Below are 115343 nucleotides of genomic sequence, written 5' to 3'. Positions count from 1 at the left end.
ATCGGATAGTCCATACCATATCGGCGAGTACCGTTTGCTCATTCCATATAAACATGGTTTCATCCGCAGATTCTACAAAGCCAAAGTCCTTTGCACGCGTAAAAAATTGCCTCGTACCTTCCGTCTCTCTCGCAGATAGCGATTCTTGTACACGGAGTACACCTAACTCACTTCCTTTTTCAGCACCTATAAAATTCTGTCCCCCCTCGCCTCGTGTGAGTGACAAATATGCCGCATCAGCAAGCTGGTCCTGAGCAAAAAATGTTAATAGTTTATTATTCTCATCATCGGGATGGGCACCTACATATAAAATTCGATTGAAAACCTTCAACTTGCTTAACTCACGCATGGTGCTATCGTATTTTTTTTGCGTAGAAATTCCGTTTAAAGACTGTTGTCTGGTTTTTTCTGCGAGAAATTTTAATGCCATATCCATCTATTCTTTTAAGTGCGATGGATCAAATATAGGAATAATTTCATAAAGACTACTAATTCGATAGATATTATTATATTTTCTAAAATAAGTGCAATCAAGTGCTAATTGAGGTCTTGTATCGGCTATTATGCATGTTAAAAATCCCCTTAGCTATCAGCAAAACGGGAGCTTATTTTGTATACTTGGCAATAAAATTACGCAACCTCATAACGGCTGTCCCTGGTATTTAATTTGCCAAACTTCGTTTAATTCCTGTTCCAAAAATTTCTGACACTTTTACATCCCGATAAAGTTAGTAGGCCGATGACAAAAAATGGCTTTTTTAACTCAAAATCCGACGATAGCATTAAAAAGTATTGTCTTATTATGTTAAACTTTTTGAATTAACACTTTTTAACCGATATATACCGTAGCTTAGCACTTTATCAACAATTAGAATCAACCAACAGAATGCCCTTTTTAGATCATGTACTCCAAACCCCCAGCTACGGATGGAAAGACGACAATGGAGACCTTATTAAACCGAGCCCAAAACAAATATTCAGCGAATTTTTCAAAAGATTGAATGTTTTTAAGGACCAACGCAATTGGCTGCCCTTTTTTAGCTGGCTGAAAGTAGCTTGTCTTATTCCATTTTTCTTTGTTTTTCTCTTTGCCCACCTCAGCTGGTGGACGGTTCTGGCAGCTTTTATTTACAGTATGATCATTATGGGTACGCATGGTACCATCTGGCATCACCGGTTTTCCACACATGGTGCCTTTAAATTTAGAAACTCCTTCTGGCGTTTCTTTACGCAAAATCTCACTATAAATGTAATACCCGAAGAAATTTATGTAATTTCTCATCATGTCCACCATGCAAAATCAGATCAACCCGGAGATCCATACAATGCACAGGCAGGATTTCTCTATTGCTTCTTGGCAGATGTAAACCATCAACCCATTGCCAAAGATCTGAACGAAAACTCTTACAACCGTGTTAAACTGCTTATGAAGCACACTGGCGTTACAGCCAATAGCTATGCACAATATCAAAAATGGGGTTCTTATGTTAATCCGACCCATGCGATTCTATCTTGGGTGTTGAACTGGTCATTTTGGTATATTGTATTCTTTTTGATCGGTGGACACGCTCTGGCCTGTTGCTTATTTGGCGCGGCTGGATTCTGGGCCATTGGCGTACGTACTTTTAATTATGAAGGCCATGCCAAAGGTGAAGATAAACAACGGGAAGGAATAGATTTTAATGAAAAGGACAAATCCATCAATCAACTTTGGCCCGGTATCGTAGCCGGTGAGTGGCACAACAACCATCACCTCTATCCCAAAAGCGCACGGAGTGGTTTTAGGCCTTACCAGATCGATCTGGCCTGGTGTTATATCAAGTTGATGCACAAGTTAGGTGCCGTCAGTAGCTATCGCGACGACAAAAAACGGTTCAATGAGCAGTACCACAAGCCTTATATTGATGCCAAAAAATAACATTTAATAAAGAGTAACATTGCTATAAACTATTTCACTGGCATTTAACCCTCACGAATCGACAAGCAAAGTAGCTAAATATTAGCTACTTTGTTTGTCGATCCCAACTCTTTATTTAATAATTCATCCGCACGATATACTATAATTCATGCTATCTTGGTTCTGACAGGTAACGAGCCTTATCTATCATTCTAAGGATTTCCCAATCGCCCAATACCTTCTCTGATATATATTCCTTTCGTTTTACTTAGGCTCATTTACTGAGACCATACGCCCCTTTTTGTAAGATCAAATGTTCCGGCCCCTTTGGATCCAAGTTGGTCATAAAAGACAGTTTTTTTTCTCTGGATACAATTTATCTCCTTTCCAGTTGTCAGAACAAATCCAAACGATGACATCATACATTGTTTTTATAAAAAGCGCTTACTGATAAATGGTTATTCTTAGGTTGCCATACTTCGATTCATATCATTCAGGTATAAACGCAGCAAGTTGCGTATTACTTCGGTCAACTTTAAACATCTTCGATCGGTTCTATATAAAAAAGACATTTATATGAAACCATTCAATAACAAAAAAGTTGGACATCGGGGTATGTTCATCTTTCTTATGACAATTATTCCCAACCCGGACCCAAGGGAACCAAGTCCAGATGTAAGTAAGCTAAATAAAGACATCTTCACAGACGAAGACGATAGCACCGCAGATCCGGACGAACATAATAACAATCCAAATACAGATTTATCAGGTATTAAAGATGATCGCACACATGATCCTGAAGAGGCTCAGGATGAGCAGGAAGACAAAGAAGATGATAAACCTGATTTATCCGGCGACATTAACGTCTAAAAAATACCCATGCATTGAAATTGTAATTATCGAAACTCACTGTTATTATGCCATTTTTAAAGTTTCGATAATCAGTTCGTAAAAATACTTAGCAATAGATTAAATACCTGAATCGCATATAGGGCAAACGAAGCAACCCCTTGGCAGGTCTATTAAGTGTAAATAAATCAAATTTAATATGGAAAATAACATCAATAATCCCGAAATTATCAATGACATTATCAAGATCAATAACGATAGAATCGAAGGCTACAACAAAGCGATCGAACTTGCACACAACCACGGACTGCATGAACTGGAACCAGACTTTAGAAAATACGTCGATCAATCCCAATCATTTATTGCAGATTTGACACCTTACATGGAACTTGAAGGAAAAGAGCCTACAGACGGTACCATGCTCAGCGGTAAACTTTTTAGAGCTTGGATGGGTATAAAAGTGAATGTCACTGGCAATGATAAAAAAAGCCTGCTGGAAAGCTGTGAAAAAGGTGAGGACGCTTTTAAAGCCACTTATAAAAAGGTACTGGAGGAAAACACTGATGAGCTAACGCCCAATGTCAAAAATGTACTGACAATGCAATTAAACAAACAGCTGGAAGCGCATGACAACATAAAAATGTTGCGCGATAATGCTTCGCTATAAATAACTACTGGCTAGGTTAAATTGACATCTGGATTTCTTCACAATCCGAATACCGAAGCCTTCAAGGCTTCGGTATTATTGTTTTACATATACAGGTCACTCCTTGTTCAGGTTTCTGGATTTTAGTTCATCATCAAGCGCTTCGTCATTTTTTTTCCAACGCATAAATGCCCAAGCACCCATGACGAGGAGCAGAAATGTGAAAATAGTAATCCCCTTATTCACGATACCATAAATCAATACACCGGCACAAAATCCAACTAGCACGGCATTGATCAATTTGTTGCTTTTTTGCTGCTTTTTTCTTTCCAATAATTCCTGGTCAGTCAATTCATTTAATTCTCGGTCTTTCATAGTGTCAATGTTTTGATCAGTCTATATGAATCAAATATACACACAAAAAATTATCCGCATATGTCACTACGGGGATATATACTCTTTTTTTTATCAGAAAATGGGATACCCTAAATTCTGTTATGTACTTTAAAAACTTTCTTGGCTTAAGCAAGCCTGGGATCTCATGCATTAATAACGGGAAAATCTCTTTTTAAACCATATTAAAAACCAAACGTGCCAACAAAAAAAGTCTACATAAAATATAATATGTAGACTTTTGGATCTATTCTTTGCCTGCGATTCAGCTGTATGTATATTCCTATAAACGCTGTTCTTAACGCTTTAAAAGGTTATCTTTCTTATTTTAGGCGGACACAAAATGATATCTTAGCTTCCGGCTCCGAGATTTAAATCACCTTCCCTGCCAATATCTTCGGAATTACCAGTTACCGTCGCCTTCAGCATGTTAAAAATATTGACAATCTTATTGGAATTCGAGTCCCAATAATGCGCATCCTGAGGAGTTACACGCACTAGCCTAATATTGGGATCTTCCTTTCCCTTTTTAAACCAGCCTTCCATCATTTTGTTCCAGTAACGATCAATTCTTGCCTGATCCCTGGATAAACTAGCCGTACCATTGACGCTCAAAAAGGTATAATTTTTTGGATCTGCATAAAAGAGCGATACTCTAGGATCATTTTCGATATTTTGATGAGTTTCGCTTTCTGCGGAACAAATATACCATATGTCGCCCGCAGGGTCGACTTCCTGTCTACTCATAGGAACACCATGTGGATATACAGACTCCTTGCCAAAAGAACAAATAGTGCCTACGTCGATCTGATCGATGATTGTTTTCAGTTTATCCAATGCTTCCTGATTGTTCATATTTTTCTCTGCCATAATATGTCGTTTACTATTGAACAACCGCTCCCACCAAATAGTTCGATTAAGTTTGAAACTTGATACAGGTACTTACCCGGTAAAAGATTATATTTCCCGAACAATATTATCGACATCATACATCACCTTTTTTTGCCATCGGAAACAACATATTTAACAGCGAATCCACCGCATATAGTTCATTTCCCTAAATGGATACTTTCGAAGAGTTTATTCCAATATAACTTGTATTATCATCGCGTAGGTATAGGTATGTTCTTCCTGACATAACTACAGAATTATTTTTGCCATTACCGTATCTGAATTACTAATAAAAATAGTAATTTTACATAAATTACTAAAATATTGATCATGATTGGATTTGACGATAAGTTGAGGATCTTAGCTGATGCGGCAAAATATGATGTCAGCTGCAGCTCCAGTGGGGGAAAACGCAAAAATACCAATGGCATCGGTGATGCATCAGCGAGCGGTATCTGTCATACCTATACCGAGGATGGCCGATGTGTCTCCTTGCTGAAGATTTTAATGACCAACTATTGTATCTACGATTGTTCATTTTGTGTGAGCAGACGTAGCAATGATGTCCAACGAGCTGCATTTTCAGTTAAGGAAGTCGTCGACCTGACGATGAATTTCTATCGTCGTAATTATATCGAAGGCCTGTTTTTAAGTTCCGGTATTTTTAAATCCGCAGACTATACGATGGAAAGATTGATGCTCGTGGTAAAAAAACTTCGCACCGAAGAGAGATTTAATGGCTATATTCACTTAAAAGCTATTCCCGGAGCCAGCGAGTCCTTATTGAAGCAGGCCGGCCTATATGTTGACAGGATGAGTGTCAATCTGGAAATCCCTACGGAGGAGGGCTTAAAGCTTGTTGCTCCGGAAAAAGACCATCAATCCGTCCGTGAGCCTTTGGCGATTGTCAAAAATGAAATCCTTAACATTCAACAGCATAAAAAGATTGTTAAAAAACTTCCGTTGTTTGTCCCCGCGGGCCAAAGTACACAGATGGTCATTGGAGCTACCCCAGAGACAGACCTACAGATTATGCGGACCGCTGATGAATTTTACAAAGATTATAAACTTAAGCGCGTTTATTATTCAGGTTACATACCCATAAACGCCACGGATAGTATGCTTCCACAAATCGGCACCACACCGCCTCTTGTGCGTGAAAATAGACTTTATCAAACAGACTGGTTATTGCGGTTCTACGGATTCTCCCTTCATGAAATCCTAAATACCAAACATCAACAGCTTGAACTGGATATAGACCCCAAGCTCGCTTGGGCCTTACGTAATCCCCAGTTCTTTCCGATCGATATCAATACGGCCGATTACAGCTCAATTATTCGAATTCCCGGAATTGGCAGACAGTCCGCAAACAAAATCGTGCAGGCGCGTCAATACGGAAAATTAAAGGAATACCAGTTGCGTAAGCTAGGAATTGCGTTTAACAGAGCCAAATACTTTATGATTTGCGTAGATACCGTTATAAGTACCGGATTTCATTACCCGGAACAGATTCGAAAAACTCTTATTGGACACCAGACCAGCACCAAATCCAATAGTAGTCAAACGCAGTTAACATTATTTTGATGAACTATATTTTCGATGGAAGTTATTATGGCTATCTATGTTGTGTTTTCGAAGCTTTTGAACGAAAAGAATTTGACGCTATTCCAACCACTTCACAGCAGCTGGAAATCAATATCTTTTCACAGAAACGACAAATCCATTCAGATGAACTTAAAGCCTTACGTATCCTGACCGCAATGAATAAGATAATTGGACTGCAAAATGCCAAGATCTTTTATCACAATTTTCTAAGCGATAGTCCCTCCGAATGGATCAACGGCTTTCGGCTGATGGTAGAACTTTTCAAATCCGGAAAAATAGATATACAGAATTACGGACGGCCAGATCTGCTGCGTCTACATCAGATGGTCAAGAAAGTGAGCCGGGAGAGACACCGGATGCAGGCCTTTATACGATTTGTCAAATCCGACAATGGCTTGTATACAGCTATTGTGGAACCTGATTTTAATGTCATCCCATTGGTAATTAACTTTTTTAAGAATCGCTTTACTGACCAACAGTGGCTGATCTATGATATACGGCGAAATTACGGGTTTTATTATGATTGCCGACGTGTAGAGGAAGTATCTAGCTGTGGTGAAAATGAAGTTCATCCCCCCCACAGTTTGGAAATAGATCTAGACCCCAAGGAAAAAGAATTCCAGCATCTTTGGAAAACCTATTTTAAAAGCACTACGATCGAATCTCGAAAAAATTTAAAACTTCACCTGAGACATGTTCCCAAGCGATATTGGAAATACTTGACCGAAAAACAATAGGCAATCATCGGCGCAGGGCCATTAAATAAAACGTTCATTCGAGGTCCTGCTCCGATCCCCCTTTTTTCGATTATTTAGAGCCGCCGAATAATTTAGTAATGATCCATATAATAATTGCTACGACGACTACAACCAGCAATATACCCGACCAGACACCTGCCTTAAATATACCTTCAATGGCAGCGCAGCTGGAAACAAGGATTAATAAACTCGACATTAAAGCAAAAGGAATTATTTTTTTCATAAGATTATATATTTTACTCATTTAACTAATCATAAGACAATATATAATCTGAAATTGTTTCAAAAAACAAACTGCTCCTATATTATTTTATAAAAGCCCTGATTTCTATTATTACAATTCTAGTTAGTACCAATGAGCAAGATAGCATCAAAGGAAAAGGTCCGATTGATAACAATCTAGCCTTTAACTATACAATAATCAACTTTTATTTTTTTATCCGGCTTAAATATCTTGCAGACTACATTCCAATTCAGCCAAATATTTCTATTATCCAATAAATTGCCGATATTAAATAGCACATTATCGACATTTACTTGCAATATCTTGCAGCAATTTCTGAACTAATTATTTATTATTGTACGGAATAACTCACCTAGCTCATTATGATAAACAGGGAAAAGAATAGACTAGATTTTACATTGTTAAACATCGGATATGCTGTGCACGATGCAGACTGGAATTTTAAAAATATCAAAAGTCCTTTTGCCAGGATACACTATGTCTGCGAAGGAGAGGCACAGATTATTCTACAGAACGAAGTGATTAAAATGCTCCCTGGGCATCTATACCTGACACCGGCCCATGTCCATCATAGCTATGAATGCATTGGTAAATTCTCGTTATACTATATTCATATTTATGAAAACCCTAATATTACCTCAAGTATTTTTGACCATTATATTTTCCCTAAGGTTATCAAGGCCGATCAACTGTTGCAGGAGCTCATCATCCGTCTTCATCAGATCAATCCTGGAAGTGCTTTGTCTATTTATGACCCTCAGCGTTATGAAAACTCAACCGAATTAATGAGAAGCATTGCCTTACAGGTAGCATCCCCATTTGCTCGTGAAGCCGAAAGCCACGCAATTATACAGTTACTGATGAGCCGGTTCTTAGCCGCCGCAAGCGATAAAATACCTCAGGTCGAAAAGCGCCTCAATCGAGTATTGAACTATATCGACGAGCATATCCACCAGTCCATTTCCATTGACCAACTTGCCGATCTGATCTTTCTTTCCAAAGATCATCTTATCCGGCTTTTTAAAAAACACATGAATGACACCCCTGTAAGCTATATGAACCGAAAAAAAATAGAAAAAGCCCAGTTAATGATGCTGGTTGATGATAGCAGCATTCAGGAGCTGAGCTTTAGGTTGGGGTTTGAAAATATATCTTACTTCAATAGACTATTCAAAAAAGTGACCGGAGAGACACCGACAAGTTACAAACGCAGCGTGGCAACATTAACAAATGAGCCATCTACCCCTGATTAGATTATGCCGGAAACGGCCAATTCATCCCAAAATTCCATTGGAATCACCCGATTCACCATCGCCACATTGTCTTTCACTTTTTCCGCTCTACTCGTGTTCAATGCGACTGCTTTGACACCATCAATTCCGAAACCATAAGCAAAACAAGCTTCAGCGGGTTTAACCTCAAATTTTTCACAAATTCCCCAAAATTGCTCTCTCCATTTATATAATGTTTCACCTTCCACACTTTCCCTATTCACCAACTGATAATTGTAGTAATCACTACCGACTAAAAATCCGCCATTAAATACCGCCGAATTGATCACAGCAATATTTGCGGCCGCTAATTTGGCAATAAACTCCAATAATTCTGCCGGATGATCGTGTAATGTTAAACTATTGGCGATCATCACCCAATCCAATTCAACATCCTGAACAATGCGCTGAATAACTTTCCAACTTTTGGACCCGACTCCAACAGCGAGAACCTTGCCTTGATCTTTCAATTCATTCAGCGCACGGTAAGCTTCCAAAATATCCTGATAGCGCTGGTTCTCATCGGCTTGATCCGAGGCCTTTGCCAGATATTCATCAGGATCATGTACCGAGACTAATTGTGCTGGATAATCTCCCAACAATTGATTTCCCTGATAAAAACACGATAAGATCCCAGCGTAACTAATGCGCTGTTCAGCATCATAACGAAGCCCTTTCCATACCCCGGGCTCAAAGGTAGGTTCTTCCGTTTCCAAAGGAATACGATACCAGCCGAGTTTGTTGCTGATCAACACCGTTGACGGATCAACATTCAATTGCTTGAGTCCTGCACCTATGGTTTCCAACGATAGGCCCGCGCCATATTTACCTGCCGTATCGAAAACAGCCATGCCTTCGGCATGCTGAACACAAGCTCGGATAATTGCTAATTTGTCTGCAAAAGACATTTCTTTATACAAATTGCCCAAACTACTTGTACCATAAATAACTTTTGGAAGCCATGCAAAAGTCGTTTTCCCGATCGCTTTAGACATCATTAATTCTCTTTTTAAGAGACAATTTTACGGAGAATAGTACAATATATTTTATGCTATATCGACTTAAAGTATGCACATATCGACATCATGAAAATACAGCCTCCGATGACGTCATCGTCATTTTTGCTTTCGTCAACACTAAGACACCATTCGTCAAAGATTTTTCCGTACTGGTCCGAACATTTGTTTTTTTGCGCATATCAAAACAATAAAAATGAACAGAAAAACAATTTTATCATGCGTTATACTCTTCGCAATGATGTTAAGCAAAATGGTATTCGCACAGGAACAACCCCGCATTCAGATTGGTATCAAAGGTGGAAGTAGCCTGAACAAACTCAATACGGAACTGGCGGATCTGGACGACAAATACGCCTTGGGCCTTCATCTAGGTGGTATGGCACGTGTCAACTTCGGTAGTGCCTATATTCAAGGGGAGGCCCTCTTCAGCAAACGGAAAGCCGCTCTTAAACCACAAGGACAGACCGAAACCAAACTCAAATGGAATGCGATCGATATTCCCGTGATGGTCGGCTATAAATTCATTCAACAGCAGGATATGAACTTACGAGTATTTGCGGGTGCGGTATACAATTACACCTTGAATGATAACCTATCTCCGCTTAAAGCTATTAAAGAAGGTGTCAAACATTTCGATAAGTCCAATATCCAATTTACAGGCGGCCTTGGGGTCGATATCCAAAAGTTCAGTATCGATTTTCGTTACGAACGCGGATTTTCTGACCTTAGCAATTCATTTAAATCCAAGCCACAGGCATTTTCCATTGGGGTAGGTTATTTCTTATTCTAACGAAACCTTTAAACATTAGAACCTTTGGAGGCAATTGTATTCGCCTTCAAAGGTTTTTGTTATATATTTGACTATTTTTGTCCCATGTTTCTCAAAAAAAACTACCTCCATCGGCACCTGTTTCTCACACTCTTCTGGCTTGTCCTCTGGTTTGCCCTGTGGATACAGGTGAAGCAGGATATGGATACAGCCAGCGCACTGATCCATAGTTCATTAATCATGATCTGTTCCATCAGTATCTCACAATTCCTGAGTGACAATATTTTGCCTAAAGCTATTAAGACACAAAAAATGAAGCCTTTTGTTTTCAAAGCTATCTTTTTCGTCCTTATTTTAGCGCTACTGATCAGTGTGGTGGATGTCTATTTTATTATGCATAGCCAAGTACTACCGGAAGATGAACGGGCCTCACTATTACTTGTTCAATGCTATAAATCGATTCCATCCTCTTTGCTGATCAATGGCACAGCCTGTGGCATCCGATTCTATCAGGAACATGCCAATATTCAGCAGGACCATAGCCAGTTACAGCAGAACTTTCTGGAAAGCCAGCTCAAATTGTTGCAAGATCAGGTCAATCCCCATTTTATGTTCAACGTATTGAATCATATTCATATCCTGATGAAAAAAAATGTAGATATGGCCGATTATTTACTATTAAAATTTTCTGACATCCTACGCTACCAGCTCTATGAATGCAACCAGTCTTTCGTGCTGTTAAGCCGTGAACTGCAATATTTACAGAATTTCATCAGCATTGAACAGATGCGTTGGGGAGATGAACTGGAAGTCAAATGTAATTGGTCACAGTCAACAGAAGATCTCCATATCGTACCGCTGATGTTGATTTGTTTTGTCGAAAATGCCTTCAAACATGTGGACCGGCTTCCAAATCAAAAAGGCAAAATCAGCCTCAACTGTACTGAAAAAAATGGCCATTTCCGATTTCAAATCAGCAACAGCTATCAGGCCTACCCACAACAGGCTTCGACCAGACATTCCGGAATTGGATTGGAAAATGTCAAAAAGAGATTGGAACTGCAATACGAAAAAAACTATTCCCTGACGATCAAAAAGCATGATAACAGCTTTTGTGTCGAATTGACAATTGATCTTAATTGCTAAAAAATGGAACAAACAAAGATGAGATGTATCATCGTAGACGATGAGCCATTGTTACGGCAGCATATTGCCGAAATGACCGAGCAAGTTGATTTTTTGGAGCTTGTGGATACTTTTCCCTCGGCCCTTGCGGCGGCGTCCAGGTTACAACAGGGTGATATCGACCTCATATTTTTGGATATTAATATGCCGTACCTCAATGGGATTGATTTTTTGGAGTCTCTCGAGAATCCACCCCCATGCATTTTTATTACAGCCTATTCGGAGTATGCTTTGGAAGGTTTCCGCTTACAGGCCATAGATTATCTCCTAAAACCAATTGTTTTTCAGCGTTTTTTTCAGGCGGCAACCAAAGCCTATCAACAATTTGTGCAACGTAGCAAAACGTTACAGGATCCCAGTCCCAACGACACCATGCTCTTTGTCCGACAAGGCGACGCCTTTGTAAAAATCTCATGGACCGACATCCTTTATGCCGAAAGTATGCAAAATTATACCAAATTACATTTTAAAGAGCGGACACTTACGATCCATCAGACCATGTTGGCACTGGAAGAGGCTTTGCCCGCTAATCATTTCTTTCGTATTCATAAATCTTACCTTGTCAATGTCAACCATATTGATATCATCTCCGGTGGGCGGGTATACATTGCTGAGCAAGAGTTGCCCATTTCGCGTACAAAAAGAGAGGAGCTTCTCCAAAACGTCGTTTTTAAGAAGCTCCTCAGCCGTTAATAGGGCATATTCCATTTAAATCCAGCAGAGGCATAGAACGTTGGCGAGAAACGGGGATCAGCCTGTTTCTTGTCTTTGAAAATACTCTTTATGGATCTATCGTTTTCGACATACATCCGTGCGAGTGTGCTTCCCCCCGTCAGTTGTAACTTGAGGTGTTTGCCGAGGTTAAACTGGGGCTGAAGACCAGCTGTCAAAAGCATAAATCCTCCGAGTGTGGACTTTCCGTCCTTTTCGCGTTCGGCCGTCATCCCGTCTAGATTGACCACCGCTCTTAAATCCATAAATTTGTTAACTTGATAAGCAGCGGAAAGACCTTGGGGAAAATTCACATTGAATTTTACTTTTCCATTTGTTTTCCAGTCAAAATACAATCCAGGTAGGACCATCGGTACGCCGAAGCTATTGCTCAGTATCGGCCCAAAACCAAAAGCTAAATTGGGTTTAAACCGTTTGATAAAAAGTGCCCCTCCCTGCCCCAGCACATCTTTACCATCTACTTTGACCAGATCAGAATAAACACCAACAGAAGCAAAGGTCAGTAGAGACCAATTTTTCTTTAGCGAGGTCAAATATTGCAGTCCTATCTCAGCATTCAGCATTTCTGTCGGAAAGAGCGATTGCTCATAGTTACGATTTTCCATTTTCGCATAGGCAGCCCCCACTTTCCATGACCAACGTTTAATGTTGCCCATTGAATCCACCTTGGTCGACAAGGGGATCTCAAGATTAAACCGTATCCTTTTGAAATCACTTTTTGAACCAGTCTTTACACTATCTTCCGGTCGGATATAGTTTGATAGCGGCACGTAATCAACGACAACCTGTCCAGATACTGCATTTTGGGCATGTGCAGTCATTGACGCTAAGCCACTGAACAAGATGGCACATAAAATTTGTTTCTTCATGTTTTTTCAGCAAAGGAAGGTTTTGCTGCTCAGAAGCAGGAAATATTTTGACGTAGTGCTGCTCACCGTTGACCAAATGCAGCACTGACACGATCTCGAAAAAACAATGAGCTAGAAGCCCCACTTTATATCTCATCAAACGGTGCATGTAAAAAGGGTGACATCAAAATAAAAAATTAGTGCGAGTAAGTAGATGTAGCATAAAGACTAGCCCGTTATACGGCAGAAGCGTCTTTTTCATCAGATGAAAAAGACGCTTTGACTGTCGTTTATGTCTCCTGGTTTTTTCTAAACTCCTCTGGGCTGCGCCCCTTCTTAGCTTTAAAAAATGTGATGAAATAAGGCACATTTTCAAACCCAAGTTCAAAGGCAATTTCCTTTACCGTTTTGAAGGTATGGTACAATAGGCGCTCCGCCTCCAATACGATCCTATCCCTGATCAGTGCACCACAGCTAATAGCTCTCCTTTCACGACAAATTCGGTTCAGATAATTCACTGAAATATTCAGCCGTTCAGCATAGAAAGACGGAAATCGTTTATGCTTATAATTTTCATCAACCAAGGTCTCAAATGCAACTATTCTTTCCTCCTTTTCATCCATCTGCACAAAGCCGAAATTTTTAGTGATTTGCCGACCCAGCATCTGAAGTAAAATATTCAGATAATTGCGTAGCACTTCTCTTGAACCCAATTTTGCTATATCATATTCCACCTGCATCAATTCCATCAAATGAATACAACGTTCAATTTCATCACTTGTCAATACAAAGCCATGCATCTGGTTACATTTTAAAAAGTTAAAATAATGTATCACTTCCGTATTGTACCGCTGCATAAAAAATGCTTCTGTAAATAGAATAATACATCCTTCAACAGGTACATGATGCTGGAAACTACAGACGCAATTGCAACTTATGCTGACGATATCATGTCTGCCCATGGCATACATTCTTTTATCTGCTACCATCATCAGGTTGCCGCTCTTTATCAACAGCAAGCTGTAGAACGAGCGTGCATGCAATGTGTTCTGGTTTCCCTTGACTTGTAAATACTCGGCTATGGGCATAATAACAATCCCGTTGGAAGCCGAATCAATATCTTCTAGTCTTAAAAAATCTAGTTTTTCTTTTCGTATTACCATTGTCTTAGTCTTTTCATTAATAAAAAATTCAAGGGGAATGGTTATACGATAGGAGGTTTAAAAATCCGCATAAAAATACCTTGAGACAATTGATGATCTCTGGATTGCGGATAACATATTTTTAAAATAAAGCTAAACGGACACTCCGAGCTTACGGCATCGTCAAGTCGTGCGAATAACAGTATCTCGGCACTTTTCACCTTGACGAGCACATCGCTGACATCCTTCTGTTCGAGTGTTTTTTCGCTAATGTAGCAGAAACCTTTACAGGTCGCGACAGGACCATAGCGATTGATACATAGGTTTTGTTCGATATAATCACGATTGCATTCAAAGCCAATAAATACCCACAACAGATTTGTTGCCTGCAGGCAAATTGCCCAGGCCATCAGTACACTGAATAGTGCTTTCAATTTGTAGGATTTCATTCGCTTCAATCTATCACTTTGTCACACTATTCCGCTCACGGAGGTATTCCAAAATTGCCCGCGCTTCTTCCTGCTGCAAGCCCAGACTTATCATTGGAGACGCAAACTCCTTACTCAGTGCCTTAGCATCCGGATCTTTGTCAAGCATGGTCCCGGGATCGAGCATCATATTCATGATCCATTCCGGTGTACGGCGCTTGACCACTCCGTCAAGCGATGGACCTACCAGTGTCCGGTCAAAACCATGGCACATCGCACATTTTGAGACGAACAGTTCTACCCCCTTGTTGGCAAGCTGCGCGTCGAAGGGTTTGTGTGTAAAAGATGTAACGGCACCTACCCCTTTGGATCCCGTCGTTATATAATCCAACATTTCATTAGTTGATTTAGTCTCTGCTGGTGCTGCAGCAGGACCTGTTGAGTCCGTTTTTCTGCCGCCATTGCCTCCACAGGCGATGAGGACAATAAACACAAGACAAGTAAGGACAATATTTATTCTAGCTTTCATTTCGCTCTCTTTTTTATTTTTGTTTAAAACAGTAAATCAGTTTTCCAAGCCATATTTTTACCGTTGATCAGACGATTCGATATTCTCATCAAGCTTGCTGATCTGACCTAGACAACTGGTGTCCCAATCGGCCCCCGAAACATACGCTGGGGAGTAATAAATGGCACGGAAAACTATGCAAAAGTCATCCCTAAAGGGAAAAAGACACAGGGATTGCCTCATTGGTATAAAAAGGCAATCGATTATCAGGCAAATTCCTTAAAAAGACATTAAACGAGCGGTGGGTGAAAAATAGAAAAGATGGGGCTGTAAGCATAATCTTCGTTTACTTCCGGAAAAGTGCGTGTTGCAGCATCTTCGTCGTACACCGAAGTTTCGAAGATAAAGTTCAGGGGATTGTTGATAAAGACAACATCAATAATGCGTGTTTCAAGGTTTTTTTGTTCCTTTTCTTCGTGCTCACGCATCTTTTTCATCAGTATGCATTGCCCTCTACAGGAAAGGGCTTGTTCGTTGAAGCGGTTGACACATTCATACTTGGCTATATAATCCCTATTGATCTGAAAAACGGTCCATATCCATACTGTTGAGAAGCTTTGTAGGAGCATCAAAGGCAGTAAGATCCATATGAATTGTTTCGCTTTCATGAGTTGGCAATGTAGCAAATATAATAATTGTTGCCATTTGAGCTAGAATTATTTTAGCATTCGCCCTAAAGGATTGATTTAGGGCTGTCCATCTATTCACAAGCGACGATCAGGTATGTAATATACCTGATCGTTTTACTGCCTAAGGTTTCAAGAAATCCAGCTCAGTTATGGCCAATGAGCTGCCATTTCCGGCAATCACTGTAGATTCAATTTTTACGAACCGTGCTTTTTTAGTATTTTTTAATCTAAATGTACGGGCCGTAGGGTCATTGATCAGAATTCGACCAATATCCGGAACACACTTCCGGGATCTTTCACCCAGGCGCTAAGAGCAGCATGTGCTCCGTCAGGAGTGCAGACAGCGGTAATCAGTTGTTCCACTGGGCAGGTGCCTGATTTTAAATAATCCATCACCGCTTCAAAGTCTTTTGGCAATGCGTTCCTTGATCCCATGATATCCAGTTCCTTTTTCACAAAAAACTGTGTATCAAAAGGAATAAGCTCCTTTGCATAACCAATGAAGACCACTCTTCCAGTAAACGTCACCGCATCAATTGCCGCCAGATAGGTTTCCTGTCTACCGACCGCCTCAATGACGACATCGGCGCCCATGAAGTTGGTCAGCTCATCCAGTCGCTGCTTTAAATCCTCCGTCGCTGTATTGATGCTGAATTTTGCGCCAAGACGTTTGGCCAGAGCAAGCTTGCTTTCGCTTACGTCTGCAGCGATAACCGAAGCTCCACGTCTGACGGCCCTAATTATTGCCCCTATACCGATCATGCCACATCCCAAGACCAATACGACATCATTATCGGTTACCGATGCCCTATCTACGGCATGAAAGCCCACACTCATCGGTTCGACAAGCGCCAGCTCCTTTGCAGACAGGCCATCTCCCGGGATTACCTTTTCATAGGGTACCGCTATATAATCCGCCATAGCACCATGACGTTGTACACCCATAGTTTCATTGAATTGACAGGCATTGGGCTTATTATTTTTACATGCGGCACAACGTCCGCAATTGGAATATGGATTTACGGTGACCCGCATACCCATTTGAATTTCAGGTGATACATCCGCTCCTATTTCGACCACCGTCCCCGCAATTTCGTGGCCGGGAATAATGGGCAATCTGACAAGCGGATTCAGTCCCCGAAAGGTGTTGAGGTCAGATCCACAAAACCCTACATAATCTATTTTGAGCAACACATGTCCCACCCGCAAATCAGGTCGTGGCAATTCCACGGTTTGTACAAGACCTTCTTTTATAATTTTTATCGCTTTCATTCCCTTGATGGATATTTTTGTTTTTTAAATCAGATATTATTGATTCATGGCTTTTTAGGTTTCTCCCCACTTTGCGACGACACAGGCGTGGCAACCAAAAAGTACATAAAATACCTTCTTTTTCTATTGGTTCGTTTTATCTAACTAACAAAATTAGAAGTAATCTCTTTGAATAAAAACCACTTTATCGACCAAAACTTTCACAAAATCGACAATATCTCAATAAAACTGTATCAGCTTAAAAGTCGACTCAACTTCCTCAATAGCGACTCAGTTTTATCATGAAGAATAATTTTTTACATGATTTTAAGCATTTATTACATGGTCTGCTGGATTTATATCCCGTCTTTTGATTAAGGTGTCAAATCATTAATCAGTTCATAAGTTTGGAGTCTACATCGCCAGACGTTCCATTAAAATATCTTAGAATCCATGAGGCCAGTTTATGCTAAAGCGCTTGAAAATTATAAACACCGTATTTTTGAAATCCGAAAAGAGAATCAATTTTCCGGAGCATATCATTTTCATAATGAATGCCAATTGACCCACATTATTCAAGGGAATGGCAGCAGATACATAGGAAATCAATTCGATGATTTTGAAGCTGACGAGCTAACATTTATTGGACCGGGCCTTCCTCACGTTTGGTACCATGAAAAAAACGTAGGTATAAACAGCCCAGTCCCCGAATCCTTATCTTTATTTTTTCACCCCGATGCAATCAGCTCAATGTGTTCGTCGTTATTCGACATTACAGTTCTCAAGGCATTCTTAGCCAAATCTAAGCAAGGGATGTTATTTTATGGGGCCACAAAAAGTAAACTAACAAAGTTGCTCCGAAAAATGCTCGGTGCGTCCGACATTCAAAAAACGGCCTGTTTATTTGAGTCCTTAGCAATTCTTCTTGATACGGATGAGTATACTTTGCTAAACAGTGAGCCCTATCTTATTAGTCCTTCAAAGAATTATGGTGAGGCCATTGATAATGTTTACAATTATGTTTTTAAAAACTTCGAAAAGAACATTTCGTTAGAAGAAGCGGCCAGGTTAGCTAACTTGACAAAACCCGCATTCTGTCGGTTTTTTAAAGCGCGTACAAAAAAAACCTTTTCGCAGTTCGTAAATGAAGTCCGGATTCAGGAAGCCTGCAGACTGTTAGGCCAAGACGAAAACCAGATCACCCATATTGCTTATGCCTGTGGATTCAATTCTTTACCCAACTTCAACAAATTTTTTAAATCCATCAAAGGCACTACGCCATCCGACTATAAAAGTAGATTATTCATATAACAAAGGGATTTCGCTAGATTCAGATCGTGAGCTTCTTCTACTGACATAGCCCGGTAGCTCCATATCGACTATAATTCAAGCTTCCAGACCGAAACCCCTGTCTTCTAATCCTCCAGCATTAAACCCGTCAAATAAACTAAACAATAAAGTTGTCATTTATAGCAAGAGAAACCCTACTTATTTTAGATAGTTTTTAGTATTTTGTATTCCAAATTGGTTAAACCTATCTAATATATGAAGAACACTTTAGGCATCAAGGATATCGCCCGGATGCTCCAGATTTCGGTATCAACGGTTTCACGGGCTTTTCGGGATACACATGATGTCAACCCCGAAACCCGGGAAAAGGTGCTGGCACTTGCCAAGAAACTGAATTTCAAACCCAACAAAAATGCATCGGCCCTTGCTTCCGGTTCAACAAAAAATATTGGCGTGATCATCCCCTTTATCACGAATTATTATTTTTCCATGGTAATTTCAGGTATCCAGGAGGAAGCCTATGAACGTGACTATAATGTCATATTATATGTGACCAATGATAATGTGGCACGTGAGAAAACGCTTTTGGAAAACCTTTCAACAAGCAGTCTGGATGGGCTTCTGATTTCGATCTCTTCAGACTCATCGACCAATGCGCATTTCGAGCAGCTCATGGCCAGAGGAATGCCCATCGTATTCTTTGACCGGGTGCCCCGCGACATCCGCGCTTCAAAAGTTGTTCAGGATGATTTTGCCGGTGCCATGCAGGCCACCGAATACCTGATCCAGCAGGGCTACCGTCGCATTGCCCACATCGCCGGTCCCGAAAACCTGCAGTTTACCCAACAGCGCCTAAACGGCTACCTTCAAGCATTGGAGCAACATGACATCTCCGTAGATAAGCAGCTTATTGTGTTCTCCGGTTTCTCCCAGGGACAGGGTGTCACAGATACACAGCAACTGCTTGCTCTCCCCGATCCTCCTGACGCCATCTTCGCTGCCAATGACCGCAAAGCCGTAGGTGCTATCCTGACCATTAAACAGCATGGGCTACGGGTAGGCCGCGACGTTGGCGTCATTGGATTCACAAATGATCCCATCGCTGTTGTAGTCGAGCCCAATTTAAGCACCATCGAAGAACCTGCCATGGAGATCGGTAGAAAAAGCTGTGCGTTGCTGATCCGCCATATCAAAAATCGGGATTTTGAAGTTCAGGACATCATATTGCCCGGAAAGCTGATCCAACGGGATTCGACCAATCGGCCGCGTGGCTAGTCTTTATTTGCTATACCGCAGTTCACCTGCAATCAGGCTGTGCTGGATATTAATATGATCATCAAAAAGCACGAGATCCGCATCCATGCCTACTGCTATCGATCCGATCTGATGATCTAGTCCAAGCAAGCGCGCCGGATTGACTGTCATCATTTGTATTGCCTCTGGCAGGCTCACGCCCCCCTGATTAATCATAGTCCGGAGCAGGCGGTCTGCCGTAGCCACACTGCCCGCAAAGGAAGAGCGATCAGGCAATTTGGCGACACCTTCCTCTACAATCACTTCAGTCCCCCTACGCAGGCTTCCAAGCACACTTTTCCCTTCGGGCATGCCTGCGGCACGCATTGCATCGGTAATCAATATCATTTTGTCCGTGCCCTTCACTTTATGGATCAGCCGCAGGAAAGGTTCGGGCAAATGCACCCCATCGGCAATAATCTCCACATCGACCTGGTCGAGAAGAAAACAACTTTCAATGGCTCCGGCATAGCGGTAGGCATTGCGCCGCGTCATACCGGACATTCCCGAATAAAAGTGCGTGGCCAGGCGGTAGCCCACCTCCACTGCAGGCAGGATCTCCTCATATACCGCATCAGTATGTGCCAGAGCCAGCAGGATGCCGTAACTGCGTACCGCACGCCCAAAGTCCAGTGCCCCCGGTAATTCAGGTGCGGCACTCCAACGGCTGATGATAGGATGATAACGCTCGAGGATGGGGATATATTCCTTCGGGTCAGGATTTCGGATGTATTTCGGATCCTGTGCCCCCCGTTGGTTCATCGCAAAATACGGACCTTCCAGATGCAGGCCCAGAAAACGGCTCCCCACTGTGTTTTGTTCCCGCGCCAATTCATAAACCGAAAAAAGTTCCAGTAGTTCTTCGGGTTCACTGGTCAGGGTCGTGGGCAGCATGGCGGTGGTACCATGGCACAGATGCGTTTCGGCAACCGTCAGAAATGCAGCCACGGTATTGTCCATAAAATCCGCTCCACCACCACCATGCACATGAATATCAATAAATCCCGGTGCCAGATAAAGCCCTTGCCCATCCATCCATTCGGCTGCCGACCAGGCTGCATCGACGGCCTCCCTGGCTACATACCCTTCCTTGATGGCTACAATTTTACCATCGGCAATCCATAGTGTTCCGTTTGCAATCATGCGGTCAGGCATGATGATATTGGCATTCGTAATAATCCGCATATTAAGTTGTTGTCTTCGTTTTTCCGATCCATCGCTGAATCCGGTGCCCTTTAAAGGCATAAAATACCAGGTATAAAAAACAGGGCGTCAGTATCCAATAAGCTGTTTTAGGATCCATGGCATCTGCCAGTATCCCATAGAGCAAAGGTAGGAGTGCATTACCACAGAGCCCCATGATCAACAGGGCCGACCCCTGCTTGGCCAGCGGACCAAGCCCTTCCAGCGCCAATGGCCAGATACCTGCCCAGATCAGCGCATTCGGAAACCCGATCAGCACGATAAACCAAATGGAGATATCCAGATCCATCTGAAAGAGGACAACATGTCCGTGTGTCGTCACCACCAAGATAGACAAAATCAGCCCAAAAACCGTGCAGAAACGCAGCATTGTTTGCTGGCTAAATACCTTAGGAATCAGTATAATTCCGGACAAATACCCCAGTATCGTTGCCGTCAGTGTATACGAGGGCAGCGCCTTAGCTTCCAGCAGTGATAAGCCCATCGCGCCCGCATAGTTTATAATCGTATCAATCGCAATAACCTGTGTGCCGACATGCAGAAATATGGCCACAGCGCCCAGGATCAGGTGCGGATATTGAGAAATACTTCTGTTGCCACCATAGCTATTTTCCGCTGCCCCCTGCTGTTGGTCGAGTTCAGGGAGGATGGAAAATTTGACCAGCACCCCAATTAGAAACAAGATGATACCGACCACGGTATAAGGGCCGACAACACGTAATATCAATTCATCCAATGCCAATGCACGTACGGCATCCGCCATATGGGGCAACTGCTTAAAGAGTTCATTGTCCTGTGGTCTCAAAATGACATAGGAAAAGAGTAAAGGAGCCAGTATTCCGGCGCCCTTATTGCAGATCCCCATGATACTGATGCGTTGTGCCGCCCGCTCCTTTTCGCCGATCAGCGTAATATAAAGATTGGCCACCGTCTGTAGTAGCGCCAGTCCACTCCCCAAGGTGAATAGCCCCAGCAAAAAGATCGGATAAGCCCGGTTATAAGCCGCGGGAACAAATAAAAATGCCCCCAGGGCCATAATCCAGAAGCCTATCATAATTCCATTTTTGTAACCTATTTTTTTAAGCAGGTAAGAAGACGGCATTGACATCAGCAGATAGGAAATATAAAATGCAAAAGCAACGAGGTATGATTGGAAATTACTGAGTTCACAGGCTATTTTAAAATACGGAATAAGGATGGCATTGATCCAGGATACGAATCCAAAGATAAAAAACATCATACCGATGATGCCTATGGATATCCAGGTGGTTTTCCGATCGGGTGCTAGTGCTGTCATAAGATTCCAATTAGCCTAAAAGTGATGCCGATTCCGCGTCCAGGTAGCAGGTGCAGTCGGGGTGCTGCTGCAATATACTGGCCGGATACAAGTTGGAAACCGGTTTTGTCAGGCAGTTTTTCACCGCCTGAGCCTTGCGCCCGTCCGGTACGGCACAGATAATTTTCCGGGCCGATAGAATCTGCTGGATAGACATACTGATGGCTTGCAGGGGCACTTCCGCCAGTGAACCAAACCAACCTTCCCCCAGTTGCTGACGTCGGCACTGTTCATCCAGGTTGACCAGCAAATAGGCCTCTTTGACGTCAAAATCGGCGGGTGGATCATTGAAAGCCAGATGGCCGTTCTCCCCGATTCCCACAAAGGCGACATCGATCGGATGCGCTTTGATCTTGTTATGCAGACGTATGCATTCCGCGGCCGGATCCTCCTCACCATTGATCAATATCACTTCTTTTAACGGTTCTACCTGATTCACAAAGCGCTCGGTCAGGTATTTTCGGAAACTGGCCTTATGACTGATCGGCATACCGATATATTCGTCCAGGTGAAACATGCGTACCTTGCTCCAGTCGATGGAATCACTGGATACCAAGGTTTCAAGGGTTTCAAACTGGCTCTGTCCCGTCGCCAGGATAATGTTGGCTTCGCCTTTTTCCGCAATGGCGGCATTGATAGCTTCAATTCCTGCAGTTCCTGCATGTTGTCCGAGTTCTTCCCGGGTTTTAAATGTTCTAATGTTCACGTTTCTTGATTTTATAGCTTTATTCTTGTTCAATTTTCATTTATGATGTGGCGGCGACCGTCTCTGTTACCAGGTCTATATCATGTACTTTATTATTTTTCCAGTTGCCACAGGTAAAATCCGGCACTTCAATCGGTTGGGATCCATTGGCGACAGACCATTCGCTCAAGGGACCAATGACGCTCCAGCTGGCCGCATCATAGACATCCATATCCATCGGCAGGCCATTGCGCAGGCAATCGATCAGGCGCCAGTCCATCATAAAATCCATACCGCCATGGCCTCCGATCTGCTTGGCTAGTTCCCCGATCCTTTTGACTATCCCCGGCGTATATTGCTGCTCCAGCTTGGCCATCTCTTCGGCAGGCAGAAAGTCAGCATGGCCGATGGCGATCTTACCCGGCAGCGGATATTTCTGTGCAAAAGCTTTGGTGCCACTGATCAGATGAAGGCGCGAATAGGGTCTGGGCGAACTTACATCGTGCTGCAGCATGATTGTACTGCCGCTATGGGTCAGGATATTGGATATATTCATATTTCCGCGGAGCGGCTTTTCCGCATAGCCCTCAAACTGTTTATCTTTCGCTGCCATTTCCTTCGCTTTCTGCTGGAGCATAAAATCTTTGGAAGACATGGAACTCATATATTCCATCTTATTTCCGCGGTTTACTTTCAGCAGCTGACATACTGGTCCCAGACCATGTGTGGGATATAGATTGCCGTTGCGCGCTGCATTCTCCTTAAGCCGCCAAAAATCAAAGCGCTTTTCGGCATCGAAAAAGCTTTCCAGGATATCATGGATATAAGCGCCCTCACAGTGAACGATATCGCCAAAAAATCCATTCCGGGCCAGATTTAAGGTCAGGAGTTCAAAGTAATCGTAACAGCAGTTTTCGAGCATAACGCAGTGCTTTTTAGTTTTCTCCGAAGTCTGTACCAGTCGCCAGCAGTCCTCCACGCTCGTCGCCGCTGGGATCTCCAGGGCTACATGTTTTCCCTGTTCCATCGCATAAATGGCCATCTCAGCGTGCAGTTGCCAGTGTGTCGCAATATAGATCAGATCATACTCTGCCTGTTCACACATTTTTTTCCAGTGTTCCGCATTTTCAGTAAAAAGTTGGGCAGGATGGCCGGCAGTTTTGATCCTGCCTTTGGCTTCAGCAGCTTTCTCGGGCCGTACATCACATATACCGTTGATTGCTACACCTTCGATCTGGCTCAGGCGCTCTACCGCGGCTGAGCCCCTATTGCCGACGCCAATAAAGCCGACCCGTACCATGGGTATTTTTGGAGCTGCATAGCCTGACATATTAAAGGTAGAACTGTATTTTTTTGTTGCCTCCAACCTGATATGATCCAGTTTGGCCGTTGTCGCAGCCTTATTTTCCTGTGTACAGCCAGTCATCAATCCAATTCCGGCCAGTCCTGACAGTTTTAAAAATGATCTTCGATTTGTTCCCATAATATTTAGTTGATAAGGAGTACTCCTTCGTTATTCAATTGCTTTTTATAGCCCCGTACTTTGTCCTGTAACTGCTGTTTTTCGGACTGATCACACAATTTACCGTTCAGATGATAGAGCTCCTCGAGGCTGGCTTGTTGTTTGTTGAGGGCCAGTAGCATCGGGATATCACCCCAGCGGAGTATACCCTGCATATGAATCGCCATATTGTAGCTATCCAGTACACCGCTCTCGTCCGGCAGGTAACTGACAGGCAACTGCCGCAGCAACAAGGGCTGCCCGGTGTCAACCAGCACATTGCTGATCAATGCAGCGATGGCGGTCTCACGGTCAGCAACAAGCAACCGTTTGTAGCTGCTATATTCTTGTTGCAGATAGTCGTTGATAAGCCCGATTTCAGCTGCCCAGATCCCCATCATGTTGCTGCCCGTCCAGAGCAGGGAGCGAGATAATGTATGAAAGCGTGGCAGGGCACCATCGATCTGATCAGCATTCATGGAGGCGCGCTCTCCGAGCCCGTATAGATCTACCAGCACAACCCCCTCACCTTTAATCCGTAGGGCGTCAATCTCCGACAATGGCGCCTCTTGTTTACCTTTTGAGGGAAAGTAGACATGCATGGCATTCGCCGTTGCATGGGGCGGGCTAATCAACAACGGAATCAATTGCCCGGCGGTATTCTCCAGCACAACCCGATTCCAGCCCTGCTGCGGCTCCAGCGACTGCACATGGAGTAAGTGGTCAGCAGTATCCATCAGGATCATTTTTTGCAGTTGTTTTTTATATGCATCTCCATCCAGCGGCGAGGTGGCTATCTGCGATTCAACACGGCTGAATTCTCGGCTGACAAATGCTGGGATACTGAGGATACCAGCATTCTTGCGCCCTTTTTTCAATACAGCCAGCGCATTGGTATCCAAAGGATGGAAATCGGAAATCCGGTGATGATCTCCCCGGCGCCGCACGGTAAACACCCTGTCAAACCAGCTGATCATACTTCTGTTCATTTCTTCGGTATAGCTGTGTGGCTCATCAAAGAGTTCATAGTCGAGTCGTTCGGCTATACCCTGCTCCTCATAAGCGCGCTTCGCAATGCGAAAAGATTTGAGCATCTGTTGTGCATTGAAGGCCGCATTACCATCGCGGAGTGCCGTAATAATTTTGATTGCTTTGGGTGCCATTGCCTGCAAAAGTTGCCCTTCTTCAAAATGCAGCAACCCATTCGGATGGAGTTCACAGACACAGTTGCTGTTCATGATATAGGCGCGGAAGGTACCGACGCTAACGACGGGGACAGCTGCTTTGACCCGAGGGTCCATAGCTGCCAGCCACATGGTCTGATTGCCACCACCGCTGGCTCCGGTAGCTCCTATTCTTTCGGGATCCACCTCAGGCAGATCGCAGAGCAGGTCAATCGCACGGCTATTTTCGAGCAGCTGCATTCCCATCAGGGGCGTGCCCAGATCGAGCAGCGCCGACCCTAGGTTGGCCCCATGATATTCATGCTGATGCCCGCGGCCACGCTCGCCCGAGCCCATGGCATCAATGCATAAACATACATAGCCGCTGGATGCCAGCATGTGCGCCGTGCGCTGGACAATTTCACTGCGCCGTCCCGGAGGCCAATGCCCATGGCTGTTCAGTATTGCCGGGAAGGGGCCTTTGCCTTTGGGTACATATAAGCTTGCCGGGACATATACTCCAGGCAAACTCTGGAAGACCAAGGTATGGATGGTATAGCTCTCCTGCTCGATCGAAGAAATAAGCTGCATATCCAATGGCGGCACTTCGAATCCGTCCAGCCTCAGGTTATTTCTTACTGTCCGGATAATTTCCTGCGGATCTGCCGCAGCGTCATAATTCAGTGCCGCCATAAGCTGTTCCACCCGGTCGTCCATCCCAGCCTTTAACGGATCTATTTGTGCCGGCATTGCCAGTACATTAGGTAATACTGGATGTTGTTGTGCTTGTATGTTCGAATTTAATCCCATAAATATACCTAAAGATATCAGCCCTATTTTGAAGTCTATCATTGTAATTTACCCAAATTAGTCCACATCCCACCAGAGTTTTGTTGCCGCATTGTCGGTACCGCCAAGCAGCGCGCGCCCCTTGTTAAGTTCGGTCAGATTGTCCGTCGCTTCAGTCAATGGATAAGGTAACCTCTTGATAAATGTCCCTACAGGCAGATCCGCGTTATCCGACTGGATCAGCGGATACATTTTAGGGAATCCTGTACGCCGGTATTCCGCCCAGGCCTCCATGCCATTGGGGTATATGGCCAGCCACTTCTGTATGCCGATCTGTTCGCGCTGTTCAGCAGGACTCGCCGCCCATCTGACAGGGGTACTGGCTACTGCAGCTGAATTGTGGTAGTCACCCGGCGCTGCAGGTACACGATCTGAAATTATGTAGCTGTTGATCTGAGCCGATTCCGTTACCCCCCATTGTTCCATACTGGTTTTTATGCCATCTTCATACAGCTGTTTGGCCTCACCCCCCATATTCCAACCATTTAGCGCTCCTTCTGCCCGAAGGAAAAAAGATTCAGCGGTACACATCACATGAAAGTTTTGCGTAAAGTTTCCTTCGATGGCTGCACCATTGTAGCGTACCCAGTATGTACCCACATTGGAATTGGACCCCGACTGGTTGCGTACATTGCCGAGGTCGGTTGCCGTAGCACCATTGCGGACACTATTAAATACTTTTCCAGTGTAACTGGGCTGAAAATAAATACCTAGTCTCGGATCAGCATAGCCTTTTAAATAAGAGGCTATGGTAGAGCTCATGGAAAACTCATTCCATACGGCAACTTGAGCAAGTCCGTTGGTATCATTGCCCGATAAAGACTTGAGCATGCTGGCATTGTGGGAATTGCTAGACATTAAGCCTGCCGCCACAGCGGCCTCCGCTTCGGTTTTTGCTTTACTGGCATCCACTTTAGCGATGCGCAGGGCCAGTCGCAGACGGAGTGAGTTGGCAAAACGGATCCAACGATCGGTATCCCCGTCAAAAATCAGGTCGTAGCCCTGAAAGATCTTCGTCCCCGCAGGGAGCGCCTTTAAATTGGCCACGGCAACCGTCAGTTTTTCAAAGAAATCCGCATAGATCTTATCCATGGGATCATAGGGAATGACATCATTGGCTTCGGCAGCACCGAAATACGGGATCGGTCCAAAATGGTCTGTCAGGCGATGGAAGGCATAAACCCACATAATATTGGCCAATGCAGCCTCCCCCGATTTGGGATCGGTATTTTCAAGAATACTTTTGAGCTGAGGTGCCGTATCCACATAGACAACGGTCCAGAACCGGCGCTGCCAGTCCGGCGTCAGCAGATAGCGGTCCGTGCTGAAGGAATTCGTGGTCAGTGCAAAATACTGGGCATATAAATCTGCGCCCAGGTTTTGTACTGTCTGGTAAAAAGATCTGTTCATCGCAGCCGAAGACTGGGCCTTGGCAAACATAAAAGGCAATTCACGCTGTGTGATCACCGTGATATTATTGGGATCAGTATTGACATCCTGAAAGTCTTTTGTACAGGACAGCAAGCTTAATGCTAATAGCGAGGTATATATCGTGCTCTTTCTCATTTTTTCAAGGATTTAAAAAGTTAACTTCACATTCAGCCCAAAGGAGCGGACTGTAGGCGGCAGGCCCACTTCGACTCCCTGAAAATTACCTGCGCCAAGCGCTGCTTCCGGATCAATAGGATTATCCGTTTTGCCTATGCCCGGAATATCCAGCTTGGATTTTCCGCGGTAAAAGAAAAATAGGTTGCGGCCCGTCAGCATCAGCTGCGCACTTTTGATCGCTGCTGTGCTCTTGAGGTTAAACTTATAACTGACAGACAGTTCACGCAAGCGTACATTGGTCATATCATAGGTAAAGAACTCACCCCAGGCATCACGGCCATTCTGCGACACGCGAGTCCAGAGCTGCTGTGCCGTGATGGCCTTGGTATTGGTGGCACCACTGGCATCCACGGCATCCAGCACCAGACCTCCATCGCGATAATCAGCAGTATAATCCGCCACACCGAAAGCCGCCAGGTAAGCCGAAGTTCCCGATACGATCTCACCGCCGATACGAGTATCAATCAAGGCATTGACCGTGAAATTTTTGTAACGCACCGAATTGGACCAGCCCAATAAAGCCTTTGGGTTAAAATTACCCAGTTTCTGATTGGCCTCGACCACAGGAAGACCACCATTGTCCACCACATATTTACCGGTCTGCTCATCTCTTTTCCACTTATAGCCATATAGATCACCATACCGCTCTCCTTCATTGACTACTACTGAAGCATATTTGGTATTTTCGCTGATCGTCGCACGTTTTGTTTTTTCGTGCAGTTCTATCACCTTGTTGGTATTGGCGGCAAAGTTGAGGGTGGTCTGCCATTCCAGATTTTCTTTTTTCAGGGGTGATGCGGTCAGCTGCACCTCGATTCCCCTGTTTTCAATATTTCCGGCATTGATATACTGCCGGCTATAACCACTTGCCATGGGCAGACCGAGAGACAGCAGCTGGTTGATCGTATTGCTTTTGTATACGGTCAGGTCAAACCCCAGTCTGTTGGCAAAGAACTTCATATCCAGCCCGGCTTCATAGGATTTTGTCAGCTCCGGCTTCAGTTCGGGGATCATTTTCATTGGTGAGCGTGAGATAAAGCCCTTTCCGGCACCGAGACCAAAAGAATACAGTTGCTGGAGCAGATAAGGATCCGGGTCGTTACCCACCTGCGTATAGGAGGCACGCAGCTTGCCATAGCTGACCCAAGCCGGTAGTTTGAGCCATTCGTTAAAGATAGCAGATACACCGACCGAAGGATAAAAGTAACTGTGCGGTGACTTCAAGGTCGAGGTCCAGTCATTTCGTGCCGTCATATCCAGAAAAATATTGTCAAAAAAAGCCAGCTGCGCACTTCCGTAAACTGAATTCATACGTCGCTGATAGCCATTGATCAGGAGAAATTCAGGTGTTGTAGCCATTTTTAGGCTAAATTCATTGGGAATGGATAGCCCATTGGCCATATTCTGAAAGCTGGTATACTGCCGGTTTAAAAAACTTGCACCGACATTGTAACTGATTTTAACGGCTTCACTGATTGAATTCTTTCCGTTAAATAAGAGATCAAAATTGCGTTCCTGATAGCGCGCATGTGTTTCAAAATACTTACCGCCAGGACGGACATCCCCAAGGGAAACTGTACCCGCATAGAAAGAACCGTCTGTCTTATCAATGTATTTATCATAACTGAACCGTCCCATGACATTTAACCAATCCGTCAGTTGATAGGTTGCCGAGCCCATGGCGGTAATACGGTCCCGGACCTCATTGACCGAGGTACGATTGGTGCTCCAATAGGGGTTGTCGTAGACGGCAGAACCGGACCAATATTTCCGTTGTGGCTCGCCGGTGACGGGATCGATGGTTTCATAATCCTGTAGTTCAGCCTTATCCATATCCCTTGGCATCACATAAGCTTCTATGGGGATCCCCATATCACCCAGTCGGGGCCGGTTGTCGATCTGCTGGTTGACATAGTTGAGCTTAACATCGGTTTTCAACTTAGGGATCAGCTCCGTATTGACCCGCAGGTTGAGGCTATTCCGTTTGAGGTCGTTGCCCGGAATGATGCCGCCGATCTTATTATTGGTGTAGGAAACGTAGCCCTGCACCTTTTCGGTACCACCATAGGTACTGACACTGTTGTTGAAGGTAGCCGCATTTTCAAAGAAATCACGGACATTATTTTTGTAGGTCGTGCCCAGAGGGCCCCAGCTTTCGCCAACATTGGTACCCGTGACACCTCCATTTCCACGGCCATAGCTATTCTGGAATTTACTGAGCAGGTTGACCTGGTCCAGGGATGCGCTGCCGTTGTAATCAATTTGGTACCGGCCCGCTTTGCCCTGTTTCGTTGTAATAAGGATAGCACCGTTTGCTGCCCTGCTTCCATAAAGCGCTGCAGCCGAAGGCCCTTTGAGCACATTGATGGATTCGATATCATCAGGATTGATATTCGCTGCCCCGTCACTTGTACCATAATTGTAGGTGGTGCCGCTGGCCTGCTGCCCACTGGAATTATCGTAGGGCACACCATCCACGACAATGAGCGCATTGTTGTTGCCCGTAATAGATTTGTTACCGCGGAGAACCACCCTGGCAGATGCCCCAGGCCCTGTTGCTGCGGTGGTGACCACAGCACCGGCGACTTTCCCCGTCAGGCTGCTCAGCACATTGCCACTATTGTCACGGGCATTGTTGACCGCAGCACCATCCAATTGTTGCGTCGCATAAGTCAGTCCCCGGACCTGGCGCTTGATCCCCAGTGCGGTGACGACCACCTCTTCCATCTGCTGGCTTTCCGTTTCGAGTGTGATCTGAAGGTCGCCCGTGGCGGGAACAGCGATTTCAACGGTTTTGAAACCGAGCAGCGAAATCTTGAGCCTATCTCCTCCATTGGCCGTAATACTAAAATTGCCCTGTTTGTCAGTCTTTGTGGCTAGCTTGTTCATCAGGTTGCTAACCGTAGCCCCTACCAGGGCATTTTGGTCAGTAGCGCTGCTGACCCTTCCTTTGACGGTTGTCGTCTGCGCCGCAGCGATGCCTGTCCAAAGGAAGAGACAGCCCAGCATCGTGCCAACGGCAACTGTGCGATTACTGTGGATATGAACTATCATAATTTATCCATTTTTAGGTAAGATTTTGAGTTTATTCAATTGCGTTATATCCCAAAGAAAGATCTTAACGAACAGAAATCCAACAGATTTACCGGATAAAGTAGCGGTAGCGTTATCGTAAATTGAGCAATCATAGCTACATCAAGCCCTTCAAAAAAAGGTAAAAATACCAGTCCGCTTCTGTTAATTCTAGATCATACAATATCATTTTGGGGTAATAATAATCCTCAAAAAAGAATCTTTTACTATCCAAAACTTACTTTTGAATTCAAAAAGTCAATAAAGGTATTCAAATGAAAAAAAAAAGCACATACATCGCACTGTTCGCCGTTCTCTTTCTTATCCATGGCTGTAATATGTTTGATGTCCATCCCTATTCCGGAAAAATCGATGGAAGGCAACATATTAATGCTGAAAATATTGCAAAAATAGAGCATGAATACGCCCAACGAGATACCATTAGATACGCTTTTATCAGTGATTCGCAGCGATGGTACGACGAACTTGACGATTTTGTAAAAATAGTCAATAAACGTAACGACATTGATTTTATTATTCATGGTGGCGATCTCAGTGACTTTGGCCTTACCAAAGAATTTCTATGGCAGCGTGATATTCTGGACAAATTAAAACAGCCTTATGTCGCCTTGCTTGGAAATCACGACTGCCTCGCCAATGGTGAAGAGATTTTTCAGCAGGTGTTTGGCAGTCCCAATTATAGCTTTATAGCTGGGAAAACAAAATTTCTATGCTTAAATACAAATGCATTGGAATCTGATTATTCCACGCCGGTACCCGATTTTTCATTTATTGAGCACGAGCGTCAGACGGATAAAGGGCGCTTTGAGCAGAGCGTAGTGGTCATGCATGCCAGGCCGACATCCGATCAGTTTAACAACAATGTGGCATCTGTCTTCCAATACAGCATTAAACAATACCCCAACTTGCTCTACTGCAATAATGGCCATGACCATACTTACCAGAAAGATGATATTTTCAAGGACGGCATCGTCTACTACGGCACCCCCAACATCGGCAAACGTCAATTTCTAATTTTTACAATCACCAAGGATCACTATACTCATGAACTTGTCTCCTATTAAAGCACGCAGATCATTCCTCTTGTTTGTTTCCCTTTTCTTTTCCACAATCAGTGCGGCCCAGATACTCGTCCAAGAGCACGGCACGATTCCCGGTACCGACAGCAGCAGCGCGCATATCGACAGCAACAGCAGCAGGGAACTAAAAAAAGCGGCCTTCAGGCTTGTACCATCGAGTTACCTCGTTCAGTACGCTGGGTCCATCGGTTTATTTTCGGCGGGTGCAGGTTGGGATTATGGTCGGCAGAAACAGTGGTCGACCGACTTTTTGCTAGGCTATGTACCCAAGTATGATACTGACCGTGCCAAGCTTACCTTAACCCTTCGTCAGACTTATACCCCTTTTACGGTAAAGCTCCATGAACAAGTCAGCTATCATCCACTGCGCACCGGGGTGTATCTCAATACCACGCTGGGCAAACAGTTCTGGTACAAGGAGCCCGACAAATATCCGAACAGCTATTATAGCTTCTCCACTAGACTACGCATCAATATTTTTGTTGGCCAGGACTTCAGCTATAAATTAAAGTCCAATTCCTCCTACTTTGAAGGAATAAAATTTTATTATGATCTACATACAAGTGATCTGTACCTGGTCAGTGGTGTTCAGAATAAATACTTAAAATTTGATGACTACATAGGGCTTGCGCTCGGTATCAAATTGCAGATCAGACGGAAATAGGCGAGTCAAATTAAAATAGAAGGTAAAAGACAAAGATATGCGAAAAAGCGGCGCCGACAGACCGCCATCTCAGTCCAATGTACTGAGGGTCTGCATAAGGCTCCGCATATCCTGTTGTATGGAGCGGATAGTCGCCTGAAGCTCATTGTGCATATTGGCCAGATTATGTAATTCTTCCGCGATGAAGACGCCACCCTCCCTAAAATAAAGTTTCTCCTGGGGACTATTCAATTGATCGTCCAAACCATATTTTAACCAGCGTTGCCGGGTTGTCTCCAGCAGTGAAAGATTTTCAGAGTTACTAAATCTCTTCTCCGACAAAATCCCCCAGACCGACGCCGGATAGATCTGCGCAGTATTATTTTGAAACCAGATGCTCTGCAGCATATTGCGTTCCATATGCATTCTGACACGCTTTCCTTTGGGATTTAGGGTCATAAATCCCAATACTGCTGTTCCTACCCCACCTGCTATGCTCAGCCCATTATTAAGCTTATCATTTTTGATTGTTGTTGCTGTCACAGCAGTGACAGCTCCCAAAAGTATGGAAGCCACAGTCAGACGCGTTTGCCTATTCGAATTCAATTCATCTATATAGGCGGCTAACTTATCGATACGCTCACCATTACAGTCCAATTCCGCTGCGATGGCATTCAATTCCGTTTCAAACAGCATACATTGGTCAGTTATCTTTTGTTTCGCAACCAGCTTCAGCGGCGTGTTGTCCGGATTGTTCAAATATGCGATGATAGTCGGCGAAAGGTTGAGGTATTTGACCAATACAAAATCATGAGCAGAGAAAATAGTACTCAGCCTAATGCTGTCAGCAGATGGAATTACTTGTACAGGAATTGATTTATAAGTGACATTTGGCGCACAATAGTTCTTTGTCAGCGTCTGCACCTGCACATTATTGATCCATGTCGAGCAACCGGTCAAAACCAGGTTAGACAATACAAGAAAGGGCCTTAGTTTTAAAAGCAGTAATTTCATCATGGGAGTCATACCTTGCATTCAAAAACAATAGACCAAAAAAAATGTTTTGAAAAAACCAACTTCATCCCGCCATACATTTACATACCTATTGGGGAAACATCAATTTTACTGAAGCTTCCGTTGCATTTTTATTTTCTAAATGCAACATTTTAACTGCCCAGATTTCAGCAGATGTTTTTAGACGATCATCTTTTTATTTGTAATAAGTCTAAATAGAACGTATATTTGTTCGCTTTGAAAAACGCAGTACATAAAATAACACTCAACAAAAGGCAATTTGAGGAGTTTTTCCAATTGTATTGGAAGAGAATGTATTCTTTCGCACTCAAAAGCATTGGCGATGAAGATGATGCCAAAGAGATTGTCCAAGATGTTTTTAAATCCCTATGGGAAAGAAGAGCTGATCTTCGGTTGCAGGATGCAGAACGCTATCTTTTGCGCTCGGTGAAATTAAAATCACTGGAATTTCTAAGGAATAGGGGCAACAAACAGCGACACCATGAATTGATCTCAATCAGCAAAACTGAATTTTACGAAGATAATAACCTCTATTACAAAGAGCTTAAAAATCATTTGGATGATGCTGTTGACTCATTACCCAAGCAATGTAAAAATGTATATAAATTGAGCCGTGACGAGGGATTAACCAATAAAGAAATAGCCACAAGCTTACTAATTTCAGAAAGAGCAGTCGAATACCATATTAGTAAGGCATTAACAGTAATTAAAATCAGACTTAAAAAGTATTGTAATATCCATATTGCCCGGTTTCTATTAATTACTTTTTTGTACTTTTGAATGTATACGGATTATCAAAAAATGGAAATCAACCAGGATATACTAAAAAAATATGCTTCCGGTCAATGCGGTGAGGCTGACAAACATTTAGTCGAAAAATGGTTGAACAATGATTCCTGGGATAGTATCGCGGAGAGCAATCCTATAAACGAAGAAATTGGATCCGCCATGTGGGACAAAATTAATTCGGACGCACGGCAAAACAAGCGAATAAACTGGGGCAGGATTATCGCAGCAGCTTCTGTAATTTTTGTGCTCGGTTTTTCTATGTTCTATTTTTCTCATCCTACCTTGGACAATCAGACCTTTACCAATTCATCTGCTGAAAATAGCAAGTTCTTCACCGAAGAATATTACGATGTGCAGTTAAGTAAAAATAGTACGGCCAACATTGATTTGGTCAATAAAAAACTGGCCTTCTCCGGTGATTTTATCATAAAACCTAAACGGGATTTCGAGCTTCTGGATAGTAATCAGAACAAATTTGTATTTAAAGCCGGAAGAGAGTATTTTGTGTCGAATTCTCCGGATTTTGGTAAAATTGTAGCGTTTCAAAAAAGTGATCTGGCTTTTTTACCATCTACTATGCAAATTAAAATCAGGGAACAATTTCAAAGCATTTAATTGACAAGTATGAAGCGATTACTAGTGTTGTTTTTCCTTATAACTTCCATTTTTTCGTGTACGCAAATTTCAGAAAAAAATATAGATCCCACCTTTGTCTTTTGTCTGTTCAATAAAGAAGAAAACCCCACCAGCTTATTGTTTACCGAAAATTTAGATGACGACGGAAGCCCTACCCTCCAGATTCCATTGTCCAGTTCGCGTATTCAGGAGAGAGAATATATCTACAAAAATGGTTTCTTTTATCGATTATCGAGTCAGACGTGTGTCTTTACAAAATACCAATTACAGGGTTCATCCTTTGTCCTTGTAGACAGTATACAATTAAAAAACCGTGATTTTGAAACCATTACCTGGAAAGATGACGACAACCTAATTGCTGTCTGTCGGGAAGACGCCGGAAATAGAACACCGCAAGCTAGACTATATCAGATCAATGTTGCAGGGATGAAAATCGTGAAACAAGATACGATTGTTCTCCCCTTTGCCAACAAGGAATATAGCGCGCTGCACCTAGGGCTTGTGAATATTGAAAACAACGATCTTTGGCTGGCCTACTCCTTCTTTAAATCAACGGGGAAGTATGGCCATACAACATCCGACACGACCTACTACGCCAGCATAAAATACGATAGTTTTAAACTTAAAAATATTCAGAAAGAAACACGTTCAACTTATCCGGGCGGCTTCAATATCATACAATCCTATAGTTTTAAAGACGAAAAAGGCGATTATTACTTTATGACCAATCCTGGCATAGCACTGGGAAATAACCCGAAATTACCAACAGCTATCTTTAGAAAAAAGAAAGGCCAGCAATCCGTTGATCAAGACTATATGATCAATATTTCCAAGTCAATCGGAAATCACGCCTATGGGATCTGGTATGTTGGCAAAGGCAAGGCAATTATCCGCAACGAACAAAAGAAGCTCTATACCGATTTCTCTAATTTTCATGCTGTCTATCAGTTTGAATACAGGTTAGTTGATCTGCAATCCGGTTCTATAGAAAAAATCCAGGTTCCTTTGGATAAAGGGACCCAAAAAGAAAACGTATGGACGGATGGAAAGTACGCGTATTTTGCCATAGATGATTCAAACGACCAGCACCGTGTCTGGAAATATGATTTACAGACCAAAGAAATTTCGAAAGGACTTAAGCTTCCCAAGATTACCAATTTTACCGTACGAATGGATTATTTAAAATAATAGACCTATCCTCGACAAAAAAAACAAACTCACAATCAACCATTTGTATATTTTTTAAAAAAATAATCCCTATCAACATTCGGTAAAAGATAAGTATAAGCAACCTTCCTATATATACTTAATCTAAATAAAATGTTGAAGTCAACATCTACCTTTGTTCTAATATTAATTTTTACTGTGTTTACCCAAGCACAGACCAAAAAAAAGCATGCCCTTTCCGGCTTTGTCAAAGATAACTTTGGGAAACCCATTCCGGGGGCAACCATACGCTTAAAAGATCAGCACACAGGCACATCTTCCGATATAGACGGCTATTATAAATTACAGATAAACAGTTCAACGGACGCCATCTTACGTGTCACTGCTGTTGGTTACCACAGCGAAGAAAGAGCCCTAAACGAAAAGCTCATTCAGGATTTTCAGCTTATAGAAGATCGCAATTATATAGAGGAAGTGACCGTATCGGCACACGGGAAAACTGAAAATGAGAAGAAAGTGGCCGAGATCAAGCGATCGGGATTCAATGTAAGTGTCATTGACATGAACAAACATGCCAACGAAGCAGCCAATCTGACCCAGGTTTTGAAACGCGCTACGGGAGTCACCATACGTGAAGATGGTGGACTCGGTTCTAACTTTGTGTTTCGCATCAATGGACTCGATGCAAAGATCTACATTGACGGTGTTCCCATGGAGAATTTTGGTTCCTCGATGTCTTTAAATAATATTCCTGTCAATCTGATTGATCGTGTTGAAGTATATAAGGGTGTGGTACCCGCTTTTTTGGGTTCCGATGCGCTAGGTGGTGCTGTCAATATCATTACGAAACGTCGCGCGCGACCTTACTTGGACCTGAGTTATTCCTATGGTTCCTTCAATACACATCAGGCTGCGATCGTGGGTACCTTTACCAATCCAAAAAACAAATTATCATTTCGAATGAATGCATATTATAATCATTCAGACAATGATTATAATATGTATACCAACGAAAAGTACAATGTTCTTATCGAGGAAACGGTCGACAACAAGTATTATGTCATCCCAAAAGCCAAGCGATTTAACGATGCTTACACCTCCGCCATGGGACAACTGGAGGTTGGTTTTCGCGATGTATCCTGGGCAGATCAATTTTATGCAGGCCTGACCTATTCCCAAAATCACAAAGAAAATCAGATCGGTGCTTCCCTCAGCAAGGTATTTGGTGGCGCATGGTCAGAAAGCAACTATCTGATGCCAACCTTAAGCTACAAAAAAAGCAATTTTCTGGTCAATCGCTTATATACGGATATTTTCACAAGTTATAGTTACGACACCCGCTATGTGAGAGATACCGCCATGTATAATTACAACTGGAATGGTGCCTGGGTCTCAAATTACGAAGGCACAACGCCAAATCCCCAAAAAGACATGAAATATAATCTGTCGAACTATTTAGCGCGGGTGAATTTAAACTATGACTTTGACGAAGCCCGTAACCAAAGTATCAATTTCAACTACAACTTTAACAGCAATGATCAGAAAGAGTACGATCTGATCGGCAATTATAACCGCTCAGGTCTGCCATCCTATTTGGGAAGACATATTTTTGGGCTATCCTGGCAGAACCAGTGGTTCGACAAGCGCTTATCCAATGTACTGGCGGTAAAATACTATCGCATGGATGCTTCGAAAGATATTGATGAGCGCAAATTCGATGGAAACAACAATTTGATCAGCGGTGAAATAATTCATCAAAAAAAACAAGGTAATTATTATGGCATGAGCCTTGCTTCCCGGTATCGAATAACCAAGGATGGCGGATGGAAACTATCCTACGAAAGGGCATACAACTTACCCTCTATGACCGCGCTTTTTGGCGATGGTGTCAATACGACGGGCAACTGGGCAGTAAAACCCGAGCATAGTGACAACATCAATACTGGATTTTATTATAATACCTACATCAACCAAAATCATTTTCTGAACGTCGATGTGACAGGCTTCTATCGCCTGGCAAATAACTATATAAACAGCCGGGCGGTCATTCAGAATGGAGTTTCCTATTTTCAAAGTTACAACGAAGAAGGTGTGAAGCTCTATGGCTTCGAGGCCGAAGTCAAATACGGTTTTAAAGATCTGCTGGCTGTTACCCTCAATGGATCTTACGATAAAGCCTTATACAACAAAAAATATACAGACGAGTCCCACCAGCAAATCAGTTTAAATTATAACAAACAACTCATAAACCGACCTTGGGTCTATGGAAATGCTGATATCAGCCTCATCCAGAATAACTGGTTTCAGCAAGGAAGCAGAGTTCAACTATCGTACTTATATCAATATACGCACTGGTTTTACCTCACCGAATCAGATCAAGGATCGCTTGAATCCAAAGATCTCATTCCGTCGCAAAATATCCACTCCGCTGTGCTGAGCTATGCCTGGGATCGCAATAAGTACAACGTATCCTTTGAAGCAAGAAACCTCACAGACGAAAGAGCATACGACAATTTCCGTCTCCAACGGCCTGGACGTGCATTTTACGTCAAGCTGAGATTATCAATCATGTAAAACAAATAAATACATATTTTTATGAAAATCAACAAATTCGCCTTCGCAATATTCGCTGCGACTGTATTATTCTCTTCCTGCAAGAAATCATCACCTGAAACTACTTCACCGGAAGAGCCAACACCAACTTCAAATAGTCTGTACAGTGTTTGGGTGACAACCGCGGCTGGTTCATCCTACCTACTGACAGCTGATAATCTGATGAAAGATACCCTTTTGACCGCCGCAAACAATCAAGGTATCGATATCACATCGCATTTACCAGCAGCATTTTATGCTATTTACGCCTATGCCTACGAAGGAAAGTATTACCTTTCAAACGATGGAACACGATTCAGTCAATTTGAAGTTGTCAACAGTAAATCCTGGAAAGAAACGAACAACTATGCATTCCCTGGAAATTTTTACCTAGGCAAAGTCCTAAAAGATATTAGCACCAAAGATGAGATGGTCATGACCAAAACAGCGGGGACCACCAATAAGACCAAAAATGTATTGGAACAACCAATCTATTTCATGAACGTTAACAATCTGACAATCAACAAGACCATCGGTATCGAAATCCCGATGATCACATTTAATCCCAAAACACCGGAGGGCAAAGATCACAACCCTTATATCGTACCTACAAGCTTCACGCAACGAGGCGACAAACTATTTGTAGGTCACAAATATAGAAGTAATGAAACGCGTAAGGATATTATCGACACCGCCTATATGTACGTATGTGATTACCCAAGTTTGGCCAACGGAAAAATTATAAAAGATGCTAGAGGCGGTTTTGCAGCTGGCCATTGGGAAGTGCAGACACTTACTTTTACCGATGACAATAAGGATCTCTATGTTGTAACCAAAAAGACAGACGCGGCGACCTATGGCCTGTTACGTATTAAATCGGGACAGACAACCTTTGATCCAGATTATTTCTTCGATTTAAAAGATTACAACGTGTTCAGCAATAATATATCGCAGGTACAGAAACTAGGTGATGGTAAAGTTTACATCAGTCCTTTCGTCATCGACCCGGCAAATAAAAAGATTGTTGCCGACCTCAGAATATTAGTAGGTGGTGGAGAATCAAAAACGACGATGAATTTTATGGAGAATGGCAAACTATACGATGTCTTTAAAACAGACGAGTCCAAATGGTATGTATATGAATATGATCCAGCAAAAAATTCGGTAAAACGCGGAGCTGAGATCGATCCTGGAATCAGCCAAGTTTATCACCTGAATAAGCTCAGATAAGTTCCAGCAAAATGTAAGAAGTGCCCCGCCGATGTCCCTTTTAAAGGGATGGAAAAAATTTCAGCATACGCGAAATCGAGGCGGGGCAATTCTCTATCCAACACCCCAAAATTTAAACATATGAAAAAATTATTGTTCAGCATCCTTAGCTTTTTTATCATCCTGTCGGCATCGGCGCATGCCGTATTTATTGAAACCTCACTGCAAGGTACCAAAGGGAAATCCCATACCGTAAAAGTGGTTTATGGCGAACCGGATGAACACGAGCTCATCTCCAAATGGTGGTGGTACAAAGAAGATATGCAGGTTACATTGACATTGATCAAACCGGACGGGAGTACATCATCGCTAACGACTACCGCGCAGGGAAATCATCTATTGGCCACATTCATTCCTGATCAGGATGGTGCTTATCATGTATCTTTAAAAAGAGATACAGAGCGCAAAGCAGGCGCCAAGACACAATATCAGATCAATGCAATCGCCACAATTCAAGTTGGAAACACTACCCTTGGTCATACTTCTGCACATCTTGCCAATGAGCTGTTTGTTTTTGCCGACCAAACTGTTTTTAAAAATAAAAAAGAGGTCTCGCTGACCTTATTTCAAAAGGGAAAACCCGCACCAAACGCTGCTGTTCAGATCATTGCCCCAAGTGGCTGGATCAAATGGTTGGAAACCGATGCACAAGGTGTCATCAAATTCATCCCGGAATGGAAAGGCAAATACTACGCCGAGGTATCCCGAAAAGAAAAGATCGAAGGACAGGCTTTTGAAGAATATAGCCGTGCCAGCTCCATGAGCTTTGCGGTAAACTAAATTCGAGATGGCGGTAAGAAAAAAGAAAAATAATTCGGTATTTCGACTGGTCAATAACTGGCTACACCTCTGGATGGGATTAATCTCTGGCATTATTGTCTTTGTCATCTGCCTGATGGCTTGCCTTTGGGTGTTTAATCATGAAATTATAGATCTTGTTATCCCGAAAAAAGAAAGGCAATATATCCTGGCTTCCAGTCAGTCATTAATTTCTCCTTCGCGGATTGTCGGGATTGCTGACTCGCTTTATCCAAATGCCGTGATAGGTGGCATCACGTATACCCGGGATCACCCTGTTTCTTTTACAGTCAAAGAAAACGATGGTAAGGGAAAGGACGGTGGTCCAAAAGCGAAACCACAGGTGCATCTATTACACCCCTATACAGGTCGTTATTTAGGTGTGCAGGTGGAGGACAATTCGGAAGAAGCCCAGTTAAGAGAGAAATTGAATGGCTTTTTTGCATGGACATTGAACGGGCATCGCTTCCTTTGGCTACCAAGGGATATCGGCCGCCCCATTGTTAATTATGCGACCTTGGTATTCAGTGTTACCCTAATCACGGGATTGATCTGGTGGTACCCAAAAAAATGGACGAAATCAACGCGTGAAAAAAGCTTTCGGATAAAATGGAAAGCCGGCTGGAAACGCGTCAATCTGGATCTTCATAACGTGGTGGGCTTTTATTCATTTCTTTTGGTTTTATTACTGGCAGTGACGGGTATGTATTACGGTATCGAATGGTTCAATCGCGCATTATATTGGTCAACCAACTGGGGAACTCCCCTCGCCGAACGAACATCAGTCCATTCTGATTCAACAAAAATCGATCAACTGGTACATTTTCCGAAAGCTTTTGATCGAGAGATCCGTCGCATACTTACACAATATAAAGATCCACATTACCTGACTATCACTTATCCGGATGCTGAAAAAAAAGATGCTACGATTTCGGTATATATTCGAAACGACATGGATCGGCAGTATAACAACCGCTATTATTCGTTCGACCGGTATACAGGTGCCTTTCTGCCCAATAATATAACACTCTTTAATAAGGATTTTTATGAGCTCCGGACAGGCGAACAATTCAGGCGGCTCAATTACGATATTCATGTAGGGTCTCTCTGGGGCTTTCCGACGAAAGTGCTGGCCTTTGTTCTCACCTTGATCGCGGGTTCTTTACCTATTACAGGATTTATTATTTGGTACAACCGCAAATGGGGAAAGAAAAAAGGACGCCATACATTGTTAAAGGGCACTACCATCCCCGAAGGTAAGGGCGATTCCGGTACGGTCGCACCTACAACGATAAGAAAACCGCCGATCCGTTTTCGACCGAAGCCTACGGACTTATAAAATTTTATAGGCACAGAATCACATTGTAAACAGGAAGGTTAAATTTTGAATTCATTGACAATTAAACTTGTTTAATTTATGCTTAAGAAGGTTCTTTCTCACGAAAGAACAGGGGATATTATTTATGACGAAATCTACATTATTTACGATCCTGCTAACAAGTTCAGCCATGGGCATCATGGCACAGACAAAATTATCAGGGAAAATATTTGACAAGGATGGACAGCCATTTAAAGGAGCTACCGCCAGTCTTTTACGCTTACCAGATTCGGCATTAGTCGCACAATCCGATGCCGACAAAGATGGTTTATTTCTGTTACAGGCAGCTAAAAATGGTAATTATATAATTCGCTACAGTTCCGTTGGTTACACGACGGTATTCAGCAAAACCTACCAGTTATCCGGTGCAGAGCAAATTGCCACACCCCTATTTTTACAACCTCTCGCACATACGATGGAAACCGTCAATGTGATCGGAAAGCAAGCGAGTGTACGCCAGTATGCAGATAAAATGGTTGTTGATGTCGAAGGAAGCGTATTGGCAGAAGGGAACAATGTGCTCGAGCTCTTAGAAAAAACACCCGGTTTAGTCTCCGATGGCAAGGGAAATTTTTCTATTCAGGGCCGCGCCGGAGCCAATGTACGGATCAATGGGCGCGATATGTATGTATCGGGCGAACAGCTCGCAAGCATCCTTCGCGGCCTCCAGGCCTCCGAAGTTTCAAAACTTGAACTGATCAGCAATCCTTCAGCCCGCGAAGATGCCTCAGGGACAGCGGGGATCATCAATATCGTAACCAAGCGAAATGGGAAAGTAGGCTTTGGTGGCGATGCTTTTGTCCGTGCCGGCCAAGGCAGAAAATTCCATGGTGGTTATGGCGGAGGCCTCCACTATAAAGTAAACGGCCTGGATATGTACCTGCAGGGCAATACAAGTTACGACCGCAGCAATAGCCATAATCTGACCGAAAGAAGCTTCTATAACCAAGGCAGCTTAACCTCCTTTCAACGGCAGCATGAAAGCAAGAAACTTGATGACGCCTCCTTCCATAGCCTACGGGCGGGAGCAAAATATGAATTTTCCGACGGGGGAATCCTCGATGGAAGTGTACATTGGATGAAAGGCAACTATCAACCTTATGCCTCCATTGAGATGGATACCTGGAGCTATCCTGCGAACATCCACACGGAAAAGGCGCGGAGTAAAAACCGCTTTGACGAGACTTTTAAAAACTGGACATTTAATGTGAACTATAGCAAGAAATACGAAGGTGAAGATCATTTTTTAAAATTCAATTTTGATTTCGCGCCCCACGGCAACGATTACAACAATCGTTTTGAAACGGATAAGTTCAATTTACAAACGGATATGAAAATGAGTACAGGACGAACCAATGTACAGGATTTAAGTAATACGACCTATTCCGGCAGACTCGATTATAGCAAACCCTTAACTGATTCAAGCAAAATAGAGCTTGGCTGGAAAGGGACCTACTTTTTCATTAATAATGATGTGGTCAATACCCTATTGGATAAAGGTACATGGATCCGTGATAATGCCACTTCCAACCGTTTTCAATACACCCAGCATATTGAAGCACTCTATGCCATCTACTCTGGCAAATTCAAACGACTCGAATATCAGGCTGGTCTGCGTGGCGAGTATACCTTTATAAATGCCAATCAGGTGACCTTAAACAAGGAAAATCACCAACGCTATTTCGACCTTTTCCCGAGTGGCTCATTGCTTTATCACCTCAATGATAAAAATACCATAAGGACATCCTTCAGCAGTCGAATTGAGAGACCGGGCGATCACGACATCAATATATTTCGGATCTATGAGGATGCCTATAGTTACAACGAAGGGAATCCGGATTTAAAACCAGAGAAGAGTTACATTACGGAGATAGGTCATGGTTATAAAAATAAGTTATTCACTACATTGGGTATTTCTTATGGCCGTGATATGATCAATTGGATTGTTCGCCAAGGGGATCAAGTCGGCGAAAATCTGTCGCGGCCAGAGAATATAGGACGATATCTGAATTACAGCGCCAGCGTGATGTACAATCAGACATTGCGTTCCTGGTGGACCGCAAGCCATTATATCAATGCATTCTACAACAACTATTCCGGTGAAATCGGCGATGTAAAACTAGATTCAAAAGGTTCCAGCTGGACGGCCAATAGCCGCCATACGCTGCAATTCAAGTATGGCTTGCGCGCTGAAATAGCACTTTATTATCGTTCGGGAATTACTACCGGTCCTTCTCGGACCGACAAAAGGTACGGACTGGATCTAGCTGCAGAAAAGAAAATGTTTGGTGAACGTGGCATGATCAAGCTTACAGCCAATGGTTTACTCCGAAATGCTAATCCACAATTAATCAGCGAATACGGAGACCTGAAGGTATTTTACTCCGATTTTCCGGACAACAGAAAAGTACTATTGTCATTGAGTTATCGGTTTGGCAACTAAATGGTATGGCGTAACAGCTGCGCGTCAACCACCACGTCCATCGCGTTCATCAGCGCTTCTAACTGTACTGTCAACGGACAACGGACTGTTGTCGCGAACGGCAACCTCCTTTGCCTGATTCATTCTGATCCCTATTGAAATGATACGTAATTTTACCGTCCCGGGTTTTATTGATGGAAAATTCGGGACCGTACCGTCATCAAACAAGATCTGTGCAGTTTGCTTGTCTGGTAGAACCAGCAAATTGTTATCCGATAATCTCACCGGATCGCTCGGATCAGCTTTTGGCTGTAAAAGAAAATACAAGAGGGTAGCAAAGGCACAGAAAGCAATACAAGCAGCGATCCTGGTCCAAGTTGAGCCCCAGAGGCTTGTCCTGGTTTTTGTAATAGCGGTATGCGTCTTTTTTGCGCTAGATATACTGGACAGGATCCGTTGGAATTGGCGTTGTCTATCGACCTTCGTCGGCTTAAAAGACTGTTCTATCACCCCTTCCCATTGCTGTTCCAGCACGGCCATAAACTCCGGCGTATGAATTAGTTCCAGATGCGTTTGATTCCATCGCGGAACATCAACTTTACCACAAAATTCTTTGATTGATTACGAATAATTGGTCTAATCTGCGATCTAAATTAGAAAATAATTCTAGGTTCATTAAATCAAATTATCGAAGCAGAAAAATTCTGCTGCCCGGAATTTATGATACAATTGACCGCACATGCACCCTGCATAGCACAATTTCAGCAAGCAGGACCGGCACAAACATCAGCAACACAAACACCATTAGCACCTAAAATACAGCCACATAATAAACAAACAAGTTACTATACAATTGTATTATCCAGAGCCATAGTTAGGATAAATCATCGCAATTTCATACATTTGTGTCTTATGGTTAAAACCACTCAATCGGATATAGCTTAGTAAACACGTTGTACGCTCCGTATATCGTGTCTCTCCAACTGCACCCGGATAAATCTATCCAGGAGTAACACTTTATTATTTTTTATTTACACTGCGCAAAAAACAAAAGTGTTTCCTTGCGCCAAAATTTGCTATATCATGAATAATGAGCATATCGTCAACAGAGACGAATTCAGTTTTAACCTTCATCAATATGGTTGGAATGATAAATTAAATCAACTGAAACAAAATTCTCTATTTAAATCGCTCCCACACGGTCGTATTGCGACGGTCCATCGGACCTGCTACGAAGTTATATCCGAAAGCGGACTGCTGCAATGTGAGCTGACCGGAAATATGCTTTTCGGAAAATCAGCTTATGAGCTTCCCTGCACGGGAGACTGGATCATTTTCCAGCAATTTGAGGAAGATAAGGGTATTATTGTAGACATACTCCCGAGGGAGCGTGTATTGGACCGTAAAAAAAACGGCACTATTTCAGATAAACAGGCAATAGCCGCTTACATAGACAAAGCATTTATTGTACAGAGCCTCGACTCAAATTTTAACATGCGCCGCGCGGAACGTTTTGCCGTCCAGATTTTTGAGGCAAATATCCAGCCGATACTGGTACTCAACAAGGCCGACCTGGATTTCGACCACGGACCGATAGCAGAGGCGACAAAGCACTTTCAGCTACAGATGCCTGTTTATCTGACAAGTATACACCAGCCGGAGACAATTACGGCTTTACGCAACTGTATCGGAACAGGCGAAACTGTTGTCATGGTAGGCTCATCCGGTGTAGGAAAAAGTTCACTTGTCAATGCCTTATGCGAAAAACCGGCTGTTCACACTTCCGCGATCAGCGAGTCCACAGGCAAAGGGCGACATACTTCCACACGACGGCAGATGGTTGAGATGACTGATGCCGGGATACTGATCGATACCCCCGGAGTCCGTGAATTCGGACTGACCACTGACGGTATCGAAACATTGACCGATACACTGGATATGAAGGACTATGTTGGATTGTGCCGCTTTAAAGACTGCACGCACCACAATGAACCCGGCTGTGCCGTATTGGAAGCAGTCAAGAATGGTAACCTGGATCAGAAAATTTATCAAAGTTATCTTAAGCTCGAACGCGAAATCGACCATTTTAGTACGTCATCACATCAAAAGCGGAAAAAGGAAAGGTCTCAATCAAAATTGCTGAATGAATATAAGAAACGGCAAGGCCTAAGACGTTAATACCGCGTATAAGGTCCGGGTATCCAGCTGTACCCGGATCTTTCTACCAATAGTTGGTATAAGCTTTGGATAAATCTCAACGCAGCGATTAATATCTTATTTTTAAAGAAGTTTCATAAAATCCCATGCACCTGCCTCCCGACCAGTATTAATCGGGCAAAAAAAACTAGTCTCACGACTAGTTTTTTTTCATGAAGTTCTTTCGATACCTTCTATTGCAAAAATCAATCTTTATTAAAGACCAAGCCAGCCGAAAAGCTATACCCGGGAATTATCTGTTCAGCTATTTGTCATGGTAAAACAATACACATTACCCGCAAAATCCGCAACATAGACCTCATTTCCCTGAATAGTGACTTCAGCCAAAATCGGCGTACCCAGGTTAATTTTTTGCACTAAAGTTCCATCCGGATTTAAGACATACAAGTAGCCATCCGACCCTCCAAAAAACAATTTTCCAGCCGCATAGCGAATACTCGACTCAACAGTACTCACTTTTTTATGCTGATCCGGACTGGAGTATGCTGAGGTATAGATCAGCGCTTCACCGGTCTGGAAATTCCATTTTTCGGTTAAATTTCCGCGATCGAAAGCCTTTATCCCATTGGTCGCTGTTGGCATGATCAGCAAACCTTCGGTCAGGAGCGGCGAAGCCATCACTTTAAAATCGTCTTGGCTCTGTGTCCTGTTGATTACTGCACCGGTCTTTTGATCCAATTGAAAAAGGTTGTTCAGGCCAGCGACATACAAAGAAGTGGCATCAGCAGTAGCCCCACCCGTTCTAAACCGCAAACCATCATCATTTTTCTTCCACAGGAGCTTGCCAGTCCTGCAATCATGAACAAATAAGCTATTCCAGTTCGCTCCGGTAATTAGATAGTCGTTTGTGATGAGCAGTTCTCCCGGCATACCTTCGCCGCCATTCCAATCCCGATTTTGCCAGATGATTGTGCCATCGTCAACTTTTATTGCTGACAGGTAATTTCCCGCACCGGTATAATAAATACCGTCACGGACGACGCCGGCGCTAACATAGCCCGGAAGCCGTCCGCCACTGAGGTCTTTCTTCCATACAAGTTTACCATCTTTTTCATTGATCGCGTAAATTGTCCCTCCCATATCTGTTGCCAGAATCAAACCCTTGCTATAGGCCAATTTCTGCTTTACCGAATTCTGGGTCTGAAAGGTCCAGACAGTCTCACCCGACCGTTTTGACAATGCCTGAATTTTACTTTTACCACCGATGGCATCATCAATACTAGCCACATAAACCCGTTGTCCCTGTACCAGTGGAGAACTCTTCCATATATTCGCCCCAATGTTTGATGACCAGGCCAACTGGAGCAGGTCTGTCGAGGCAGGCTCCTTATTCCAATCAAATTTCTTCAAAGCCTGCGTACCATCTCCATAATTCACTTCCAGCATGATCGTCGGCTTTTGATTGCTATGAGCTGTAGCAGTAATCGTTCCACGCCAGTTCCAGTCACTGGTATTATTCAGCCCGACCGATTTCTGCGGGATACCCTGTTGATTTAATAGCGTAGCATATACAGAAATAATACTCTTTTCGGAGTGGTACACACTGGCACTGATGTCCAGTTTTTGCCCAGTTGCAATCTGTATCTTCCGGCTCTGCGGATAGATCAATGCGATGTGATCCGACAGATAAGGATATGTTGGAGTGACCTTGCTTATCCCGTTTTTGTCTACATCTATAACCATGAATTGCGCCACAGAATTATCTATCCCACCTTTATTTGGTGCGTTTGTGGATATAATCGCTACTCCATCCCTGCTACCAAAACTGTAGTTGTTGTGCCAGTGACCATACAGATAAGCTTTTAGGTTATACTGTCTTAAATCGATGGAATCGGTTTTCCCTTTCATGACAAAATCCTTTCCTACAATCAGGTCATGATTGATAAAAACAAGTGGTTTGTCTTTCGCCTTCAGGGCCAAGTCCTTTTTGAGCCAGGCGATTACCTGATCCTGGTTGTAGCTCGGGGCATAGTCACCACCGGGCATCGGGGTAACGACAAAATGTGCCGGTCCGGCCTCAAATGAATAATACACCGGGCCAAATAAATCTTCAAATAGCTTCTCGCCGTATTCACCTTTGACAAGATCGTGGTTTCCTACCGTATAATAAGTCGGTACCCGCATCAGTTCGCTATTGACCTGCCGTGCATGAAATTGCATACCCGGTTCATAGCAGATATCGCCCGTGTGCATAATCAGCGCAGCCTGCTGTTGTTGCGAAAATTTACGGATATTGTCTATCCATTCGCCATATAGCGGTGTTTCGGTATCCGTAATCTGGATAAATCGAAGCTTATCCCCTTGCTGTTTTTCGTCCGCGATTACGCCAAAATCATAACGTTCCAATTTGGGATCAATCTTTATATAATGGGTTCCGCTCGCTTGATATCCAGCCGGAATACGTACAAAAAGAAATTTAGCTTTTTCATTCTTTTTTAGGCTGAAGCTTCCATCGGCGGCAGTCGGTAAAACATCGTATCCATCGGATATGACCACACCCGGCATTCCTTTTTCATTGCGATCCATCTTTTTGTTCTTATCAAGATCCAAAAAGACATGTCCCTGATATTGCGCATACATCGCGTTGCTGCACAAAAGCAAGAGTGGAAGTATAATCTTTTGTATCGGTCGTCTCATGTCAAAATATTATCTATTCAAAATTCATTAGTTATAATAAAAGGAAAGATAGGATCTTTTCCGCCAATTGAATTCACCTATCTTTCCCTTTATCAAAAAAACACCACTCAGTTACCAAAAATTTGTCTGCACCAATTTACTGCCATCCAGCACCATTTGGCTATTGGCCACCGGATAGTAGTAATATTTAGGTTTTTCAAATGTCTTCTTTTTATCTCTTGCCACCGTAAACATAATATGGCCGCTGTTTCCATTTTCAAGATAGATGGTCGTATTGTTACCATTGGCATCCTTTAAATAATAGAGGGAAATATTCTTCTTTTCCTCTTCTGTCAGGTCTTTGATCGGATCGGTATCTTTTGCAGATTCAAGTATCGCGATATCTATTTTACCATCTCCCGTTACATCCATCGGGCCTAATGCCTTCACATACATCCCTTGTTGTTGATCGGCCAGGCGCTCGCCCACTTCCCAACGGAAGACATCCCGGTATCGCTGGCCTTCACAAGCCAGTTCGACACGTCTTTCCCTGCGGATCTCGAGAATAAGCCCAACATTGCCACCCTTCACATTTGGATAGTAGGTTTGCAATACGGGATCAATATTGGCATTAGCTTCGCCCAGCTGCATGGCCGGCATGCCCACTCGTGCACGCAACAGATTGATTGATTTGTCAAGATCTGCCTGGCTCGTGAGTGTCCCCAGCTCCGCTTTAGCTTCTGCAAAAATGAGTAAGATTTCGGCATAACGAAACACAAATGCATCTGTGTAGGCCGATTCCCAAGCGATCATTTCTGTTATTTCAGGATAAAACTTGATCTGATTGTAACCACCCAATGTCGGTTTCAGGCGATGTGGAGTTGGAACATTGACTGGCTGAAATCCGGGTTTCATAAAGGTTTGCTCAAAGCGCGGATCGCGGTTAACGAAAACCTGATCAATATTCTTTGTTTTATAACCTGCTTGTTCAGTAAAACGTTTTCCATCTTTCATCAGATAACTTTCCATCAGCGTTTGGCTCAGCGCCCATTCATAGTCCAATACCGTATGCGCATTTCGCATTCTTCTAAGATCTTTATCGTAATCAATAAATAGGATAGTTTCTGGATTTGCCTGTAGATTGAGGCTGATAAATAGATCCCGATAGGCACGGTTGACGCCGCCGGTGGTACTGATCGAAAATTTGGCCGATTTCATAATCTCTTCGGCGGCAGAAACAGCCCGCTGAAGAAACGTGTTGGCCGATCCACTCAGGTTCAAATACGTGTGATATTTACGGAACGTTCCCTCTTGCAAGGCGAACTGCGCCAATTGCGCCAGGGCTGCCCACTTGGTGACTGTGGATTTGTGACCGTCAGCTTTGATGTTGGCAACCGCAAATTCAAGATCCGCCATGATCGAGTCCACCACAAGCGTTCGGCTATCCTGCTTCTTGTTTAATAAATCAAGATCCGAGGTGCCCATCGTCATACTGTACCAAGGCACATCACTATACTGGTTAACCTTATCAATATAGAAACGAGCACGAAAGAACCGGGCGATACCGAGATAATGGTTTACCTCGGTAGCATTGGCTCCCTTCACTCGGCCCGCATTTTCAAGAAAGAAATTAATATTTCGTAGGGCAGACCAGCTCCACACGGCTGCATTCTGGGGGCTTATCCCGCCACGCATGATCTCATCAATTGTGCTGCCTGAATTGTGATGGGCCAGATTATCTGTTCCCAGATCTGCTATCGGCGCACTCAAACTGCCGTAAAAACCATCTGTATATGTTTTTAGATCGGTTACATTGCTAAAAAAAACTTCGGGTGTAACCGATGTGGTGGGATACCGTTCCATGAAATCATCGTTACAGCTCATGATCAGGAACAAGGCCCCTACCAGCGCTCCGATCTTGCTAATTTGTCTTTTTATATTTTGCATAATAATAGTCATTTTAGAAATTAAAGTTTAAGCCAAACGAGTAAGTCCGCTGAAAAGGATAAGCCGTCCGGTCGCCGACAATTTCAGGGTCTAGATAATCCATCAGTTTGGTAAACTCAAAAAGGTTTTCGCCGCTGACAAACAGACGTAGCCGATCGATTCCCCATCTATCTGTGATCAATTTCGGAAGGGTGTAACCCAGGGTCACATTCTTCACTCTTAAATAGCCTGCATTCTGCAAATATTTGGTCTGTGTGGCAGCCAGTTCGATACCGCTCTGCTCAGCTACATAGGACTTGGGTCTTGGCAAATAGGCATTTGGATTCTCGGGTGTCCAATGGTCCAGGTTAAACTTGGTCAGACTCGCCCAGGGCTGCGCATAAATACCCCAAAAATAATGGTCGCCACCCGGAGGATAATAGTTTCTTTTTCCGACACCTTGCAAGAAAACACGCAGATCAATACCATTCCAGCTTGAATTCAAATCAACCCCGTAGCTGTAACGTTGTCTCGAATTACCAATTACCTTGTAGTCTCCATGGTTGGCTAAGGTCCAATCACCCCGGTTTATTTCGCCATCACCGTTGATATCGGCAAATTTAAGGTCGCCAGGTTCCAATCCCCTTGTACCAGGGTAAGAGGTCACATTATTTTGATTGGCATGCGCCTTGATCTCTTCCTGCGATTGGAAGAATCCTAAGGTCGTCAGTCCCCACATTTCACCCAATTCCTGACCAACATAATAATCACTTAAGTTATTTATCGGATTATTGTATTTCGTAATATAGGCTCTGCTATCTGCGAGATTGATCCTTGCCGAGACTGTGAACGGTTTGCTGGCCACCATAAATTCTTTGTTGTAACCAAGAGTCAATTCCCAACCATTGGTTTTTAGGTTTGCCGCATTTTCAAATGGTACACCTGTACCCAGCACGACCGGCAATACCCGGCCTGCTGTCAACATATCTTTTGTATCGCGACGATAAATATCGAATGAACCGAAAAGCTGATTTTTAAACAAGCCGATATCCACCCCAAAATTAGCCTGCGTAATGGTCTCCCAGGTCAGGGTCGACGACACTAAGCCCGGACTGCCCACAATGGGTACAACCTTGCCATCCAAGATAGCACCACTGCCCTTGGACATCTCGGCAATGTAAGGGTAATAGATGTCCCTTAAATCCTGGTTTGCCAACGAACCGTACGATCCCCGCAGTTTAAAATTAGATACCGTTTCCTTCAGCGGCTGAAAGAAGTTTTCCTGCGAAACTACCCAGGCTGCAGATACCGAAGGGTTGAATGCGAATCTGTCTTTTTTAGGGAACCGCGAAGAGCCATCGTAGCGTAAATTAGACTCGAGGATATACTTGTCTTTGTAGGTATAATTCAATCTGGCAAAAGCTCCCCGCACTGACCAGGCATAATCTGATGCCCCGACAGAAGGCGTTTGACCCGTCGCTAAACCGATCGTGGGTAGTGAATTGGAAATCAGCTGATCACGGGATGCCGAGAAAGACTCGTAGATCCGTTCTTCCTGGTTGAAACCCAGCATCATTGAAAAATAGTGATCCTTGATTGTACGTTGATATTGCGAGTAGATGTTGTACACATTATAGCGTGTTTCATTACTTCCATTGGAGGCATAACTGTTAAAGTTTTGCTTGGTCATCACATCTGGCCCTGTGCTATAGGCAAGCGGCAACTGAAAGAAATGTGATTTTCCTGAAACCCTTCTGAAGGTCGCGTCCCCGTTCAAGGTCCAAACATTCTTGATGAAGTCGATCTTTGCGCCAAAGCTAGTCTGAAAATCATTATTTCGGCTAATACTACGCCCCCCTTCGGCTACCGCACCGATCATGTTTACCCCGGCTTCGGTATAGGTACCGTCCGGATTATAAACGGTATTTAACGAAGGCTGACGGTTGACATTATGCCAATAGAGATAGCCCTGATCAATTGCTGAAGGCTGATCATATTTATCGTTGGTAAAGGTCGTATTATTGGACAAGGTAAACCAGTCCGTGATTTTATAATCACCTTTTACCCTGAAATTATAACGATCATAGGTATCGGGGCTAATGCGCAACATCCCGTTTTGTCTATAATATTCACCCGAAAGATAGAAGGAAGAACGATCATTTTTTTGTGCGATGCTGATGTTGTTGGTATACGAAGGCTGAATATCTTTATATACCTCCTTAAACCAATCCGTAGACCCCAGATAGAGATAAGCATTTTTATTTTGCGGATCGACAATCACACGCGGCAAGGACGGATCTTCGCTCAGCTGTTTACCATATTCCAGCATTTTCTCATCATAAAGGCTATACCAGGGTGCGGACATGATATTTCTGTATTTCATGACCTGATAAGGGTCGTCTTCTATTTCCACCGACCGTGTAATTGCCTTGGCGCCAAAAATGGAGTTGGCGGTCACCTTGATATCCTTTGTTGTCCCCGATTTGGTGGTCACCAATACCACACCAAAAGCAGCGCGGCTACCGTAGATCGCTGCCGATGCGGCATCTTTTAACACCGTCACACTGGCGATGTCCATGGGATTCATGCGATTGAGTTCATCGTTTGTGGCTGGCACCCCGTCGATCACGATCAAAGGTCCACCTCCCGATAGCGAAGTGTAACCACGCACGTTGATTCCCGGCGAACTATTGGCTCTTCCCGATGTCGGTGTAATGTTCAGATTGGCCATAGCGCCCTGCAAAGCCGTCCCCACATTGGTAATGGGTCTACTTTCTAGAAACTTTTCGCCGATCTGATCGACAGCTCCCGAAAGATTGATCTTTTTTTGCGTACCGTAGCCAACCACAATAACCTCATCCAGATGAGACTCGGCAGTTTCCATCAGTACATCCGCCCTGTTCTTGTCCGAGACATTGACTTCGGCATCTTTATAGCCCATAAAACGAAATAAGAGGATTGCCTTCTCCGGAACACGAATATTGTACCGGCCGTCCCTGTCGGTACTTGTTGATATTCCGGGTACCCCTAATACGGTCACGCTTACTCCCGTCATAGGTCCCGAAGCATCCCTGACAATACCTGAGATCTCACGATCCGTTTGCTTCTTTTCTTTAATGACAATGGTACTTCCCATGATATCGAAGATCAGATTGCGTCCGCGCAATGTTTTTGCCAGCGCGGCCCTCACATCGGATCCGGCCACGGAAATATCCACACGCGAAGCATTTTCAAATAATCTTTCGTCGTAAAATAGACGTAATCTGGTTTGATTGGAAATCTCTTTAAGAACAGTTTCAATCCTAGCATTTTTCAAGGATAGATTTACTTGTTGCGCATATCCTGATGCTCTAGCACCAATCGTAAATGCCAGCAGCAGTACACAAATCAACTTCATAGTCACTATGACTTTAATGCTTAGGGTATAAGAATGACTTCTCCGGTCCCCCCGTGCTATTAATGGAGAAAAAAATTTCATAACTTTGAATTGTTAAGGGTTTAATAATCTATAGAATTCGCACTTCAATAAATTTGGCTCTTTACAACAGGGGATGCGTCAACATCCCCTTTTCTTTTGTATCGGACCTTTTGGCTAAGTTGTCTGCTTATATCATATTTTATAAATTTTAATTGGTAAAAAATTAACTGCATTAACGAATGACAATATGCCGTCCATCGATCTCAAACTTTCTGTTGGTCCCGAAGGCCAGAATTCGCAATACCTCAGAGAGCCTTGATTCCCTACTGAGCGTCCCATTAAACCGACTGTTAAGGGGTATATCCCCCACATTGACAAATTCCACATTATACCAGCGCGAAACCTGGTCAATAATCTCGGCAAAGCTACTGCCATCAAGTACAAACTCACCCCGTTGCCAAGCTGTATTTTTTTGGATGTCTGCTGGCTGTACGTGTATTTTATTCGCACTGATGATCGCTTCATTTCCGGGAGAAAGATAAGCTTCGCGCCCTTGGTTCATAATTTTAACCTTACCTTCCACCAATGAGGTGTTGATTTCCTTGTGGTAGGCATTGACATTAAAACTGGTACCCAGTACTTCGATAACGGAGTTTTCGACCTCAATGCGAAAAGGTTTGCTGGCATCTTTGGCCACTTGAAAAAAGGCCTCACCGACCAGCTTCACCCTGCGTTCATCACCGACAAATTGATCCGGATATTCTAATTTAGAAGCAGCATTCAGCCAGACTGTCGTTCCATCGCTCAACAGGACACTATAGGTGCCGGCAGCTGGAACCTCCAATGTGAGGTTTCCTTTAAATTCGCTGGGTTTTATATTTTCAGAAAGTGTTTCCCTTCCCAATAACTGAGTTTCTCCCTGTTCATTGGATAGTTTAGCAAAGCGTTCCCCCGGAAGAATATCATTTTTAAACAGGCCGGAGGTATCCGCTGTGATTGCAGCGAGTTGTGGAACAGAGCTTGTCTGTTTTTGGTGTAATAATAAAAACGTGGTCGTTAATGCCAAAAGAATAGAGGCAGCTATGGCCACCCGTTTCCAGGCAAAGACATTCTTTTTGGGTTTTACCTGATTTATCTCGCCTTCAAATTTGTGCATCAGCATATTTTTTGAACGCTCCAAGGCCGCCTCTTTTTCCATGATCGGAAGTGCTGGTTCTTCATCAAATGAAAAGAACCATTCGGTTACCATCCGTTCTTCATCCGGATTACATTCCCCCTTGAGATATTTTTTCAGTAATTTTTGAGCCTGCTCTCTTTGATTATCTTCTGTCATATATTTATATAACCCCAGATAAACTGTAGAAGTACCGAAAAAAAATGCTTTTTATTTTGCTTTAAGCTTTAAACGACTTAAAGCCAGGGAGATATTATTTTTGACAGTCTGTTCGGATATGGATAAACGGAAAGCGATCTCCTTAATGCTCAAGCCTTCCACCCGGCTGAGATTGAATGCAGACTGCATGGTCATAGGCATTTTGGCGATTTCATGATCCAGCATAAAGGATAACTCCTGAACCAGTAGTTTCTCATCGCTGCTACTCGCACCGACGGGTTCTTCTTCTAATGGAAGCACAAGCCGTTCAAAATGCTTGATCCGCTTCTGATCTTGGATCATCCAGTCGATTACCTCATATTTGGCCGCTTTGAAAAGATAGGGGTAGATTGAATCCTCAATTTCAATTTTATGGCGCCGGTTCCACAAAGAGGCAAAAACGTCCTGAAGGATATCTTCCGCATCCGTAATTGAGCCGATCCGTTTTAGGATAAAGCTTAGTAATGTATTGCCATAGCGATCAAACAACACCGAAAATGCTTGTGTATTGTCATCTTTTACAATATCAAACAGTTCCTTATCAGACAATTCTTTCATGACGCATTGATTATATGTACGCGATATCGGATTTCCAGAGGATTTATGCAAAGTTATAATTGTGATGTTAATATAACATTAAATTGTACATCGTGCAAGATCAAGTTAAAATCTATTTTTCCACAGGATAAGGCTTCTGACAAAATCTTCAAGCTGCGTGGTATTGGATCTAAATGTGTAGTCATATTAGTTGTTAAAGCTCAACTTTGGGATTATAGATCAATAAACGGATCCTCGTATCCAATAAAAAAGGCCGGAACAATTGCTGCTCCGGCCTCAAAAAAAACCTTTAACCCTATGTTTACCTATTCATCTTTCTAAAAATATCCACTAATGAACAAGGCTGGCGAAAAGCAGTCCCCACCCCATTCGTTCATTTTCTGAAAGAAAAGCTGGGCGGACAGAAATTTGTATTTAAAATCCGCTAAGACGCGTTCAAAATGCCTGCGCCGAAAATATATTTCCATTGTGCCTGCACAGTGAATCAACCGGTTCCCGACATCAAAACTTGATTGACGACCGACAATAATTCATGTATCTCAAAAGGCTTGGGTAGAAAGTCGTTAGCTCCAGCATTGAGGGCAATATCCCGACCATTATATGAAGCTGAAATACAGAGGATAAAAAGGCCGTTGAATTCTTTATGCATACGAATCTGCCTAATAAGATCCCCACCATTTGTTCCTGGCATATGTAAATCACAGATAAACATATCAGGTTTTTCGTTTATTATCATGTCCAAGACGAGCGAACTGTTGCTTTCGCTTATGACGGTGGCATCAGTCATGCTCAATATCAGCTCCAAAGCCTCCAAAATTACGAGGTTATCGTCACATAAAAAGATCTTTTTGCTCATTGTCTTAAAATCTATCGTAAAAACTACCACACATTGTTCTCTTTTTGTGTTATCATGTGCAAAAAAATGCTTGACTGGATCCCCTCTCTACTTTTGTACAATATTCCCAATCAATAATCTTTATTCCTACCTGGTCTCACCTGGACTTAGATCCTGTTCAACCAGTGGAATTCGTTGAATCTGTTCACGCATCCAATTGTTAAAATCTATATCCGATGCGATCTTCAGCTTTTTACGCAATCTATTTTTGCGTACCTGTACAGCCCGTACCGTGACAAAAGTATATTGAGCAATATTTTTGGTCGAAAAATTAAGAAAGGTCATAGCGCAAAATTCTAATTCGCTACTACGGATTTTAGGGTTAATTTTCTTTAATGAGACAACAAAATCTGGATAGATCTCAGTGAACAAAGCCAAAAATTCAGCACTATTATTCTTCGCTAAAGCAATGAGATCATTAAAGTTATTCCTTTCCATTATATATTGTTTTTCGGTAAATTTTCATTTCTTATTTCCAACCGCTGACAAAACCCTTTCATCAATAGCTGACAATTAAGCTCGACAGAGCTCAAATGATCCCTGCCGAGTTAATCCCAAATATATTATCACGGGCCCTCACGCAAATCGGGTCCGGGTGATAAACAGCACTGCGAGTATCCAACGTATTAACGGTCTATTTTAGCGATGCTTTTATCCATTAGCTTCTTAGCCGGAATAGCTGGCCCAGTCTGCTTGACAAATATTTGCATTAAAAGAAAGAATCAAGAAAAACAGCCTTTCACATTAGTATCACATTTTATAAAAACCTAATAAACAGCACATTGAAATCACAAAAAAGCTACATTTAATCTAACGCGAAAGTTAGATAAACCTCTTGCTACTCCAAAAGAAAAAGCCATCTTCGCAAGAAAGCTTTCGATTTTGTTATTTTTCCACTACTGCTCGATGTCCAGTTCAAATGATTCCGTTTCCGGAGTAGACTATTACACTCTTTACTCCCATAAAAAAGCTCGACAGATAAGATAACCTGTCGAGCAAATTGCAGTGGATTAAACAATATCTTCTGGAATATTACCAGTTGATCACGCGATCGTCATCATCCGCTCTATCCCAAGATTCTTGAGGATCGTTGCTGGTCGTTGCAGCAGAACCTGCAGCGATACCTTGTTCCAATTCAACATTGACGGCCTCAATCTTTGGGCTCGTATATATTTTTTTTGATTTATTTGTGTTCATGTCCTATTGTTTTAAATACCATTTTAATGCTTCAAGTATCTAGCTGTACCTATAGGGTACATGCAATTTTCTTTCTACCACTTCCAGATCCCAACATTTTGGTCGCTCCCTGAACAACTTGGGTAATTTTAACGTTATTAGCAGTAGAGCTCCATGGTACCAGGTTAAAATTACCTTGTGTCAGCACCAATGGATATAACGTTCCGCCAGAACTTTTGCTACCATACATTTGCACTTCTCCCGAACGGCTAATGACCACACGGATAATCGGATTTGTTGCAGTACCTGTCATACTATAGATCTGAGGAATAGTGGCTCCTCCCTCGGCATTGGCTCCGTTATATTCACTTCCGTCCGCGAAGCGTATATTCTTAGGCGCAATTGAAATACCCGATTCAAACTGAATCTCTTGTGTTGCTAATTTTGTTCCATTGATTTCCATATTGAAGGAGTTGTCCAATTGAAGGATATCAAAGACAAATCCATAATCTGCTCCCGGAGCAGTAAGATCTTTGGTCACAACATATCCTGCCGGCTGAGTTACTCCATCAACGACAGCTCCACTTCCTGACGCTGCATAATTCCAGTTGAGGTCAGCTCCACCGGTTACCGGTTCTGTACAAGTCTTGAAGTTCAGGTTCAGGTTATAACGCTGTCCTGGCAGTATCTGTAAACCTGCAACACCAACATTGGATCTTGTTTCACCGTCAATCGTAATTGATCCAAAGCTGAATATACCATTTGTTTCTCCTGGATGGATCAATAGCGTAGGATTACTAGTCACCGAACGTAAGCCCGCTCCCAAAAGCGGGAACTGTACCGCAGTACTAGACGTAGTGCCATTATAGGTTATTGCACCATCTGCTAATTTTAAACTCGCATTCGAATGTGTAGGGTTTATTGTCGGCGAAACCAAACTTGTTATTGCACCGGTCATTTCGGTTGCCATGCTCAAGTTAGTGGTTACTTCACTATACTGATGTTTTAAAACCACTTCAAGATTATTATCACCAGAATGAACTGTTAGGTCTTTTTTGAAGTACATCAGGTCTGCGCTGATGTTCTCCAGGCTTGCATTGTCCAAATCAGCCTGTGCCGTTACAGCGGGTACTGAAGAGGTGCTGTTGACTGAATAGGCGACGAATGTGTAGGTTTTTTCTGCATCCAATTCAATTTCAGTTGAGTTATCTACTGAATTTGTATAGGTTTTTTCAGTTACATAATCACCATCAGCGTTATATACGACGATTTTATATTTGATGTTGGCTGCCAAGGGCGTTCTTTCTTCGACTACCGCCGCACGGCTACCGGACGAGGCCCGTAACAGGTTGCCACTTGTCACGGACGGCTCGCTGGTCAATGTTGCTTCAAAAGAACTTGTACGGGTAAAAGGGACAACGACTGTCTGTGCTGTAGTCGAGGAACTAGTTCCATTACCCGCTTTCTTTGTTGTTACCACTGGGTTTTCTACCCCAAGCAACTGAATGTTAACGCTCGCTTTGCCACTTGCTGCCACACTGTCTTTGCTTTCCTTACAGGAATACATAGATCCACATACCAAAGCTGATAAAACAAATGTCCTCAAGCTTCTTCCTGTCTGTGTTTGTAAAACCATTTTTTTTCTTAGTTTTTGATGATTAATAAACATTTTAATTAATTAGCGACAAATATCAAAACAATTTCTCATAAAGAAACAACTGTAACATATCACAAATATATCACATATTTATGCGTATAAAACAAATAAAATGCGTTAATTAGAAAAATATTATCTTTAAATAACACTAACAAAACAATCAGAAGCACTTGAATCTAGTTTTTTTGAGCGATTACTTTATATAACGGAGTTAAAAAACACCATAAATCAAATCACCTTAAAAATGTGATACATATGCGATATATCTGTGATATCTAAATCAGTCAATTTATTAAACTATAGCATTATTTTTGATGCAAAATGTGTAATATATTGAATCGATATATTAAGTTATGAGAAGTCACCAGAACAGCTAATTATTTAAATGAAGAGATATTAAATACCCAATGTTAATTTTAAAACGCCAAGAATAGTACAAAACAGTAGGAATCTAAACTAATAAAAGGCATTTATTAGGAGGATACAGCTGCTTTGATCCAGTATTGCACAATGTATCCTATTTTAATAGATGTTAGTCATAAACCAAATAATAAAAATACACATGAAAAAGAAAACTGAAAAAAAGATCTACGTGACACCCGTCATCGAGCAGTTAGATGTACTGATGGAGGAAGGTGTGGCCGCAGGCTCGGCAGGGTCAGCCCAACCCGGAGGAGGCTCCGGTGTTAACGAAACAGAATGGAATAACGGTGGATCAGAAACCCAGGATCCGAGTGGCGGTGAATGGTGGAACTAATCAAAATTATTTAAAACAATTATGAAAAAAACAATATTTCAACTAGCAAAAACAAAACTATCCTTGATCATTCTCTTAGCAGTTGCCGTTTCCTGTAGCAAGGAGAAAGGTGAAAATACTGTTGAAGTGAATAAAGGGATAAAACTGGCTTTAACAGAAGCCCAATTCGGCGGAGATAATATATCCGTGGCGAAAGCTTCGGCAAAAGCCGGCGCAACTGAACCTTTAACGATAACTAAAGAAATTCAGTCGGGACCGTTTAGCATCACCGCAGAACTGACCGAAAATACCCCAAGTAACAGCGGGCTTAAAGCATCCACCGGTAAAAAGGCCGCAACGAAATTGCTGTCATTGAGAGGTCCGGTAACCTATCGGGTAGTAGCCTATGAAACAGACGGTACCTACATCGATCAGTCCGTTGGCGATGCTTCGGATTCAACCCAGGTATTCTTTGGGGATAAATTGATCGCAGGCAATAAGTATACCTTTGTGATCTATTCATTAGGTTCTACGACCACCCCTCCTCCTGCAGCTCCAACAACAAACCTGTATACAGCAGGTCAGGTGAATTTCGCTTTTACAAGCTATGAAGAGAATGGAGGTGACTTTATGTATGCCATCGAAAAAGACGTCACCATACTCGGCAACAATACTCCGACTCCGTTGACGACACCATTGCAGCACATGTTTACCCGTGTGACCCTGCTTGTCGACAATAGCGATGCGACGGGTACATTTGGTACTGCAAACTATGTAAAAGGAGGTTACCTTTCGGAGGTTCCGGTACAAGCTGAATGGGTTTCACCTTTCGCTAACCCAACTGTCGACCTGAGTACCGGCGAAACCCTATCCGCTACCAATGCGATAAACGTACCCCCTGTTTCAAATCTAAATGCAACAGCACGGACTTTTATCGTCAACCAGAGTCAGTCAACCAATTTTTCAATTGCATTAACAATACCAAGCGGTCAGATCAAAATCGGTCATGATGTCAATGCGCAAGCGGTAAGCTTTAATTTTTCAAATGCGGGTCTAGGCTTAAAACCGGGCTTTTCTTACACCATGAAATTACGTTTTAACAGCGACCGTTTTGTCAATGCGTCCAATGTCACCAGAAGCGCTACTGCTGCTGATGCACGCTATGCTGTCATCGCCGGCTATCGTTGGGATCGTTTTAACCTTGGTGTGGTCGATGTAAACCCTGCAACCAATAATCCTGATGCCGTTCCTTCTGTACAGGCACTATACGGTAATTACTACCAATGGGGCCGTCAGGCTGCAGTGGCAAATGCTTACAGTGGTGATGCTGCAATCCCGGGATGGGATACTTCATCAGCTCCGGACGGTTCATGGAATAATGGTACCGCAGCGGCTCCTATAAAGGCAGCATTGGATCCATGTGGTACAGGAGATAGAGTACCTAGTCAAGCTGAATATACCCGTTTAGGAACTTATACCCGCCATACTTCCATTGGAAACTGGATTCCAAATACAGGAACTTCAGCTGGATTATCCGACTTTACAGCGGCACATATTATGACCAGTAGAAAAAGTAGTGATATTAAATTAAGCTTTCCTGCAAATGGTCATAGAGAAACAGTTGACGGATCTCAGCGTCTCAGACAAGCAACTGCTATTTACTGGTTAAATATGGAAGTCGGCGGTAATGATAGAGCTTATCAGGGCCGAGGATTCCAAAGTGGTTCTTGGGATGTACAGAATTATTTCAAACGTGCGGCTTACCCGGTACGTTGTATCCAGGATAAATAAGAGGCTTAAAAATTTTCATAAGTAGTCATTATATAATCCCTATTTGACTAGAAATTTCCTATTGAAAACAATAGGAAGAAAAGCCCGGCTGGTTTATCCAAGCCGGGCTTTTTCTCCTATACATAATTTTACTCTCCATTCGATTCAAAGCTATCCATCTCTAACATTGCTTTACTGTTCACCTACGACGCTTCCAATTTCTCCAAGTTCTTAAAAAAATGTACCGGGGAGTTTCAGAAAAAGTCTCTATTGTCCAGATTACGCATCTATACCGGAGAAATAATCACGGCATTTTTGTCATGCGGTTCAATTTGGTACAGAAAGTGTATTACTTTAAATTTATAATTTAAGTTTAACATTAGTTAGGTTAAAACGCTTTAATCTCCCCAGTTCAATATTGATTCTTTTCCTTAAATCACGTGCTGATAGACGAGCAAAGCCGCAGCCAGATCTTCTATCGCTAAACCCGCCGACTTAAATAAAGTAATTTCCTCCAAAGATGATCTTCCCCTAATCTCACCACAGCAAAGTTCTTTAATATCGCCTTTGATACTGTTTGGATCAAGAATTCCGGATGCAATCGGAATCGCCAACTCCCCCGTCTCATGTAGTGCGCCGGCTCGCGAATCCACAAATATGCTACTCTTCAATATAGCCATGTCGTCTACTTCGCGTGTTTTAGGCGTATGGGACCCGATCAGGTCCAGATGTGTACCTGCCTTTATCCACTCTCCTTTTACCAGCGGTTCATGACTTAACGTAGCACAAGAAATCACATCTGCCCTACCCACAGCTTCTTCCAAATTATCGGCATATGCAACCTTAGTAAATCCTGCCTGTTGTAAGCTGGATACCAGTTCTACACCTTTCGCTGCATTTCTTGTCCAGATCAAGATTTGGTCATACTGACGGACAACAGAATGTGCTTGCACAAGATGCTGGGCAACTTTCCCGCCGCCAACAATTAACAAGGTTTTTGAATCCTCCCGAGCTAAATAAGAAGCCGCTAAAGCAGAAGTACAGGCGGTTCGGCGGGAGGTCAGTCCGGCAGCATCCATCTGAACTAAAAATTCTCCGGTCACTGCATCCAATAAAGTATATAGGGCATGTATTGCCGGTAGGTTTTTACGATGATTCTCGGGAGCAACAACAACCTGTTTGATTCCGATATAGGTATCTGTCCAGGAAGGCATTAAAATAAGCGTATTTTCAATTCCCTCAGCATTTTGATAAAAGTGATGATGCCGAACAGGCATCGTAAAAGCCGATTGAAAAACCTTGCGCAGTGCTTCGATCAATTCATCATGGTTAAGTACAGCATCAATCGTTTCTTTTTCAATGATTCTCATATTTTCAACAGCATCTTTTAAAACCATAAACATAGCAAATAATCCGAGCTGCACATCCTTATAAACTGACCATTCATTACCGTTTTTTACCCAAAGCGCCGCAAGTGCTTAATTAACACTTGACGCTTTGGGTAATTAGCAGCAAAGGATCTTTAACAACAGAACCTGCTCTACCTGGTTACAATCCTGTCGCAGGTGGTCCGGATGAATTAATTGCAGCCACATTTGTCAGCTTCACTTCCACCTCAAATGTTCCCTCCATCAGGACACGAAAGCCAAAAACAGGGTTGATATTATGGTTAGGATGTCCATCCATTGCTGCAAAGCGCATCGGTATACGGTAATAAATATTGTAATCCCAATTGGTCTTACCATCATTAAATTTTGTGAGGGGAAACGGAGCCACTTCATAGTCACATACCAATGCCGTGTTTGTCGCAACGACCGGATTGAAACGAACGTGCGATTCAAAGGTCGGACGATCACCACGTTTGATCACCTGCCCCGCACTTGGATCCCATGCGCGACCATTCTTATCGACAATTTTCAAGATCACGCGCGCCCCCTCATCGGAGACTTTGGTACAGGTCAATTTGATGTTATTATTATAAGCCGGTGTAAACGTCTCAGCAGCATTAGATCCGGTCAATGAGGCATAAGTCAACTCAAAAATATCCTCCAAAAAAGGTTCGATGACATGGATCTCCGCAAATGATTTATAGATTTTAGTACCCTTGCGGTTCGTTGCCTGCAAATCAAAAGTATAGACACCCAATGGTAGATTTGCCGATGCGCGATTAAAACTAATCTGTCCGCTGACGGGATTAAATTCCATCGGAGTTACCTGCTTCAATTCACGTTTCGCTTTCAACAGGGCGACCGTTGTATCCGTTGCCGCATTGAAAGTCATGCCTTCCTTAAAAACTTCAATTTCATACATTTTTGTGAATTCCTCCGGTGCAGGCTCTCCCGTCGACTTATTCCGCAGATTTAACATTTTGAATTCAAAAGGTGGAGTCGATCCGTCTGCATTTATCCGATCCGAAAGCATGAGCGTCATTCCGCGCTTACAATAGATCACACTGTCACGATATCGAATGGTATCACTTAAAAAACCCTCCTCTATTTTTGAACAGGAGGAAATGATTATACCGATCATTATTCCCAATAGGATCGTGTACCTTGTTATATGATTCATTTTCATTGACATATATTTTTTTAATCCCTCCTACTTAGTTGGAAGCCATTTTTTCTTTATTAAAAAATAAACGATGATCACCGTGCAACACGTGTATGACACCCGTGGTCGTGATAATCCCCGAAGTCTGTACATCTACGCGCACATCTCGTGCTGCTTCCGGAATCGTATTTTGATCAGGTTCCTCCGAATCCAGCGTTCCATTCACTTTCGTGTAATATAAATAGTCAACATAGTCGACATAGGAACTATAATCTCTTGTTCGTCTCAATCCCAACTGAAATCGAACCCCGGGGATAGGTCCAAACAAATTGGCAAAGTATGCACCATTAATATCCAGCTTATCACGTTCCACCTTTCCTTTAAACATATATATCTTCAAAGAATCCAATCTTTTTGGATCAATATCATCAATGGAAAAGGAAATATTTTCATCGCCTACCTCTGCGATACGCTGTTGTTTTTTAGCACTCACATAGTCTGCTACCCCCCAATTTGTCGTTGCATAAAAGGTGATATCACTGTTCACCAACTCTTTTAAGTTCGCACGGTCAATGATCCGCACCAGCGAATCGAATTTTGGATGCGATGCCAGATAATCATAGGTGCTCATATTTACTTTCGCTTGATGGATACCGCCATCGTTGATATAATCGTTTTTCGAGCATGAGGTCAATACATGAAAAAACAACAGGGCAAACAATAGATATGCACAGGTCTTTTTTATTATTTTAGTCATTATTTCTAAAGATTTTAAGTTTCTAAATCTGTCATTAAATCTTTCCGCGCCAGTATGCTGTCTGAACTAAAAGTCTATTCTCACTAAATAAACGGGGATCTACCGGCCAGAAAAAACCACCTTGTTTAAAACGGGCCTCGCTCAGCCAAGTGATATGATCCGAGTAGGTCCGCGTGCGAATCATATCAAAAAATAGATGACCTTCCAGATAGAGTTCTTTTCCGCGTTCGATTATATATTCTTTCATGACTTCCGTTTTTGTCAGGCCTGGTTTTAATAAACTCGAGGGATCAGCGCCATAGCGCGCTCTTGACGCATTGATGATAGTAATCGCGCGACCGGGATTATTTTGATAGAGGGCTATTTCCGCCTGCAGCAATTTAATATCGCTCAACCGAAATAAAATCAAATTATTACTGTTATAAGGTTCAAGCTGCTGTCCCGGATTCCGAAAGACAATATTGCTGTATTTAATACATACAGGTTTATCTGATGTATAATTGACAAAATTATTTTTGAAGCGTACATCCAATGTATCAAGCCCCCGAGATTGTACAGTTTCCCAGACCCATTGCCTGATATCTTCATGCCATACCCAGTCTTCTTTCTCTTCGATCTTGTAAAAATGACTGCTCAGATAAGCCGGTTTGGTGAAAAAATCGGCTGTTGCAGCATAAGTCGGAATATAGTCACTATTTAAAAATTTCATCCCGATATGTGCACTCGAGCCTTCCAGCGTATTTTCACTGACATTTAATTCAAAAATACCCTCGCTCGATCTCCCTTTAAAAACATCCGCATATTTAGCAGTATCGGCAAGTGTATACCCACCTTGAGCGAGCAAGGTATTGATTGTCGTGTCGGCACGCGTTACGTCATCCATTATCGGTGTATTTGATGCCAGATCTGCTGTCGTCGCCCGCCAAAGGTACAGATGTGCCATTAGGGCATAAGCCGAACCTCTGTTTGCCGTAACAGCGCGTTCTGCGGTTGTTTTATAGCCCCAACTCAATAAGCCGATCGCATGACGGCAATCTTCCTCGATCTGTTTCATCACCGCTATGCGGGGGGTACGACCCAGGTGAGGCGCATTAATCGGATCATCATATGCCTCGGTTACCAGCGGTACATCCCCCCAGATTCTGGTCAGCATGAAATAAGAAAACGCCCGAATAAAATAAGCTTGTCCCATAATTTTTTTTCGGAAAGCCTCCGGATCTGTCTGTTCTAGGATCAAAATATCATTCGGTACCAAAGGCATTTCTTTGAGAATGATATTGGACATGGCTATTGTTTTATAAAATACGGTCCAATTGCCATAAGACTGCGCAAAATAATTGCTGGTCCAATTGCCTTTTCCAATTTCAGGATGACTGTAGCTATCCCGATTGATACCGATATAAATATCCGGCGTCATATCCCCGTAGATATAATAGCGGTTTCCAACGCTATAAAAACCATCCATCAGGGCGTTCCTCAATAGCGCATAATTACCTGCAATAGCACTTTCTCCTGCTTTGGGATCTTTCCAATACACCTCCTTATAAGTGGAATTTCGAGGCTCCTCTTCCAAAAATTTATTGCACGACACGCAGCTCAGGCCGATCGCCAAAAGCAGCACCAACTTCCAATAATTGATTATAAATAATGTTTTCATAATGCGCTGATTAAAATTGTAACTCCACACCAAACGTGAACTTTCTGGGGATTGGATAACCATTGCCCTCATATTCACCATAATAATTTACAGCTTCGGCATCCGGTAATCTTTTCGAACGCTGGAACATCATTAAATTATCCACGATGCCGTACATCCGAATACTCTTCATCCCCCATCCCGATACTAAACGATTGGGCAGACTGTAAGAAAGGCTCACACTTTTCACTCTGAAATAGTCACCTTTATCCATGAAAAATGTCTGACCCGCCACCGTATAGTAGCGCAAGGATCCTAAAGGGTAAGCCGGATAATCTGCACGATCGCCCGGTTGACGCCAGATATTGATCTTACTAAAATCCGGTGTCGCATACCGTGCAAAATCATAGGTGGAATTGGTCGCAGCACCGTTCTCAAATAGATCAGATTGATATAAATTGAGCACATCTCTGTCGAACAAAAAGGTGAAGAGTATGCCAAGATTGAAATTCTTCCAGGTCACATTATTTGTCCAGCCGCCCGTGAATTTAGGATTTGGATCGCCGAGCGGAAGTTTATCAGGGTTTATGCCATCATTGAAAGGATCGGTCATATAGTCTCCATCCACATCCCTGATCCACATATCACCCGGTGCATAGGCACTTCCACCGGCATTATAGCGGTCACCTGTCAGGGGATTGATCGGAATATCGTTGAGCGTGGAATAGATTCCCAAAGTCTGGTACAAGTAGAAGGTATTGATCGGGCTGCCCACCGATAAAATATGTGTTTTATCAAAACGGGAACCGGAGACCACCAAATCCCGGCCCGAATTAGGAAGGTTCATAATTTTATTCCGCACATAGGAGACATTCAGGCGACTGAACCACTGCACAGAGCTGGTCCTTGGCAGCGGATTGGCCATCAAGACCACCTCAGCGCCATAATTACGGACGCCCACCGAATTGGTCAATGCCCGGTCATATCCGGTTGTCACAGGCAGGGCCACATCAAATAAAGATTGCTTATTTTCCTTATTAAAAACGTCAAAGGCAAAAGAAAAACGACCGTTGGCAATCTCACCGTCCAAACCAATATTCCATTGCATGGAGCGCTCCCAGCTGATATTGGGCTGCGCCACCCCATCGACAAGATTGGGTGTTATGGCGGTAACACCATTATAGGAAGTAGCATTGTCATTTCCCCAGAAATTTCCGGCGTTGACCCTGTAAAGATTATACTGTAGATAATTATTGCCCGGTAATCCACCTGTCGTGCCCAAACTGGCACGGAGTTTTAACATGGAAAACGGAGACTGCCCGTCTTTCATAAAAGATTCTTCCGAAATCAGCCATGCAACTGAAGCAGAAGGAAAATACCCCCACTTATTGCCCTTCCCAAAACGAGATGAACCATCCCCGCGTATACTTGCTGACAGCAAATAACGGGAATCATAGTCATATGCCAGCCGCGAGTAAAAAGAAGCCATACTGTAAGCCTGATAATCGGAAAAAGCAGTGAGATAACGTTGCTGAAATCCCTGGATGACTTTAATCTGGTCCGAAGCACCATTGGAAGCACCTGCCCCCACAGACCGGTATTGATTGTATTCCAGGTCACTGCCCAAGATCATACTGAGGCTGTGTTTATTAAATTCTTTATTATAACTAAAATAATTAGAGGACAGCACATTGACTTGATTATCGGAAAAGACATCCTGTTTGTTTCCGGTAAAATTAGCCACGGAAGAAGGTGTGCTCACATCACGCCTACTGTTTGAATAGATATAAGAAGTCTGAGATGTAAATTTCAACTCTTTTGAAAAATCATACCCTAGATTCAGGTTGAATGTAAATTGATTTCCCGTATTTACATCCGAATCATCATTGTACATCCCAAGAAGATAATTTTTTCGCGTTTCACTCAGGTTGAAATACGATGCAGGCGTGTATCTGGCCGTCACTCCAACTCCGCCGCCGCCAGCCCGGGTACGCTCCGTTCGCGAATAAGCTACAATCGGATTGATCATCAAGCGTTCATTCAGCGCTTTGGACATTAAGTTCAACCGTGTTGAATAGCGCTTGAACCCCGTAGCCTTGACAATTCCCTGCTCATCATATAATCCGGCACTGAAACGATAATTGGATCCTCCCGGGCCGCCGCCACTCAAACTCAGATCAGCATTGTTCACCATCCCCTTCCGATAATACATGTCCTGCCAATCGGTTGATCCGTTAAAAGCGGGATTTAAGCTATCGGTAAGCAAAAGAGATATATTTCTATTTTCAATGTCAGGACGATATTGCTGTAATTCTTCTAAGATGCGCATCTTTTGCCTTCGCTCTTCGGCCCCTAATGCCACATCCCGCAGCTCAGGGCGTTGTGTTAATCCCGTATAGGCCGAAACCATCACCTGTGGCTCCCGGCTGATACCTTTTTTAGTCGTGATCAGGATCACACCACTGGAAGCCCTTGATCCATAGATGGCAGCAGCAGAAGCATCTTTCAGTACATCGATACTTTCAATGTCCTGCGGATTTATGCCAGCTATAAAATTTGTGCCCGTTCCCGTTACCGGCGAAGTGTACTGTTGCGGTGGCTGAGGAACGCCATCAACGACATACAAAGGTGCATTTCCGACACTAAATTCATCGTACTCCCGATTTAAGCTTGTATTTCCACGTACCTGAACTGTGGGGGTTGCCCCAGGTTCCCCTGTAAAGTTCTGAACATTTACCCCCGATAAACGTCCCTGAAGAAGCTGATCAAAACTTGCCGCCGGCAGATTCGCCAGTTCTTTTCCCGAAATGCTGGAAATCGCTGCAGTGGCTTTCTTTCGGGAGACTTTTTGATAGCCAATGACAACGGTTTCATCCAACGTGGAAAATGTGGCGTTCAATTCAAAATTTAGCCGTGATTCCGAACTGACCGTTAGCCGCTTTGACTCATATCCAAGCAAGCTCGCCTCGATAATATCGCCTGATTTTGCTACCATCGTAAACTCCCCCTTGCCATTCGTTTGCGCACTTATCTGCGTAGACAAATTTCTCAGCGTAGCTCCTACCATTGCACTTCCCGAAACATCCCGAACAACGCCTGTTACCTGTTGTGCAAATAAATCGACAGAAAGGAGAAGCACTAGGACTAATAAAAGACCTGCGTTTTTCATGATTGATTAATTTGGTTAATTGATATTAGTTGTTAACTGATATTCGAAGTTAACGTAGAATCAGGTCTGATTTCAGTCCAAATTTAACCAATCGCGCTTCGATTGTAACCAAAGGCAACAGTCAGACATCATTTAAAAAATGATCGTCAACCATCACGACTATGATCTCAGCCAATTGATCGGTTGAGATGGAGCAAGAAAAGTGAGTGGGAATAATTTTATGGCTTGTATTTGTAAAAAAAGGGGTACTTCGCCAAGCAAAGTACCCCTCAAAATTTTAGCATATAGTGCACTTATTTCAATGTAACATCCAGATAAACCGAGTGTCGTCCGTAGGTATCATAGAATGGTTTAAAATCAACCCCATCAATCTTAAACGCTAAACTTTGCGGATCACCTGTGATAGATTTGCTGATATCCTTTGCATTCAGCGTCACTTTACGCCAGTCTTTTCTCGCCTCAGGTTCCTGAGCCGCCAATAAGATCGGTCCATAAAATAAACTGGCAATGTTCTGTTGATCCATGACCGGATCTAAATGAAACTGGAAAGGCATTTTGAGCTTGATACGATCACCGTTCTTCCAGTTGCGACTCAATTTCAAATATGTACCCGGCTCTGCCTGTACTTTTTGATCTTTACCGTTAATAGTCACATAAAATCCTTTAGTTGCCCAGCCCGGCACACGAACATGAAGATCAAATTTGCCGTTCCCTTTTATGGTCAGCTCCGTCTCGTCTTGCTTTGGGAAACTCGTTTTCTGCACTACAGTCACCTTCCGTTCGGTCCATTCCAAAGTAGAAGGAATAAATAGATTGACATATAAAGCCTGATCATCCCTGCTTTTAAAATAAATACTATTTTGCAATTTGGTGCTACTCTCGATTGCAGTACCATTACAACAGGTGAAGCCCGTCATATCGGGATTCCCAAATTGCTTTATTGCTCCTGGTCGCAGAGGCACATGGTACGTATTAGCCGGCGTATTTTCAGCCACAGAAGCTAAAATATGGTTATACAATCCGCGTTCATAGTAATCCATATATTCGGTGCGTTGGTCAAAAAGAAACAAGTTGCTTGTTAATTTCAGCATATTGTAAGTTGCACAGGTTTCATTCTGTCCACCTTCGGAAAAACCATTTTTATATAAGGTGGCCGGTTCTGCTGTAAAAACTTCCGCATTGGCCGGATTGCGCGCGCCCGCGACCCCGCCTATACTGTACATGTAATCATTTACAGCTTTGTACCAAAAGTTGTCGGCCACCCGGTAGTATTCCGGCAGATTGGAAACCTGATATAGCTCGATACTTCCCACAATCTGTGGAATATGCTGATTGGCATGCAATCCACGAAAAGTATCGACATTCTTAGCCAATCCATGTGCATGCTGCGCATTACCAAAGAACATATCGATATTGTCAAAAAATTGCGCGGTTTTCAGATAATGTTCCTTATGGGTGATGCGGTAAAGATGTGCCAATGTCTCATTCATTCCTCCAAATTCGCCGGCAATATACGTATTCCACACCTGTGTCAGCGTTTCCTTTGGCAGCTGACTAAGCCGCGCATGCACCCAGTCTGCCATACCCGTGGCCACCTGAAGCGCCTTTTCATTGCCGCTCACTTCATAGATATCAATTAAGCCGGCCAAAATTTTATGTAAAGTATAATAGGGCGCCCAAACCTGTGTCTTCTGTCCCCCATATTTCGCTCCTTTTTCCAACATAATAAATTGATCCGGTGGATAAGCGCTAATATAGCCCACCCCCCAATTCCAATAATCCGTGCGGATTCCTTCGCGGCTCAGATCCGAGTCATAGGTTGATTTACCGGGCCCATAAGGGATGGCGGTCGGGTCAGCTACGGACGCAGCGCCTGCCTGTTGCGGTTTACCCGACAATTGAGCCAGGTCATACAGCGTATTGACCATGTAGTTCATTTTCCCGGCAAAATTAGCTTGCAATGTTTTATCATATCCGGTACTCGCATAAGCCTGTGCGATCGCAGTCAGATAATGACCCGTCGCATGACCTCTGAGTTTGGTATCCTGACTATCCCATACCCCCAGCGGTTTAGCGCCCTGCGGTTGTGGTTGTCCAAATGCATCGCGAAACATATAGAGAAAAGAGTTGGGATCAGTAGCCGCCAAAGTCTTGATAAATTTATTCCGATTTTCAATAAATTTTGTTTCTTGATTTTGCGCGTCAGCTTGAAGGGAAACCTGACTAAGATCAAAAGCTGCTAATTTCAAACGTGGTGCAGTAGTCTTATTGCCCCCCTTAACAGTTACGATTGCTTTAGGCTGTATCGTTGTTCCCGGAACACGGCCCGTAATGGTATAACGTCCTGCTTCCAGAACGGTACTGTTATCCGCTGGCGAAGGCCATAATACCCGTACTTTGGGACCGATCACCCCCTCTTTATAGGTGCCCGGTACATAGCTTGGCAAACGTGGCAAATCTCCCAATGCCGTTTCCACCTGCACATCCGGGACAGCAAGCAAGTATGCATTATAGAGTTGCGCTTGCGTCAATGGAAATTCAGGCAGGTTATCCTCTACCTTAGTTACATTTACAGCACGATTGCTTACTCCACGTTGCGAATTGGTATAAATCCCCGTAAGCTGATTTTTACTTAACGGAACACGGTAGATCCGAAAATCATGCAACATACCATCCAATGTCGGCGATCCTGCCAAAAGTGATTTTCCGATATACAATTTATTCTTATCGCCGGATGATCCAAACACTTCCGTCAATTCACGCGGTATTTGCTTCGATTCACCAACAGGTACAGCATCTACATAAGTCGTCATCGTTTTAGCGGGAATATCCACCACGATCGTCAGGTAAACCCACTTATTCAATGCCAATGCTGGCGCGATAGCTCCTTTTTGATTATTTTCTCCTGTAGTCAGTACACTTTGGAATCCAGCTTGAGCATTCGTTCCCGAAGGAGCCGCAAAGAAATGCTTATGCGCATCTTTTCCAAAGTCAAATAAAACCTGGCCTTCTTTTTTCGAACGCAAATAAATCCAACCCGAGATACTCAATGACTCCATATCGGTCAATGCATCGGCAGGGATCTGTATAAAATCATTTTTTTCACCCGATAGCGACAGCACTTTTCCAAAGCGCTTGTCGTTGACAAAAGTAGCATGCTGGCCGGCTGTAGCATGCAGGTTGTTGCGGGACCAATCTTTCAGATCTCCGTTAAATACATATCGCGCGATCATGCCCGTTTCACCGATTCCATCCAATATCTGATCACCGCTTTGTGCCCGTACCATAACGAACCCTTTCGTCAGTATTGTGGCAACAAGAATAAAACGCAAAAAAAATAGGTAACTTTTCATCGCTATATCATCAATTATGAGCTCGCAAGCTCGATTTTTTGTTCGCTAATAAGTATTCCAGGCCGGAGGTTCTACCCCGAGTAAGTGTTTCACAAAATAATCGCGACGTTTCTTTTCTCCAAAATCACCGCCAGAGGCATGCCCCATTCCCGGAACCATAATGAAGTCGTGATCCTTACCATGTTTGATCAACTGGTTGACAAACTGGTAGGTCGATGCAGGGTCCACATTATCATCCAGCTCCCCCACGATCAACAGCAACTTTCCTTCTAATCTATACGCATTTTCAATGTTAGAACACGCCGCATATTCAGGCCCGATCGGCCAGCCCATCCATTGTTCATTCCACCATATTTTGTCCATACGATTATCATGACAGCCACAGGATGAAACCCCTACCTTATAAAATTCAGGATGAAACAAGAGCGCTCCGGCAGAAGACTGTCCTCCGGCAGAAGTGCCATAAATACCGACTTTTTCGATGTCCATAGACGGATATTTAAGCGCAGCAGCCTTCATCCATGCAATACGGTCAGGGAAACCCGCATCTTTCAGATTTTTCCAGGCGACATCCTGAAAAGCCTTTGAACGATTGGACGTTCCCATTCCGTCGATTTGCACCACGATAAAGCCCAGTTCAGCAAGCTCAGCAAGTCCTGCCGGATTAGCTGAAAATGATTTCGGAACAAAGGCGCTATGTGGACCGGCATAGATATACTCGATCACCGGATATTTTTTGTTCGGGTCGAAATTTCGTGGCCGGACGATAATGCCCCAGATATCAGTTTTACCATCTCTGGCCAAGGACTTAAACACTTCAGGTTTACGCCATCCCGTAGCCTCCAGCTCCGAAATATCCGCCTGTTCCAGATTCATGACGATCTGTCCGTCGGCTACCCGACGTAATACGGCCTGCGGAGCCTGGTCAACCCGGGAATATAGATCGACAAATAAAGAATAATCCGCATTAAATGTTGCCTGATGGTTGGCTGCTTCCGGAGTAAGTTCTTTCAAACCCTTACCATCAAAACCAATTGCATAATAACGGATAAGATATGGATCCTCTTCCTTATGCATGCCACTCGCCTCAAAAATAATCTTTTTGTTATCTTCATCGACGTTGACAACTTTGCGCACCACCCAATTTCCTTTTGTGATCTGCTGTTTCAATGCACCTGTTTTTGCATCAAACAGATACAGATGATTCCATCCGTCACGTTCCGAAGCCCAAATGATATCCGCTGTTTTTTTGAGATCATTCCGGTATTTCTTTCCGCTATAATCAATAAATGTCGCACTACGTTCTGAAATAACAGTTCTGGTTTTTCCGTCCATAGCACTCAATTCCATCACATCGTACCGTTGATGACCACGTTGGTTATATTCAAATGTAATTCCACTGTTATCCGCTTTCCATACAAGTGCAGATAGTGAAAATTGATTGGCTACCTGAGCAGGATCTACCGTTATCACCCGCCCCCCGATGACATCAATAATGGTCGGATAGTATTGCGACAGCGCATCTCCGGGTTTATTATAGTCTCTGGTCTGTAATTTTGGCTGCAATTGATCGGTCGGCGAAGACTCCAATAAAGTCAACTGTCTGATTTCAGCCTTCCTCACTTTTGAAGCAGCCAATTTTTTTGAATCATTGGACCATTGGATACGGGCGCTATAGTACTCCCCGGGGCTTCCATCAAAAGTCAACTGGCGCTCACTTTTTGAATCCTCTTTTTTGCGGATATATACATTGCTATTTTTAATATAAGCCGTATAGACCTTATCGGGCGAATCTGTCGGTTCACCTTTACTATCATCCCAGCGTGCTCCCCAATATCCGCCCGATCGACGGTCAGTGCCAGTTGTAGGCATATCACGCAATCTGCTCAGCTTATTTTCCTCCCCATTCCACTTCCACACCACGTTGTCTTCCGTAAACTCAACCTCGTTTGCCGATAGCACTTTCAGATCCCTTCCCCACAAAACACCTAATTTCACTTCTTTACCCAGCTGAGCGGATAACTGTTTTTCAATCAGGGCAACATCAGTGGCTATTTTTTTTCTGTTGAGCACATCCACCAGATATAGGCTCCTTTTGCTGTCTTTCTGATTCACCCAATAACAAAAACTATCTCCTTTTTCAGACCAGATAATCTGCTGTGGTACCTGATATACCTTGCTAAATGAACTTCTGATCTCTTTGGCACGTTTATAGTCCGCCAATGTCCCCTGTGCCATTGTCGTAAGCTGAAATATCATCAATAAAACAGCTGTAAATGTTAACTTCATATCTGTTATTCTTTAAATCCTATGTGTTGTTTTGCCTCCTATTGCAACTAGGCAAGATTAAAAATAAGTAGGTTTATGTCTTCGCTTCTTTTTGTTTCACAAAATAATATAACGGAATCCCCAAAAGTGTGATAATAATGCCCGGCCAGGTAAATTGCGGTTTATAGATGACCAACAAAACAATAAACGAGATCCCCATCAAAATATAGACGGCCGGAATAAAAGGATAGCCAAAAGCTTTATAAGGCCGCGGTACATCCGGACGTTTATATCTCAGCCAAAAGATGCCGATGATGCACAAAACATAGAACATAACTACCACGCAGGTAATCATATCCAGCAGATCACCATACTTACCTGTCAGACACCATATCGATGCAATGAGCGCCTGTAACCACAAGGCGTAAGCCGGGACCGCATTCTTATTTAGGGTCGCTGTCTTCTTAAAAAACAAACCATCCTTGGCCATGGAGTAATAGATCCTTGCACCAGCCAGAATCAGTCCGTTATTACAGCCAAACGTGCTGACCATAATCATGATCGCCAAGATGGCGATTCCAACGGGACCGAAAATTTCTTGCGCCACGAGCATAGCCACGCGATCTTTAGGTGCACTGGACATCTGTTCGATCGTCAACACACCGGTATACATCACATTGGTCAAAATATAGATCACCGTCACGATCAGGGTACCCAAGGCTAAACTCAAACCAATATTGCGTTGTGGATTCTTGATTTCGCCCGCTACCGCAGAAGATGAATGCCAGGAATCGCTGCTGAATAATGCCCCCACAAGTGCTGCAGACATCGCACCAAATGCACCGAAGGTAGCATAATCCACTGTCGATCCATCCACATTTAATCGCTGTAGATTCCACATACGCGCTGCAGACCAGTTTTGATTCCAGACCTCCGGATCGAAAGCCGCAAAGCCAAAGATGACCAGCAGCACCAAACTTAATATTTTGATCAGTGTCAGCACGGTCTGTACTGTCTTACCATTCTTTACACCACCGGTATTAATAAAGGTGAGCAGCAAAATAACAGCAATAGCCAACACCTGAGCAGATGAAATATGATAGTCTCCTATCACCAGCAAATAAACATCTTCATCCAGTACCGGAAATAGATAAGCTGTAAACTTAGCGAAAGCTACCCCTACGGCTGCTATCGTAGCCGTCTGGATAACGGCAAAAAAAGTCCAGCCAAACGTAAAGCTGACCACCGGTCCATAGGCTTCTTTGAGATAAACATACTGACCACCGGCTTTCGGAAACATGGCACTGAGCTCACCATAACTCAAGGCAGCAGCCAGCGTCATAAATCCGCAGATCAACCACACCACCATCAGCCAGCCGGCAGAACCCGTATTTCGGGCGATATCCGACGATACAATAAAGATCCCCGAGCCGATCATACTTCCGGCAACAAGCATCGTTGCGTCCAATAAACCCAATGACTTTTTGAAATCTTGACTATTTTCCTGATTACTCATAATTTAGGGTTGGATCACACTTATTTAAAATTATAAAATTTCCATTTCGCCTGATGGTTAGGTTCAAGCTTTTGGTTTGTCAATGTCGCCCTGACCATCTCCATGGGTAAGTAATTTTCCTTGATGACCCGGTCATGAAATTCCGCGTAAGACATTTTCCCCGACCCGACCAATTCATCACTGATACTCAACAGCTGTAGGCCACCGATCAAATAAGCCAATTGATATAAAGGATCATAGGAACCTTCAAAAGATCGCTTCACCTCTCCATGTGCATTTGCGGGTTCATGGCCGACCTTGTTGACTAAGTAGTCTATACACTGTTGCGGTGTCCATTCGCCCAAATGAAATTTAATGCTGAAAGTAATTCGCGCACAACGATGCATTCGCCAAAATAACATCCCGATACGTTCTTCCGGTGTCTTGGCAAAACCCATTCTATACAACAGTAACTCCCAATATAAGGTCCAGCCTTCGGTCCAGAATGGTGTATTGAAATTCTGCTCCCGATAGGGCTTATACCTTTTATTCATAAAATACTGGAGATGATGTCCCGGATTGAGTTCATGCTGCACCGTACCCAAAGAAAAGTATGGATTGTTACCGCGCATGCTCATCATTTTCTGGTCATAGGTCATGGTATTGGTTGGATAAGAAATACTGATCTCCCGTCCTCCCGTAAAAAATGGATTGACCAATTGCCGCTCAGGAGTCATCATGATCATCCCCCAGGTTTCATCTGCCAGTTCAGGAATCGTGATGAGCTTATGCTGCTTGATAAATGCCTGAGCTCGATCATATAACTGATTGATCAGACCGGGCTGCTGTCCTTCCGGTACATAGGTATTTTTAACCTTTTCCTGCGCTGCTTTCCAATCGTCTCCGAATCCCATCTCACGGGAAGCTTTTAATAACTCTGCCACACACCATTCCCATTCCTGATCTGCGATACGCAAGAGTTCATCCGCATCGTAAGCAATCATTTCTTCGCGCAGCTTTTTGTCAAGCGCAGTTTTTCCGATCGGCTGCCCACCAATATTACTGCCATCATTGAAGACTTTCCAGTTGCTCTTGGCCTGCAAAGCGCTTTTATATTGAATTAATTTTTCGTTTAAGCTTTCATACGATTTGGGCACCCACCAGGTAAACATCGGATCATATCCATTATAGAAATCAAATGCGCTTTCCAAACGGGTTCGCAATGACTCTACCATATTGACCAAAAAATTGACATCGGCAGATTCGATCGATGATACATTTGTTAGATTTTGGATCGCCGCCTCGACCTGATCTGTGGTTTTTTCAAATATTACCGCCACATCCTTTCCCACGACCGCGGCACCCCTGCGACGCTTCTGTTCAAATTGAAGGATATTGTCCGCAAACGGTAAGTAAAGCTGCAACCGATTATATAAAGCGGATGTCTCTTTGAGCTCCTCTTTATGCCGCAGCACTTTTTGGTTCAATAGCACGTAATCGACCTGACCACTGGTATTCAGCCGCTTATAATCAAAACTTTTCAGTTTAGCCAAATAGTCATCATCTACTTTGATCAGTCTATTGATCTGCTCGGGGGAGGCCGCTGACTGCTGAAATCCCCAGTTTTTGGGCATAGGACCATAAAAATAATTAACAGCCTGCAGATCATGGCGGTATTGAATGATATAAGGCTCAATGGGTGTTGTGTGTTGATACAAATCCATCTCTTGGGCATCTGTTAGCGAAGAAGCCATACAAAGCACGCCTATGACTATAAATTTCTTTGGGTTAGGGTTATTGTGGTTTTTCTTCATCATTTGATTTATTTTTGTCTATTGAAACCGATCCGGACTAAAGCCCCTAATATCCGTTTCGGTGGCTTTGTCGGACAGTAAAGCCGTAATCGCTTTTCCATAAGCAGGTCCCAGACTCAAACCCATCATCCCCCCTGCCCCCGCGATGCTGACATTGCCATATTTGGACGTCCTGCCCAAATAAGGAAGTCCATCCGGTGAACACGGCCTGTAGCCAAACCAGATATCCTGCGGATAATCGACCTGTAGATCCGGGAAATATTTAGGGATAGATTCGACGATACCTTTGACGCGATTGCTGTATATCTTATCATTTGCCGGACCTAATTCCATGGTTCCACTAAAGCGAATCTGATTATTCATTGGCGTCACCGCTACGCGAGCCTCCAAGAGCAAAGCGGCATGGATCATCTGGTTATTGCCCGTTGTATTATACATGAAAGAATACCCCTTTCCGGGCATTAAAGGCAACTTTAAATGCAGCTTCGACGCTAATGCCGGTAGCGATGCTCCTCCGGTTACGACAATTTCATCAGCATGAAATGCTCCTTTTGACGTACCGATTTCGGATACCCTTTTGCCTGAAAACCTGAACCCTGTCACTTCTGTCTGATAGTTGATCTGTACCCCATGGGCAAGCAGATAGTCTGTCAATATTTTCATTAGTTTGGGTGGATACAAGATACCGTCGCATTTGTATAAAATACCGCCGATCGTATCCATTCGTAGATTAGGCTCCAGGGCCTGAATGCCTGCCTGATCAAAAATTTCTACATCTAGTCCCAGGTTTTGGGCTTTTTCTGCCAGTTCAATTTCTTCCTGCTCGACATGACCGGACTTGTAGAGCATCATAATACCGTTTTGCCTAAGCTCAAAATCAAATCCCTCCTGCCGGGCCAGTTCATCATATGAGCGGCTGCTCGCAAGATTCAGATCACGTATCGCCGCTGCATTTCGATTTACATGTTTTTCATTGGCATGTTTCAGGAACTTCAGTCCCCAGTCGATCAATGAGAGATTCAATGTGGGTCTGACGTAAAACGGGCTTTTACTGTTCAACATCCATTTTACTCCCTGTGCCACGATGCCCGGTGCGGCCAATGGGGTAAAATGGCTGGGAACGATCATTCCTGCATTTCCATAGGAACAATTGTCCAGCCCGTCACCTTTCTCCAAAATCTGAACCTCCCAACCATCCTGTAAGAGATAATAAGCGGTGGACAATCCTGCGATACCCGCCCCTATGATAGCCACTTTTCCTTTATGCTGTGTTGACACGTTTTTTGCTATTTTAATAATAATAATTACATAACCTGAAATCCTTCTTTATACGGGTCTTCGTCATCAATAATGATCTGACTGTAGCCCGTAATTCTTGCCCATCCCTCTACCGAAGGAATAATTGCTGGCTGGCCCGTTATTGTCGTCGTTTCTTCTTCGATACGACCGACGAATTGCGAACCGATGTAACTCTCATGAACAAATTCCTCTCCCTTTTTCAACTTTCCTTTGGCATACCATTGTGCCATGCGCGCAGAAGTTCCCGTACCGCAAGGAGACCTATCCAATGCATTTTCACCTACCAACACCGCATTTCTTCCCATGGAATTTGCCTTAGTTGGTTTTCCGGTCCATTGAATATGGCTAAGACCATATATATTTTCATCTTCGGGATGAATAAAGTCCGTTTTCTCATTGAGTAAGCGGCGGATAATTTTCCCGTAATGAATGAGCTGGCTCGCCGAAAAATCACTGATGTCCCTAAAATTTTTCTGAGGGTCAACGATGGCGTAGAAATTTCCGCCATAGGCAACGTCGACGATAATCTCCCCCAAATCTGGGCATACGACGCTAAGCCCTTCTTTGTAAAGAAAAGACTTGACATTTGTGAGTTTCACGGTTTTAACCTTTGGCCCATCTTGTACATAATCAATCAGAATCAAGCCTGCGGGTGTCTCCAGACGGAGCTTTCCAGGTACTTTAGGTCTTACCAGCCCCTCTTCGATGGCAATGGTCACCGTACCGATCGTCCCGTGGCCACACATCGGAAGACATCCACTCGTCTCAATATAAAGTACGCCGGTATCGTTGTTGGGGTCTATAGGCGGATAAAGCATACTCCCGCTCATCATATCATGTCCACGGGGCTCAAACATCAATCCTTTACGAATCCAGTCATATTCTTTTATAAAATGTAGCCGGCGTTCCATCATCGAATGCCCTTGCAGCACCGGTGCTCCTCCTGCGACCAACCTCACCGGACATCCACAGGTGTGGGAGTCGATACAAAAAAATGTTTTCTTCATCAGTTGCTATACAAAAATGTCTTAAATACTTGCTTTTGTCGCACTACCATCTACGATACGTACGATGCCCAATGCATTTTCATTTTTCAACTCCACTGGCAGGAATTCATCAGGCCAATTTTGAAAAGCTAAGGGGCGTACAAAACGCTTCACCGCATCCGGTCCGACAGAGGTAAATCGCGGATCCGTACAGGAAGGAAAAGGGCCGCCATGCTGCATGGCATAGACCACCTCTACCCCGGTTGGCATACCATTAAACAGCAGCCGTCCCGCTTTATCTTTCACCACATTGAAAATCTCCTGATGTACCCGCACATCTTCGTTTGTCGCTGCAATGGTAATGGTTAGCTGTCCTTTGAGCTGTCGCGCAATTGCCAGTACTTCTTCCGCATTTTCAGCTTCCACCAGGACAGCAAAAGGGCCAAATACTTCTTCGCTCAATACCTGGTTTTTTAAAAAATTGTGTGCTGAGGTACTGATGATTCTGGGACGGCCCTGCCCTTGGACGGCTTCGACACTTGATTCTGCGAGCATGCTCACCTCAGCCTGTCCGCTTAAAGTCGCTTTATTTTTTTCAAAATGCGCATAGATGCCCGTGTTTAGCATTGTAGCCGGTGCAGTAGCAAGGATGGCCGATGCCAGCGCTTTTTTGAAACGCTCCAGACCATCGCCTTTTACCGCTATAAATACCCCGGGATTGGTACAGAACTGTCCTACACCCAAGGTCAACGAAGCCGCATATTCCTTGGCCAGCGCTTCAGCGCGATCCTCTAACAGCTGTGAAAAGGCAAACACCGGATTTACGCTACCCATCTCGGCAAACACCGGGATCGGTTCTTCGCGCTGATTAGCAATATCAAACAAGGCTTTCCCCCCCCAGTATGATCCGGTAAATCCGACCGCTTTAACTCGTGGGTGAGCAGTCAGATAGGCCCCTATCTTCGTATCTGTTCCTATGACATTATCCCCTAGAATATGGCTAAACACCCCTTCCGGCCAGCCATAATCTTTGATAACCGCGGTGATCGCATCAGCCATCATAGTCGACGTTCGGGTATGCCCGGAATGTCCTTTAACAATCACCGGACATCCTGCGCCGATCGCACTTGCCGTATCACCGCCAGCCGTTGAAAAGGCAAATGGGAAATTACTCGCTCCAAATACCACTACTGGCCCTATCCCCAAATTAAACTTCCGAATATCACTTTTACCTGTTTCACTATTTGGCAAATCAATGCGGGCTTCGGTATAGATACCTAAGGCTACCGCATTGGCATAACTGCGCCACTGCCCTACCGTACGCGCTTTCTCTCCTGTGAGCCGGGCTAAAGGAAGTGCCGTCTCCGCATGGGCAGTGTCTAACAATTCAGGGCCTAATCCCTCAATTTTATCAGCAACAGCATGCATAAATGCAGCACGCACAGCAATCGTCGTGGATTTCAAAAATTGAAATGCCTCGACCGCCATACAAACCCGGTCATCTAAAAATTCTTGTGGTTGATTCATTCTATTTCGGATTTTTTTTAAAAAACGAGCTGTAGGCGAACAGTGTCCACCAATCGCCTACAGTATCTTATTTCTGTTTAATCTGCAGCTCTTAATTTAACTGAGGACGACTGGCAATCCCGTCAGCAATAACCTGATTGATCCGTTCAGCCTCTTCACCCACCAATGGTAGTCTAGGGGCACGTAAATACGGCGTGCTTATTCCTTCTGCCGTTGCAGCCAACTTAATATATTGAATAAGCTTTGGATGGATATCCAGTTCCAATAACGGCATAAACCAGCGGTAGATTTCCAATGCCTTCTCATAATCACCATTTACCGCATGATTATACATGGCAACAGTTTCATTTGGAAATGCATCGACCAAACCAAAAACCCAGCCATCGGCTCCAACGACCAAGGATTCCAGTGAGATTGTATCCACCCCACCTAAAATATGAAATCTATCGCCAAATTTGTTTTTCATCCGGGTGATATTTGTCAGATCGCGCGTGGACTCTTTCACCGCAACAATCGTGGGACAGTCTTTCAGTTCATCGAACATATCCGTTGACACAAAAACCGAATAATCCACTGGATTGTTGTAAATCAAAATGGGCAAGTCCGTCGCATGCGCTACTGCTTTAAAATAAGTGACCACTTCACGGTCGTCAGCCCGATAACGCATTGGTGGCAATAACATCAAACCATCCGCACCCAGTTCTTTTGCTTTAATGGCAAAATTAACCGCATTTTTAGTTGTATTTTCTGCAATATTCAGTATCACCGGGATCCGACCTGCAATTAGCTGACGTGCGAAAGTCAATAGTTCAAACTTTTCATCGGTATCAAGTACGGCGGCATCACCCAATGATCCCGCGATGATAATACCATGCACCCCTGCTTTGATCTGTGCTTCCGTATTCTTAGCAAACATGTCAAAGTCAATCTCACCATTCTCTTTAAAGGGAGTCAGTACTGCTGGGTAAACACCCTTCCAATTTAATTCAGCCATAGTTGGTTTTTACTTAATTAGTTTAAATATTTTCTTTTATCAAAGAAACCAACTATAAAAGAAGTATACTAACCGAGTTTTAATAATTACTTATTGGATATTAACATTTAGACCTACCCGTAAAGTAAATTCCTATAATTAGCAACATACATTTTGGGTGAGATCCCTAAGATACTTCGAAAAACGCGGTTGAAATTGGTAACACTATTGAAACCGGCGTTATAAGCAACGATCGAAATGCAGTCGTAGTCTTTTCCGCCAAGTAAACGGCAGGCCTCTCTTACCCGCAATTCATTCAAATAAGAAATGAACGTTTTCCCCGTACTTTTCTTGAAATAACGACAGAAGGCCTGCGGAGTCAAATTAGCCTTTTCGGCGATCTCATTGAGACCGATATTCTCCTTGTAATTATTTTCGAGAAAATCACATAAGGTCGCAATTCGAAACGAACCACCTGTGACAAAATCAGCGGCAGTAACCCCCGAAAGGGGCTTAAGATTCAATGAAAGTCGATTTAATGACTTTAACAGATAAAAAAAACTAACAAGCTGACCTAGACTATCCGAATTTTTGAGCGCCTCTATTCTCCTACTGACTTGTGGCAGATGTGTTTTAGGGACTTTAAAGCCGCGTCCATTTTTATCAATAAAATCCAGCAGCATACTTAATTCAGGCAAATTCAAGATCCCGGACAATGTTCCTTTTAAATTAAAAAAGACAGAAACAGACTGAACAAATCCGTCCATAAAATCATTTTTAAAAACATGCGCCTGGTTAGAGCCTAAAAGGAAAATATCGCCGCGTTCAAAATGATGTACATTATCATCGACCAATAGCTGCCCCGTCCCCTCCTTGATCCAAATTAACTGGTACTCCTCGTGACGATGCATATAAGGATAAAACTTATCCAACAAATCCTCCTGAATAAAAACGGTCCTATCTTTGGGAATAGGTACTTGGTATTGAATTGGTTTCATAAATTAGAATCGTTTAAGGTTAAAATGATTTTTAATAAACGTCATTTATACACTAAATTTAACATTTAGATGTTTACAAAACAACTCGTTCAGTGGAAATATCAAAAACGTACTGTATTAGGTTAAAATCTGGCAATTAAAAGAGCGCTCAATAAATCAAATTTGTACCGGTTTACTTTCCGATCCATACAGAACAATAAGTTTATAAACCTGACAATATGAATTTAAAGAATAGTTACTACATCCTAATTACTTTATTTTGTGTCCAGCAGACCAATCCTGTATTCAGCCAGCAGGATGAGCACCCCGTATGGAAAGCTACCAAAAGCCAGCCTGCGACTCTGGGTATCGATCAGGGATCCAAAAGCTTTGCTTTAGCTAAATTAAAAATAAAGGTGCTCAATAACTCACAGACTTTATCAGCCTTTCAGCCACTAAATGGTGATGCTGCTTTCGACTATACGCCTGTGGAAATGTTAGCAAAACGGGACCGCAACAATTTCTTTCATATCGGCGACATCAACGTCGGTCTTAAACGTCAGGGAGAAACGCATTGGTCGTATTATTCTTCAGCCAAAGACCGCAAGAGGGTAATCGAATTGTCCCCTTCCAAAACGATCTTAGCTGCCGCGGACATCACGCCGACATTAGGCGACATTCCCCTAAAAGTCAAGCGCAGCTGGGAGAATGCTGGGGGCGATCTGATCCTAAAATTTCAGCTAACAAATCCTACCGATCAGGCAATTGAAATCGGATCATTGGGAATACCCCTTCCATTCAATAACAATATGGATTGGAAAAACCTGAACCAAGCACATGCACAAAATGTTTTTTTCGACCCCTATATCGGTAAAGATGCAGGTTATATGCAAGTCAACCATTTACATGGAAACGGACCGAGCCTATTAGTCTTGCCCTATATCAATGCTGGATTCGAAGCATACAATCCCCTGAATAGTGACCCGACACCAAAAAGTATCACGTTCGAAGGTTTTCATGAATGGATGATCCACAGCAAGGCACTTGCCGAAACCGAGTGGAAGGGAGTAGAACAATGGAACATGGCGACTTCAACCCTATTAAAACCCAATGAGTCCAAAATAGTTGCCCTCAGATTTGCACTGGCACCGAGTATAAGAGAAATTGAAAGCACGCTTTTAAAAAACGACAGACCCGTAGCGATCGGAGCTCCGGGCTATGTTGTTCCTTTGGATAGTCCGGTCAAACTATTTGTCAAATACCACAAAACAATAAAAAATGTAGCTGTTTACCCTGAAGGTGCTTTAACCGTTTCCAAGCTGAAAGACACTCCGCACAAATGGCATCAGTATGAGATAAAGGGGCAGCAATGGGGCCGGGCGAGATTGACCATTACCTATCAGGATGGTATCGAACAAACGATTCAGTATAAAGTCATCAAAGCCGAAAGAGATGTGGTCAATGATCTTGGAAATTTCCTGACAACCACACAGTGGTACGAGAATGACAAAGATCTTTTTGGCCGGTCACCATCTGTTATCACCTACGATTACGAAGAAAAAAAACTCGTTACCCAAGAACAGCGCGCCTGGTATGCCGGCCTGAGCGATGAAGCCGGAGCAGCAAGTTGGCTGGCAGCTATCATGAAACAGGTCTTACAACCCAATCCTGCTGAGATCAGCAAATTAAAACGTTTTGTCAATGAAACGATGTATGGTCATATCCAGCACAGGGAAGGCAGTCAAAAATATGGGGTGGTCAAGAGCTTATTTTACTACGAACCGGATACTATGCCAGCAGGCACCTACCGAACGGATATCAACTGGAAGACCTGGTCGGCATGGCCTAAAAAAGAAGCCGATAACATCGGACGCTCCTACAATTATCCCCATGTTGCGGCAGCACATTGGGTCATGTATCGACTCGCTCGCAACTACCGCAATCTGATACAAGAAGAAAGCTGGGATATCTATTTAGACCGTGCTTTTCAAACCAGCATGGCGATGATCGAAAAAGCACCTTATTATGCACAGTTCGGACAGATGGAAGGCAGCATATTTTTGCTTGTCCTCCAGGATCTGCGTCGTGAGGGTTTCACAGATCAAGCTAATCAATTGGAAGCTGTGATGCGTAAACGTGCCGAACACTGGAAAAGCCTTGATTATCCATTCGGGAGTGAAATGCCCTGGGATTCAACCGGTCAGGAAGAAGTCTACTTATGGTCTCGCTACTTTGGTTTTGACGACAAAACCCGGGTTACCTTAAATGCCATTCTAGCATATATGCCTACCGTGCCGCATTGGGGATACAACGGTAGTGCCCGTCGCTACTGGGATTTTGTCTATGGCGGTAAATTATCCCGAATCGAACGTCAGCTTCATCATTATGGTTCAGCTTTAAATGCGATCCCGGTATTAACCGAATACCGGGACCATCCGGATGATTTCTACCTCCTTCGTGTAGGCCACGCCGGTATGATGGGCGCATTGGCCAATGTCACCACAGATGGCTTTGGTCCTGCAGCATTCCACTCCTATCCTTCGACATTAGCTAACGATGGTATATCGGGTGATTACGGGACCGGGTTTTATGGTTATGCTGTCAATTCAGGCACTTATATCCTGGAACATCCCGAATTTGGCTGGCTGGCATTCAGCGGAAATCTCAAAGTAGCTAAAAGCAACATCGAAGTGGCCATAAAAACAGCTTCCAAAGGCCGCATTTTCTTGGCAAAAGAAAATTTATGGCTGACGACTGATGCCGGAGAAATCGAAACACTGACATACAATCAAACGGATAAAAGTGTGGTGTTAAATTTTAATACAAGTCAATCGACTATGGTGCCTAATTTTTTACTAAACGTCAATCCGGAAAGTGGCTATGAAATTGAAGGGATCAAGAAAGATAAACTCAATCGTTACGAAATTCCATCTTCTACCAGCACGCTGATACTTAGAAAAACAAAATAACCTCAGTGCTAATATTAAAGCTGATGATTCCCAACTGTACCTATAAGTTATTCATTTTTGTGACTGCGGTATACCAAGGGGGATTGCCCAAGATGGCCTTTAAAAAATTTGCTAAATGTACCAAAATCCGAAAAATTAAGTTCCTGCATCACATCCTTTACCGACATACTGGATACATTCATTAAAATAACGGCCTCAGAAATCACAATTTCCTCGAGGATGGCCTTTGGGCCAAAGCCAGTTACATCTTTCACAATACGGGTCAGATGTTTTCTCGAGATAAACAACCGGTCGGCATAATACTGTACCGACCGATGGGTTTTAAAATGAAGGGATGCCAGGTTCAAAAACTCCATCACCATCCTATTTTTGCGCTCAAATCCGGCGCTTGTACGCTCCAGGTTGTTACTCACCTTTGCGCTGATCTCATAGAAAAGTAGCATCAGCGTCATTTTGATGATTTCCAGACGGAATAGCGCCTCCTGCGGCGCCGTATTCTGATATTCTAAATTCATCAAATATTCATAAAAGCGGTTTGAATCGCTTTTATCAAGGTGAAGGATCGTGTCATTCTCATGCCCCAATTTCTCCATGGAATAGACTTTATAAACAGGAAGTCCTATTTTTTGAAAAAAATCAAACTCCGTAAACAGCGTGTACATCTCGATATCGTCCGAACTCTCCATCACCTGCATAACGACCATGGGCGACAAAAAATACATGGTGTCAGCTTCAAGTATATGATCGACAAAATTAAGTGATAATTTTAATCTTCCTTTCCGTATCAAACATATGCCCAAATGATCAATGCGGATGGGCCGACGGCATAAATAATGCTGAATTTCGGCTTTTGTGGACCGATACATAATCAGACCCTGATAAAACCTGTTATCCATCGCTTTTTCCGATAGATAATCTTTAAACGAGAGCTTTGTTATTTCTTTAACCATCTCAGCTGTCTTTCGTGATACAATACTTAAAATACGTGATGTCCGGCTCAGAAAAAAAATATTTTTCCAAAAAGCCCTGCAACAAGTCACCTTCATTTTGTTTGATTGCTTTCTTCAACGGCTCCAATCGTGTGGAAAAAAAGTCTTTTGTTGCAAAATATTGCTTGAGGATGGGATTTCCGGCAACAAGTTTTTTTCGCATCGCAATGATATTTCCCAACAGTTCTTCCCTATTTTTTGTATGTTGAATTTTCAGCGCAATTAAACGATAACACTGCGATAGCTCATGGTAGATTGTCAATTCCATGATGCCTATCATACCGCCAAAGTACCGAAAGAATTTTGCTTTGGAGATTTTTGTCGACGTCAAAATATCCACGACTTTCGCTTTTTGAAAGCCCTGATTCAGAAATACCGGTTTCGAATCCTCGATGGCCCGTAGTATAAAATCTTTCGTTGCAACCATAATTATAGTGTTAAAATCCACTGATTTTGGAGGGCCTTGTTAGTTCAGCCCCCCACCCAGCGCTTTATAAAGTGCTACCTCTGCATATAACATTTTGCTTTTCACCTGCATCTGATCGAGCTCCGCCTGCAGTTTGCTCTGCTGCGCTGCGAGCACCTCCAGGTAGGTTGCCATATCATTCTTAAATAAAATTTTTGCCTGTTGGATCAGCTGTCGATTACGTTCGACCAATTGGTCATTATAGCGTTGTTGATCTTGAAGGGAAGCAATTTGTTCCATCGTGGTAGACACTTCACTTGCTGCCTGCAGCACCGCTTCTTTAAACTGTAGTTCGGCCTGTTCGGAGCGGATGACAGCTTGGTTGAGCGCAGTTTTCAGTCGTCTTCCTTGCAGCAAAGGCTGTGTCAATGATCCAGACACCATCCCAAACAAAGATCCGGGAATATTGAACCAATTGCTTGACGTAAACGAGTTCAATCCGCCTTGTGCCGTGATCCGTAGCGCAGGATACATATTGGCCCGACTGACCTTTACATCCGATACCGTCTGTAAGAAAGCATATTCAGCAGCCTTGATATCCGGCCTTCTGCTCAACATTGCCGCCGGCACGCCGGTACCGAATACGGTGCGTTCTTTCAGCGCCAGCAGGCTTCCCCTGCCCGTTTGCAAAGCCGGTAATTTTCCGACAAGCGCAGACAGTGCATTTTCCTGAATAGCCGTATTTTCTGCTATGATACGGATAGATTTCAGCAAATTGTCGCGGCTATTTTCCATTTGTTGCACCGCCAGCGAATTGCTCAGTCCAAGACGCTGCTGCACTTTGGTGATGTGTAATGTACTATCTATAATGGCCAAGTTCTGCTGGCTAATGATCTTTTGCTGATCGAACAATAACAGGTTATAATAGCCTTGGGCTATGCCCGCGATCAATCCTGTTCGCACCGCATTAGCGGCTTCCTTTTGTGACAAGTACGCCGCTAATGCTCCCGCCTTCTGATTTTTGATCTTACCCCAGATATCCGCCTCCCAGGATATTGACAGTGTGGAGGAATAGTCTTCCATATACGATTTGCCCATAAATTGGCTGGCCATCATACCATTCATACTATTGTTGGATGGTCTGTTGATGGAAGCAGCGCCGATAGACAGGTCGGCCGTCGGAAGATAGCCCCACTTCATCTGCTTCAATGTTTCTTGAGCAGATTCAATTTGTTTGACTGCAACAAGCATATTATTATTACGCTGCAAGCCGCTGTCGATCAAGGCAATCAATTGTTCGTCGCTAAAGAAATCGCGGTAGGAAAGCTCCGCAAGGTTTGCACTTGTATCAGTCGCTAAGGACGCGCTCCTACTTAAAAATTCTGTTGGCAGCTGTTCCTTTTGCAACTTTGGAATTTCTTTATTCGTTTGGCATCCGATCATGGTCAATAGACCCAACGCTAGTCCCCACGAAAAAATATTTTTTGATCTCATTATCATATTCTTACTAATTTCTGAACTTTTTTAATGCTGTTCCTGCAACAGCTGTTCTTCATATTCCCAATCTTTTGGATCAATCGCTTTACCGCTTACCCGTTCCTGTACATATTGGAACACGACAAATAGGATCGGTGTAAAAAAGACACCCAGTACTGTTCCGGCCAACATGCCGAAGACCGCCGCATATCCGATCGAATGGTTACCGATAGCTGAAGGCCCTATCGCCGTCAATAGTGGGATCAAGCCCGCTATAAATGCAAGGGAAGTCATCAGGATAGGCCGCAAACGCGCTTTTGCACCCTCAATAGCTGCTGCTGCCAATGGTTTTCCGGCTTTGCGCCTTTGCAAGGCAAATTCCACGATCAAAATTGCATTCTTGGCCAACAGTCCGATCAGCATGACCAAGGCCACCTGTACATAGATGTTGTTGGATAGCCCACCGATGGATATTCCCCAGAATACCCCCAGTAACCCCACAGGAATTGCCAACAGCACGGCAAACGGCAAAATATAACTTTCGTATTGCGCTGATAACAAGAAATACACGAAAACAATACAGAGTCCAAAGATTGCCGCCGTCTGTCCCGAGGCTCCCCGCTCCTCGCGTGCCATTCCCTTCCAATCGACGGTATATCCCTGCGGCAGGGAAGATTTACCCACCTCTTCAATTGCCGCCATGGCCTGTCCTGTGCTATAGCCCGGGGCTGTCATGATGGTGAGATTAATGGCATTGAAAAGGTTAAAGTGTTCCACATTTTCAGGCCCCGATACCGGCTTTAAATCAACCACGCTCTTCAAGGGCACCATCTGTCCCAATTTGTTCTTGATGCTAATGGTCTCGATCGACTTTGGATCAGCCCGGAATCCAGGTTCGGATTGCAGCACCACCCGATAATATTTCCCAAAACGATTAAAATCAGAGGCCTGCATGCTGCCGTAGTAGGCTTGCATCGCCGCCAATACATCACTCACATTGAGGCTGAGCTGTTTTGCCAGCCCTTCATTCACTTTCATCTCATACTGCGGAAAAGAGGCATTAAAAGTGGTGAACGCAAAAGCTATTTCGGGGCGCTGCATCAGACTGCCCACAAATGAATTCGATACGTCATTAAAAGCTTGTAAAGTACCCGAATTACGATCCTGTAAAACGACTTCAAGCCCCGAGGTATTTCCAAATCCCGGAACAGTAGGCATCCCGGCCACTAAAAATGTCGTTTCATCCTGTTGGGCTAATATCCCTTGAAACTGGCCGATCAATTGATTGATATCCCGTACTTCCCCCCGCTCCTTCAAGGGCTTCAGGCGCAGCATGATCGCTCCGGCAGATGAAGACGTACTGAAACTCATCATATTGAGCCCTGATATATTGATGATACTTTCGATTGCAGGATGATCCTTCAACAAGTTTTCAGCTTGCTTAAGGTGTTTGCTTGTCCGGTCCAGGGAAGCTCCCGGAGGGTCATTTGCCAGTACCATCAAGAAACTCTGGTCTTCATCCGGAATAAAACCCGTTGGCGTTGACCGAAAGGCATAGACAAAAAGACCAATAAAGAGTATCAGACCAGCGAAAGCTACTGATTTCTTTTTGATCAAAAAGATAATGGACTTGGCATAACGATTGGTCAACTTATCAAATCCGGCATTGAATCCAGCAAAGAAACGCTGTTTGAAAGAAACCTTTACATCCTGGTGATGGTCGTGAGATTTTAGCAGGATTGCACAGAGCGCCGGACTTAATGTCAATGCATTGATTGCAGATATCAAGATCGCCATGGCCAATGTCAATGCAAACTGCTGGTAGAATACCCCGGTAGGACCATCCATAAAAGCGACAGGTATAAAGACGGCAGACATGACCAAAGTAATCGAAATGATGGCGCCAGTGATCTCACTCATGGCAGACATCGTTGCCGAACGAGCATTCAGCTTCTTTTTCTCCATTTTGGCATGTACAGCCTCAACCACCACAATGGCATCATCCACCACAATACCAATGGCGAGCACCAGCGCAAATAAGGTCAATAAATTGATCGAAAAGCCAAATACCTGCATAAAGAAAAAGGTTCCGACAATAGACACCGGTACTGCAATAGCTGGTATCAAGGTTGACCGAAAATCCTGCAGGAAGATAAATACCACAATAAATACCAGGATGAATGCTTCCAGGAGTGTACTCAACACCTGCTTTATCGATTGATCCAAGGACTCTTTTGAACTATACGGAACTTTATATTTTAATCCGGGAGGAAACGACGCTGATAATTCTTTCAGACGCTCATTCATCGCAATTTCCACCGCATTTGCATTCGATCCTGCGGTCTGATACAAAGCAACCATGACCGCAGGCTTGTTGTCAAAACTTGTGGTTACGGTATTGGTATAAGAGCCAAATTCCACCCGGGCAACATCTTTGAGCAATAAAGACGAACCGTTGTTATTGGCCCGCAGAATAATATGCTCATACTGTTCGGGTTCGGTATACTTTCCCTGATAGCGAATGGTGTATTCGATCGCCTCCTTGGAGCTTTCGCCAAACTTGCCCGGAGCTGCCTCCTTATTTTGTGCCTGTATGGCTGCTGTAATCTCTTCGGGGCTGATATCGTAAGCAGCCATGCGTTGTGGATCTAACCATATGCGCATCGAATAATCCTTGTTGCCAAATACCTGTGCGTCCCCCACACCGGTGATACGTTTTAACTCGGGAACAATATTGATTTTGGCATAATTCTCCAAAAAGAGCTCATCAATCCCCTTTTTATCGGCATACAAGGTCACCATGGCCACCATACTATTCTGCCGCTTCATGGTCGTCACACCAATTTGATTGACCTCAGCTGGTAACATGCTCGTGGCCTGGGAGACCCTATTCTGCACGTTTACCGCAGCCTGATCCGGATCGGTACCGAGCTTAAAGACAACGCTGACCATCAAACTTCCGTCATTACTAGCCGTTGAAGTCAGGTAGTCCATATTTTCTACCCCATTGATCGCATTTTCCAACGGCGGAGCTACCGATTTTGAGATAACCTCTGCACTCGCTCCGGGATATGTCGCCATCACCGTCACCGTGGGCGGCGCGATTTCGGGGAATTTGGTGATCGGCAAGGAGGTCATCGCCACCACGCCCAAAATAACCAATAGTATCGATATAACGGTCGCGAGTACCGGCCGTTTTATTATTTTTTTTAGCATAATATTTTGATAAATAAGACCCAGCAAATTGTGCTGCGTCGATAGATATAACTTACTTTTTAGGTTTTACGACAGCACCTGGCCGCACAAACCCCAGGCCACCTGTGATCACACGGTCACCGGCCTGCAATCCGGACTTGACATAATACTCTTCGGTGGTTTTTCCCGCGATCTGCAGTTCCACCTGTTCAGCCTTATTGTCTTTATCCAGTTTATAAGTATAAATTTTATCCTGCACAGCCAATGTCGCTTTTATCGGAACAAGCAGGACATCGTCCAGCGCTGCAGTCATCTCGATCCGGCCCGTATTCCCAGCCCGCAGCTGCCTATTTGGATTGGCAAAGCGCGCCCGAATCGATATCGATCCCGTATTTTTATCAAACTGTCCCGTCACCGCATCAATGACACCTTTTTGTGTATATTTTTTTCCATTCGATAAGATCAGGTCTACCGAATCTCTGTCCGATGAACTATTTTTTTTATCCTGAAAATTCACAAAATCAGCCTCACTCATGCTGAAATAAGCATACACTTGATTGATATCCGTCAGCAAGGTCAGCGGTTCTACCGAAGCGGCATTTACCAGACTTCCCAAGCGATAAGGAATACGGCCGATATAACCCGATACTGGAGCTTTTACCAGGCAAAAGTCAACGTTTATTTTAGCCGCATTCATTGTCGCCCGGGCCTGTTCGAGGCTCGCAAGCGATGCTTCATACGAAGCTTTGGCCTGGGTGACCTGTAGGTCAGATACAATTTTATTGTCCACAAGCTCGACCTTGCGGTCGAGATCAATTTTAAGATTTTTCAAATTTGCTTCCGCGACATGTACAGCAGCCTTGGCAGTTTTGTATTGTTCTACAAAAGGTCGATCATCAATTTTAAAGAGCGCCTGCCCCGCATGTACATAGGCACCTTCATCGACAAAGATCTTACTTAAATAACCCGATGTCTGCGGCCTCACTTCTACATTTGTGATCCCTTCGATAGAGGCCGAGTATGTATTTTTGGAAATTCCGTTTCCAAGTTGAACCTGATGTACCGATACTTCCGGGGCTGAAGGGTTTGCTGCCGGCGTTCCTTTGCTCTGACACGAAAAAACACTGACGAGTATTCCTAAACCTACAACAGTATTTAGACTGCTCTTTAAATTCATATATTTTCCTTAATTTTTTATGCGTACAAATATAAAATCCATGTTTTCGCCTCGAAAGACAGGAAGATCCATCAAGTTGGTAAAAAGACGTATGCCATCATTATGACTTAAATCGGATAAATCTGAAAGGAAAATAACGGACAAAAGAAAAGGGACAATCCTCCTGCCGGATGACGTCCCTCTTCGCTGTCCTTATAATATACACGTAAAGTTACCTGCGCTTCAGGTATTTTAAAAGTTAAAAAGATGCTTTCTATTAGGAAAAAAAGCCCCTTTTCGCTTTTTTATGGCATCAATAAAAACTGATTGTATTTTTCTTAAAATTTAGCGTCATTTTGTACTGATTTAAAAATGGGGTACCCAACAGCCCATCAATGGGCAGCGCATCATGGCCAATGCCTCCACCAATAGATTGATCTGTGATCACCGTGTACATATCCTGCAAGGGAAGTCCGCCCAATTTTCCCCGCATCATATAAGCGATACGGTTTCCTTTGCTGGTACCATTTACACCATTGATGTCCACCTCGCCCTCTTCGTAATCAATAAAGGGTTTCAGTGTTGTATCAAGCGATTTCTTCAACACGTTGGCATTTGCCCCACAATCTATCCCCATTGGGTATGTTTTTGTTCCAAACGCGATATCCACTATTGGAATATGTCTCTTCATCCGCAACGGAAAACGCCCCATTAATTTACCTTTCAGAATTTCCTTCGCGAGTAGCTCACCGCTATTGTCTATCCGCTCCAGCAGTAATAACTGCTGGGCATAATCCAAAGTGAACTGATAATCCTTGAGCAAACCTATTCCAAGTAATCCAAAAATTGGCGTACCGTCTTCGAGAGCCATGTCAGCCATATTCGAAACCGGAGCTTCAAAATTGTCCAGCACTAGTGCTCCGATTGCCAAACTATTGTCCGCCGACCAGACGACACCGTCCATTTGCCCGCCAACACCAAAGAAATCGACAGATACATCCGGCCTAATCTTATCCGCATCCACAAATTTCTTCCGCAAGATAATTACCGGCGCACCGCTATCGAACTGGAAGCAGCCCTTAGTGCCGTTCAGTGTCGATTCGATGTAGATCAGACCGTTAACCAATCGAAACGGAATGCTTAATGTATCAGGCAACCGCGAACGAGTCAGGGCGTCGGACAATGCTTTTTCAGGATCACCTTTCAATCTTCCCTTAATAATGCCCAGATTAACGATCTGCCCCTGTTTATTGAACAAAAAAGTAGGCTTCCCCGGTTTTCCATCGTGATAAGTGACTTCTACTTGAATCAATTCATCGCCATTATCCTGTTGATTTCGATGGATAACTTTAAACGTATTAATCGCCGAAAATTTTTTCAGTATATCCGGCACCGCAATAGTATTATTCAGTTTGGGAAGATTACCGATCGTTGCTGTGTCAGCCATCATTGAAAGCAGTGCATCCGCATCTTTCTTGTTGATGGATTCAATAATTCTATCGAGCGATTTGATATTGTCCATCTGTTGAGCCGAGACACTATTTCCTAGCGCACCCAAGAAGAATATAATAAAAATAACCTTCTGCATGATTATTTAACCGTTTGACCCAGCCATTTTACAATTGAATCCAATGTACTGTCGGGTATGTCACCAAGTTTGCTATATTCTGATGGCGTACATTCCTTACAAGGCTGCAACAAATGGTTTACATTTGGCAATAGTAGCGTCGTTACCTTTCCCTGCTGCCCCGATCGGCTATATTGCTTCCAATAATCTAAATTTACCGGATCTACAAAAACGTCTTTACTCCCATTGATCGCCAAGATCGGTACTTCCACGTTACCTAAAAAAAGCTGCGGCTCATATTTTACAAAATAACGGTACCAGGGGCCGATCGCATATTGCACATAAGACCAGATCGGAAAACGGAAGTGATCAAATTCAATACCGAGTGTCTTAAAATAGCTATCATCTTTTTGCTTCCAGTAGTTGTATACAGCATTTAACTTACTTTCCAGACTATCAGAGGTAGCATATTGAAAAGCAGTCGCAAACATCAGGCGATTGATTTCATTGGACCTTTTTTTGTCGACTTCTGGTAAGGGGGAGTTATTGACCAAATTTTCATTTTGCACAAATAGCGACTCCAGACCATTTGAAGCCAGGCCAGCCAGACTCACTAAAAATGTCACATCTTTACTTTTGGAAGCCGCTATAGAAATAACTGCTCCCCCTTCGCTATGTCCTAGCAGACCGATATGATTGAGGTCAACATTCTTTTCGGCTTTCAAAAATTCCACCGCGCCCAATACATCCAGTGCAAAATCCGCTGTCGTTGCATAGCGGTATTCGCCCGTGGTTTTACCTACACCACGGTCATCCATCCGCAGGACAATGTATCCTTTTGGCGTCAGATAATTGGCAATACGCGCAAACATCTTGGTACCGCCCATGGTCCCATCACGATCCTGCGCTCCTGTCCCCGAAGCAATAATTATTGCGGGGTATTTACCTGCCTTTTCCGGCGACGAAATAGTCGCCCCTATGGTAATACTGTCTGCTTTTGATTTAAAAACAACATCTTTGCTTTTAATATTTTGCGCGGATAGCTGCCCCACAGCAAATAAAAAAACCGAAGTTAACGCAATCGCAATTTTGTTCATTCTCATCCTTATAAATTGTTTATTCTTTTATTTTCCTGATTTTAACACACTGACCATTTCAATAATTTCGTCGGATAGCTCCGAAGCGCTTCCCATATACCCCACTTCAGAGAATCGAATTTTGCCGTTTTTATCGACAACTATTTTATGCGGGATTGCGCCTACGCCAAAACTTTTTGACACACTGCTTTCTGTATCGAGCAAGACGGTGAATGGATAATTATTTTCTTTTACGTAATTAGCAACATATTCCTTTGCGTCCGGGCGCTTTTCTTGTGTATCCACAAAATAAAAGACAACATTGGGGTCATTTTTAAAGTGTTCGACAGCTATTTTCATTCCTGGAAAAGCGGCCTTGCAAGGTGCACACCATGAGGCCCAAAAATCAAGAATAACGATCTTTCCCTTTTGCTGTTCTAATGTCACTGTATTTCCAAATTGATCTTTTAATTGAAATGCCGGTGCATTTTTATTGACCAATTGCTGAAGAACCTTATTCTTTAATTCGCCCTGAAGATTGGCATCCTTAAGACCGGACAGATAATCGGTATATCCCTTATCATTTCCTTTTTCGGCAATGTAGATCTCTTTCATTAAATCCAACATATACGGCGAGCTCTGATTGACCCGATAACTAGCTTCGAGGCTTTCTTTCAATTCCTTTCTCTTACCCTGTGCTTTTAATATGCGCGTGAATGTGTCATTTAAGCTAGCATCTTCAAAGCCTTTCTCACTTTTAGCAGCAGTAGCGTAAACAAATGCCTCATCAAAAAGTGCATTATCTGCCAATATTTTGGCAAACAAAGCGGCATTAGCATAATACAGCCGGCTATATTCGTCGCCCTGAAAATTATCCTTATAATAATTCAAGCGATCCAGTACAACGCGGGTATAGGGCAAAATTTCTTTGGCTGTTTTTGAGTTCTGTGAAATGTAAGGAACGGAAATACTCCTGTAGATGACATTTGCCAGAGACATGTAAGGTTCAGCTTTTGACACATATTTTTTATACATTTCAAAATCATTCTTCATACTGGTATAGACAGAAATCGTCCAATAAGCACTGATATGACTGATCCGATGAGCCTCGTTAAAGGCAACTTCCGATTCACGATAAGGGTGCTTATCCACAAAGTCCATTGCGGCTTTCAATCGCTCGTCATCCGTTTTTGCTTTTTGAATAAGATTAAAATCTGCCAATCGTTGCTGATCCTTGACATATTGTCCCTGCGGATATTGTAGACGGATCTTTTGTTCCAACTCATTTGTTTTCACCGTATCGTTCAGCACCTCTTTATATACCCTAAATACCTGCAATAAATCCTCTTCTTTCACATTAGGCATGGACTGCAGGGCATTCAGCTCATTTTGGAGTTTTGACAGCGATTCAGCTGTATTGATATGCTTCAAGGCATTGGCGACAGGATATAATACTTTAAATCTATTTTCAGGATGTCCTTGCAACTCATATTTGGCCCACATGATCAATATCTCATCGGTTTTATAGGCGGATTTATCCACTACGAAAGGAGTCCCCGGAACGATATCCGGTGTGCGTAACATGCCCCATCCGATCATACCACCCGAGACCTGTTTCCCGTCTTTTCCAGAAATCAAATAAGAATAAGTTAGATCGCCCCCCCGATCATAAAGCGTATCTGCCTGAAACGCAAAATTGACCAGCGCCATCTTCTCCGGAACAATATAACTCGCCGTCCAAATGGAATCTTTTTTGGTAAACTTTAAGGTATTCTGCACCCAACGAAAATCCTGGTATCCCGTCAGGGTACCCGAAATGGACTGCGCATCTTTCAGGTTTGTCTTACGGGCGTCATATACAAATTGTATGGTATCACGTTCTTTTGGCAATTCGGGAATCACTTTAAAATTAGGCGTTTGTGCTTGTACAGAGGCAGCAACACCAAGAAATGCTGTACCCAACATTGCTCCCAATGATTGTTTTGTTTTCATATGAATAGTTTGTTTAATTTTTTATGGATTTTGAACAATTTCTGGACTTAAATTAATCTCATACTGTGCTATTGGAAACACATAGCGATTGCTATTTGGCGCAAGGGAAACTGTTTTACCGGCAAATGTACGCGTATATGTCTTTTGGAATAATGCATCATCTTTCAAGCGGCGCATATCCCACCATCTCAGCATGCGGAACATAAATTCCCGGCGGCGCTCTGCAACGACTTTAAGCAAGGCATCATTCGCGTCGCTAGCCGATAGATTGACGGTTCCCTTCGAAAGGATTCGCTTGGCCCGAAGCTGGTTGACTAAGGCCATTGCCGCTGCGGGTTTATTGTTTCGCGCTTCGCTCTCCGCTTTAATCAATAGCATTTCAGGAACGGTGGGCCCGACATTTCGGCCTTCGTTCATGACGTAATCCAGGTAGTAATATCGGCCTTCGTATACATCCCAAGACGAAATAATGTCACCATTCACGGTAAATAAATTATAGCGTTGGTCATCTTCTCCAAATAGTTTGATCAGGTCGCTGCTCAAACGAAAGGCCGTTGGGGTATAAGCGGATACGCCATTTACAGGTACCTTTGATAGCAGAATCTCCTGGTTAAATACTCTTTTGGGGTAATTGGAGGCCGTCAGCTGATCCAAAGCAGTCAAATCAATCAATGTACTGTTTAGCGCCAGGGCCTGATCTGCCGCAGCAGCAGCCTCGCTATAGCTGTTCATGTAAAGATAAGTACGTGCCAGCAATCCATATGCGGCGGCCTTGCTGGGCAGCGTCGTATATTGCTGCTCATTTGGCAACAATGGAGTCGCCTCCTGAATATCCTTTAGAATGGCATCATAGACCCTCTGCACAGGCACCCTTACCAAAGGTTGCTCTGTCGACGGGGACAGCAACAGTGGAACCCCCAGATCAGTGCCTGCTGTTGCCTGTTGGTAGGGCTTGGCATAGGTATTGACCAGCATCAGATAAGCGGCGGCGCGATGAATTTTGGCTTCGGCCATCAATTCCTCCTTTTCCAGATCACTTCCATCCGTCACCGACGGGACCTCGTTGATCACCGTATTTGCATAGGCAATCGTATTGTACAGCGCACCCCATGTATCATCTTTATGATACAAATTTTCAATTGGATAGATCACATCTGACCATTGATAAGCCCGGCTATAGTAGCCATAATAATCGCTACTCACCAGACCCTTCTGCTGTGCACTACCATCTATAATTTCCAGGTCATCAGCCGCCATATCAGAAATAGAAGGTGCAGCTTCAAATGCATTTGTATTGTTCAGCAGATAACGATAATTTTCAATCGTACCCGGAGTCAGTTGCCCCTGCGTTTTGATGTCAACATATTTTTCACAGCTTGCAAATATTGCCAGGGAAATTGCTGCTAAAGCTGTGGTATAAGAAAGGTTAAACTTCAATCTTCTCATAACAGATTGATTGCTATTATTTTCAGTTGTTCGGTTTTTCATATCAATCCGTTTTAAAAGCTTACATTAATTGAAAAATTATACGAAGGCACCGGACGCAGATTTGTCGTATTGCCCACGAGGTTCGTAAAGTCAGGATCATAGCCTTCTTTATTCGCTGTCCAGATCAGACCCAAATTCCGCACCGAACCAGCTAGCTGGATATTTTCAACTTTCAGTCTGTTCAGCAGATTTTTTGGTAGGCCATAGCTCAGTGAAATTTCCCGGAGACGGATATAATCTCCCTTTAAGACATTGATATCCGAATTTTGATAACGCTGTAGACTATAGGAGCTATAGATATCGGCAGTTAAGGCCGGGACATTTGTAAAAGCTTCATCACCTGCCTGCCGCCATCTATCTGCGATGTCAGCGCTCAGATCAAATTTAGGGATTGTCAAACCCCGGCTCGGAGCCATATAAGACTCGACGCTAGGTTTCATAAAAACATTGCCAAACTGATAAGAAATCAAAGCGTAAACCGACCATTGTTTATAGCGTAAATTAGTCCTAAAAGACCCATAGTATGGAGCCACCCTGCGACCGGCATAGGCCAGATCCTCCACCCCGCTTAAGGTCTGCGTGACTGGAATAATTTCATTATTCTTATTATAAATCTGTGTAAGTCCCTTCTCATCTAATCCAGCATGGCGAAAGACAAAGATTTTATCACTGGGATAACCTTCTAGATAACTGATGCCAATGGGATTATACGAGTAGGTAAATGCAGAAATATCTTTTGGATCAAATCTATTGTCAGTGATCGTATTGGTATTGTACGAAAAGTTCAATGTGGCATCCAAGTTCCAATCCGTATTGCGCACAAAAGTACCCGTTAAGCCCAGGTCAATCCCTTTGCCCGACATGGATGCTGTATTTCTTTTTAATGAACCGGCACCGATGGTTCCGACATAAGGTGCTGCGATAGGAAAACTATATAAGAGGTCTTTACCATTTTTACGGTAATAATCTATGGTACCGGTAAGACGGTTATCCAATAGACCAAAGTCCAGTCCTAAATTGGTTACATAAGTCTTCTCCCAACGCAACTGCGGGTTTGCCACAGCGATAATGCTTGCCGAAGGCTGACCTGTCGGGTTGTAAGCAGCATTATCAAAAGAAATGTAAGTAAAAGGTCTGACATCTTGTGTAATGTTGCCATTGACACCATATGTGGCACGGAGCCCAAGCTGGTTCAACCAGGTAAACTTTTGCATAAAATGCTCTTTTGCCAGATTCCACTTTAGGCCCGAAGACCACAAGGGCGTCGCCCGAAAGCTACGGTCCAAGCCAAAATTGTTGTAATCATCGTACCGCACACTTCCCGAAACCGTATACTTTCCATTTAATGTATAAGCAGCATTAGAAAAGTAAGATAAAAAACGTCTTGTTCTGTCGGCTTGTGTGGGGCCTCCACTTAAGCCCGAGAGATAACCCATCAGCGTATTGTAACTATTTTGGGCATAGCTAACATCTCTATTAAAACCCGTCTGTGGATTGTAGCCGTACATCGTTTTCATCCCCTGACCAGCCTGTGTCTGTCTGATCTCCGAACCGGCGATGGCCGTGATCTCATGTTTTTGATCGAAAGTTGCATCGTAATTCAGTTGTCCACGAACCGTATAGTTGTTGATGCTGCTGTTAATGATATTGTAGATTCCACCCTTGTTAATGCCAATGGTATTTGTCGTCTCCCCAATTGGAGTAAATTCATTCAGCAGCAGGCGATTTTTATAGGACTTCTCGTCATTAAACGCCCTATTCTCACCAAAAGAGCGTTCATTTGCATAACTTACCGACCCCTTTAACCCCTTATACAAAGGCACTTCCAAGTTAATGACCGCTGAATAGTTATTATCTTTCTGTAGGTTGTCCAGCAGTTGCAACTCCTGCAAATAGTTATACCGCCAGTCCTTATAAGCTGGACCTAAAGGTTGCGTAAACCCAGGGTTTATTCGATCATAATAAATCCCATTTCCGTTCTGGTCAGCCAAAAGTTGGTAAGGCAGCAAAGTCGAACTATTTGCATCATACAGCTGGGCAATATCAATTCCATTTTTGCTGTTTCTGAAGAACGTTCCCCGGACACTGGTCGAAAGAGTGGCAATTTTAAATATCTTCCAGTTATTGTTTAAGCTAAAGGTAAACCTCTTTCCATTTTCACCTTTTGTGAATGGGTTTTCGTTGGCATACGATGCCGAGTAGAAATAATTATTATTTTCCGTGCCGTTGCTGATGGACAGGTTGTACTGCTGGTTGTTCATCGGGCGCAGCAAATATTGCTGGATCTGCGCCCTATTGTCAATCTGCTTCAATGGATTGACAAGCGCATCATAATCGGCCTGGCTTATCAGTCCATTTTTGAGGCGTATTGCAGCAGCAGCCACTTCACCTGGATAATAGCTCGACGCATACATGTATAAATTCGCTGCAATATTGTTTGAATTCAAGATATTTTTTGCGACCAGCCCCTCTTGGTAATCGATCATTTGGGCACTGTTCATGGTACGGAGATAGCCCAGATCAGGATTACCGGAGAATGCGGTATTAAAAGAAAAGTTTATTCTTGGCACCCCGGTATTCGATCCTTTCTTTGTCGTCACCACAATGACCCCATTGGCTGCACGGACTCCATAGATGGAAGCTGCGGCGGCATCTTTCAAGATCGTAATGTTATCCACGTCGTTGGGATTGAGCATAGCCAAATCGATATTGGATATAGCGCCATCAATCACGATTAGGGGCGACTTTTCGGTATCTGTGTCTATCGATCCAACACCACGAACAGTGAGGTTATAGTCATTTTGTCCGATGGTACGGGTACTGGAGTAAATCCCCATTTGATTGTTGTTGTAGGTAAAGGTACGATCCCCCGAACCGAGGGACACCTGAAGGCCGGGAGCCAAGCCTTCCATTCGGTTGATTAAGTTGGGTGATGGATTTTTTTCCAATTCCTTGGCGCTAATTACTGTTGCCGATCCTGTAGCTCTTTCCTTGGAGATTTTTTGGTAACCTGTGGAAATGACGACTTCTTCGAGCATATTTTCTTCAGCTTCCATGACAACCACCATTTGCTCACGATTTCCGGCCATCACAGTCTTACTTTTGTAACCTACTGCTGTAAAGACAAGTTCGTTTGTTGGCGCTAGGTCATACAACATAAATCGGCCATTTTCATCTACCTTCCCGCCCTTGCGTGTATCTTTTATCCAGATACTTGCAAAAGGTATGGTCTTGCCACTTGCAGAACGCACTGTACCCGACACACGCTCCATCCCGATGCCCGCAGTCCGGTCATTTTCGGATATACTTTGCTGATTCCGGCTACTTGTTTCCTGACGACGGACGATGGAATAAGACCTATCATCGACATATAAGAATACCAGCTGATTGGGATACAATACTTTTTTAAGTACTTCCTCTAAGCGATTTCCTTTTACCGATGCCGGATCCACAAATTTGCCGTTCAGAAGGTTGTGCTCATAACTTAAGTTAGCGTTGAATTGCTGCTCGATCCGTTTGATTGCTTGGGCAAGCGGCAACTTCTCTTGGGCCAATGCCTGTTGCCCGACAGTAAATAGTAGCGAACAGACCGGAACCATCAAGATGCTCCGTATCGGCTGCCACCTGTTGTCTGTAATTTTCATTTTTAGTTAGGTTAGCTATAGTAATGTATTAGATTGATATTGTTTTTCTCATTTAGGGTCAAGGTAGATGGTATCTTTTTCCGTGCGGATGTTGGCTTGTAAAATATTAGCAATCGTGTAAACAATGCTTTCTGGGGAATTTAACGAGATACGGCCATCAATTTTTCGGTTTAACAATGTTGTATCATTAACGATGATCTCTTTTCCATAGACATAGCGAAATTCATTGATGAGATCAGCTATAGATAAGTTTTCCCCGGTCAGTGTCTTTTGGGTCCAGGCTACGGTCTGCTGCACGGTTCGCTTGTCACTAAGCACATTTCTAAAGCCCTGGTCTCCAGCCATAACGATATCACCGGGGGCAAGAATCCGCGGCGCTCCGCCCTGTTTCAAATTGCGCAGGGCAATGCGTCCTTCCAATAGCGATACGGTTACTTTGTTATCTCTATTTTTTAGATTAAACTTGGTACCTAGCACTTCTACGGCCAGCTCACCGGTATAGGCTGTGAAATGCTCCTCCTGGCGAATAGCAGTAGTGTCCTTATTCAGATGCCTTACTGTTAATAAGGCCTCACCTGTCGTATGTACTTCCCGCTTAGATAACCAGTTCCAGGCACGGCGATAGGCCACCGAGGAGTTGGCATTCAACTGAACAATACTGCTATCCGGCAAGATTACGGTCTGTAAGGCACCGCTTCCAGTTTGTATCACAATCATGGATTGGTAGTACCAGGCTGCTGTTACAAAAAGAGCCACTGCCGCTGCGCCCGCCAAGGATGCCCATATGCGGATGATATGGTTTCTTCTTTTCTTTCTATTATCGACGATGCCTCTTTCAATATCGCGGAATAGGCTCTCCGTGAAGTCCAGGTCAGGCCGTATGCGCGTGATCCCCATCAGGGCCTGGAGGTAAGCTAGCGCCTCATCATACGCTTTTGCATTTGGCGGATTGCCCGCACGCCATTTATGCCAATAGCCGAATTCCTCCTGATCCGGCATTTTAGCAAAACGGACAAAGTCCAGGTCGTCCAAAAAATCCTGCGTATTATAGGTATGATAGTTTTCCATTAGTAAGCCTTTGTTAAGTAGATGACAAATTGGGATTGGATTTTATCCCATGTAATTTTATTTTTTTTAAAAAAACTTTAAAAGCTATCTATAAATCTTGTCAAATTCATAATTTCGTAACCAAACAAGCCCTTTTAAACCAAGTTTTTAGTGGAATTGACAATCTACTGACGATAGTGTGCTATTTAAACGCAGGGTTATGTTAATGTTATTAAATCTTTACTATTTTTGGAAAGCGATAATCTATTTCTTTAACTGACGCAAACGCTGAAATGAGTAATACGATCATAGATCTGTGTTGGAATGATTTTATTGAGGGCGATAAAAAAGCCTTCGAGCAGATCTATCGTGCCCTATTGCCCAGCTTGTACGAATATGGTATGCGACGTGTAAAAGATGAAGATTATGTCAGAGATGCTATCCAGGAAGTATTTATCAAATTTTGGGAAAATCGCAATAAATTAAAAGTCATATCCAATCCGAAGCATTATCTACTGGTTGCACTTAAGAACAGCTTATTAAACACGCAATTACGTGACGGGAGGCTGAGCTCATTTGGTGAAAATGATGATTTCCAGCTGACTTACGATGTGGAGTCCAGCTACATCGCTGCCGAGGAACAACGAAGCAATGCACTTAAACTGATTCAGGCACTTGAACAATTAACCGGCAAACAGAAAGAAGTTATTTTTCTCCGTTATTTTGAAGAACTGAGCTATGAAGAAATCAGCGTGCTGACCAATATCTCCGTGAAAAGCTTATACAAATTGAATAATCGTGCTATGGCGACACTCAAAGAAATCATGGGTATGCCAAAACAATCTCTCCTTGTGTTGCTTTATATCATTAAATTTTTGTATTCATAACAATCTATCAAATGGATCGGGAGCTAACATCCAATTATTCGGGCAAAAAAAAAACACAATCTTATAAATTGTGTTTTTTTTTATTGCTTATTTTTTATAGACAAGTAGTGGTTTATCCTTTCTAACAATGTAAGTTGCGAGTTCAGATGCTTTGCCCGTTCCAATATTTTTGGCAGAATGATTCTTTCCTGCGGGAATAAAGAGTACCTCGCCAGCTTTCAGTACAACAGGCTTCTCGCCTTCCAACTGGTATTCAAAAATACCTTCCAGGACATAGATAACTTCCTCCCCAGGATGTGAATGCATCCCTACAGCTGTGCCAGGCGCTAAGTCTATCCGCGCTTGAATGGTTTCATATCCGACGGCTTCAAGCGGATGTCTTTGGAGATCTGTCCGTTTGACGCCAGATTGTTGCGCATATACCCCAGTCGATACGAATGTTGTCAATAAACCCAAGGCTAAAATTATTTTTTTCATGATCTTTGTTATTTGTGCTTGTTGTTAAAAATTTATAATACAAAGTTGGGCTAAATTAAGACGCCCTACAATGGATAGCTTTCGCTTTGGATTGCACTTTTTACCTAGCGCAATAATCAAAAACCATTGTAAGACAAAACGCCTTTTCAAAATCTTCCACATTGTGGGATTACACAAAGGAAATTCTCATTTCTTAACCGCAACACATTCTATTTCGATGCTCGCATTTTTTGGCAATGAAACCACCTCGATCGTACTTCTGGCTGGGAAACGATGGCCAAAATAAGTACCGTATACGCTATTGACCGTTTCAAATTGGGTTATATCTGTGATATAAATCGTTGTCTTGGTTATATGTGCTAAATCCGAATGATTATTTTCAAGAATCACTTTTAGATTTTCAAAGATCTGAACTGTCTGTTGTTCGATTCCAGGCTTTAGGTTGTTTGTTTTGGGATCCAAACCAATTTGCCCTGACACAAATATCAGATTGCCGACGCTAGTCGAGTGGCTATAGGGACCTATTGGTTTTGGTAAATTAGGATGTTCAATGATGGCGATGTTTTTCCTTATGCTGCAGGATGCCATTGATAGTAAAAAAAACAGGAATAATACAATTCTGTTCATGTGATGATAGTTTATAAAGGTGGTCAAAAAGTAAAGCAGAAGCTCCGAGAATTCGATTGCTAAAATATTCCTGTAAAGAGATCTAGGAGAAATAAAAATAAGGCTATCCAAACAGATTGGACAGCCTTATGCGATTAGCGCTTATTTTTTAATGAAATTTAACAGTTCGGTATTGAATTTTTCCAGTTCTTCGATGAAGAGTGCGTGGCCACTTTTTTCGAATGGAACCAAGGTTGAATTTTTAAGCAAAGACTTCATCTGTTCGGCAAGATCATAGGAACAAATTTTGTCGAGTTTGCCATGAAGGATCAATGTAGGCACAGTTATTTTTTTCAGGTCATCACGCAAATCGCTATCCCGTAAAGTTTTTAATCCTTCAGCCATTGCATAGGGCGAAGCCTGAGCCTGAATTGTTCCTAACCACGCGCCATGTCCAGCAGATACACTGTTTTCATTGGCAGGGAAGATTTTACCGAATGTTGCAAACAGTTCCGGGCGGTTTGTATTGTTGAGATTGATCAAACCATTGACATCCTCTTTTGTCCAGAGCCCATGGTTGAAGTCCGCACGTTTTGTCCAGATCGGTGCCGCCGCTCCGAAAAGTGCCATTTTGGACACATGGGCTGCATTGTATTTCGCTACATAGTGAATGACAGTCGCTCCGCCCATCGAGAATCCACCTATTGTAGCATTTTCAATTTTTAATTTGTCCAGTACAACTTTGATATCATCGGCAAAAACATCGTAATTATATTTTCCTGCGGGCTTATCAGATAAGCCAAAGCCTCTCAAGGTGATGCCGATCACACGGTATCCTTTTTGTATAAAATCGGCATATTGGTATTCATACATGGCATCACTCAAAGGCCAGCCATGAATCAAAACAATGGGTTGCCCTTCGCCAAGATCCGTTACATGTAGCCTGACATTTTTTTCAACCTCGATATATTCTTCACGTCCAAATGAAGCTGCAATTCTGTTGGTTTGCGCAAATACAGCGCTGGATAATAATGTTGTGAAAAGTAAGAATGCTAAAATTAAATTTTTCATGTTTTCTAATATTAAATTGTTTTAAATGCTGTTGTTATTTTGATATCACAAAGTTGGCCCAATTCTGCCCGTCTTACAATGGATGGTTTTCCCTTTGAATTGCACTTTTTTCTCTTCTTTATTTTACGCAGGATTTTTTTAGCACGTATTCTCTTCAGATGTGCTGTTAGGAGATGGCTTAAACGGAAAAAGCACAATCCCTGGATTGTGCTTTTTTCGTTTTCAATAAGGAAATGTTATTATTTAAACTGTTTTCTAAATGTGATTGGTGAGATGCCCGTGTTTTTAGTAAAAAAGCGGATAAAATAAGCGTCGTCCTCATAGTTAAGACTGTATGCAATTTCTTTAACCGTCATTGTCGTATGGGCCAAAAGGCGTTTGCTTTCCAGGATAATTCGGTTTTTAATAATTTCGTTGGGAGTTGCTTTACTGACCAATCCTATTTTCTTACTTAAATTTTTGGGCGTAACAAAGAGTAGATCTGCATATTCTGCGACTGTATGCCGTTTTTTATAATGCTGTTCGACCAACTTACTGAATTTTCTTAAAAACTGTACGTCAGTTTGCTGGTCCTTTGTGGCAAGTTGATGCTGCTCTTTCCAGATACGTGTCGATTTGAGGATAATCATTTTTAGGAGTATCCTTAACATTTCTTCCGTACTGGAATCTTCATTGCTCATTTCCACTTGAATTTCCCGAATAATCCGCTGTATGTCATCGGACTGCGCTTGGTTCAAATTAATAAAAGGAATTTCAAAGACATTATTGTATAAAATACCATCACAGGCTACTTCCTGATCATGAATTTCGATACAGTAAAAATCTTTATTAAAATGCATCAGCTGGCCACCAACGGTCTCACAGGGCTTTAAGACTACATTGGGGTTAATAAACAACAAAGCGTCGGTTTCCATTGCTATTTCCTGAAAATCGACTTGGATAATTGCATTTTTAGGAATAAAAAGGATCTTGATATGCCCCTCGATTGCGGTCAACGCATGATCTTGTAGCGCGGATTTGCTAAATTCTAAATTGCCAAATTGTTTGAATGAAAATTCTTTGATCATATAAGCTTTAAAGCATGTTATAAATTTCTCTTCTCAAAAATAGCAATAAAAATGTGGCAACATCGGCTTTTGATTCGGTAAAGCAGATGCAGCTGTATAAAAATTGTTTAGCAGCTGGATCACACCACAATATTTTGTAGTTTTAACACACTAACAAAACAAAAAATGAGCAATAGGATATTTATTGGAGGAATAATTGGAGCATTTATTTTGGCAAGCGCGAGTTCATGCTCCAGCCAAAAGAAAACAGTTAATATGGAACAACAAGTTTCACAACAAGAAATTACAGGCACCATTACAGCCATCGAAAACGGAAAAGATGGCTATATGGCAAGCGTTAAGGACGAAAAGGGTACAATATCGATTGTAACCATAAGTGTTGTCAATCTTCAGAAATCAGGTGGAACATTCAAACGTTACAATATTGGTGATAGGATCCAAGCCAAAGGAGAATTCTGGAAAGACCAGGCCGGTGTCATGCATATCACTGCCAAGTCTATAATGGAAGTCAAATAGATTTATTTCCAGTCTATCGAATGGGCATAGGATAAAAGGACGGCCTTATGCCGGTCGTCCTTTTATTTGTCAAAAATTCAATCAATCGGATCTAGTCCGCAATATCTTGTCCTTTTTACTTATCAAAAAGTTCTTTCAGTTTTTCACTCAATGTCTCTCCACGTAGGTCTTTGGCAATAATCACGCCGTTGGGATCAACAAGCAAGGTACTCGGGATTCCCATAATACCATAGTAAGAAGAGACTTCATTATTAAAACCTTTTAGATCAGAAACCTGAGTCCATGGCATTGCATCGTCCTTAATGGCCTTTTTCCACTTGTCTTCATTATCATCCAGTGAAATACCCAAAACTGTAAAGTTCTTATCTTTATATTTATTGTATTCTTTCAAGACGTTGGGATTCTCTTGCCGGCATGGCCCACACCAGCTTGCCCAAAAATCAACGAGTACATATTTTCCTTTAAAGGATGAAAATGACACTAACTTTTTGTCGAGGTCTGCCTGCGAAAAATTTAACATTGCAGTACCGATAGCACTACGTTTTAATATGTCTAATCTATTGGCCAGCGCTTTTCCCTGCATGGTATTTTTCATCGGTGCTGTTAAGACGGCATACAGGGGTTGAATGTCTTCATACTTACCCATCATAGCACGGTCAGCAACTAAACTAAGGCTATAAAAACTGGACGGATACTTCTTGATGTATTCTGCGGCGCGTTCCCTTTTTATATCTCTAAATTTACTAATCTTCGCTTCAATTTGCTTTTTTTCTTCCGCGGTCGCTTTTCCATACTGTTGATAGAGTGGATTTTCCTGATCAGTTATATCTTGTAAAGATTTTTGATAGGCATCCGCTTCGTCTTGTAGAGAAGATCCTTTTACTTGCAGTTTGCCTAATTCTTCTGCAGTTCCAGTTAACGTCATATTTTTTGCTTCAGCAAAAAATTCAACATACCGTTCTGGAAACATGATGGAAATTTTCTGCGGTTCATGGATCTCTGCTGACCAGGTAAATTGGCCGCCTTTAGTCTGAATGGTATCCATTTTGGGTGCTCCATTTACTGATCTATAAAAGACGATCTGCCCATCTTTTAATCCCTTAATATTTCCGTTGAGCTGTGCTTTCTGAGCCAATGCAGCGCAGGTCACCAATAGTAATCCTACTGTTAATTTAATTTTGTTTATCATTTTATACTTTTTTATAAGTGATTATAATCCTGTTATGTCGATTAAAATATCTCTGTAAGCTTTTTATCGAGGTCTGCATCTGTCCCGGCACCACTACCATAACGTCCAATGATCTGACCTTGGGGATCGATCAATATTTTTGTTGGTAATGTTGTTATGCCATATTGACCACCGATGTAGTTATCATCCCGCTCTCCCTTTCTTAATTTCTCGATATTTTGTCCTGACAACACGTGCTTCCACACAGAAATCTTATCGTCTTCGACAGCTTTTCGCCATGCCTTTTCATTCCCATCATCAGATGCTACGCCAATGATCTCAAGGCCCTTTTCCTTGTATTTAGCATAAAGGGCCAGTAAATGTGGATTTCCTTTACGACAGGGCACACACCAGCTTGCCCAAAAGTCAAGCAATACATATTTCCCTTTATGAGCCGATAAGCTTAATGGAGCACCATTAACGTCTGTACTCGCGAAATCGGGTGCATTTACCCCCACAGACCCACGGCGAATGGCCTGTATTTTAGATTGGACATAACGACCTGCGATACTGCGTTTGGCTCCAGTACTGAGGGCTTCATATCTTTTCACAGACTCCTCCAGCGGCAACTGGCCTACCGCATACATCAGTCGATTTGCGGCAGTAAATCCGTTAGGATAATGTTCCAATACTTGATCCTCGGTCGCACGAATTTGTGCATGAAAGGGCTCCATCTCTTTCTGAACAGCATCCATTTCAGCCCGTATAATTTTTGATGCAACCGTATCTTTCTGTTCTCTAATAGCCAGGTATTTCTCTACCACACGATTATAGTGTTGTTGGGCGGGTTGCATATTGATCCGGATGCTGGCTTGTTTTTTATTGAGCATATCTTGCTCCGCATTAGAAACAGAACCTTTAAGCTCGCCTAGCTCAAATTGGTTATAATCGATGGACAACGTCATCTCTCCAGGTTCAAGAATAACAGGTAAACGCTTATCTGCTAAATGTTCACTCTTTTTTTCCATCAAAATTTCGGCTTTCGTGGGGTACTCAAGCTGTCCCCTGAAGATAAATTTCCCTTGATTTAACTGTATACTATCCATCCGTCCATTTTCGCTATCTGCCATCGAGAGGTAGATATAGCCATCCGCTTTTCCAGCTACTTTTCCAATCAGCGTAAATGATTTGGACTGCGCGAAAAGTGGTCCAGCTATCAATAGCAAGCTAATTTGTACTATAATTTTTATTGCATTCATCTGTAAATTATTTACTAAAAATTGCATTCAATTTTGCATCAAGATCAGCATCAGATCCGCCTCCCGAACCATAGCGACCAATAATAATACCTTGGGGGTCAATTAATATTTTGGTGGGAAGCGTATGAATGCCATAATGTTCGGATATGTCCTGCGAGCGGTCGATGACGTTGTTTTCCATTTTAAGTCCACGAAGTACATGTTTCCAGATCTGGATCTGATCTTGCTCCACCGCTTTCTTCCAGGCAGCTTCGTTACGGTCGTCATCAGAAATACCGATGATCTCAAAACCGGCATCTTTATATTTATTATAGACACTGATTAAATGTGGATTTCCCTGTCTACAGGGCACGCACCAACTCGCCCAGAAATCGAGCAGCACATATTTGCCCCTGTAATCTGCCAAACTAAGGGGGTTACCATCTATATCAGATTTTGAAAAGACATAAGCAGGGTTTCCCGGAGACCCGCTACGCATTTTATTAATTTCATTGAGGAGCTCTTTTCCATAACTGCTTTTTTTCACGTCGGAAGTGAAAGTATTGTATACTTTTTCAGCTTCCGTCAATGTCATCCCCGATATCTTAAAACGCATCAGATAGGCAGATACAATAGACTGTGGATTTTTCGCTATAAAGTCGCGGTCTATCGCTTCCTGCTGCTTTTGGAAAGGTTCAAACTTGTCCCGGAAAGCATAGTTATCAATTTTCATAGCCTCTACCTTCTTTTCCATTTCTTTTAGCGTTTTGCTTGCTTTGGCATATTCTTCATTGCGCTTCTGATACTCTGCACGCAACGGCTCCATGGCTTTATTGATCGGTGCCTTTTGCTCATCGAGGCTTTTTAACTTATCGTTCTCTTTTGATCCGGTAAGTATGCTTTTATTTATACTGTCCGGATCAAGCGTCATTTTCATTGTTGTAGGTTCGAGAACAACTGAAAAGATATTGTCAAACGAAAGTGCCTGCCCGCCCAAGCTGATATAGCCAAATGTTGGCCCGGCAACGGCTCCCGTAAACTTGAACTTCCCGTTAGCAACTACGACACTGTCTTTTATTTGATTATCGTTACCCGTACCATAAGACAGATGGACATACTTTCCGTTCAGCTCTGGGGCCAGTCCGTTAATCACAAATTTCTTTTGGGCTGACACGGTTAACGAAGTCATCATTACGGCCATAAGCGCTA

88 protein-coding genes (2 of these 88 running past the window's edge) are annotated in these 115343 nt (G+C 43.1%); 27 read left to right on the top strand and 61 right to left on the bottom strand.

Annotated features, from left to right (window positions below):
* Nucleotides 1-430 carry the start of a PIG-L family deacetylase gene (locus tag G6053_RS08665; protein WP_165306197.1) on the bottom strand. Its footprint begins 2018 nt before the window's first position, so 430 of the gene's 2448 nt are visible here — the first part of the coding sequence; it begins with the start codon at nucleotides 428-430; the stop codon falls past the left edge of the window.
* Nucleotides 431-886: 456 nt separating this feature from the next.
* On the opposite strand from G6053_RS08665, the gene G6053_RS08660 reads away from it, so the two are divergent.
* The 3 genes from G6053_RS08660 (at nucleotide 887) to G6053_RS08650 (ending at nucleotide 3413) form a co-directional block, all read left to right on the top strand.
* Nucleotides 887-1918, top strand: a complete 1032-nt coding sequence (locus G6053_RS08660; RefSeq protein ID WP_108632464.1) for a fatty acid desaturase — start codon at nucleotides 887-889, stop codon at nucleotides 1916-1918.
* A 555-nt stretch (nucleotides 1919-2473) separates the two neighbouring features.
* The gene (locus G6053_RS08655; RefSeq protein ID WP_165306196.1) at nucleotides 2474-2767 is read left to right on the top strand and encodes a hypothetical protein; all 294 of its coding nucleotides are present in this window, start codon (nucleotides 2474-2476) and stop codon (nucleotides 2765-2767) included.
* 178 nt (nucleotides 2768-2945) lie between these two features.
* The gene (locus tag G6053_RS08650) at nucleotides 2946-3413 is read left to right on the top strand and encodes a PA2169 family four-helix-bundle protein (protein ID WP_165306195.1); all 468 of its coding nucleotides are present in this window, start codon (nucleotides 2946-2948) and stop codon (nucleotides 3411-3413) included.
* Nucleotides 3414-3509: 96 nt separating this feature from the next.
* On the opposite strand, the gene G6053_RS08645 is transcribed toward G6053_RS08650, so the two are convergent.
* Both G6053_RS08645 and G6053_RS08640 read right to left on the bottom strand, forming a co-directional pair.
* Entirely contained in the window at nucleotides 3510-3767 is a 258-nt protein-coding gene (locus tag G6053_RS08645; protein WP_108632467.1) for an FUSC family protein, read from the bottom strand.
* Nucleotides 3768-4136: 369 nt separating this feature from the next.
* Nucleotides 4137-4655 carry a pyridoxamine 5'-phosphate oxidase family protein gene (locus G6053_RS08640; protein WP_108632468.1) on the bottom strand — a complete coding sequence of 173 codons (519 nt, stop codon included), beginning with the start codon at nucleotides 4653-4655 and terminating at the stop codon, nucleotides 4137-4139.
* A gap of 351 nt (nucleotides 4656-5006) precedes the next feature.
* Here G6053_RS08640 and G6053_RS08635 point away from each other — a divergent pair, with 351 nt between their 5' ends.
* Nucleotides 5007-6260, top strand: a complete 1254-nt coding sequence (locus G6053_RS08635) for a putative DNA modification/repair radical SAM protein (RefSeq protein ID WP_165306194.1) — start codon at nucleotides 5007-5009, stop codon at nucleotides 6258-6260.
* Nucleotides 6260-7018 (top strand): TIGR03915 family putative DNA repair protein, encoded by a 759-nt coding sequence (locus G6053_RS08630; RefSeq protein WP_108632470.1) that lies wholly within the window; start codon nucleotides 6260-6262, stop codon nucleotides 7016-7018. Before G6053_RS08635 ends, G6053_RS08630 begins: the two co-directional genes overlap by 1 nt.
* A gap of 70 nt (nucleotides 7019-7088) precedes the next feature.
* Here G6053_RS08630 and G6053_RS08625 read toward each other — a convergent pair whose 3' ends face one another.
* Nucleotides 7089-7262, bottom strand: a complete 174-nt coding sequence (locus tag G6053_RS08625; protein WP_165306193.1) for a hypothetical protein — start codon at nucleotides 7260-7262, stop codon at nucleotides 7089-7091.
* A gap of 383 nt (nucleotides 7263-7645) precedes the next feature.
* Between G6053_RS08625 and G6053_RS08620 the strand changes: the two genes are divergently transcribed.
* Nucleotides 7646-8536 (top strand): AraC family transcriptional regulator, encoded by an 891-nt coding sequence (locus G6053_RS08620; protein ID WP_108632471.1) that lies wholly within the window; start codon nucleotides 7646-7648, stop codon nucleotides 8534-8536.
* Here the strand turns inward: G6053_RS08620 and G6053_RS08615 are convergent.
* Nucleotides 8533-9552 (bottom strand): aldo/keto reductase, encoded by a 1020-nt coding sequence (locus G6053_RS08615; RefSeq protein ID WP_241254956.1) that lies wholly within the window; start codon nucleotides 9550-9552, stop codon nucleotides 8533-8535. The genes G6053_RS08620 and G6053_RS08615 overlap by 4 nt on opposite strands.
* 256 nt (nucleotides 9553-9808) lie before the next feature.
* Between G6053_RS08615 and G6053_RS08610 the strand changes: the two genes are divergently transcribed.
* The 3 genes from G6053_RS08610 (at nucleotide 9809) to G6053_RS08600 (ending at nucleotide 12220) form a co-directional block, all read left to right on the top strand.
* Entirely contained in the window at nucleotides 9809-10363 is a 555-nt protein-coding gene (locus G6053_RS08610) for a porin family protein (protein ID WP_206531899.1), read from the top strand.
* Between the two features lie 84 nt (nucleotides 10364-10447).
* On the top strand, nucleotides 10448-11488 hold the full coding sequence (locus tag G6053_RS08605) for a histidine kinase (protein ID WP_108632474.1): 1041 nt from the start codon (nucleotides 10448-10450) through the stop codon (nucleotides 11486-11488).
* 3 nt (nucleotides 11489-11491) lie between these two features.
* Nucleotides 11492-12220, top strand: a complete 729-nt coding sequence (locus G6053_RS08600) for a LytTR family DNA-binding domain-containing protein (protein WP_206531898.1) — start codon at nucleotides 11492-11494, stop codon at nucleotides 12218-12220.
* Here the strand turns inward: G6053_RS08600 and G6053_RS08595 are convergent.
* The 6 genes from G6053_RS08595 to G6053_RS08570 all read right to left on the bottom strand — a co-directional run bounded on the left by G6053_RS08595 (nucleotide 12217) and on the right by G6053_RS08570 (nucleotide 17146).
* The gene (locus G6053_RS08595) at nucleotides 12217-13128 is read right to left on the bottom strand and encodes a DUF6268 family outer membrane beta-barrel protein (protein WP_165306191.1); all 912 of its coding nucleotides are present in this window, start codon (nucleotides 13126-13128) and stop codon (nucleotides 12217-12219) included. The two genes, G6053_RS08600 and G6053_RS08595, sit on opposite strands and share 4 nt — an antisense overlap.
* 269 nt (nucleotides 13129-13397) lie before the next feature.
* Nucleotides 13398-14270 carry a helix-turn-helix domain-containing protein gene (locus tag G6053_RS08590; RefSeq protein WP_165306190.1) on the bottom strand — a complete coding sequence of 291 codons (873 nt, stop codon included), beginning with the start codon at nucleotides 14268-14270 and terminating at the stop codon, nucleotides 13398-13400.
* A 41-nt stretch (nucleotides 14271-14311) separates the two neighbouring features.
* Nucleotides 14312-14698, bottom strand: coding sequence for a hypothetical protein (locus G6053_RS08585; RefSeq protein ID WP_165306189.1), 387 nt, complete (start codon nucleotides 14696-14698; stop codon nucleotides 14312-14314).
* Nucleotides 14699-14711: 13 nt separating this feature from the next.
* On the bottom strand, nucleotides 14712-15206 hold the full coding sequence (locus G6053_RS08580) for a cytochrome c (protein WP_165306188.1): 495 nt from the start codon (nucleotides 15204-15206) through the stop codon (nucleotides 14712-14714).
* Nucleotides 15207-15475: 269 nt separating this feature from the next.
* Nucleotides 15476-15853, bottom strand: coding sequence for a hypothetical protein (locus tag G6053_RS08575; protein ID WP_165306187.1), 378 nt, complete (start codon nucleotides 15851-15853; stop codon nucleotides 15476-15478).
* Nucleotides 15854-16129: 276 nt separating this feature from the next.
* The gene (locus G6053_RS08570; protein ID WP_108632481.1) at nucleotides 16130-17146 is read right to left on the bottom strand and encodes a zinc-binding alcohol dehydrogenase family protein; all 1017 of its coding nucleotides are present in this window, start codon (nucleotides 17144-17146) and stop codon (nucleotides 16130-16132) included.
* A 432-nt stretch (nucleotides 17147-17578) separates the two neighbouring features.
* Between G6053_RS08570 and G6053_RS08565 the strand changes: the two genes are divergently transcribed.
* Complete coding sequence (locus tag G6053_RS08565; RefSeq protein WP_165306186.1) at nucleotides 17579-18436, top strand: AraC family transcriptional regulator; 858 nt, start codon at nucleotides 17579-17581, stop codon at nucleotides 18434-18436.
* A 234-nt stretch (nucleotides 18437-18670) separates the two neighbouring features.
* The gene (locus G6053_RS08560; RefSeq protein ID WP_165306185.1) at nucleotides 18671-19690 is read left to right on the top strand and encodes a LacI family DNA-binding transcriptional regulator; all 1020 of its coding nucleotides are present in this window, start codon (nucleotides 18671-18673) and stop codon (nucleotides 19688-19690) included.
* A gap of 3 nt (nucleotides 19691-19693) precedes the next feature.
* Here the strand turns inward: G6053_RS08560 and nagA are convergent, their stop codons facing one another.
* Genes nagA through G6053_RS08525 form a run of 7 tightly spaced genes read right to left on the bottom strand, consistent with a single transcriptional unit; the run spans nucleotide 19694 to nucleotide 31107 of the window.
* Nucleotides 19694-20953, bottom strand: a complete 1260-nt coding sequence (nagA, locus tag G6053_RS08555; RefSeq protein WP_241254955.1) for an N-acetylglucosamine-6-phosphate deacetylase — start codon at nucleotides 20951-20953, stop codon at nucleotides 19694-19696.
* Nucleotides 20895-22208, bottom strand: a complete 1314-nt coding sequence (locus tag G6053_RS08550) for a sugar MFS transporter (RefSeq protein ID WP_165306184.1) — start codon at nucleotides 22206-22208, stop codon at nucleotides 20895-20897. The genes nagA and G6053_RS08550 overlap by 59 nt, the downstream gene beginning before the upstream one ends.
* Before the next feature lie 10 nt (nucleotides 22209-22218).
* Entirely contained in the window at nucleotides 22219-22953 is a 735-nt protein-coding gene (locus G6053_RS08545; RefSeq protein WP_165306183.1) for a glucosamine-6-phosphate deaminase, read from the bottom strand.
* A gap of 40 nt (nucleotides 22954-22993) precedes the next feature.
* Complete coding sequence (locus G6053_RS08540; RefSeq protein ID WP_165306182.1) at nucleotides 22994-24415, bottom strand: Gfo/Idh/MocA family oxidoreductase; 1422 nt, start codon at nucleotides 24413-24415, stop codon at nucleotides 22994-22996.
* A 5-nt stretch (nucleotides 24416-24420) separates the two neighbouring features.
* Entirely contained in the window at nucleotides 24421-26448 is a 2028-nt protein-coding gene (locus tag G6053_RS08535; RefSeq protein ID WP_165306181.1) for an acetylxylan esterase, read from the bottom strand.
* Nucleotides 26449-26463: 15 nt separating this feature from the next.
* Nucleotides 26464-28011, bottom strand: a complete 1548-nt coding sequence (locus G6053_RS08530) for a SusD/RagB family nutrient-binding outer membrane lipoprotein (RefSeq protein ID WP_241254954.1) — start codon at nucleotides 28009-28011, stop codon at nucleotides 26464-26466.
* Between the two features lie 12 nt (nucleotides 28012-28023).
* Nucleotides 28024-31107: a SusC/RagA family TonB-linked outer membrane protein gene (locus tag G6053_RS08525; protein WP_165306180.1), complete on the bottom strand. Its 3084-nt coding sequence runs from the start codon at nucleotides 31105-31107 to the stop codon at nucleotides 28024-28026.
* A 293-nt stretch (nucleotides 31108-31400) separates the two neighbouring features.
* On the opposite strand from G6053_RS08525, the gene G6053_RS08520 reads away from it, so the two are divergent.
* Both G6053_RS08520 and G6053_RS08515 read left to right on the top strand, forming a co-directional pair.
* Nucleotides 31401-32210, top strand: a complete 810-nt coding sequence (locus G6053_RS08520) for a metallophosphoesterase (protein ID WP_165306179.1) — start codon at nucleotides 31401-31403, stop codon at nucleotides 32208-32210.
* Nucleotides 32191-32889: a hypothetical protein gene (locus G6053_RS08515; RefSeq protein ID WP_165306178.1), complete on the top strand. Its 699-nt coding sequence runs from the start codon at nucleotides 32191-32193 to the stop codon at nucleotides 32887-32889. Before G6053_RS08520 ends, G6053_RS08515 begins: the two co-directional genes overlap by 20 nt.
* Before the next feature lie 69 nt (nucleotides 32890-32958).
* On the opposite strand, the gene G6053_RS08510 is transcribed toward G6053_RS08515, so the two are convergent.
* The gene (locus tag G6053_RS08510; protein WP_165306177.1) at nucleotides 32959-33885 is read right to left on the bottom strand and encodes a hypothetical protein; all 927 of its coding nucleotides are present in this window, start codon (nucleotides 33883-33885) and stop codon (nucleotides 32959-32961) included.
* A gap of 234 nt (nucleotides 33886-34119) precedes the next feature.
* On the opposite strand from G6053_RS08510, the gene G6053_RS08505 reads away from it, so the two are divergent.
* From G6053_RS08505 to G6053_RS08470, 8 genes are all read left to right on the top strand, one after another.
* Nucleotides 34120-34683, top strand: a complete 564-nt coding sequence (locus G6053_RS08505; protein ID WP_241254953.1) for an RNA polymerase sigma-70 factor — start codon at nucleotides 34120-34122, stop codon at nucleotides 34681-34683.
* Nucleotides 34684-34704: 21 nt separating this feature from the next.
* A complete protein-coding gene (locus G6053_RS08500) occupies nucleotides 34705-35307 on the top strand; it encodes a hypothetical protein (protein ID WP_146190974.1) in 603 nt (200 codons plus the stop codon).
* Between the two features lie 9 nt (nucleotides 35308-35316).
* Nucleotides 35317-36516: a hypothetical protein gene (locus G6053_RS08495; RefSeq protein ID WP_165306176.1), complete on the top strand. Its 1200-nt coding sequence runs from the start codon at nucleotides 35317-35319 to the stop codon at nucleotides 36514-36516.
* Between the two features lie 132 nt (nucleotides 36517-36648).
* A complete protein-coding gene (locus G6053_RS08490; RefSeq protein ID WP_165306175.1) occupies nucleotides 36649-39069 on the top strand; it encodes a TonB-dependent receptor in 2421 nt (806 codons plus the stop codon).
* Nucleotides 39070-39090: 21 nt separating this feature from the next.
* Nucleotides 39091-40317 (top strand): DUF4374 domain-containing protein, encoded by a 1227-nt coding sequence (locus G6053_RS08485; protein ID WP_165306174.1) that lies wholly within the window; start codon nucleotides 39091-39093, stop codon nucleotides 40315-40317.
* 120 nt (nucleotides 40318-40437) lie between these two features.
* Nucleotides 40438-41136: a DUF4198 domain-containing protein gene (locus tag G6053_RS08480; protein ID WP_165306173.1), complete on the top strand. Its 699-nt coding sequence runs from the start codon at nucleotides 40438-40440 to the stop codon at nucleotides 41134-41136.
* A 7-nt stretch (nucleotides 41137-41143) separates the two neighbouring features.
* Nucleotides 41144-42493, top strand: coding sequence for a PepSY-associated TM helix domain-containing protein (locus G6053_RS08475; protein ID WP_165306172.1), 1350 nt, complete (start codon nucleotides 41144-41146; stop codon nucleotides 42491-42493).
* 124 nt (nucleotides 42494-42617) lie between these two features.
* Nucleotides 42618-44975, top strand: a complete 2358-nt coding sequence (locus G6053_RS08470; RefSeq protein WP_165306171.1) for an outer membrane beta-barrel family protein — start codon at nucleotides 42618-42620, stop codon at nucleotides 44973-44975.
* A 24-nt stretch (nucleotides 44976-44999) separates the two neighbouring features.
* Here the strand turns inward: G6053_RS08470 and G6053_RS08465 are convergent, their stop codons facing one another.
* Nucleotides 45000-45494 (bottom strand): hypothetical protein, encoded by a 495-nt coding sequence (locus G6053_RS08465; RefSeq protein WP_165306170.1) that lies wholly within the window; start codon nucleotides 45492-45494, stop codon nucleotides 45000-45002.
* A gap of 543 nt (nucleotides 45495-46037) precedes the next feature.
* Between G6053_RS08465 and rsgA the strand changes: the two genes are divergently transcribed.
* The gene (rsgA, locus tag G6053_RS08460) at nucleotides 46038-47132 is read left to right on the top strand and encodes a ribosome small subunit-dependent GTPase A (RefSeq protein ID WP_165306169.1); all 1095 of its coding nucleotides are present in this window, start codon (nucleotides 46038-46040) and stop codon (nucleotides 47130-47132) included.
* Between the two features lie 279 nt (nucleotides 47133-47411).
* Here the strand turns inward: rsgA and G6053_RS08455 are convergent, their stop codons facing one another.
* The 9 genes from G6053_RS08455 to G6053_RS08415 all read right to left on the bottom strand — a co-directional run bounded on the left by G6053_RS08455 (nucleotide 47412) and on the right by G6053_RS08415 (nucleotide 60768).
* Nucleotides 47412-49808: a PQQ-binding-like beta-propeller repeat protein gene (locus tag G6053_RS08455; RefSeq protein ID WP_165306168.1), complete on the bottom strand. Its 2397-nt coding sequence runs from the start codon at nucleotides 49806-49808 to the stop codon at nucleotides 47412-47414.
* Nucleotides 49809-49919: 111 nt separating this feature from the next.
* Nucleotides 49920-51734 carry a RagB/SusD family nutrient uptake outer membrane protein gene (locus G6053_RS08450; protein ID WP_165306167.1) on the bottom strand — a complete coding sequence of 605 codons (1815 nt, stop codon included), beginning with the start codon at nucleotides 51732-51734 and terminating at the stop codon, nucleotides 49920-49922.
* Between the two features lie 13 nt (nucleotides 51735-51747).
* A complete protein-coding gene (locus G6053_RS08445; RefSeq protein ID WP_241254952.1) occupies nucleotides 51748-55110 on the bottom strand; it encodes a TonB-dependent receptor in 3363 nt (1120 codons plus the stop codon).
* Between the two features lie 253 nt (nucleotides 55111-55363).
* Nucleotides 55364-56464: a FecR family protein gene (locus G6053_RS08440; protein ID WP_165306165.1), complete on the bottom strand. Its 1101-nt coding sequence runs from the start codon at nucleotides 56462-56464 to the stop codon at nucleotides 55364-55366.
* Nucleotides 56465-56515: 51 nt separating this feature from the next.
* Nucleotides 56516-57061, bottom strand: coding sequence for a sigma-70 family RNA polymerase sigma factor (locus tag G6053_RS08435; RefSeq protein WP_165306164.1), 546 nt, complete (start codon nucleotides 57059-57061; stop codon nucleotides 56516-56518).
* Nucleotides 57062-57545: 484 nt separating this feature from the next.
* Complete coding sequence (locus G6053_RS08430) at nucleotides 57546-57917, bottom strand: response regulator (protein WP_108632508.1); 372 nt, start codon at nucleotides 57915-57917, stop codon at nucleotides 57546-57548.
* Between the two features lie 126 nt (nucleotides 57918-58043).
* On the bottom strand, nucleotides 58044-58394 hold the full coding sequence (locus G6053_RS08425; RefSeq protein WP_206531897.1) for a hypothetical protein: 351 nt from the start codon (nucleotides 58392-58394) through the stop codon (nucleotides 58044-58046).
* A gap of 594 nt (nucleotides 58395-58988) precedes the next feature.
* Nucleotides 58989-59153, bottom strand: coding sequence for a hypothetical protein (locus G6053_RS08420; RefSeq protein WP_165306163.1), 165 nt, complete (start codon nucleotides 59151-59153; stop codon nucleotides 58989-58991).
* Nucleotides 59154-59202: 49 nt separating this feature from the next.
* Nucleotides 59203-60768, bottom strand: a complete 1566-nt coding sequence (locus tag G6053_RS08415) for a fimbrillin family protein (protein WP_165306162.1) — start codon at nucleotides 60766-60768, stop codon at nucleotides 59203-59205.
* A gap of 550 nt (nucleotides 60769-61318) precedes the next feature.
* Between G6053_RS08415 and G6053_RS08410 the strand changes: the two genes are divergently transcribed.
* Nucleotides 61319-61546: a hypothetical protein gene (locus G6053_RS08410; RefSeq protein ID WP_206531896.1), complete on the top strand. Its 228-nt coding sequence runs from the start codon at nucleotides 61319-61321 to the stop codon at nucleotides 61544-61546.
* Nucleotides 61547-61567: 21 nt separating this feature from the next.
* Nucleotides 61568-63316, top strand: a complete 1749-nt coding sequence (locus G6053_RS08405) for a hypothetical protein (RefSeq protein WP_108632510.1) — start codon at nucleotides 61568-61570, stop codon at nucleotides 63314-63316.
* Between the two features lie 410 nt (nucleotides 63317-63726).
* Here G6053_RS08405 and G6053_RS08400 read toward each other — a convergent pair whose 3' ends face one another.
* The 14 genes from G6053_RS08400 to G6053_RS08335 form a co-directional block, all read right to left on the bottom strand.
* Nucleotides 63727-64665 (bottom strand): ornithine cyclodeaminase family protein, encoded by a 939-nt coding sequence (locus G6053_RS08400; RefSeq protein WP_165306161.1) that lies wholly within the window; start codon nucleotides 64663-64665, stop codon nucleotides 63727-63729.
* A gap of 178 nt (nucleotides 64666-64843) precedes the next feature.
* Nucleotides 64844-65869, bottom strand: coding sequence for a DUF5007 domain-containing protein (locus G6053_RS08395; protein WP_165306160.1), 1026 nt, complete (start codon nucleotides 65867-65869; stop codon nucleotides 64844-64846).
* Between the two features lie 28 nt (nucleotides 65870-65897).
* Nucleotides 65898-66602 (bottom strand): hypothetical protein, encoded by a 705-nt coding sequence (locus tag G6053_RS08390; protein ID WP_108632512.1) that lies wholly within the window; start codon nucleotides 66600-66602, stop codon nucleotides 65898-65900.
* A 34-nt stretch (nucleotides 66603-66636) separates the two neighbouring features.
* Nucleotides 66637-68259 (bottom strand): RagB/SusD family nutrient uptake outer membrane protein, encoded by a 1623-nt coding sequence (locus G6053_RS08385; RefSeq protein ID WP_165306159.1) that lies wholly within the window; start codon nucleotides 68257-68259, stop codon nucleotides 66637-66639.
* A gap of 10 nt (nucleotides 68260-68269) precedes the next feature.
* Nucleotides 68270-71407 carry a SusC/RagA family TonB-linked outer membrane protein gene (locus G6053_RS08380; protein WP_165306158.1) on the bottom strand — a complete coding sequence of 1046 codons (3138 nt, stop codon included), beginning with the start codon at nucleotides 71405-71407 and terminating at the stop codon, nucleotides 68270-68272.
* Between the two features lie 293 nt (nucleotides 71408-71700).
* Nucleotides 71701-74760, bottom strand: coding sequence for a beta-L-arabinofuranosidase domain-containing protein (locus tag G6053_RS08375; RefSeq protein ID WP_165306157.1), 3060 nt, complete (start codon nucleotides 74758-74760; stop codon nucleotides 71701-71703).
* A 45-nt stretch (nucleotides 74761-74805) separates the two neighbouring features.
* Complete coding sequence (locus G6053_RS08370; protein WP_165306156.1) at nucleotides 74806-77049, bottom strand: DPP IV N-terminal domain-containing protein; 2244 nt, start codon at nucleotides 77047-77049, stop codon at nucleotides 74806-74808.
* Between the two features lie 73 nt (nucleotides 77050-77122).
* Nucleotides 77123-78544 (bottom strand): amino acid permease, encoded by a 1422-nt coding sequence (locus tag G6053_RS08365; RefSeq protein WP_165306155.1) that lies wholly within the window; start codon nucleotides 78542-78544, stop codon nucleotides 77123-77125.
* A 20-nt stretch (nucleotides 78545-78564) separates the two neighbouring features.
* Nucleotides 78565-80340 carry a DUF885 family protein gene (locus G6053_RS08360; RefSeq protein WP_206531895.1) on the bottom strand — a complete coding sequence of 592 codons (1776 nt, stop codon included), beginning with the start codon at nucleotides 80338-80340 and terminating at the stop codon, nucleotides 78565-78567.
* Nucleotides 80341-80355: 15 nt separating this feature from the next.
* On the bottom strand, nucleotides 80356-81615 hold the full coding sequence (locus G6053_RS08355) for an FAD-dependent oxidoreductase (RefSeq protein ID WP_108632519.1): 1260 nt from the start codon (nucleotides 81613-81615) through the stop codon (nucleotides 80356-80358).
* A gap of 26 nt (nucleotides 81616-81641) precedes the next feature.
* Nucleotides 81642-82643 (bottom strand): 4-hydroxyproline epimerase, encoded by a 1002-nt coding sequence (locus G6053_RS08350; protein WP_165306154.1) that lies wholly within the window; start codon nucleotides 82641-82643, stop codon nucleotides 81642-81644.
* 21 nt (nucleotides 82644-82664) lie between these two features.
* Nucleotides 82665-84149, bottom strand: coding sequence for an aldehyde dehydrogenase (NADP(+)) (locus tag G6053_RS08345; RefSeq protein WP_165306153.1), 1485 nt, complete (start codon nucleotides 84147-84149; stop codon nucleotides 82665-82667).
* 91 nt (nucleotides 84150-84240) lie between these two features.
* The gene (locus G6053_RS08340; protein WP_165306152.1) at nucleotides 84241-85143 is read right to left on the bottom strand and encodes a dihydrodipicolinate synthase family protein; all 903 of its coding nucleotides are present in this window, start codon (nucleotides 85141-85143) and stop codon (nucleotides 84241-84243) included.
* 113 nt (nucleotides 85144-85256) lie between these two features.
* A complete protein-coding gene (locus tag G6053_RS08335; RefSeq protein ID WP_108632523.1) occupies nucleotides 85257-86120 on the bottom strand; it encodes an AraC family transcriptional regulator in 864 nt (287 codons plus the stop codon).
* Between the two features lie 218 nt (nucleotides 86121-86338).
* Between G6053_RS08335 and G6053_RS08330 the strand changes: the two genes are divergently transcribed.
* Nucleotides 86339-89068: a DUF5695 domain-containing protein gene (locus tag G6053_RS08330; protein WP_165306151.1), complete on the top strand. Its 2730-nt coding sequence runs from the start codon at nucleotides 86339-86341 to the stop codon at nucleotides 89066-89068.
* A 47-nt stretch (nucleotides 89069-89115) separates the two neighbouring features.
* On the opposite strand, the gene G6053_RS08325 is transcribed toward G6053_RS08330, so the two are convergent.
* The 11 genes from G6053_RS08325 to G6053_RS08275 form a co-directional block, all read right to left on the bottom strand.
* A complete protein-coding gene (locus G6053_RS08325) occupies nucleotides 89116-90018 on the bottom strand; it encodes a helix-turn-helix domain-containing protein (protein WP_165306150.1) in 903 nt (300 codons plus the stop codon).
* Between the two features lies 1 nt (nucleotide 90019).
* Nucleotides 90020-90484, bottom strand: coding sequence for a hypothetical protein (locus G6053_RS08320; RefSeq protein WP_108632526.1), 465 nt, complete (start codon nucleotides 90482-90484; stop codon nucleotides 90020-90022).
* A gap of 39 nt (nucleotides 90485-90523) precedes the next feature.
* Nucleotides 90524-91957: an efflux transporter outer membrane subunit gene (locus G6053_RS08315; RefSeq protein WP_165306149.1), complete on the bottom strand. Its 1434-nt coding sequence runs from the start codon at nucleotides 91955-91957 to the stop codon at nucleotides 90524-90526.
* A 30-nt stretch (nucleotides 91958-91987) separates the two neighbouring features.
* Nucleotides 91988-95155: an efflux RND transporter permease subunit gene (locus G6053_RS08310; RefSeq protein WP_165306148.1), complete on the bottom strand. Its 3168-nt coding sequence runs from the start codon at nucleotides 95153-95155 to the stop codon at nucleotides 91988-91990.
* 52 nt (nucleotides 95156-95207) lie between these two features.
* Nucleotides 95208-96311: an efflux RND transporter periplasmic adaptor subunit gene (locus G6053_RS08305; RefSeq protein ID WP_165306147.1), complete on the bottom strand. Its 1104-nt coding sequence runs from the start codon at nucleotides 96309-96311 to the stop codon at nucleotides 95208-95210.
* Between the two features lie 292 nt (nucleotides 96312-96603).
* Nucleotides 96604-97878, bottom strand: coding sequence for an aspartyl protease family protein (locus G6053_RS08300; protein WP_165306146.1), 1275 nt, complete (start codon nucleotides 97876-97878; stop codon nucleotides 96604-96606).
* Between the two features lie 2 nt (nucleotides 97879-97880).
* A complete protein-coding gene (locus G6053_RS08295) occupies nucleotides 97881-98960 on the bottom strand; it encodes an alpha/beta fold hydrolase (RefSeq protein WP_241254951.1) in 1080 nt (359 codons plus the stop codon).
* Nucleotides 98961-98981: 21 nt separating this feature from the next.
* Nucleotides 98982-100925 carry a TlpA disulfide reductase family protein gene (locus G6053_RS08290; RefSeq protein WP_165306145.1) on the bottom strand — a complete coding sequence of 648 codons (1944 nt, stop codon included), beginning with the start codon at nucleotides 100923-100925 and terminating at the stop codon, nucleotides 98982-98984.
* Between the two features lie 21 nt (nucleotides 100926-100946).
* The gene (locus tag G6053_RS08285; RefSeq protein ID WP_241254950.1) at nucleotides 100947-102413 is read right to left on the bottom strand and encodes a RagB/SusD family nutrient uptake outer membrane protein; all 1467 of its coding nucleotides are present in this window, start codon (nucleotides 102411-102413) and stop codon (nucleotides 100947-100949) included.
* A gap of 11 nt (nucleotides 102414-102424) precedes the next feature.
* The gene (locus tag G6053_RS08280) at nucleotides 102425-106057 is read right to left on the bottom strand and encodes a SusC/RagA family TonB-linked outer membrane protein (protein WP_165306144.1); all 3633 of its coding nucleotides are present in this window, start codon (nucleotides 106055-106057) and stop codon (nucleotides 102425-102427) included.
* Between the two features lie 48 nt (nucleotides 106058-106105).
* Complete coding sequence (locus G6053_RS08275; protein WP_165306143.1) at nucleotides 106106-107125, bottom strand: FecR domain-containing protein; 1020 nt, start codon at nucleotides 107123-107125, stop codon at nucleotides 106106-106108.
* A 272-nt stretch (nucleotides 107126-107397) separates the two neighbouring features.
* Between G6053_RS08275 and G6053_RS08270 the strand changes: the two genes are divergently transcribed.
* Nucleotides 107398-107991, top strand: coding sequence for a sigma-70 family RNA polymerase sigma factor (locus G6053_RS08270; RefSeq protein WP_108632535.1), 594 nt, complete (start codon nucleotides 107398-107400; stop codon nucleotides 107989-107991).
* Between the two features lie 87 nt (nucleotides 107992-108078).
* Here the strand turns inward: G6053_RS08270 and G6053_RS08265 are convergent, their stop codons facing one another.
* The 4 genes from G6053_RS08265 to G6053_RS08250 all read right to left on the bottom strand — a co-directional run bounded on the left by G6053_RS08265 (nucleotide 108079) and on the right by G6053_RS08250 (nucleotide 111212).
* On the bottom strand, nucleotides 108079-108468 hold the full coding sequence (locus G6053_RS08265; protein WP_165306142.1) for a cupin domain-containing protein: 390 nt from the start codon (nucleotides 108466-108468) through the stop codon (nucleotides 108079-108081).
* Between the two features lie 186 nt (nucleotides 108469-108654).
* The gene (locus tag G6053_RS08260) at nucleotides 108655-109095 is read right to left on the bottom strand and encodes a Rid family detoxifying hydrolase (RefSeq protein ID WP_206531894.1); all 441 of its coding nucleotides are present in this window, start codon (nucleotides 109093-109095) and stop codon (nucleotides 108655-108657) included.
* Between the two features lie 141 nt (nucleotides 109096-109236).
* Nucleotides 109237-110145 carry an alpha/beta hydrolase gene (locus tag G6053_RS08255; RefSeq protein ID WP_165306141.1) on the bottom strand — a complete coding sequence of 303 codons (909 nt, stop codon included), beginning with the start codon at nucleotides 110143-110145 and terminating at the stop codon, nucleotides 109237-109239.
* A gap of 239 nt (nucleotides 110146-110384) precedes the next feature.
* Complete coding sequence (locus G6053_RS08250) at nucleotides 110385-111212, bottom strand: helix-turn-helix domain-containing protein (protein WP_165306140.1); 828 nt, start codon at nucleotides 111210-111212, stop codon at nucleotides 110385-110387.
* A 165-nt stretch (nucleotides 111213-111377) separates the two neighbouring features.
* Here G6053_RS08250 and G6053_RS08245 point away from each other — a divergent pair, with 165 nt between their 5' ends.
* A complete protein-coding gene (locus G6053_RS08245) occupies nucleotides 111378-111728 on the top strand; it encodes a hypothetical protein (protein ID WP_165306139.1) in 351 nt (116 codons plus the stop codon).
* A gap of 115 nt (nucleotides 111729-111843) precedes the next feature.
* Here G6053_RS08245 and G6053_RS08240 read toward each other — a convergent pair whose 3' ends face one another.
* The 3 genes in view from G6053_RS08240 to G6053_RS08230 are tightly spaced (at most 41 nt apart) and all read right to left on the bottom strand, a layout consistent with a single transcriptional unit that may run on beyond the window.
* A complete protein-coding gene (locus G6053_RS08240) occupies nucleotides 111844-112917 on the bottom strand; it encodes a TlpA disulfide reductase family protein (RefSeq protein WP_165306138.1) in 1074 nt (357 codons plus the stop codon).
* Between the two features lie 41 nt (nucleotides 112918-112958).
* Complete coding sequence (locus G6053_RS08235; RefSeq protein WP_165306137.1) at nucleotides 112959-114155, bottom strand: TlpA disulfide reductase family protein; 1197 nt, start codon at nucleotides 114153-114155, stop codon at nucleotides 112959-112961.
* Nucleotides 114156-114162: 7 nt separating this feature from the next.
* Nucleotides 114163-115343, bottom strand: partial view of a redoxin domain-containing protein gene (locus G6053_RS08230; protein ID WP_165306136.1) — the 3' portion only. Its footprint extends 22 nt past the window's final position; only the last 1181 of its 1203 coding nucleotides appear in the window; the start codon falls outside the window, past its right edge; its stop codon occupies nucleotides 114163-114165.

This window comes from Sphingobacterium sp. DR205 (assembly GCF_011064245.1).
GTDB classification, from domain to species: Bacteria; Bacteroidota; Bacteroidia; order Sphingobacteriales; family Sphingobacteriaceae; genus Sphingobacterium; species Sphingobacterium athyrii.
This window is presented reverse-complemented; position numbering and strand designations above follow the sequence as displayed.

Bases quoted from the DNA above. Each gene is read 5' to 3' on its own strand.
- G6053_RS08660 (WP_108632464.1), top strand. From the start codon at position 887: ATGCCCTTTTTAGATCATGTACTCCAAACCCCCAGCTACGGATGGAAA.
- G6053_RS08655 (WP_165306196.1), top strand. From the start codon at position 2,474: ATGAAACCATTCAATAACAAAAAAGTTGGACATCGGGGTATGTTCATC.
- G6053_RS08650 (WP_165306195.1), top strand. From the start codon at position 2,946: ATGGAAAATAACATCAATAATCCCGAAATTATCAATGACATTATCAAG.
- G6053_RS08645 (WP_108632467.1), bottom strand. From the start codon at position 3,767: ATGAAAGACCGAGAATTAAATGAATTGACTGACCAGGAATTATTGGAA.
- G6053_RS08640 (WP_108632468.1), bottom strand. From the start codon at position 4,655: ATGGCAGAGAAAAATATGAACAATCAGGAAGCATTGGATAAACTGAAA.
- G6053_RS08635 (WP_165306194.1), top strand. From the start codon at position 5,007: ATGATTGGATTTGACGATAAGTTGAGGATCTTAGCTGATGCGGCAAAA.
- G6053_RS08630 (WP_108632470.1), top strand. From the start codon at position 6,260: ATGAACTATATTTTCGATGGAAGTTATTATGGCTATCTATGTTGTGTT.
- G6053_RS08625 (WP_165306193.1), bottom strand. From the start codon at position 7,262: ATGAAAAAAATAATTCCTTTTGCTTTAATGTCGAGTTTATTAATCCTT.
- G6053_RS08620 (WP_108632471.1), top strand. From the start codon at position 7,646: ATGATAAACAGGGAAAAGAATAGACTAGATTTTACATTGTTAAACATC.
- G6053_RS08615 (WP_241254956.1), bottom strand. From the start codon at position 9,552: ATGATGTCTAAAGCGATCGGGAAAACGACTTTTGCATGGCTTCCAAAA.
- G6053_RS08610 (WP_206531899.1), top strand. From the start codon at position 9,809: ATGATGTTAAGCAAAATGGTATTCGCACAGGAACAACCCCGCATTCAG.
- G6053_RS08605 (WP_108632474.1), top strand. From the start codon at position 10,448: ATGTTTCTCAAAAAAAACTACCTCCATCGGCACCTGTTTCTCACACTC.
- G6053_RS08600 (WP_206531898.1), top strand. From the start codon at position 11,492: ATGGAACAAACAAAGATGAGATGTATCATCGTAGACGATGAGCCATTG.
- G6053_RS08595 (WP_165306191.1), bottom strand. From the start codon at position 13,128: ATGAAGAAACAAATTTTATGTGCCATCTTGTTCAGTGGCTTAGCGTCA.
- G6053_RS08590 (WP_165306190.1), bottom strand. From the start codon at position 14,270: ATGGTAATACGAAAAGAAAAACTAGATTTTTTAAGACTAGAAGATATT.
- G6053_RS08585 (WP_165306189.1), bottom strand. From the start codon at position 14,698: ATGAAATCCTACAAATTGAAAGCACTATTCAGTGTACTGATGGCCTGG.
- G6053_RS08580 (WP_165306188.1), bottom strand. From the start codon at position 15,206: ATGAAAGCTAGAATAAATATTGTCCTTACTTGTCTTGTGTTTATTGTC.
- G6053_RS08575 (WP_165306187.1), bottom strand. From the start codon at position 15,853: ATGAAAGCGAAACAATTCATATGGATCTTACTGCCTTTGATGCTCCTA.
- G6053_RS08570 (WP_108632481.1), bottom strand. From the start codon at position 17,146: ATGAAAGCGATAAAAATTATAAAAGAAGGTCTTGTACAAACCGTGGAA.
- G6053_RS08565 (WP_165306186.1), top strand. From the start codon at position 17,579: ATGAGGCCAGTTTATGCTAAAGCGCTTGAAAATTATAAACACCGTATT.
- G6053_RS08560 (WP_165306185.1), top strand. From the start codon at position 18,671: ATGAAGAACACTTTAGGCATCAAGGATATCGCCCGGATGCTCCAGATT.
- nagA (WP_241254955.1), bottom strand. From the start codon at position 20,953: ATGCCTTTAAAGGGCACCGGATTCAGCGATGGATCGGAAAAACGAAGA.
- G6053_RS08550 (WP_165306184.1), bottom strand. From the start codon at position 22,208: ATGACAGCACTAGCACCCGATCGGAAAACCACCTGGATATCCATAGGC.
- G6053_RS08540 (WP_165306182.1), bottom strand. From the start codon at position 24,415: ATGGGAACAAATCGAAGATCATTTTTAAAACTGTCAGGACTGGCCGGA.
- G6053_RS08535 (WP_165306181.1), bottom strand. From the start codon at position 26,448: ATGATAGACTTCAAAATAGGGCTGATATCTTTAGGTATATTTATGGGA.
- G6053_RS08530 (WP_241254954.1), bottom strand. From the start codon at position 28,011: ATGAGAAAGAGCACGATATATACCTCGCTATTAGCATTAAGCTTGCTG.
- G6053_RS08525 (WP_165306180.1), bottom strand. From the start codon at position 31,107: ATGATAGTTCATATCCACAGTAATCGCACAGTTGCCGTTGGCACGATG.
- G6053_RS08520 (WP_165306179.1), top strand. From the start codon at position 31,401: ATGAAAAAAAAAAGCACATACATCGCACTGTTCGCCGTTCTCTTTCTT.
- G6053_RS08515 (WP_165306178.1), top strand. From the start codon at position 32,191: ATGAACTTGTCTCCTATTAAAGCACGCAGATCATTCCTCTTGTTTGTT.
- G6053_RS08510 (WP_165306177.1), bottom strand. From the start codon at position 33,885: ATGATGAAATTACTGCTTTTAAAACTAAGGCCCTTTCTTGTATTGTCT.
- G6053_RS08500 (WP_146190974.1), top strand. From the start codon at position 34,705: ATGGAAATCAACCAGGATATACTAAAAAAATATGCTTCCGGTCAATGC.
- G6053_RS08495 (WP_165306176.1), top strand. From the start codon at position 35,317: ATGAAGCGATTACTAGTGTTGTTTTTCCTTATAACTTCCATTTTTTCG.
- G6053_RS08490 (WP_165306175.1), top strand. From the start codon at position 36,649: ATGTTGAAGTCAACATCTACCTTTGTTCTAATATTAATTTTTACTGTG.
- G6053_RS08485 (WP_165306174.1), top strand. From the start codon at position 39,091: ATGAAAATCAACAAATTCGCCTTCGCAATATTCGCTGCGACTGTATTA.
- G6053_RS08480 (WP_165306173.1), top strand. From the start codon at position 40,438: ATGAAAAAATTATTGTTCAGCATCCTTAGCTTTTTTATCATCCTGTCG.
- G6053_RS08475 (WP_165306172.1), top strand. From the start codon at position 41,144: ATGGCGGTAAGAAAAAAGAAAAATAATTCGGTATTTCGACTGGTCAAT.
- G6053_RS08470 (WP_165306171.1), top strand. From the start codon at position 42,618: ATGACGAAATCTACATTATTTACGATCCTGCTAACAAGTTCAGCCATG.
- G6053_RS08465 (WP_165306170.1), bottom strand. From the start codon at position 45,494: ATGGCCGTGCTGGAACAGCAATGGGAAGGGGTGATAGAACAGTCTTTT.
- rsgA (WP_165306169.1), top strand. From the start codon at position 46,038: ATGAATAATGAGCATATCGTCAACAGAGACGAATTCAGTTTTAACCTT.
- G6053_RS08455 (WP_165306168.1), bottom strand. From the start codon at position 49,808: ATGAGACGACCGATACAAAAGATTATACTTCCACTCTTGCTTTTGTGC.
- G6053_RS08450 (WP_165306167.1), bottom strand. From the start codon at position 51,734: ATGCAAAATATAAAAAGACAAATTAGCAAGATCGGAGCGCTGGTAGGG.
- G6053_RS08445 (WP_241254952.1), bottom strand. From the start codon at position 55,110: ATGAAGTTGATTTGTGTACTGCTGCTGGCATTTACGATTGGTGCTAGA.
- G6053_RS08440 (WP_165306165.1), bottom strand. From the start codon at position 56,464: ATGACAGAAGATAATCAAAGAGAGCAGGCTCAAAAATTACTGAAAAAA.
- G6053_RS08435 (WP_165306164.1), bottom strand. From the start codon at position 57,061: ATGAAAGAATTGTCTGATAAGGAACTGTTTGATATTGTAAAAGATGAC.
- G6053_RS08430 (WP_108632508.1), bottom strand. From the start codon at position 57,917: ATGAGCAAAAAGATCTTTTTATGTGACGATAACCTCGTAATTTTGGAG.
- G6053_RS08425 (WP_206531897.1), bottom strand. From the start codon at position 58,394: ATGGAAAGGAATAACTTTAATGATCTCATTGCTTTAGCGAAGAATAAT.
- G6053_RS08420 (WP_165306163.1), bottom strand. From the start codon at position 59,153: ATGAACACAAATAAATCAAAAAAAATATATACGAGCCCAAAGATTGAG.
- G6053_RS08415 (WP_165306162.1), bottom strand. From the start codon at position 60,768: ATGGTTTTACAAACACAGACAGGAAGAAGCTTGAGGACATTTGTTTTA.
- G6053_RS08410 (WP_206531896.1), top strand. From the start codon at position 61,319: ATGTTAGTCATAAACCAAATAATAAAAATACACATGAAAAAGAAAACT.
- G6053_RS08405 (WP_108632510.1), top strand. From the start codon at position 61,568: ATGAAAAAAACAATATTTCAACTAGCAAAAACAAAACTATCCTTGATC.
- G6053_RS08400 (WP_165306161.1), bottom strand. From the start codon at position 64,665: ATGAGAATCATTGAAAAAGAAACGATTGATGCTGTACTTAACCATGAT.
- G6053_RS08395 (WP_165306160.1), bottom strand. From the start codon at position 65,869: ATGAAAATGAATCATATAACAAGGTACACGATCCTATTGGGAATAATG.
- G6053_RS08390 (WP_108632512.1), bottom strand. From the start codon at position 66,602: ATGACTAAAATAATAAAAAAGACCTGTGCATATCTATTGTTTGCCCTG.
- G6053_RS08385 (WP_165306159.1), bottom strand. From the start codon at position 68,259: ATGAAAACATTATTTATAATCAATTATTGGAAGTTGGTGCTGCTTTTG.
- G6053_RS08380 (WP_165306158.1), bottom strand. From the start codon at position 71,407: ATGAAAAACGCAGGTCTTTTATTAGTCCTAGTGCTTCTCCTTTCTGTC.
- G6053_RS08375 (WP_165306157.1), bottom strand. From the start codon at position 74,760: ATGAAAAGTTACCTATTTTTTTTGCGTTTTATTCTTGTTGCCACAATA.
- G6053_RS08370 (WP_165306156.1), bottom strand. From the start codon at position 77,049: ATGAAGTTAACATTTACAGCTGTTTTATTGATGATATTTCAGCTTACG.
- G6053_RS08365 (WP_165306155.1), bottom strand. From the start codon at position 78,544: ATGAGTAATCAGGAAAATAGTCAAGATTTCAAAAAGTCATTGGGTTTA.
- G6053_RS08360 (WP_206531895.1), bottom strand. From the start codon at position 80,340: ATGATGAAGAAAAACCACAATAACCCTAACCCAAAGAAATTTATAGTC.
- G6053_RS08350 (WP_165306154.1), bottom strand. From the start codon at position 82,643: ATGAAGAAAACATTTTTTTGTATCGACTCCCACACCTGTGGATGTCCG.
- G6053_RS08345 (WP_165306153.1), bottom strand. From the start codon at position 84,149: ATGAATCAACCACAAGAATTTTTAGATGACCGGGTTTGTATGGCGGTC.
- G6053_RS08340 (WP_165306152.1), bottom strand. From the start codon at position 85,143: ATGGCTGAATTAAATTGGAAGGGTGTTTACCCAGCAGTACTGACTCCC.
- G6053_RS08335 (WP_108632523.1), bottom strand. From the start codon at position 86,120: ATGAAACCAATTCAATACCAAGTACCTATTCCCAAAGATAGGACCGTT.
- G6053_RS08330 (WP_165306151.1), top strand. From the start codon at position 86,339: ATGAATTTAAAGAATAGTTACTACATCCTAATTACTTTATTTTGTGTC.
- G6053_RS08325 (WP_165306150.1), bottom strand. From the start codon at position 90,018: ATGGTTAAAGAAATAACAAAGCTCTCGTTTAAAGATTATCTATCGGAA.
- G6053_RS08320 (WP_108632526.1), bottom strand. From the start codon at position 90,484: ATGGTTGCAACGAAAGATTTTATACTACGGGCCATCGAGGATTCGAAA.
- G6053_RS08315 (WP_165306149.1), bottom strand. From the start codon at position 91,957: ATGAGATCAAAAAATATTTTTTCGTGGGGACTAGCGTTGGGTCTATTG.
- G6053_RS08310 (WP_165306148.1), bottom strand. From the start codon at position 95,155: ATGCTAAAAAAAATAATAAAACGGCCGGTACTCGCGACCGTTATATCG.
- G6053_RS08305 (WP_165306147.1), bottom strand. From the start codon at position 96,311: ATGAATTTAAAGAGCAGTCTAAATACTGTTGTAGGTTTAGGAATACTC.
- G6053_RS08300 (WP_165306146.1), bottom strand. From the start codon at position 97,878: ATGCAGAAGGTTATTTTTATTATATTCTTCTTGGGTGCGCTAGGAAAT.
- G6053_RS08295 (WP_241254951.1), bottom strand. From the start codon at position 98,960: ATGAGAATGAACAAAATTGCGATTGCGTTAACTTCGGTTTTTTTATTT.
- G6053_RS08290 (WP_165306145.1), bottom strand. From the start codon at position 100,925: ATGAAAACAAAACAATCATTGGGAGCAATGTTGGGTACAGCATTTCTT.
- G6053_RS08285 (WP_241254950.1), bottom strand. From the start codon at position 102,413: ATGAAAAACCGAACAACTGAAAATAATAGCAATCAATCTGTTATGAGA.
- G6053_RS08280 (WP_165306144.1), bottom strand. From the start codon at position 106,057: ATGAAAATTACAGACAACAGGTGGCAGCCGATACGGAGCATCTTGATG.
- G6053_RS08275 (WP_165306143.1), bottom strand. From the start codon at position 107,125: ATGGAAAACTATCATACCTATAATACGCAGGATTTTTTGGACGACCTG.
- G6053_RS08270 (WP_108632535.1), top strand. From the start codon at position 107,398: ATGAGTAATACGATCATAGATCTGTGTTGGAATGATTTTATTGAGGGC.
- G6053_RS08265 (WP_165306142.1), bottom strand. From the start codon at position 108,468: ATGAAAAAAATAATTTTAGCCTTGGGTTTATTGACAACATTCGTATCG.
- G6053_RS08260 (WP_206531894.1), bottom strand. From the start codon at position 109,095: ATGAACAGAATTGTATTATTCCTGTTTTTTTTACTATCAATGGCATCC.
- G6053_RS08255 (WP_165306141.1), bottom strand. From the start codon at position 110,145: ATGAAAAATTTAATTTTAGCATTCTTACTTTTCACAACATTATTATCC.
- G6053_RS08250 (WP_165306140.1), bottom strand. From the start codon at position 111,212: ATGATCAAAGAATTTTCATTCAAACAATTTGGCAATTTAGAATTTAGC.
- G6053_RS08245 (WP_165306139.1), top strand. From the start codon at position 111,378: ATGAGCAATAGGATATTTATTGGAGGAATAATTGGAGCATTTATTTTG.
- G6053_RS08240 (WP_165306138.1), bottom strand. From the start codon at position 112,917: ATGATAAACAAAATTAAATTAACAGTAGGATTACTATTGGTGACCTGC.
- G6053_RS08235 (WP_165306137.1), bottom strand. From the start codon at position 114,155: ATGAATGCAATAAAAATTATAGTACAAATTAGCTTGCTATTGATAGCT.